At 69.5% G+C, this 109,370-nt stretch carries 114 protein-coding genes, 3 tRNA genes and 3 pseudogenes (2 of these 120 cut by a window edge); 59 read left to right on the top strand and 61 right to left on the bottom strand.

Annotated elements, in window-relative coordinates:
- A protein-coding gene (locus tag IEX84_RS11615) for a lamin tail domain-containing protein (protein ID WP_188872745.1) crosses the window boundary here: on the top strand, positions 1-120 show its 3' portion. Its footprint begins 1,302 nt before the window's first position; only the last 120 of its 1,422 coding nucleotides appear in the window; the start codon falls outside the window, past its left edge; it ends in the stop codon at positions 118-120.
- A 3-nt stretch (positions 121-123) separates the two neighbouring features.
- Here the strand turns inward: IEX84_RS11615 and IEX84_RS11610 are convergent, their stop codons facing one another.
- Complete coding sequence (locus IEX84_RS11610) at positions 124-1,962, bottom strand: DUF7289 family protein (RefSeq protein ID WP_188872744.1); 1,839 nt, start codon at positions 1,960-1,962, stop codon at positions 124-126.
- Between the two features lie 109 nt (positions 1,963-2,071).
- Here IEX84_RS11610 and IEX84_RS11605 point away from each other — a divergent pair, with 109 nt between their 5' ends.
- A complete protein-coding gene (locus tag IEX84_RS11605; protein WP_188872743.1) occupies positions 2,072-4,474 on the top strand; it encodes a hybrid sensor histidine kinase/response regulator in 2,403 nt (800 codons plus the stop codon).
- Here IEX84_RS11605 and IEX84_RS11600 read toward each other — a convergent pair whose 3' ends face one another.
- Positions 4,475-5,644 (bottom strand): NAD(P)/FAD-dependent oxidoreductase, encoded by a 1,170-nt coding sequence (locus tag IEX84_RS11600; RefSeq protein ID WP_188872742.1) that lies wholly within the window; start codon positions 5,642-5,644, stop codon positions 4,475-4,477.
- 84 nt (positions 5,645-5,728) lie between these two features.
- Here IEX84_RS11600 and IEX84_RS11595 point away from each other — a divergent pair, with 84 nt between their 5' ends.
- Both IEX84_RS11595 and IEX84_RS14770 read left to right on the top strand, forming a co-directional pair.
- Positions 5,729-6,376, top strand: coding sequence for a hypothetical protein (locus IEX84_RS11595; RefSeq protein WP_188872741.1), 648 nt, complete (start codon positions 5,729-5,731; stop codon positions 6,374-6,376).
- A gap of 101 nt (positions 6,377-6,477) precedes the next feature.
- Entirely contained in the window at positions 6,478-6,603 is a 126-nt protein-coding gene (locus tag IEX84_RS14770; protein ID WP_268237662.1) for a hypothetical protein, read from the top strand.
- A 97-nt stretch (positions 6,604-6,700) separates the two neighbouring features.
- Here IEX84_RS14770 and mvaD read toward each other — a convergent pair whose 3' ends face one another.
- Together mvaD and IEX84_RS11585 are read right to left on the bottom strand one after the other, a co-directional pair.
- Entirely contained in the window at positions 6,701-7,678 is a 978-nt protein-coding gene (gene mvaD, locus IEX84_RS11590; protein WP_188872740.1) for a phosphomevalonate decarboxylase MvaD, read from the bottom strand.
- A gap of 103 nt (positions 7,679-7,781) precedes the next feature.
- On the bottom strand, positions 7,782-8,681 hold the full coding sequence (locus IEX84_RS11585) for a hypothetical protein (RefSeq protein ID WP_188872739.1): 900 nt from the start codon (positions 8,679-8,681) through the stop codon (positions 7,782-7,784).
- Between the two features lie 86 nt (positions 8,682-8,767).
- Between IEX84_RS11585 and nth the strand changes: the two genes are divergently transcribed.
- A complete protein-coding gene (gene nth, locus IEX84_RS11580) occupies positions 8,768-9,454 on the top strand; it encodes an endonuclease III (RefSeq protein WP_188872738.1) in 687 nt (228 codons plus the stop codon).
- A gap of 55 nt (positions 9,455-9,509) precedes the next feature.
- Complete coding sequence (gene bioB, locus IEX84_RS11575) at positions 9,510-10,571, top strand: biotin synthase BioB (RefSeq protein WP_188872737.1); 1,062 nt, start codon at positions 9,510-9,512, stop codon at positions 10,569-10,571.
- A gap of 5 nt (positions 10,572-10,576) precedes the next feature.
- Here bioB and IEX84_RS11570 read toward each other — a convergent pair whose 3' ends face one another.
- The 3 genes from IEX84_RS11570 to IEX84_RS11560 are packed head-to-tail and all read right to left on the bottom strand — an operon-like array spanning position 10,577 to position 12,999.
- Positions 10,577-11,311 carry an NAD(+)/NADH kinase gene (locus IEX84_RS11570; protein ID WP_188872736.1) on the bottom strand — a complete coding sequence of 245 codons (735 nt, stop codon included), beginning with the start codon at positions 11,309-11,311 and terminating at the stop codon, positions 10,577-10,579.
- Positions 11,312-11,371: 60 nt separating this feature from the next.
- Positions 11,372-12,673: a M28 family peptidase gene (locus tag IEX84_RS11565; protein WP_188872735.1), complete on the bottom strand. Its 1,302-nt coding sequence runs from the start codon at positions 12,671-12,673 to the stop codon at positions 11,372-11,374.
- 56 nt (positions 12,674-12,729) lie between these two features.
- Positions 12,730-12,999: an MTH865 family protein gene (locus tag IEX84_RS11560; RefSeq protein ID WP_188872734.1), complete on the bottom strand. Its 270-nt coding sequence runs from the start codon at positions 12,997-12,999 to the stop codon at positions 12,730-12,732.
- 91 nt (positions 13,000-13,090) lie between these two features.
- Between IEX84_RS11560 and IEX84_RS11555 the strand changes: the two genes are divergently transcribed.
- From IEX84_RS11555 to IEX84_RS11545, 3 genes are all read left to right on the top strand, one after another.
- Complete coding sequence (locus tag IEX84_RS11555) at positions 13,091-14,155, top strand: polyprenyl synthetase family protein (RefSeq protein ID WP_188872733.1); 1,065 nt, start codon at positions 13,091-13,093, stop codon at positions 14,153-14,155.
- An 87-nt stretch (positions 14,156-14,242) separates the two neighbouring features.
- The gene (locus tag IEX84_RS11550; RefSeq protein ID WP_188872732.1) at positions 14,243-15,163 is read left to right on the top strand and encodes a sensor histidine kinase; all 921 of its coding nucleotides are present in this window, start codon (positions 14,243-14,245) and stop codon (positions 15,161-15,163) included.
- 26 nt (positions 15,164-15,189) lie between these two features.
- Positions 15,190-16,242 carry a M42 family metallopeptidase gene (locus tag IEX84_RS11545; protein WP_188872731.1) on the top strand — a complete coding sequence of 351 codons (1,053 nt, stop codon included), beginning with the start codon at positions 15,190-15,192 and terminating at the stop codon, positions 16,240-16,242.
- Between the two features lie 24 nt (positions 16,243-16,266).
- Here IEX84_RS11545 and IEX84_RS11540 read toward each other — a convergent pair whose 3' ends face one another.
- Positions 16,267-16,857 carry an SRPBCC family protein gene (locus tag IEX84_RS11540; RefSeq protein WP_188872730.1) on the bottom strand — a complete coding sequence of 197 codons (591 nt, stop codon included), beginning with the start codon at positions 16,855-16,857 and terminating at the stop codon, positions 16,267-16,269.
- An 84-nt stretch (positions 16,858-16,941) separates the two neighbouring features.
- Here IEX84_RS11540 and IEX84_RS11535 point away from each other — a divergent pair, with 84 nt between their 5' ends.
- The 4 genes from IEX84_RS11535 (at position 16,942) to coaBC (ending at position 20,164) form a co-directional block, all read left to right on the top strand.
- Complete coding sequence (locus tag IEX84_RS11535; RefSeq protein ID WP_188872729.1) at positions 16,942-17,691, top strand: FAD-dependent oxidoreductase; 750 nt, start codon at positions 16,942-16,944, stop codon at positions 17,689-17,691.
- Between the two features lie 115 nt (positions 17,692-17,806).
- Complete coding sequence (locus tag IEX84_RS11530; RefSeq protein WP_188872728.1) at positions 17,807-18,343, top strand: type IV pilin; 537 nt, start codon at positions 17,807-17,809, stop codon at positions 18,341-18,343.
- A 70-nt stretch (positions 18,344-18,413) separates the two neighbouring features.
- Positions 18,414-18,953, top strand: coding sequence for a type IV pilin (locus IEX84_RS11525; RefSeq protein ID WP_188872727.1), 540 nt, complete (start codon positions 18,414-18,416; stop codon positions 18,951-18,953).
- Between the two features lie 59 nt (positions 18,954-19,012).
- Positions 19,013-20,164, top strand: a complete 1,152-nt coding sequence (coaBC, locus tag IEX84_RS11520) for a bifunctional phosphopantothenoylcysteine decarboxylase/phosphopantothenate--cysteine ligase CoaBC (protein ID WP_188872726.1) — start codon at positions 19,013-19,015, stop codon at positions 20,162-20,164.
- Between the two features lie 165 nt (positions 20,165-20,329).
- Here coaBC and guaB read toward each other — a convergent pair whose 3' ends face one another.
- A complete protein-coding gene (gene guaB, locus IEX84_RS11515; protein ID WP_188872725.1) occupies positions 20,330-21,826 on the bottom strand; it encodes an IMP dehydrogenase in 1,497 nt (498 codons plus the stop codon).
- A gap of 372 nt (positions 21,827-22,198) precedes the next feature.
- Here guaB and IEX84_RS11510 point away from each other — a divergent pair, with 372 nt between their 5' ends.
- The 6 genes from IEX84_RS11510 (at position 22,199) to IEX84_RS11485 (ending at position 24,801) form a co-directional block, all read left to right on the top strand.
- On the top strand, positions 22,199-23,047 hold the full coding sequence (locus tag IEX84_RS11510; RefSeq protein ID WP_188872724.1) for a DUF5794 domain-containing protein: 849 nt from the start codon (positions 22,199-22,201) through the stop codon (positions 23,045-23,047).
- A 54-nt stretch (positions 23,048-23,101) separates the two neighbouring features.
- Positions 23,102-23,329 (top strand): DUF5795 family protein, encoded by a 228-nt coding sequence (locus tag IEX84_RS11505; protein WP_188872723.1) that lies wholly within the window; start codon positions 23,102-23,104, stop codon positions 23,327-23,329.
- Between the two features lie 46 nt (positions 23,330-23,375).
- Positions 23,376-23,552 (top strand) — tRNA-Trp (locus IEX84_RS11500).
- Positions 23,553-23,774: 222 nt separating this feature from the next.
- Positions 23,775-24,002, top strand: coding sequence for a hypothetical protein (locus IEX84_RS11495; protein ID WP_188872722.1), 228 nt, complete (start codon positions 23,775-23,777; stop codon positions 24,000-24,002).
- On the top strand, positions 23,999-24,355 hold the full coding sequence (locus IEX84_RS11490; RefSeq protein ID WP_188872721.1) for a hypothetical protein: 357 nt from the start codon (positions 23,999-24,001) through the stop codon (positions 24,353-24,355). The genes IEX84_RS11495 and IEX84_RS11490 overlap by 4 nt, the downstream gene beginning before the upstream one ends.
- 308 nt (positions 24,356-24,663) lie before the next feature.
- Entirely contained in the window at positions 24,664-24,801 is a 138-nt protein-coding gene (locus tag IEX84_RS11485; RefSeq protein WP_188872720.1) for a hypothetical protein, read from the top strand.
- A 1,061-nt stretch (positions 24,802-25,862) separates the two neighbouring features.
- Here IEX84_RS11485 and IEX84_RS11480 read toward each other — a convergent pair.
- From IEX84_RS11480 to IEX84_RS11465, 4 genes are all read right to left on the bottom strand, one after another.
- A complete protein-coding gene (locus IEX84_RS11480; protein WP_188872719.1) occupies positions 25,863-26,348 on the bottom strand; it encodes a type IV pilin in 486 nt (161 codons plus the stop codon).
- 2 nt (positions 26,349-26,350) lie between these two features.
- Positions 26,351-26,773: a type IV pilin gene (locus IEX84_RS11475; RefSeq protein WP_188872718.1), complete on the bottom strand. Its 423-nt coding sequence runs from the start codon at positions 26,771-26,773 to the stop codon at positions 26,351-26,353.
- 232 nt (positions 26,774-27,005) lie between these two features.
- A complete protein-coding gene (locus IEX84_RS11470) occupies positions 27,006-27,365 on the bottom strand; it encodes a TRAM domain-containing protein (RefSeq protein ID WP_188872717.1) in 360 nt (119 codons plus the stop codon).
- A 39-nt stretch (positions 27,366-27,404) separates the two neighbouring features.
- Positions 27,405-27,917 (bottom strand): DUF7549 family protein, encoded by a 513-nt coding sequence (locus IEX84_RS11465; RefSeq protein WP_188872716.1) that lies wholly within the window; start codon positions 27,915-27,917, stop codon positions 27,405-27,407.
- Between the two features lie 196 nt (positions 27,918-28,113).
- On the opposite strand from IEX84_RS11465, the gene hpt reads away from it, so the two are divergent.
- Together hpt and IEX84_RS11455 are read left to right on the top strand one after the other, a co-directional pair.
- Positions 28,114-28,680, top strand: a complete 567-nt coding sequence (hpt, locus tag IEX84_RS11460; protein WP_188872715.1) for a hypoxanthine/guanine phosphoribosyltransferase — start codon at positions 28,114-28,116, stop codon at positions 28,678-28,680.
- A 143-nt stretch (positions 28,681-28,823) separates the two neighbouring features.
- Positions 28,824-29,120 (top strand): hypothetical protein, encoded by a 297-nt coding sequence (locus tag IEX84_RS11455; protein WP_188872714.1) that lies wholly within the window; start codon positions 28,824-28,826, stop codon positions 29,118-29,120.
- A 53-nt stretch (positions 29,121-29,173) separates the two neighbouring features.
- On the opposite strand, the gene IEX84_RS11450 is transcribed toward IEX84_RS11455, so the two are convergent.
- The 5 genes from IEX84_RS11450 to IEX84_RS11430 form a co-directional block, all read right to left on the bottom strand.
- Complete coding sequence (locus IEX84_RS11450) at positions 29,174-30,469, bottom strand: oligopeptide/dipeptide ABC transporter ATP-binding protein (protein WP_229732368.1); 1,296 nt, start codon at positions 30,467-30,469, stop codon at positions 29,174-29,176.
- Positions 30,460-31,320, bottom strand: a complete 861-nt coding sequence (locus IEX84_RS11445) for an ATP-binding cassette domain-containing protein (RefSeq protein WP_188872713.1) — start codon at positions 31,318-31,320, stop codon at positions 30,460-30,462. The genes IEX84_RS11450 and IEX84_RS11445 overlap by 10 nt, the downstream gene beginning before the upstream one ends.
- Positions 31,320-32,285 carry an ABC transporter permease gene (locus IEX84_RS11440; protein ID WP_188872712.1) on the bottom strand — a complete coding sequence of 322 codons (966 nt, stop codon included), beginning with the start codon at positions 32,283-32,285 and terminating at the stop codon, positions 31,320-31,322. Before IEX84_RS11440 ends, IEX84_RS11445 begins: the two co-directional genes overlap by 1 nt.
- Positions 32,282-33,274 carry an ABC transporter permease gene (locus tag IEX84_RS11435; RefSeq protein WP_229732367.1) on the bottom strand — a complete coding sequence of 331 codons (993 nt, stop codon included), beginning with the start codon at positions 33,272-33,274 and terminating at the stop codon, positions 32,282-32,284. The genes IEX84_RS11440 and IEX84_RS11435 overlap by 4 nt, the downstream gene beginning before the upstream one ends.
- A gap of 217 nt (positions 33,275-33,491) precedes the next feature.
- A complete protein-coding gene (locus IEX84_RS11430; protein ID WP_188872710.1) occupies positions 33,492-35,429 on the bottom strand; it encodes an ABC transporter substrate-binding protein in 1,938 nt (645 codons plus the stop codon).
- Positions 35,430-35,614: 185 nt separating this feature from the next.
- Between IEX84_RS11430 and IEX84_RS11425 the strand changes: the two genes are divergently transcribed.
- Positions 35,615-36,295, top strand: a complete 681-nt coding sequence (locus IEX84_RS11425; protein ID WP_188872709.1) for a type 1 glutamine amidotransferase domain-containing protein — start codon at positions 35,615-35,617, stop codon at positions 36,293-36,295.
- Positions 36,296-36,365: 70 nt separating this feature from the next.
- Positions 36,366-36,440: transfer RNA gene (locus IEX84_RS11420), tRNA-Met, on the top strand.
- 153 nt (positions 36,441-36,593) lie between these two features.
- Here IEX84_RS11420 and IEX84_RS11415 read toward each other — a convergent pair.
- Together IEX84_RS11415 and IEX84_RS11410 are read right to left on the bottom strand one after the other, a co-directional pair.
- Positions 36,594-36,866: an HAH_0734 family protein gene (locus tag IEX84_RS11415; RefSeq protein WP_188872708.1), complete on the bottom strand. Its 273-nt coding sequence runs from the start codon at positions 36,864-36,866 to the stop codon at positions 36,594-36,596.
- 79 nt (positions 36,867-36,945) lie between these two features.
- Positions 36,946-37,902, bottom strand: a complete 957-nt coding sequence (locus tag IEX84_RS11410; RefSeq protein ID WP_188872707.1) for a hypothetical protein — start codon at positions 37,900-37,902, stop codon at positions 36,946-36,948.
- Positions 37,903-38,012: 110 nt separating this feature from the next.
- Between IEX84_RS11410 and IEX84_RS11405 the strand changes: the two genes are divergently transcribed.
- From IEX84_RS11405 to IEX84_RS11385, 5 genes are read left to right on the top strand one after another with little or no spacing between them, the layout of a single operon-like run.
- Positions 38,013-38,297, top strand: coding sequence for a 50S ribosomal protein L44e (locus tag IEX84_RS11405; RefSeq protein ID WP_188872706.1), 285 nt, complete (start codon positions 38,013-38,015; stop codon positions 38,295-38,297).
- 2 nt (positions 38,298-38,299) lie between these two features.
- Positions 38,300-38,473, top strand: a complete 174-nt coding sequence (locus IEX84_RS11400) for a 30S ribosomal protein S27e (protein ID WP_188872705.1) — start codon at positions 38,300-38,302, stop codon at positions 38,471-38,473.
- On the top strand, positions 38,470-39,276 hold the full coding sequence (locus IEX84_RS11395) for a translation initiation factor IF-2 subunit alpha (RefSeq protein ID WP_188872704.1): 807 nt from the start codon (positions 38,470-38,472) through the stop codon (positions 39,274-39,276). Before IEX84_RS11400 ends, IEX84_RS11395 begins: the two co-directional genes overlap by 4 nt.
- A gap of 4 nt (positions 39,277-39,280) precedes the next feature.
- Complete coding sequence (locus tag IEX84_RS11390) at positions 39,281-39,451, top strand: RNA-protein complex protein Nop10 (protein WP_188872703.1); 171 nt, start codon at positions 39,281-39,283, stop codon at positions 39,449-39,451.
- A gap of 5 nt (positions 39,452-39,456) precedes the next feature.
- Positions 39,457-40,212: a proteasome assembly chaperone family protein gene (locus IEX84_RS11385; protein WP_188872702.1), complete on the top strand. Its 756-nt coding sequence runs from the start codon at positions 39,457-39,459 to the stop codon at positions 40,210-40,212.
- Positions 40,213-40,215: 3 nt separating this feature from the next.
- Here IEX84_RS11385 and IEX84_RS11380 read toward each other — a convergent pair.
- The 3 genes and pseudogenes from IEX84_RS11380 to IEX84_RS11370 all read right to left on the bottom strand — a co-directional run.
- Positions 40,216-40,764: pseudogene (locus tag IEX84_RS11380) on the bottom strand (alpha/beta hydrolase); the annotation flags it as partial.
- A gap of 127 nt (positions 40,765-40,891) precedes the next feature.
- Complete coding sequence (locus IEX84_RS11375) at positions 40,892-41,863, bottom strand: VOC family protein (protein ID WP_188872701.1); 972 nt, start codon at positions 41,861-41,863, stop codon at positions 40,892-40,894.
- A gap of 42 nt (positions 41,864-41,905) precedes the next feature.
- Positions 41,906-42,688 (bottom strand): DUF7839 domain-containing protein, encoded by a 783-nt coding sequence (locus IEX84_RS11370; protein WP_188872700.1) that lies wholly within the window; start codon positions 42,686-42,688, stop codon positions 41,906-41,908.
- Positions 42,689-42,772: 84 nt separating this feature from the next.
- Between IEX84_RS11370 and IEX84_RS11365 the strand changes: the two genes are divergently transcribed.
- From IEX84_RS11365 to IEX84_RS11355, 3 genes are all read left to right on the top strand, one after another.
- Positions 42,773-43,966 carry a threonine synthase gene (locus IEX84_RS11365; protein WP_188872699.1) on the top strand — a complete coding sequence of 398 codons (1,194 nt, stop codon included), beginning with the start codon at positions 42,773-42,775 and terminating at the stop codon, positions 43,964-43,966.
- Positions 43,967-44,017: 51 nt separating this feature from the next.
- A complete protein-coding gene (locus IEX84_RS11360) occupies positions 44,018-44,689 on the top strand; it encodes a metal-dependent transcriptional regulator (protein WP_188872908.1) in 672 nt (223 codons plus the stop codon).
- 72 nt (positions 44,690-44,761) lie between these two features.
- Positions 44,762-45,382, top strand: coding sequence for a LysE family translocator (locus IEX84_RS11355; RefSeq protein ID WP_188872698.1), 621 nt, complete (start codon positions 44,762-44,764; stop codon positions 45,380-45,382).
- Here the strand turns inward: IEX84_RS11355 and IEX84_RS11350 are convergent.
- The 10 genes from IEX84_RS11350 to IEX84_RS11310 form a co-directional block, all read right to left on the bottom strand.
- Positions 45,379-46,125: an HD domain-containing protein gene (locus IEX84_RS11350; RefSeq protein ID WP_229732366.1), complete on the bottom strand. Its 747-nt coding sequence runs from the start codon at positions 46,123-46,125 to the stop codon at positions 45,379-45,381. The genes IEX84_RS11355 and IEX84_RS11350 overlap by 4 nt on opposite strands.
- Positions 46,126-46,233: 108 nt before the next feature.
- The gene (locus IEX84_RS11345; RefSeq protein ID WP_188872697.1) at positions 46,234-46,569 is read right to left on the bottom strand and encodes a hypothetical protein; all 336 of its coding nucleotides are present in this window, start codon (positions 46,567-46,569) and stop codon (positions 46,234-46,236) included.
- A 48-nt stretch (positions 46,570-46,617) separates the two neighbouring features.
- A complete protein-coding gene (locus tag IEX84_RS14765) occupies positions 46,618-46,746 on the bottom strand; it encodes a hypothetical protein (protein ID WP_268237660.1) in 129 nt (42 codons plus the stop codon).
- Between the two features lie 192 nt (positions 46,747-46,938).
- Positions 46,939-47,011 (bottom strand) — tRNA-Gln (locus IEX84_RS11340).
- An 82-nt stretch (positions 47,012-47,093) separates the two neighbouring features.
- The gene (locus tag IEX84_RS11335) at positions 47,094-47,534 is read right to left on the bottom strand and encodes a metal-dependent transcriptional regulator (protein ID WP_188872696.1); all 441 of its coding nucleotides are present in this window, start codon (positions 47,532-47,534) and stop codon (positions 47,094-47,096) included.
- 28 nt (positions 47,535-47,562) lie between these two features.
- Entirely contained in the window at positions 47,563-48,054 is a 492-nt protein-coding gene (locus IEX84_RS11330) for a ferritin-like domain-containing protein (RefSeq protein WP_188872695.1), read from the bottom strand.
- A 119-nt stretch (positions 48,055-48,173) separates the two neighbouring features.
- Positions 48,174-49,400: a Fe-S cluster assembly protein SufD gene (sufD, locus tag IEX84_RS11325; RefSeq protein ID WP_188872694.1), complete on the bottom strand. Its 1,227-nt coding sequence runs from the start codon at positions 49,398-49,400 to the stop codon at positions 48,174-48,176.
- A 1-nt stretch (position 49,401) separates the two neighbouring features.
- Entirely contained in the window at positions 49,402-50,829 is a 1,428-nt protein-coding gene (gene sufB, locus IEX84_RS11320; RefSeq protein ID WP_188872693.1) for a Fe-S cluster assembly protein SufB, read from the bottom strand.
- Between the two features lie 12 nt (positions 50,830-50,841).
- Positions 50,842-51,753 carry an ABC transporter ATP-binding protein gene (locus IEX84_RS11315; protein WP_188872692.1) on the bottom strand — a complete coding sequence of 304 codons (912 nt, stop codon included), beginning with the start codon at positions 51,751-51,753 and terminating at the stop codon, positions 50,842-50,844.
- 127 nt (positions 51,754-51,880) lie between these two features.
- Positions 51,881-55,840 carry a DNA polymerase domain-containing protein gene (locus tag IEX84_RS11310; protein ID WP_188872691.1) on the bottom strand — a complete coding sequence of 1,320 codons (3,960 nt, stop codon included), beginning with the start codon at positions 55,838-55,840 and terminating at the stop codon, positions 51,881-51,883.
- A 152-nt stretch (positions 55,841-55,992) separates the two neighbouring features.
- On the opposite strand from IEX84_RS11310, the gene IEX84_RS11305 reads away from it, so the two are divergent.
- From IEX84_RS11305 to IEX84_RS11295, 3 genes are all read left to right on the top strand, one after another.
- The gene (locus tag IEX84_RS11305; protein WP_188872690.1) at positions 55,993-56,187 is read left to right on the top strand and encodes a DUF7331 family protein; all 195 of its coding nucleotides are present in this window, start codon (positions 55,993-55,995) and stop codon (positions 56,185-56,187) included.
- 39 nt (positions 56,188-56,226) lie between these two features.
- Positions 56,227-56,556, top strand: a complete 330-nt coding sequence (locus tag IEX84_RS11300; protein ID WP_188872689.1) for a DUF7322 domain-containing protein — start codon at positions 56,227-56,229, stop codon at positions 56,554-56,556.
- A gap of 102 nt (positions 56,557-56,658) precedes the next feature.
- Complete coding sequence (locus IEX84_RS11295; protein ID WP_188872688.1) at positions 56,659-57,099, top strand: DUF7346 family protein; 441 nt, start codon at positions 56,659-56,661, stop codon at positions 57,097-57,099.
- On the opposite strand, the gene IEX84_RS11290 is transcribed toward IEX84_RS11295, so the two are convergent.
- The 4 genes from IEX84_RS11290 to IEX84_RS11275 are packed head-to-tail and all read right to left on the bottom strand — an operon-like array spanning position 57,078 to position 61,885.
- Positions 57,078-57,416: a hypothetical protein gene (locus IEX84_RS11290; protein WP_188872687.1), complete on the bottom strand. Its 339-nt coding sequence runs from the start codon at positions 57,414-57,416 to the stop codon at positions 57,078-57,080. The two genes, IEX84_RS11295 and IEX84_RS11290, sit on opposite strands and share 22 nt — an antisense overlap.
- A 45-nt stretch (positions 57,417-57,461) precedes the next feature.
- Positions 57,462-60,146: a DNA double-strand break repair ATPase Rad50 gene (rad50, locus tag IEX84_RS11285; protein WP_188872686.1), complete on the bottom strand. Its 2,685-nt coding sequence runs from the start codon at positions 60,144-60,146 to the stop codon at positions 57,462-57,464.
- A complete protein-coding gene (mre11, locus tag IEX84_RS11280) occupies positions 60,143-61,588 on the bottom strand; it encodes a DNA double-strand break repair protein Mre11 (RefSeq protein WP_188872685.1) in 1,446 nt (481 codons plus the stop codon). Before mre11 ends, rad50 begins: the two co-directional genes overlap by 4 nt.
- Before the next feature lie 42 nt (positions 61,589-61,630).
- Positions 61,631-61,885 (bottom strand): MarR family transcriptional regulator, encoded by a 255-nt coding sequence (locus IEX84_RS11275; RefSeq protein WP_188872684.1) that lies wholly within the window; start codon positions 61,883-61,885, stop codon positions 61,631-61,633.
- Between the two features lie 136 nt (positions 61,886-62,021).
- Between IEX84_RS11275 and pan1 the strand changes: the two genes are divergently transcribed.
- Positions 62,022-63,230, top strand: coding sequence for a proteasome-activating nucleotidase Pan1 (gene pan1 / locus IEX84_RS11270; RefSeq protein WP_188872683.1), 1,209 nt, complete (start codon positions 62,022-62,024; stop codon positions 63,228-63,230).
- Between the two features lie 10 nt (positions 63,231-63,240).
- Here pan1 and IEX84_RS11265 read toward each other — a convergent pair whose 3' ends face one another.
- Together IEX84_RS11265 and IEX84_RS11260 are read right to left on the bottom strand one after the other, a co-directional pair.
- Positions 63,241-63,606 carry an SHOCT domain-containing protein gene (locus tag IEX84_RS11265; RefSeq protein WP_188872682.1) on the bottom strand — a complete coding sequence of 122 codons (366 nt, stop codon included), beginning with the start codon at positions 63,604-63,606 and terminating at the stop codon, positions 63,241-63,243.
- A 71-nt stretch (positions 63,607-63,677) separates the two neighbouring features.
- A complete protein-coding gene (locus IEX84_RS11260; protein ID WP_188872681.1) occupies positions 63,678-63,881 on the bottom strand; it encodes a DUF5800 family protein in 204 nt (67 codons plus the stop codon).
- A gap of 90 nt (positions 63,882-63,971) precedes the next feature.
- Between IEX84_RS11260 and IEX84_RS11255 the strand changes: the two genes are divergently transcribed.
- From IEX84_RS11255 to IEX84_RS11245, 3 genes are read left to right on the top strand one after another with little or no spacing between them, the layout of a single operon-like run.
- Positions 63,972-64,817, top strand: a complete 846-nt coding sequence (locus IEX84_RS11255) for an acyltransferase (protein WP_188872680.1) — start codon at positions 63,972-63,974, stop codon at positions 64,815-64,817.
- A gap of 35 nt (positions 64,818-64,852) precedes the next feature.
- Entirely contained in the window at positions 64,853-65,290 is a 438-nt protein-coding gene (locus IEX84_RS11250) for a VOC family protein (protein WP_188872679.1), read from the top strand.
- A gap of 49 nt (positions 65,291-65,339) precedes the next feature.
- Entirely contained in the window at positions 65,340-66,521 is a 1,182-nt protein-coding gene (locus IEX84_RS11245; protein WP_188872678.1) for a redox-regulated ATPase YchF, read from the top strand.
- 74 nt (positions 66,522-66,595) lie between these two features.
- On the opposite strand, the gene IEX84_RS14760 is transcribed toward IEX84_RS11245, so the two are convergent.
- Together IEX84_RS14760 and IEX84_RS11240 are read right to left on the bottom strand one after the other, a co-directional pair.
- A complete protein-coding gene (locus IEX84_RS14760) occupies positions 66,596-66,730 on the bottom strand; it encodes a hypothetical protein (protein ID WP_268237659.1) in 135 nt (44 codons plus the stop codon).
- A gap of 87 nt (positions 66,731-66,817) precedes the next feature.
- Positions 66,818-67,573, bottom strand: a complete 756-nt coding sequence (locus IEX84_RS11240) for a competence/damage-inducible protein A (RefSeq protein WP_188872677.1) — start codon at positions 67,571-67,573, stop codon at positions 66,818-66,820.
- 92 nt (positions 67,574-67,665) lie between these two features.
- On the opposite strand from IEX84_RS11240, the gene IEX84_RS11235 reads away from it, so the two are divergent.
- Positions 67,666-68,619, top strand: coding sequence for a TIGR03557 family F420-dependent LLM class oxidoreductase (locus IEX84_RS11235; RefSeq protein WP_188872676.1), 954 nt, complete (start codon positions 67,666-67,668; stop codon positions 68,617-68,619).
- On the opposite strand, the gene IEX84_RS11230 is transcribed toward IEX84_RS11235, so the two are convergent.
- From IEX84_RS11230 to grpE, 5 genes and pseudogenes are all read right to left on the bottom strand, one after another.
- The gene (locus IEX84_RS11230) at positions 68,589-69,065 is read right to left on the bottom strand and encodes an NUDIX hydrolase (RefSeq protein WP_188872675.1); all 477 of its coding nucleotides are present in this window, start codon (positions 69,063-69,065) and stop codon (positions 68,589-68,591) included. The two genes, IEX84_RS11235 and IEX84_RS11230, sit on opposite strands and share 31 nt — an antisense overlap.
- A 49-nt stretch (positions 69,066-69,114) precedes the next feature.
- Entirely contained in the window at positions 69,115-70,236 is a 1,122-nt protein-coding gene (locus tag IEX84_RS11225) for a pyridoxal phosphate-dependent aminotransferase (RefSeq protein ID WP_188872674.1), read from the bottom strand.
- A 267-nt stretch (positions 70,237-70,503) separates the two neighbouring features.
- A complete protein-coding gene (dnaJ, locus tag IEX84_RS11220; protein WP_188872673.1) occupies positions 70,504-71,679 on the bottom strand; it encodes a molecular chaperone DnaJ in 1,176 nt (391 codons plus the stop codon).
- Positions 71,680-71,808: 129 nt separating this feature from the next.
- A pseudogene (gene dnaK, locus IEX84_RS11215) lies at positions 71,809-73,677 on the bottom strand (molecular chaperone DnaK); the annotation flags it as partial.
- Between the two features lie 293 nt (positions 73,678-73,970).
- Entirely contained in the window at positions 73,971-74,633 is a 663-nt protein-coding gene (grpE, locus tag IEX84_RS11210; protein ID WP_188872671.1) for a nucleotide exchange factor GrpE, read from the bottom strand.
- A gap of 85 nt (positions 74,634-74,718) precedes the next feature.
- Here grpE and IEX84_RS11205 point away from each other — a divergent pair, with 85 nt between their 5' ends.
- Positions 74,719-76,062: a DEAD/DEAH box helicase family protein gene (locus tag IEX84_RS11205; protein ID WP_188872670.1), complete on the top strand. Its 1,344-nt coding sequence runs from the start codon at positions 74,719-74,721 to the stop codon at positions 76,060-76,062.
- Positions 76,063-76,076: 14 nt separating this feature from the next.
- On the opposite strand, the gene IEX84_RS11200 is transcribed toward IEX84_RS11205, so the two are convergent.
- Complete coding sequence (locus IEX84_RS11200) at positions 76,077-76,445, bottom strand: hypothetical protein (protein WP_188872669.1); 369 nt, start codon at positions 76,443-76,445, stop codon at positions 76,077-76,079.
- Between the two features lie 54 nt (positions 76,446-76,499).
- On the opposite strand from IEX84_RS11200, the gene IEX84_RS11195 reads away from it, so the two are divergent.
- Entirely contained in the window at positions 76,500-78,011 is a 1,512-nt protein-coding gene (locus IEX84_RS11195; RefSeq protein ID WP_188872668.1) for a DUF790 family protein, read from the top strand.
- Between the two features lie 3 nt (positions 78,012-78,014).
- Here the strand turns inward: IEX84_RS11195 and IEX84_RS11190 are convergent, their stop codons facing one another.
- Positions 78,015-78,575, bottom strand: a complete 561-nt coding sequence (locus IEX84_RS11190; RefSeq protein ID WP_188872667.1) for a DUF7122 family protein — start codon at positions 78,573-78,575, stop codon at positions 78,015-78,017.
- The gene (locus IEX84_RS11185) at positions 78,575-79,483 is read right to left on the bottom strand and encodes an RsmB/NOP family class I SAM-dependent RNA methyltransferase (RefSeq protein WP_188872666.1); all 909 of its coding nucleotides are present in this window, start codon (positions 79,481-79,483) and stop codon (positions 78,575-78,577) included. The genes IEX84_RS11190 and IEX84_RS11185 overlap by 1 nt, the downstream gene beginning before the upstream one ends.
- A gap of 123 nt (positions 79,484-79,606) precedes the next feature.
- Between IEX84_RS11185 and IEX84_RS11180 the strand changes: the two genes are divergently transcribed.
- Positions 79,607-80,353, top strand: a complete 747-nt coding sequence (locus tag IEX84_RS11180; protein ID WP_188872665.1) for a proteasome assembly chaperone family protein — start codon at positions 79,607-79,609, stop codon at positions 80,351-80,353.
- 79 nt (positions 80,354-80,432) lie between these two features.
- A complete protein-coding gene (locus tag IEX84_RS14755; protein WP_268237658.1) occupies positions 80,433-80,564 on the top strand; it encodes a hypothetical protein in 132 nt (43 codons plus the stop codon).
- 203 nt (positions 80,565-80,767) lie between these two features.
- On the opposite strand, the gene IEX84_RS11175 is transcribed toward IEX84_RS14755, so the two are convergent.
- The gene (locus tag IEX84_RS11175; RefSeq protein WP_188872664.1) at positions 80,768-82,051 is read right to left on the bottom strand and encodes an RNA-guided endonuclease TnpB family protein; all 1,284 of its coding nucleotides are present in this window, start codon (positions 82,049-82,051) and stop codon (positions 80,768-80,770) included.
- Positions 82,052-82,109: 58 nt separating this feature from the next.
- Between IEX84_RS11175 and IEX84_RS14750 the strand changes: the two genes are divergently transcribed.
- A complete protein-coding gene (locus tag IEX84_RS14750) occupies positions 82,110-82,244 on the top strand; it encodes a hypothetical protein (RefSeq protein WP_268237657.1) in 135 nt (44 codons plus the stop codon).
- 185 nt (positions 82,245-82,429) lie between these two features.
- Here IEX84_RS14750 and IEX84_RS11170 read toward each other — a convergent pair whose 3' ends face one another.
- Complete coding sequence (locus IEX84_RS11170; protein ID WP_188872663.1) at positions 82,430-83,692, bottom strand: digeranylgeranylglycerophospholipid reductase; 1,263 nt, start codon at positions 83,690-83,692, stop codon at positions 82,430-82,432.
- A 287-nt stretch (positions 83,693-83,979) separates the two neighbouring features.
- Here IEX84_RS11170 and IEX84_RS11165 point away from each other — a divergent pair, with 287 nt between their 5' ends.
- Complete coding sequence (locus tag IEX84_RS11165) at positions 83,980-84,120, top strand: VOC family protein (protein ID WP_188872662.1); 141 nt, start codon at positions 83,980-83,982, stop codon at positions 84,118-84,120.
- Positions 84,121-84,354: 234 nt separating this feature from the next.
- Here the strand turns inward: IEX84_RS11165 and IEX84_RS11160 are convergent, their stop codons facing one another.
- Both IEX84_RS11160 and IEX84_RS11155 read right to left on the bottom strand, forming a co-directional pair.
- Positions 84,355-85,221: a 2-oxoacid:ferredoxin oxidoreductase subunit beta gene (locus IEX84_RS11160; protein WP_188872661.1), complete on the bottom strand. Its 867-nt coding sequence runs from the start codon at positions 85,219-85,221 to the stop codon at positions 84,355-84,357.
- Positions 85,218-86,969, bottom strand: coding sequence for a 2-oxoacid:acceptor oxidoreductase subunit alpha (locus IEX84_RS11155; RefSeq protein ID WP_188872660.1), 1,752 nt, complete (start codon positions 86,967-86,969; stop codon positions 85,218-85,220). The genes IEX84_RS11160 and IEX84_RS11155 overlap by 4 nt, the downstream gene beginning before the upstream one ends.
- A 212-nt stretch (positions 86,970-87,181) precedes the next feature.
- Between IEX84_RS11155 and IEX84_RS11150 the strand changes: the two genes are divergently transcribed.
- Together IEX84_RS11150 and IEX84_RS11145 are read left to right on the top strand one after the other, a co-directional pair.
- Entirely contained in the window at positions 87,182-87,706 is a 525-nt protein-coding gene (locus IEX84_RS11150; protein ID WP_188872659.1) for an NUDIX hydrolase, read from the top strand.
- A gap of 44 nt (positions 87,707-87,750) precedes the next feature.
- Positions 87,751-88,869 carry an aminotransferase class V-fold PLP-dependent enzyme gene (locus IEX84_RS11145; protein WP_188872658.1) on the top strand — a complete coding sequence of 373 codons (1,119 nt, stop codon included), beginning with the start codon at positions 87,751-87,753 and terminating at the stop codon, positions 88,867-88,869.
- Here IEX84_RS11145 and IEX84_RS11140 read toward each other — a convergent pair.
- The gene (locus tag IEX84_RS11140) at positions 88,866-89,597 is read right to left on the bottom strand and encodes a hypothetical protein (RefSeq protein WP_188872657.1); all 732 of its coding nucleotides are present in this window, start codon (positions 89,595-89,597) and stop codon (positions 88,866-88,868) included. The genes IEX84_RS11145 and IEX84_RS11140 overlap by 4 nt on opposite strands.
- A 137-nt stretch (positions 89,598-89,734) precedes the next feature.
- On the opposite strand from IEX84_RS11140, the gene IEX84_RS11135 reads away from it, so the two are divergent.
- A complete protein-coding gene (locus tag IEX84_RS11135; protein WP_188872656.1) occupies positions 89,735-90,580 on the top strand; it encodes an aldo/keto reductase in 846 nt (281 codons plus the stop codon).
- Between the two features lie 131 nt (positions 90,581-90,711).
- On the opposite strand, the gene IEX84_RS11130 is transcribed toward IEX84_RS11135, so the two are convergent.
- Positions 90,712-92,013 carry an RNA-guided endonuclease InsQ/TnpB family protein gene (locus tag IEX84_RS11130; RefSeq protein WP_188872655.1) on the bottom strand — a complete coding sequence of 434 codons (1,302 nt, stop codon included), beginning with the start codon at positions 92,011-92,013 and terminating at the stop codon, positions 90,712-90,714.
- A 44-nt stretch (positions 92,014-92,057) separates the two neighbouring features.
- On the opposite strand from IEX84_RS11130, the pseudogene tnpA reads away from it, so the two are divergent.
- Positions 92,058-92,507, top strand: a pseudogene (gene tnpA / locus IEX84_RS11125) (IS200/IS605 family transposase).
- A 118-nt stretch (positions 92,508-92,625) separates the two neighbouring features.
- Here tnpA and IEX84_RS11120 read toward each other — a convergent pair.
- On the bottom strand, positions 92,626-93,069 hold the full coding sequence (locus tag IEX84_RS11120; protein ID WP_188872654.1) for a glutaredoxin family protein: 444 nt from the start codon (positions 93,067-93,069) through the stop codon (positions 92,626-92,628).
- A gap of 75 nt (positions 93,070-93,144) precedes the next feature.
- On the bottom strand, positions 93,145-93,810 hold the full coding sequence (gene gfcR / locus IEX84_RS11115) for a transcriptional regulator GfcR (RefSeq protein ID WP_188872653.1): 666 nt from the start codon (positions 93,808-93,810) through the stop codon (positions 93,145-93,147).
- 191 nt (positions 93,811-94,001) lie between these two features.
- Between gfcR and IEX84_RS11110 the strand changes: the two genes are divergently transcribed.
- From IEX84_RS11110 to IEX84_RS11100, 3 genes are all read left to right on the top strand, one after another.
- Complete coding sequence (locus tag IEX84_RS11110; RefSeq protein ID WP_188872652.1) at positions 94,002-95,213, top strand: HAD family hydrolase; 1,212 nt, start codon at positions 94,002-94,004, stop codon at positions 95,211-95,213.
- A 48-nt stretch (positions 95,214-95,261) separates the two neighbouring features.
- A complete protein-coding gene (locus IEX84_RS11105; protein WP_188872651.1) occupies positions 95,262-96,500 on the top strand; it encodes a mandelate racemase/muconate lactonizing enzyme family protein in 1,239 nt (412 codons plus the stop codon).
- A 211-nt stretch (positions 96,501-96,711) separates the two neighbouring features.
- Positions 96,712-97,083 carry a hypothetical protein gene (locus IEX84_RS11100; RefSeq protein WP_188872650.1) on the top strand — a complete coding sequence of 124 codons (372 nt, stop codon included), beginning with the start codon at positions 96,712-96,714 and terminating at the stop codon, positions 97,081-97,083.
- Between the two features lies 1 nt (position 97,084).
- Here the strand turns inward: IEX84_RS11100 and gatB are convergent, their stop codons facing one another.
- The gene (gene gatB, locus IEX84_RS11095) at positions 97,085-98,563 is read right to left on the bottom strand and encodes an Asp-tRNA(Asn)/Glu-tRNA(Gln) amidotransferase subunit GatB (protein ID WP_188872649.1); all 1,479 of its coding nucleotides are present in this window, start codon (positions 98,561-98,563) and stop codon (positions 97,085-97,087) included.
- Positions 98,564-98,710: 147 nt separating this feature from the next.
- Here gatB and IEX84_RS11090 point away from each other — a divergent pair, with 147 nt between their 5' ends.
- The 3 genes from IEX84_RS11090 to IEX84_RS11080 are packed head-to-tail and all read left to right on the top strand — an operon-like array spanning position 98,711 to position 103,694.
- A complete protein-coding gene (locus IEX84_RS11090) occupies positions 98,711-99,052 on the top strand; it encodes a DUF7518 family protein (protein WP_188872914.1) in 342 nt (113 codons plus the stop codon).
- Positions 99,053-99,070: 18 nt separating this feature from the next.
- Positions 99,071-102,646, top strand: coding sequence for a chromosome segregation protein SMC (gene smc / locus IEX84_RS11085; RefSeq protein ID WP_188872648.1), 3,576 nt, complete (start codon positions 99,071-99,073; stop codon positions 102,644-102,646).
- Positions 102,639-103,694: a segregation and condensation protein A gene (locus tag IEX84_RS11080; protein WP_188872647.1), complete on the top strand. Its 1,056-nt coding sequence runs from the start codon at positions 102,639-102,641 to the stop codon at positions 103,692-103,694. The genes smc and IEX84_RS11080 overlap by 8 nt, the downstream gene beginning before the upstream one ends.
- On the opposite strand, the gene IEX84_RS11075 is transcribed toward IEX84_RS11080, so the two are convergent.
- Entirely contained in the window at positions 103,691-104,416 is a 726-nt protein-coding gene (locus IEX84_RS11075; protein ID WP_188872646.1) for a DUF7504 family protein, read from the bottom strand. The genes IEX84_RS11080 and IEX84_RS11075 overlap by 4 nt on opposite strands.
- A gap of 71 nt (positions 104,417-104,487) precedes the next feature.
- Positions 104,488-105,189, bottom strand: a complete 702-nt coding sequence (locus IEX84_RS11070) for a phosphoribosyltransferase (protein ID WP_188872645.1) — start codon at positions 105,187-105,189, stop codon at positions 104,488-104,490.
- A 134-nt stretch (positions 105,190-105,323) separates the two neighbouring features.
- On the opposite strand from IEX84_RS11070, the gene IEX84_RS11065 reads away from it, so the two are divergent.
- The 3 genes from IEX84_RS11065 to ppsA all read left to right on the top strand — a co-directional run bounded on the left by IEX84_RS11065 (position 105,324) and on the right by ppsA (position 108,881).
- On the top strand, positions 105,324-105,554 hold the full coding sequence (locus IEX84_RS11065; protein ID WP_188872644.1) for a hypothetical protein: 231 nt from the start codon (positions 105,324-105,326) through the stop codon (positions 105,552-105,554).
- Between the two features lie 70 nt (positions 105,555-105,624).
- Positions 105,625-106,527, top strand: coding sequence for a PhzF family phenazine biosynthesis protein (locus IEX84_RS11060; protein WP_188872643.1), 903 nt, complete (start codon positions 105,625-105,627; stop codon positions 106,525-106,527).
- Between the two features lie 110 nt (positions 106,528-106,637).
- Positions 106,638-108,881, top strand: a complete 2,244-nt coding sequence (ppsA, locus tag IEX84_RS11055; RefSeq protein WP_188872642.1) for a pyruvate, water dikinase — start codon at positions 106,638-106,640, stop codon at positions 108,879-108,881.
- Here the strand turns inward: ppsA and IEX84_RS11050 are convergent.
- Positions 108,870-109,262 carry a hypothetical protein gene (locus IEX84_RS11050; protein WP_188872641.1) on the bottom strand — a complete coding sequence of 131 codons (393 nt, stop codon included), beginning with the start codon at positions 109,260-109,262 and terminating at the stop codon, positions 108,870-108,872. The genes ppsA and IEX84_RS11050 overlap by 12 nt on opposite strands.
- A 98-nt stretch (positions 109,263-109,360) precedes the next feature.
- On the opposite strand from IEX84_RS11050, the gene mfnA reads away from it, so the two are divergent.
- Positions 109,361-109,370, top strand: the 5' end (the start) of a protein-coding gene (gene mfnA, locus IEX84_RS11045) for a tyrosine decarboxylase MfnA (RefSeq protein WP_188872640.1). The gene runs 1,061 nt beyond the window's last position; 10 of the gene's 1,071 nt are visible here — the first part of the coding sequence; it begins with the start codon at positions 109,361-109,363; the stop codon falls past the right edge of the window.

The raw sequence follows: 109,370 nt of genomic DNA, 5'->3' as shown, positions 1-109,370 counted from the left end.
GGCCAGTGGGACGAGGACGATCTCTACTGGGACGTCAACGAACCGGTGTGGGACAACGACGGCGACACGATCACCGTCACGGACGCGGACGGCACCGTCGTCCTGCGACACGGGTACTGACGGTTAGCTACTCGCGTTCACGGCGTCGAGTCGGATGTGAGCGTACTTTGACTTTCTTGCAGATGGGGGAAGAATGATGGAATCTTGCAGGGCGGTGTCGTAGTGGATGTCAACACCACCCTCAACGAGACGGACGTCCCCGACGAGTGCGCCGTGAATGTGGGCAGTTCCGCCGCTCGCCCCCGGAACGATCCGTGCCCCAGATCCGTCACTCGGTCCCGGCCCGTAGATGACGCCAGTGTACTTCGATCCGCCGCCGAGACGCGCCGACGCATTCGGATAAAGGTACGTCCAGAATTGTGTAGCAGGGGGGGAATCGCTTGAGCCATCTCCTACGAGAACATCCCCGCTCCCGCCCATCGAATAATCGCCACTAGTGAAAAGGTTAACACGTCCATTACCGAGAACACGGGCAGTTGATGCTCCAGCTAGGGACACATTTCCATCAACGACAAGCGTAATATCGCCATCCGTCGTATTCAGCCGAAGTTCCTCATCGTCCCCCATAGACAGCTCGTCGAGATAATACGTTCCGTGAGAGAGATTGCACTCGGCGTCATTCCAGTCATCGTCAACGTTCCGCGTACAGTTTAGCCGGTTATTGCTGATGGAAAGCGTCTCATCATTACTGTTACTCGCTCGTGCATCGGTAATAATCCGGCTCATATGCTCTGTGATCGGGCGTGGTGTCACGACAGAGGCGCTCACCTGTTGTTTGTGGATGTTCTCATCCGCGATCACGCTGTCGTCGATCTCGGTCAAATTTCCACCGTAGTAGAGGTCACCATCGAAGGACGCCCCGTAGTTAATCGTCACGTTACGGGCGACGTAAGCGTCTCCTTGAACACGGCTATCGTTATCGTTTCCGTCACCTGCGACAGTTCCGCTCTCCAAGGTGAAATTCCCAGCAGTACGGAGGGTTCCTTGAAGTTCGCTTCCCTTCTTGATAGTGACGTCGCCCCCGGAAACCAAGTCACTATTGACACTAATGCCACCAGTGAGTGTGACACCACCAGAGGAGACGACGCGGCTGTATCTGCCGTTCATCGAATTCGGATCCGACGAATTATAGCTATCGACAGACATCCCTCCAGAGAGGGTGAGTCCGCTTGTCGGTGTCCCCGCTGTGATCGCGCCGCCAAGCGGTTCCAGACGAGTCGGGAACGTTACCGATGTCGTATTTCGGCCCGCATCAGTGACGGCGTCCGCACCCGCGTCCTCGAAGATCCGCTCCCACGCCCGGTAGTAGCGGCTGTGTATCGTGATCTCGATTTCCGTGTTCTCCATGGGGTTCGTGAGACCAGCCTGCGGATAGACGGGCGACGTATTGCCCTGCTGGAGGACGATTCCCCCGTTCGTCGTCACGTTCCCGCCGATCGTTCGGATCGCGAAGCCCAGCGATCCGTTGCGGTAGGAGAACTCGGGGCGTTCACGAACGAGCGCGTAGCCGTCCTCAACACGGAACACTGCCCCGCCCTGATAGACGAGATGGGGTTCTGACTGAGCGAACCGGACGGTCCCAAGCGAGACGTTCCGCCACCCGACGATGTCGCCACTGGATGTGTTCCGAACGGTGACGTTGACCCAGCCCTGCTGGGGGTCGACGTCGGTGTGGAGACCCGCGGCGTCGAAGCGCGCCGTCGCGCTTGTCCCATCGGTCGCCGAGGACACCGCGCGGTGGAACGCCCCGGCTTGGAGTTCAGCCTGCTCGACTGTCAGACGGTCCTGGTCCTGTTGGAGGGCCGCGTTCCCGATGGAGACGGTCGCAGTCACCGTCGCGACTGTCAGTCCCAGGAGCAGGACGACCCCCATAACCTCGGAGACGCCACGCGAGCGTGCCACTACTACACGTAGGCGAGCGTGACGCATAAGGATGCTGTCCGGGTCGACGCTCGTCCCGGCCAGCCGATTCGGCGAGGAAGCTTATACGCTCGACCGGCCTATGTGGCGTATGACGGGCGGAGACACGATCTCGGTGCTCTGCGTCGACGACGAGCCCGGGCTCGCCGAACTCGTCGGGCGACACCTCGAACGCGCCGACGAGCGGCTGACGACGGTCGCCGTGACGAGCGCCGCGGCGGCGTTCGACGCGCTGGAGACGACGGACGTCGACTGCGTCGTCAGCGACTACGAGATGCCGGAGACGGACGGAATCGAGCTCCTGGAGGCGGTCCGCGCGGACGACCCCGAGTTACCGTTCGTCCTCTTCACGGGGCGCGGCTCTGAGGGGTTGGCGAGTCGGGCCATCTCGGCGGGCGTCACGGACTACCTCCGCAAGGAGCGCGGCACCGAGCAGTACGCCCTGCTCGCGCGACAGGTGGTGCACGCCGTCCAGCGGGTCCGCGCGCGCCGCGCCGCGGACACCGCCGAGGAGCGCAGGCGGACGATACTGGAGGGGTCGCCGGACCCGATAGTCGTGCTCGTCGACGGCGCAGTCGCGTACGCGAACCCGGGCGCGGTGACGAGCGCGGGCGCGGCGGACGAGGCCGACCTCGTCGGCCGGTCCATCGACGCGTTCGTGCCGGCCGGCGAAGACGACTCGGTGCTCCACGCCATCGCGCGCGCGGCCGCCGGCGAGGAGCGACGCGCGCGGGTCACGCGGCCGTTCGGGACCCTCGACGGCCGACGCGTGACGATGGAGGCGACGGGCCGGCGCGTGACGTGGAACGGCGACGAGGGGGTCGTCGCGGTCCTGCGCGAGCGCACGGGCGACGAGTCGAGCGACGACCCACGGGAGCGCTACCGCGCGGCGTTCGAGGGGGCGGCAACGGCGATGGTGATAGCGGACGACGACGGCCGGTACGTCGAGGCGAACGCGGCGGCCTGCGAGCTGTTCGGCGTCACGCGTGCGACGCTCGTCGGGAGCCACATCGGCGACTTCGCGGCCCCGGAGTACGACGTCGAGGGCGAGTGGTCGTCCTTTCGGGAGTCGGCTGTCGCTCGCGGGACGTTCCCGCTCGTCCGCCCGGACGGCGAGGAACGGATCGTCGAGTACGGGGCGACGCTGAACGTCGTCCCGGGCGAACACCTCTCCGTTCTCCACGACGTGACGGCGCGCGTCGACCTCGGCGAGCGCCTCGAACGCGAGCAGACCGCCCTCGAGGAGATGTACCGTATCACGGCCGACGGCGCGGCGTCCTTCGACGAGAAGGTTGAGCGCCTGCTCGCGCTCGGCTGCGACTACCTCGACATCCCACAGGGGTACTTCACCGAGATCGCCGACGGCCGCCAGCGCATCGTCACGGCCGTCGGCGATGACGAGGCTACGCCCGGCGACACGTGCCCGCTCGATGAGGCGTACTGCAAGCGGACAGTACGACGCGACGAGCTCGTCACCGTGCAGAACGCACCCGACGAGGGATGGGTCGGCGACCCGGCGTACGAGCGCTTCGGCTTTGGCTGCTACGTCGGCGCGAAGGTCACCGTCGGCGACGACCTCTACGGGACGTTCTGCTTCGCCGGCGAGGAGCCACGTGCGGCGGCGTTCACGGACGCCGAACGCACCTTCGTCGAACTGATGGCGCGCTGGGTGAGCTACGAACTCGAACGCCGACGGACGACCGAGCGCCTGGCGGAGCAAAACGAGCGCCTCGAACGCTTCGCGTCCGTCGTCAGCCACGACCTCCGCTCGCCGCTGTCGGTCGCGCGCGGCTACCTCGACCTCGCCCGCGAGGATGACGACCCCGACCCCGAGGCGCTCGACCGGGTCGAGGCCGCCCACGAGCGGATGACGACCATCATCGAGGACCTGCTCGTCCTCACGCGTGAGGGCGAGGCGCTCGGTAACGTGGAACCCGTCGACCTCGACGACCTCGTCGCGTCCTCGTGGGACCTCGCCGGCGGCGCGCAGGCCGACGCGACGCTCGACGTCGCGGGACCGCTCGGGACGGTGCTGGCCGACCCCGAACGGCTTCGTCACCTCTTCGAGAACCTCTTTCGCAACAGCGTCGAGCATAGCTCGACTGGCCCGCAGCAGGACGCCGCGGACAGCGTCGAGCATAGCTCGACTGGCCCGCAGGACGACTCTGCGGCGGACGGCTCGGTGACCGTCACGGTCGGGACGACCGCGGACGGCTTCTACGTCGCCGACGACGGCCCCGGCATCCCTGCGGACGAACGCGAGGACGTCTTCGAGGACGGCTACACGACCCGGCAGAACGGCACGGGGCTCGGGCTCTCCATCGTCTCGGGGATCGCCGACGCTCACGGCTGGGCGGTCGCGCTCACGGAGAGCGAGCAGGGGGGCGCACGCTTCGTCGTCTCGGGCGTGCAGCGGCCGGACGAGGACGACGTGAACGGTGAGAACGACGGCGCCGACGACCGAGACGGCGACGGTCGGCGGGCGCGGGAGTAATCAGAACTCGCGGTCGCGGAGCTCCGGGAGGACCCGGTCGTCGCCGAGTTCCTCGCGGACGACCCGGATGGCGTCCCGGAGCGAGCCGTGTTCGGCGAGGTAGGTGAGGCCGACGCTCGTCTTGATGACGTTCGCGGCCGTCCCGCGGAAGACCTCGGGACCGAGTTGGGCGACGGCGTCGTCGCCGACGCTGATGAGCCAGCCCGGCGTCTCGAACGCCCACTTTTCGAGGTGACCGACGGAGTCGTCGGCGCGCGCGGCGTCGAGGACGCGCTCGACGTTCCGCGCGACCGCGGGCGAGGCGCGGACCGCGGCCTGCGCGCTCGCGGGGACGCGCTCCCCATCGGCGTCCACGACGTCCGCGGCGTCGCCCGCGACGAACGTCCGCTCGGAGAGTCGGAGGTCCGCCCGAACGTCCTGACGCTCGCCGTCGAGCGCGTCCGGCCCGCGGACGCCGCCCGTCCACGCGAGCACGTCGTGGGGAATCTCGCCGTCGTCCGCGACGACCGCGTCCGCCGTGACCTCGGTCACCTCGGTGCCGGTTTCGAGGCGGACGCCGAGGTCGCGGAGGGCGTTCCGCGTCGTCGCCCGGAAGTTCTCGGGGAACGAGGGCGCGACCGTCTCGGCGCGCTCGACGAGGACGACCTCGACGTCGTCGGCGAGCCCCTCGTGATCTGCGAGTTCGGCGAACTCGCCGGCGGTCTGGACGCCGGAGAGGCCCGCGCCGACGACGACGACGGTGCCGCCGTCCGGGTCGACCGCGTCGAAGAAGTCGCGGCGGAGTTCGGCGGCGTGGTCGAGACGTTTGAGCGGCGTCGCGTGCTCGGCGACGCCCGGGATACCGTAGTCCGCAGTCTGGGAGCCGAGGGCGACGACGCCCGCGTCGTAGTCGAGCGTCCCGTCGTCGGCGAGCGCGACCGTCCCCGCGTCCGGGTCGAGGTCCGTGACGGTCGCCTCGCGGACCGTCGCGCGCGTGACCAGCTCGTCGAGGGGGACGGTGATGTCGTCCGCGAAACCGGGGTAGCGTATCGTCCGGTGGAGTTCGTGCTGGACGAGGTGGTCGCCCGTCTCGTCGACGAGGACGATGTCGTCGCCGGGGGGGAGTCGCTCTTCGAGTTTGCGTGTGACCATCAGGCCGGCGTAGCCACCGCCGAGCACAGCGACGCGCATACTCGAACCGTGGCGGAGGGCCCCCTTTGTAGTTCGGGCCGTCAGGCGAAGGTACATGTGTGGCTGGGGGCCAGTAAGCGGTAGATGAGCGAGCGCGAGAGTGGGGACAGTACCGACCGACCGGCCGTGGATACCGTCGAAATCGCCCGTGAAGAAGCACAGCGGACGATAGACAGCCAGAGTCAGACACTCAACGACATCGACAACAAGGCAGCGCGTCTCCTCCGCGTGAACCTCATTCTCCTCGGAGTCATCCTGACCGGTATCTCTATCGCCCTGAACGCCCGGCCGAGTGAGGCGAGCGCGGCGTCGGTACTCGTCGATTTCGTCAACGGCTATACCGTCATGGGTATCGTCCTCCTCCTCGGTTCGACGGCCGTCGCCGCGGTCACGTATACCGCGTCAGACCTCCGAACCGGCATGAGTGGAAAGGACCTCCGTGCGATGCTCGACAACGATTACACGGACCGACAGAACTTGGAAGGGCTCGTGGAGAGCTACTCGCGCTGGATCGAACACAACTTCCGGACGAACGCACGGAACGCACCACTCGGAACACTCACACTTCTCCTGCTCGTCTACGCGATGACGGCACTCGCGCTAGGTACCGTTCAAGCGGCAACGGGACACGTCGGTGGCATACTGTTGATCGTTCCAGTCGCGCTAAACCTCGTCCTCACGTGGTACACGCGGTTCCATCGGCAGGTACAACGCGCACTCGAACTCCGCTAACGCGTCCGGAGCTGGTAAGGGCGAGACCAATCACCAATCTCGGGGTGGTCTATGCGGCTCCCGGGCCAACACTCAACTACGAGGACGGCATACACCCGCGTATGAGTGGAACAACGAGCGGGACGTCGGAGAACGAGGGCGAATCCGGGAGTCGGTCACGCGAGCGGCCGTCGTTCGAGGGGCAGCCCGTGTTCAAGGGTGACTTCGAGGAGGACGAGGATGAGTGAGGACGAGCCGAACGACGTAGAGGCCCGGCCATCGTTCGAAGGGCAGCTCACCTCCAACAGTGCCGACCGCGAGAGCGACGAGAAGGACGAGTAGCCGCTAGAACAGCGCCGCGTCGTCGTCGAGGAGACGGGCGGGCCCGCCGACCTCCCAGACGCGCGTGTCGACGCCCGTCGCGGCGACCGCCTCCTCGACGGCGTCGACGTGCTCCGCGTCCGTGTTCACGTAGACGGTCGCGCCCGTGTCCGTGGAGAACCACGCGGGCACGCCGTCGTCGCGCAGGTCGCGCACCGTCTCGAAGACGGCGAGCGTCTCGGGCTGCCAGTAGACCCATCCCTCGGGGCCCGTCATCGTCGTCGCGGCGAGCGAGAGCGAGTCGTGTTCTGCGGTCTCGAAGACGCGCTCGGTGTCGCCGGCGCGGACGGCGTCGCGCATTTCCGCGAGCTGGTCCTCGACGTGGACGCGCCGCGCGTCGAACATGTGGCTCTCCTCGGCCTCGTCGTGGGCGGCCTGCGTCTCCTTGTACGCCGGGACTTCCGCGATGACGATGCGGGTGTCCGCCTCCAGGGTTTCGGCGGCGTCGAGGCGGTGACTCCGACATTCGGCGTCGCTCAGCCCACCACCGAGGTCGGAGTAGCCGCCCGTGACGGCGCGGGCGGCGGACGCGGAGCCCCGGCGGGCGATGGTGGACATCTCGGGGTGCGAGAGGTCGAGACCCGCGGCCTCGCACGCGGCGACGGCGGCCGCGGCGAACCCGGACGCGGAGGAACCGAGGCCGATGTTCGTCGGGAAGTCGTTCTCGCTGACGAGTTTCGCGCGGGTCTCGATGCCGGCGCGCTCGCGGACCTCGTCGAGCACGCTCTCGATGCGTTCCGCGCCGCGGCCCGTCACGCGCTCGTCGCCGATGACGTACTCGTCGGCGTCCAGGTCGTCGTCGAACGCGACGGTCGTCGTGGTGCTCGCGGGCGCGGTGCAGACGCTGATGCTGTCGTGGTAGGGGTAGCGAGCGTCGTGGTCGCGCATCCCGTGGTACTTCACGAGCCCCTGAATCGGATGGGCCCGCGCGGTGGCCTTCATGCCTGCACGCGGGACGCTCGCGCGCATAAACGTCCCGAAAGCGCGCGTCGTCGCGGTGGCGACGGCCGCCGCTCCGTTTGGGCCCGACAGCCGAACTCTCCGTTCAGGCCGCGCTCGCCGGCTCGTCCGGCTGTTCGAGTTCGAAGACCCGGGTGCCGCAGTCGTCGCAGGTGACGGCGACGACGTCGACGGCGCGACAGCAGGACTCGACGACGTCCTCGCCGAAGGAGACGGGGCCGTCGCAGGCCGGGCAGTGCTCGGCGAAGAGGCGCAGCGCGGAGAGGGCGACGACGCGTTCGTCGGGCCCGAGGGCGTCCCACGTCTCGGGGTCGCGCTCGTCGAGGACCCGCCCGGCGGCGACGTCCGCGCGGTACGCGGCCTCGGAGGGCCAGGTGACGCCGCCGCGCCCGCCGCCGGTGACGTTCGCCACGAACGACCCGCCGGCGTCCCGGACGGTGACGCGCGAGGCGTCGATACCGACGACGTCCGCGAACGCGACGCGGACGGTGCGCTCGTCGCGGAGCGCGGCGATTCGCTCGCGCCACGCCGCGCGGAAGTCGGGGGCGAGTGTGAGGTCGCTCCCGGTCTCGCGCTCGACGAGGACGCCCGCGTCGCGGAGCGTGGCCTCGGGGTCGAATTCGGGGTCGAGAGCGCCGTCAGCGCCGGCGTCGGCGTCACCGTCGCTCGTGTCGTCTCCCGCGACGCGCGTGGTCCCGTCCGCGCCGACGGCGTGCCCGGTCTCGAAGCGCCGGAGGACGCGGTCGGGGAGGGCGCGCTTCGTGAGCGTCGGCGTGCCGGGGACGAGGTAGCCCCGGAGGGTGATCGCGGCGAGCGAGGCGGCGAGCACGAGGACGCCCGCGGCGGGCGCGACGGCGCCAGCGAGGAGCGCGAGACAGAGGGCGAGCGCGGTGTTGAGCACCGTACAGGGCGTACAGCGGTTCTCGCCGGTGTACTCGGGCCGGCGGAGAGTGTCGAGGGCGTCGTCGAGCGCGTTCCGCACCATCGTTCGTGACTGACCCTCCGGGGGCTAAACGCTGTCGCCGCCGGGGTGTCCGGAACCCTCAAGGCCGCCGTCCGAGTTGCGCCGGCATGGGCGAACCACTCGACACGCGCGCGGCGCAGGCCGAGGAGGTCATCGAGCGCCTCCGGCGCGAGTACCCCGACCCGGAGATATCCCTCGACTTCTCGGACCGCTTCGAGCTCCTCGTCGCCGTGGTCCTCTCCGCGCAGTGCACGGACGAGCGCGTGAACGCGGTGACCGCCGACCTCTTCGAGACGTACGACGGGCCCGCGGATTTCGCGGCCGCGGACGTCGACGACATCGCCGACGACATCGACTCGATCACGTACTACAACTCGAAGGCGGGCTATCTCCACGACGCCGCCGAGAAGATACTCGCGGAGCACGACGGCGAGGTGCCGGACACGATGAGCGCGCTCACGGACCTCCCGGGCGTCGGGCGCAAGACGGCGAACGTCGTCCTCCAGCACGGCCACGACCTCACGGAGGGCATCGTCGTCGACACGCACGTCCAGCGCCTCTCGCGACGACTCGGCATCACGGAGGAGGAGCGCCCCGAGAAGATCGAGGCGGACCTGATGGACGGCGTCGTCCCCGAGGAACACTGGAAGAACTACACCCACTGGCTGATCGCGCACGGCCGGGACACCTGCACGGCGCGCAACCCGGACTGTGAGGACTGCGTGCTGGAGGACGTCTGTCCGTCCTCGAAGCTCGACCACGACGTCGACCTCGCGGACGGCGGCGAGTGGTAGGCGGGGACGGGGCGCGGACCCAACCCTTACGTTCTCGTAAACTAGGTTCTAGCCGATGGTTTACGAGACCGGTAACCGAACGGTCGACGACGCGCTCGAACGCGTGCTGGCCGGCGAGACGCTGACGCGCCGCGACGCGCTCGCGCTCGTCGCGCAGCCGGTGGAGTCGCTCGCGCCCGCGGCGGACGCGGTTCGCGCACACCACGGCGACGGGACGGTGGACGCGTGCAGCATCGTGAACGCGAAGGCGGGCAACTGCGCGGAGGACTGCGGCTTTTGCGCGCAGTCGGGGCGCTTCGACACCGGCATCGACACCCACGACCTGCTCGACCCCGACGCGATCCTCGACGCGGCGAAGCGCGCCGAACGCGACGGCGCGCAGCGGTTCGGAATCGTCGTCGCCGAACGCGGCGTCTCGAAGGAGCGCCGGCCGGAGGAGTGGGAGCGGGTGTTGGAGGCGATTCGCCTCGTCCGCGACGAGACGGCGGTCGCGGTGGACGCCAGCCTCGGCGTCCTCACCGAGGCGGAGGCCGAGACCCTCGCGGACGTCGGGCTGAACCACTACAACCACAACGTCGAGACGTCACCCGACTACTTCCCGGAGGTCGTCGGGAGCCACGACTTCGCGGACCGCGTCGAGACGCTGGAGACCGCGAAGGCCGCGGGGCTCGACCTCTGCGCGGGCGTGATACTTGGGATGGGCGAGAGCCCGACGGACCGAATCGACGCCGCGCTCGCGCTCCGCGAGGTCGGCGTCTCCTCGCTCCCCGTGAACGTCCTCGACCCCGTGCCCGGGACGCCGCTCGGCGAGCGCTTCCCGGACGGGCCGGCCATCGACACCGCGGACGTCGTGAAGACCGTCGCCGTCTATCGGTTCCTCCACCCTGAGGCGCGCGTCAGACTCACCGGCGGGCGCGAGGTCGCGTTCGACGACGCGGACGCACACCGGCCGTTCGAGGCGGGCGCGGACGGCCTCCTCACGGGCGACTACCTCACGACGGACGGGCAGAGCGCGGCCGCTGACCTCGATGTCGTCGAGCGGGCGGGGCTCCGGCCGAACCGGGCGATAAACGGGTTCGACCCCGACGCGGTGCGGGCGCGCGACGGCGAGGAGTGACGGCCTCAGTTCTCGGTCATCGCGGCGAGCGTCACGCGCTCGCCGTAGGAGAGGTCGACGGGCGCGCCGGGTTGGACGAGGCCGACGTCGGCGTCGTCGACGAGGAGGGCGACGTCCGTCTCGTCGCGCTCGACGGTGAGCATGCCGGGGAGGGAGACGACCCAGTTCGGGCACTCGACGCGGAAGGGCGCGATGGGGACGACGGTGACGGCGTCGACGGTCGGGGAGAGGGTGGGGCCGTCCGCCGTGGCGGTGTACCCGCGGCTCCCGAGCGGCGTGGCGACGGCGACGCCGTCGGCGCGGACCGCGTCGACGGGCGCGACGCCGGCCTCGCCGCGCGCCTCGATGGCGTACTCGGAGATGCGCGCGGCCTCGGCGGTGGCGAGCATCACGTCGGAGAGCGCCCGGTAGGTCTCGCGGCGCGCCTCGACGGCGATGGTCGGGCGTTCGCGCGGTTCGTACTCGCCGCGGACGAGGCGACGGAGCGCGCGGTCGCGGTCCGTCGGAGTAACGGCGTCGGCGACGGGGTCGGCGTTGAGGGGGAGCACGGGCGTTTCGGCGGGGACGCCGGCGCGGACGAGCGCGTAGAGCGCGCCCTCGGTGAACGCGGCGACGGCGTCGACGTCGTCGTCGAGGACCGACCGGGCGTCCCCGACGGTCGCGGTTCCGCCGGCGTTCTCGACGACGGCGGCGGCGCTCTCGGCCTCCGGGCCGACGAGCCCGACGTGTGCCTCGGTCATCGTCGGAGGGTCGCCCCCCGCGGGCAAAAAGCTGCTGTCAGCGCTCGACCCGCGGGGCGTTCAGTATGGCCAGTCGCCCGTGACCCGCATCCCCGCGGCGAGGTCTTGGTCCTCGCAGGCGGCGGCGATGTCGGCGGGCGCGGCGTGCGCGACCGTGAAGCCCTCGTCGGCGAGCGCGACGGCGAGCGCCGTGAGGAGGACCGCCTGCTCCCGGAAGGTACGCACTTCGAGTTTGTCGAGCGTGTCCGCGGCGGTGTGGCCCCAGCCGCGCCCGCCGTCGCCGGTGTCGCTCGCCACCATGTAGCCGGGGACGCCGCGCTGGACGTAGTTCCAGTGGTCGGAGTGCGGGCCGAGTTCGGGGTCGACCGTTATCGGATGCGAGAAGCGCTCCGCGACCTCGCGGGCGACGCGACCGAGCGCGTCGAAGCCGTGCGTCGTGCATTCGAGGGTGCGCGCCGCGGCGACGCCGTCGAGGTTCAACACGGCGCGCACGCGGTCGAGGTCGCGGTTCGCGGCGTCGTGCGCGGAGCCGACGAGGCCGACCTCCTCCGCGCCGAAGACGACGAAGTGCACGCGGGTGTCGAGTTCGTCCGCGCGCCCCGCGAGCGCCCGCGCGAGCTCGACGACCATCGCGGTGCCCGCGCCGTTGTCCATCGCGCCCTCGCTGATATCGTGGGCGTCGACGTGCGCCGTGACGAGCAGTTCCTCGTCCGTGTCGGGGCCGACCTCGGCGTGGACGTTCCGCGAGGTCGCCTCGCCGAGCGTCGCCTCGACGTCGACGGTGACCGTCTCGCCGGCGAAGCGCCGCGCGAGGCGCGCGCCGACCTCCTTCGAGACGCCGAGCGCGGGGATGTCGCCGACCGGCGCGTCCGCGGTGCCGACGCTCCCCGTCGGGGCGAGCCCGCCCGGGTAGTGGTTGGCGAAGACGAACGCGGCCGCGCCCGCCTCCACGGCGCGGTAGTATTTCTCGCGGCGGTGGACGACGCGCTCCGCGTGGTCGGGGACGGTCGAGTCGACGAGCACGACGGCCCCCGAGAGGTCGCGGCCCGCGAAGTCCGCGGGGAGGCCGTGGCCGAGGTCGACGAGGTCGCCGGACGCCGAGGTCGACGGACTCCGCGGGAGCGCGATGCACGCCCGTTCGTCGCCGCCCGCGACGAGGTGCGAGGTGCCCCGCTCCCACCCCTGGATGGCGAACTCCTCCATGCGGGCGTCGCGGGCGTGCTCGGCGAGGGCGTCGCGCGTCGCCTCGGCGGCCGCGCGCTCGCCCGCGCTCCCCGCCATCCGGTTCCCGACGTCGACGAGCGTTTCGAGGTGGTGCCAGCCGGTGTCGCTCGTGACGGTGCGGCCGATCCAGTCGGTCATGGGGTGAGTGGCGTCGCCGACCGGTAAAAGCGTGGGTGGAAGCGCTCCGGTGTCCGCTACAGTTCGCCTTCGGCTTTCAGGCCCGCGATGACGTCGTCGACGAGGCTCTCGACGTCGTCGTAGGGGAACTCCTCGTGGCCGGAGAGGAGCTTCGCGAGCTCCATCGCGGAGTAGGTCGTCTCGCCGGCGTGGAACTTCGTCATCGGGCCGCGGGGGAGTTCGGGGACGAGGCTGGTCATGCTCGTGACGGGGTAGTCGGCGTCTTCGAGCGCGGCGGTGAGCTCCTCGCGGAGTTCACCCTCGGCGTCCGTGTCTGCGTCGCTCATGGGCGTTCGTCGCCGAGATAGCGGAAAAGGATTGCGTCTGCGGGGGGCGAAGGTGGCAGCTTTTTGCCCCGTGGCCGCGAACTCGCTCGACATGTCCGAATCGCTCTCGGAGTGGCGGCCCGCGGTGGACCGGGAGATCGAACGCGTCCTCCCGCGCGAACTGAGCGCCGACTACCTCCGGTCGTTCTTCGGGGAGGGGCGCTACGAGTACGACCCGGACGCCATCGAGGACGCCCTCTCGACGCCCGTCTGGGACCTGCTCGATCGCGGCGGGAAGCGCTGGCGCGCCGTCGTCTTCTTGATGCTCGTCGAGGGGTTCGGGGCGGACCCCGAGGAGTTGCTCCCCTACGCGGTCGTCCCCGAAATCCTCCACAACGGCACGATAATCGTCGACGACGTCGAGGACGGCGCGGAGAGACGCCGCGGCGAGGAGGCCGTCCACCACCGCTACGGCCAGGACATCGCGCTGAACGCCGGTAACGCCCTCTACTTCATCCCGCTGAAGATAGTCGAGCGCAACCCCGCCGACCTCGACCCCGAGACCCGCCTCGCCGTCTACGAGATGCTCACCTACGAGCTGAACCGGACGCACCTCGGCCAGGGGATGGACATCCGCTGGCACAACAGCGACGAGGTGGCGATAACGGAGGGCGAGTACATGGAGATGTGCGCGTGCAAGACCGGCTGTCTCGGCCGCATCGTCGGTCGCCTCGCCGCCATCGTCACCGACCAGCCCGACGACGTCGAGGCCGAACTCGCGGCGTTCATGGAGACGGTCTGCATCGCCTTCCAGATCGCGGACGACATCCTCGACGTCGAGCACAGCCTCGACCGCGCGGGCGACTTCGGGAAGGCCGTCGGCAACGACGTCAAGGAGGGCAAGAAGACCCTCATCGCCGTCCACGCCGTGCGCAACGCCGCGCCCGAGGACGCCGCGCGCCTCCAGGAGATACTCGCGGCGGACGACACGACGGACGCCGAGGCGCTCGCCGCCATCGAGGTCATGGAGGAGACGGGGAGCGTCGAGTACGCCCGCGAGCGCGCCATCGCGCTCGTCGAGGAGGCCCGCGACCACCTCGACGACGTCCCGCTCACCGAGGACGTCGCCGCCGAACTCGCGGCGTTCGCGGAGTACGTCGTCGAGCGCGACGTCTGAGGAGTTCGCCGTCGAGACGGCCGAACGCGCCGCGACAGCAATCGACAGGCAACACACATATATCGCGCGACGCGTCCTTCCTCGCGTATGGTCCGCGTCCGTTCGCTCACAGACCCCTCTCCGCGATTCGCCACCGTCGTCTACCTGTTCGTCGGCGGGACGTGGCTGCTCGCGTCGGACGCCGTCGTCCACGCCGTCGCGCCGACCCAGACGGCAGCGACGGTGTTACAGACGGCCAAGGGGTGGCTCTTCGTCGGCGTCTCGGCGGCGGTCATCTACGCCCTCGGCCGGCGGCGCGAGCGGCGACTGGAGCGCTCGAACGAGCGATTGCGCGACACGGCCCAGCAGCTCCAGGTGCTCGGTCGGGTCTTCCGGCACAACGTCCGCAACGACATGACGGTCATCAAGGGGTACGCGGAGCTGGTCAGAGAGCACGTGAAAGACGAGGCGGACGCCGACCGGCTGCGGACCGTCGCGGCCACGGCCGACGACCTGATAGCGACGAGCGAGCGGCTCTGCGTCGTGAACGAGCTCGACGTCGGCACGGACGAGACGGTCGACGTCGCTGCGCTCGTGCGTCGGGAGTGCGAGCGGCTCCGCGAGACGACCCCCGGAATCACGGTCGAGACGTTCCTCCCCGACCGGGCCGAGGTCCGCGGCGACGACGCGCTCCGACGGGCGATTCGGACGGCCGTCGAGTGTCTGCTCGAACAGGGGTCGCCGACCGGAGGCCGGCGCGTTTCGATCACGGTCGAGGTGGCGGGCGACGAGGTCGTGGTCGCGGTCACGGACGACGGACCGGGTATCCCCGAGAACGAGCTCGAACCGGTCCGGTGCGGCGAGGAGACGGCGCTCGTCCACGCGGCCGGCGTCCGCATCTGGCTGCTCAAGTGGCTCTGTAACGTCTACGGCGGGCGCGTCACGTTCGCGGACGGACCGACCAGCGGGACGGTCGTGTCGCTTCGTCTCCCCGCCGTCGGCGGGTCGCACCGCCGCGCCGGTGTTTAAGTTCGTCCCGGCCGTCGCCTCCGGGCATGGACGCCGACTACGACCTGCTCACCGAGTTGACGGAGGCCCACGGCGCGCCGGGCCACGAGGACCGCATCCGCGAGGTCGTGCGCCGCGAACTCGCCGACGTCGCGGACGAGATTCGGACTGACGCGATGGGGAACGTCGTCGCCACCATCGAGGGCGCGACGAACCCCGACTACGAGGTCGCGGTCGCGGCGCACATGGACGAGATCGGCTTCATGGTGAAACACGTGACCGACGAGGGGTTCCTCCGCCTCGACGCGCTCGGCGGTTGGGACCCCCGCGTGCTGCGCGCCCAGCGCGTCACCGTCCACGCCGCCGAGGGCGATTTAGACGGGGTCATCGGCTCGCCGCCGCCGCACACGATGAGCGAGGAGGAGCGCGAGTCGAAAGACGAGGTCGAGGACTGCTACGTCGACCTCGGGCGCGACGGCGACGAAGTGAGAGAACGCGTCTCCGTCGGCGACGTCGTGACGATGGAGCAGGACACCCGACGGCTCGGCGACACCGTGACGGGGAAGTCGATGGACGACCGCGTCTGTCTCTTCGCGGTGCTCGAAGCCGCGAAGCGAATCGACCCCGACGTGACGGTGCACGTCGCCGCGACGGTCCAAGAGGAGGTCGGATTGCGGGGAGCGACGGCGCTCGGCGTCGACCTCGACCCGGACCTCGCCGTCGCGCTCGACGTGACGGTGGCCAACGACATCCCGCAGTTCTCGGACGCCTCGAAGCACGTCACCGAACTCGGGGAGGGCGCGGCGATAAAGCTCAAGGACGGGAGCGTCATCACGAACCCCAAGGTGCGAAAGCGCCTGGAGTCGCTCGCGGAGACGGCGGGAATCGCCCACCAGCCCGAGGTGTTGCCGGCGGGCGGGACCGATACGGCGGGGTTCCAGAACACGCACGGCGCGAAGCCGGTCGCGGCGATCAGCGTCCCGCTGCGCTACATGCACACGGTGACGGAGGCCGCGCACGTCAACGACGTCGACGCGACGGTCGAGTTACTCGCCGCGTTCCTCGACAGCGAGACCGGCGAACACGATTATCGCCTCTAGCGACCCTCGCCGGGAAAGGACGGACTAGCGAACCGTCACGTCCAACTCGACGTCGCGGCGTCGGCCTTCGAGGTCGGCGACGACGCGCTCGACGACGCGGCGGCCCTCCTCGACGACGAGTTCGGAGGCCTTCTCGATCACCCAATCGAGGGAGGCGAACAGCGGGAGGTCGAGGACGCCCTCGGCGGAGCCGGGGTCGTAGGTGACGACGAAGCGGACGCGACAGGCCTCGGCGGTGTCGTCGGTATCGGTGGTGCCGGCGGTGTCGGCGTCACCCGTCCCGCCCTCGTTCCCGTTTTCGTCGTCACCGTCGCTCCCGTCCTCCGCCGCGCCGAGCGGGTCGACGAGCCACTGGCCCGAGGCGTCGAGGTCGCGCGTCACCGACCAGTCGATGCGCGTCGGGCGTTCGACGTCGGTGACGCGCGTGTGGGCGGTGTAGTCGAGTTTCCACCACGCGAACGTGAGTCGGTACTCGGTCCCCGGCCCGCCGTCGCCGTGGGCGCGGACGGACTCCAGGTGCTTCGAGTACGCCGCGTAGCCCGGGAAGTCGAGGAGGAAGTCGTAGACGTCCTCCGGCGGCGCGCGGACGGTCGTCGCGACCTCGACGGTCTTCACACGACGACGTGGACGCGCGGACGGCATAAGTGGTGGCGTCGGCGTTCCGGAACGATTGTGGTGCGCGCGCCCCGAAGCGGGGGTATGAGTCACCCAGAGGACGCGCCGAGCGTGATCGTCGTCGGCGGCGGCGTCGCCGGCCTGAACGCCGCGCTCTACACCGCGCGGGCGGGCTTCGAGACGACCGTCGTGAACGCCGGGGAGTCGATACTCCGGCGTAACGGCCACCTGGAGAACGTCCCCGGCTTCCCGGGCGGCGTGAACCCCCGGACGTTCCTCGACCTCCTCGACGAGCAGGTCGCCGACGCCGGCGCGACGCGCGTCACGGGCGAGGTGGAGACCCTCGACGAACTCGACGGGCAGTTCGTCGCGGAGACGGCGGCGGAGGTCTACGAGGGCGACTACGCCATCGCGGCGACGAAGTCGAACCCGGGCTACCTCGACGCCTTCGACCTCGCGCTCGACCAGCAGGGGTCGAAGACGTACGTCGACGTCGACGAGCGCGGGCGGACGGGCGTGGACGGCCTCTACGTCGCGGGCCGCCTCGCGGCCGAACCCCACCAGACGACGGTCGTCGCGGGCCACGGCGCGAAGGTCGGCCTGACGGTCGTCGAGGACTCCGAGGTGCCGTACTACCACGACTGGGTCGCCCCCGAGGGCTACTTCACGGGCCGCGGGCGCGAGGTGCCGCCGGGCGTCGAGGAGATCGACGAGGACGAGCGCGAGGCACGCGAGCGCGACTCGATGGAGCGGATGCGCGCGGCGTTCGCCGAGCGCCACCCGGACGAGCCGACGATGCACCCGAGCGTCGCGGACGACGACGAAGACGAGTAGCGGGACGGGACACGGAACGGCGAGGCGAACCGTCGAGGCGCCGCCCGAGCGCCGACACGTATCGGCGTCCGAGGCCGACGCGGGCCTTATCGGCGCGGCGCGCGAGTCGACACCCATGACCGGGAACGAGCGGGGCGTGTCGGCGGTCATCGGGGTCGTGTTGTTGCTGGCCGTCACGACGCTGCTGGCGGTCACGGTCGGGACGCTGGCGCTCGGGCTCGGCGGGCAGACGCAACCGACCGCGCCGACGCTCTCGGTGTCGCACGAACTCGTTGACCGGGGTGACGGGAGCGGCGAGCAACTGGTCGCCATCACCAAGCAGTCGGGCGGGCCGGTGAAGACGGACTACCTCTACGTCGGCGGGTCGAAGCCGCTCGACATCGGGGCGGGCCCGGATTCGGACCGCCCGACGGCGGACTCGGACAGCCAGGCGAGCGGCCTGGAGGCGTTCACGGAGTCCTACATGGACAACCCGCCGCAGGTCGGTATCGGCGACACCTGGGAGGCCGGCGAGACCGTCTACGTGGACCCCGTCGGCGTGGCGAGCGGGACGGACGTGACGATATACTGGAACACCCGCGACGTCGAGGGGAACAACCCCGGCGAGGTCGGCGGGTCGGACTCCTACGAGCTAGCGTCGTTCACCGCGTGACGGTCGCGTGACCGCCGCGATACTGTCTCCGTGAAAAGTATTTTGGCCCTACACGACGACGCTCGGTGTGATGGGGGATACCAGAGGACACGCACGCGGCGCATCGTCGGTCATCGGAGTCATCCTACTCGTCGGAATCGTCGTCGTGCTCGTCGGCGCGGTCACGCCGTTCGTGATGAACCTCGCCGGGGAGACGCAGGCGAAAGCGCCGACGGTGTCGGTCGACAATCGAATCACGAACGCGAGCGGCGGGACGGACTACAGCGACAGCGAGGACAACCTGATCGCGGTCACGCTCGAATCCGGCGGCCCGCTCCAGACCGACCAACTGTACCTGACGTCGTCGAAGCCGGTCGACATCGGGTCGGCGACGGGCAACACGCGGGCAGGTGAAGGGGACGCCTCCGAGCGCGAGCTGTTCTCGGAGGGCGACGGCCAGACCGGAATCGGCGACACCTGGGAGGCCGGTGAGACCGTCTACCTCGACCCCGAGGGGAGCGCGCCCGACACGTCGATCTCGGTCTACTGGACGTCGAAGCCGGTAGAGGCCCAAGATGATGGGGAGATCAGCCCCGGCGACTCCTACGAGATCGCGTCGTTCACGACGTAACCGACGTCGACCGCCGCGAAGGCGGACGCTTTTACTGGCGGGGACGCCGAGGGTGAGCCATGTTGGAGGGTGTGAACGTCGCGCTCGGCGTCTCCGGGAGCATCGCGGCGGTGAAGGTCGTCGAACTCGCCCACGAACTCCGGCGACGCGGGGCGTCCGTGCGCGCCGTGATGACGGACGGCGCGCGGGGAATCGTCCACCCGTGGGCGGTGGAGTTCGCCACCGAACACGACGTGACGACGGAACTCACGGGCGCGGTCGAGCACGTCGAACTCTGCGGCCGCGAGGGGTGGGCGGACGTCTACCTCGTCGCGCCCGCGACCGCGAACACCGTCGGGAAGGTCGCGGCGGCCATCGACGACACGCCGGTCACGACGACGGCGACGACGGCGCTCGGCGCGGACGTCCCCGTCGTCCTCGCGCCCGCGATGCACGAACCGATGTACGACCATCCCGGCGTCCTGGAGAGCCTGGAGCGCGTCGAATCGTGGGGCGTCGACGTCGTCGACCCGCGCATCGAGGAGGGGAAGGCGAAACTGGCGAGCCTCGACGCCATCTGCCTCGACGTCGCGCGCGCCGCGGGCGAGCGGCCCCTCGCGGGCGAGCGCGTCGTCGTCACCTCGGGGGCGACGAGCGAGCGCATCGACCCGGTGCGCGTGCTGACGAACCGCGCCTCGGGTCGGACGGGCCGTGCGGTCGCCCGCGCGTGCTACGTCCGGGGTGCGGACGTCACGCTCGTCCACGACGGCGACGACGTCCCCTACGCCGACGTTCGTCGCGTCGAGTCCGCAGCGGAGATGCTCGCCGCCGTCCTCGACGCCTGCGAGGACGCCGCCGCCCTCCTCTCGGTGGCCGCCATCTCCGACTACACCGTCGAACCCGCCGACGAGAAGATACGCAGCGGCGGCGACCTCACGCTCGACCTGGAGGCGACGCCGAAGCTCCTCGACACCGTCCGCGAGGAACACCCGGCGCTCACGCTCGTCGGCTTCAAGGCGGAGACGAGCGGCGACGACGACGCGATGGTTCGGGAGGCCCGACGCATCATGGAGCGTGCCGGCCTCGCGTTCGTCGTCGCCAACGACGCGAGCGTCATGGGCGGCGACGAGACGCGCGCGCTCGTCGTGCGAAGCGACGACTACGCGGAGTACGCGGGCTCGAAGGACGGGCTCGGACTCAGAGTCGCCGACGAACTCGTCGGCGAACTGTAGCGCGCGTGTAGCGAGGCGCGAAAAGACGGCGCACGTATCGCGCCACCCGCGCTCCGGCGCGCCGCCGCTCGGTACACCGCGGTTCTCCGCGCCACCCGCGTTATTCTCGCGTGTCGCGCCCTACGGCCGCTCCCGCTCGATGTTCGGTCGGCCCGCAGGGCCGACCTACTCCCCCGGACTGTAGTTCGGGGCTTCGTCCGTTATCATCACGTCGTGGGCGTGACCCTCGGTTTGGCCGGCCGAGGAGACGCGAACGAACTCCGAGTCGTTCTTGAACTCGGGGATGGTCGCCGCGCCGACGTACCCCATGCCGGACTGGATGCCGCCGACGAGCTGGTGGAGCTCGCTGGCGAGCGGGCCCTTGTACGGCGTCGCGGCCTCGACGCCCTCGGGGACGTACTCCTCGTCCGCGTCGTCCTCCTTCAGGTAGCGCTCGCCGCCGCCGGACTGCATCGCGCCGACGGAGCCCATCCCCCGATACTGCTTGTACTTCTTGCCGTTCATCGTGATGACGCGCCCGGGCGCCTCGTCGGTGCCGGCGAAGTAGGAGCCGAGCATCACTGCGTCCGCCCCCGCGGCGAAGGCCTTCGCGGCGTCGCCCGAGTAGCGAATGCCCCCGTCGGCGATGACGGGCACGTCGTAGTCGGCGGCGACGTCCGCGACCTGCGAGACGGCGGTTATCTGGGGCATCCCCGCGCCGGAGACGACGCGCGTCGTGCAGATGGAGCCCGGACCGATGCCGACCTTGACGCCGTCCGCGAAGTCCACGACGTCCGCGGCGGCTTCCGCGGTGCCGACGTTGCCGACGACGACGTCCGCGTCGATTGTCTCCGTTATCTCGCGGGCGGAGTCGATGACGTTCAGGTTGTGCGCGTGCGCGCAGTCGATGAAGACGACGTCCGCGCCGGCCTCGTCGGCGGCCGTCGCGCGCTCGACGTCGAAGGGACCGACGGCGACGCCGACGAGCAGGTGCCCGTCGTCGTCGCGGGCGGCGTCCTCGTGCTCGCGGCGGGCGAGCACGCCCTGCATCGTCACGAGGCCGACGAGCCGGTCGTCGTCGGCCACGATGGGGACGCGCTCGATCTTGTGCTCGTACATGAGTTCGAGGGCGTCGCGCGCGTCGACGTCCGCACTCGCCGTGATGACCTCGTCCGTCATCGCCTCCTTCACCCGGTCCTCCTCGCCCACTTCGAGGTAGGGCCGGATGTCCGTCCCGGAGATGATGCCGAGCACGCGGTCGTCGTCGTCGACGACCGGCGCGCCGGAGACGCCCTCGCGCTCCATCATCGCGTCGACGGACTCGATGGTCTGGTCGGGCGACGCGGTGACGACGTCCTCCCGGCGGATGACGAGTTCGTCCGCGCGCTTCACGCGCTCGACCTCGGCGACGAGCTCGTCGTCGTCGAGGTTCTGGTGGAGCACGCCCAGCCCGCCCTCGCGCGCCATCGCGATGGCGAGCTCGCTCTCCGTGACGGTGTCCATCGCCGCGGAGAGGATGGGGACGTTGAGGGAGACGTTCTTGGAGACGCGCGTGGAGACGTCGGCCTCGTCGGGTTCGACGCGGCTCTCTGCCGGACGGAGCAGCACGTCGTCGAACGTGAGCGCTTCGGGGACGTCGAGCTTCTCGGAGAAGGTACCACTAGGTCGCTCGTCGTTCGCCATGTAAATCGTGTTCGCGCGATACGCAAAAACGTTCCGTAACCGGCCACGCCGTGCGGGGAACATCGCCACGGTCGTGCATACCGAGCCCCGGCGCCGTCGGGAGACGGCGAGCGCCGCGAGCGCCGCGTGCGGCCACACCCCACACAACGCTTATGTCTCTCAATCGGAAACGTTCGGGTATGGACTCCCTCAGTCCCTTCGCAGTCCGTATCGCCGGTGACCAGCCACAGCGCTCCGGCGACTTTACAAAATCCTGCGCGGGGACAGTCATGGGGGCCTCCACCTTCTGGCGGCGACAGATGGCCCCGCGGCCGTCGTCGTACCATCCCGCCTATCGCCGTTCGGCCGGTGGTCACGGCCATCGTCCCTGAGATGAGTATCTCCGGCCACCCGGTCGCCCTCCGCTTAGAGCGGCGTGTCGGCGGCGCGACGCGACTCCTCGCCACCGTCATGCTGCTCCCGCTCGTGGACGGCATCTTCGCCGCGCTCGTCCTCAGCGGCGCGCTCACGCAGACGACCGCCGTCGGACCGCTCGTTGTCCCGACGGGCGCGCTGCAGGTCGGCCTGCTCGTCTTCGGCGGGAGCGCCACCGTCGCGGTCGTCCTCGTCGAGATGCAGGGCGACCGCCGCGAGAAGGCCCACGCCGTCCTCACGGTCGGCGTCCCGCTCGTCGTCGGTGCCGTCGCCGTCGCCGCGCTCGCCCCCACCATCGAGAGCGTCCTCGATACCGCGATCTTCGAGCGCTTCGCCGCGTTCGTCGTCCTCGCCATCGCCGCGAAGACTGCGAGCTCGCGCATCGGCGACTACCTCCCCAGCCCCGGCATCGTCGTCGGGCTCGGGCTGCTGGCGAGCGTCCGGCCGACGTCCGCGACGCTCGCCGTCCACGTCGAACCCGGTGTCGTCGTCGCCGCCGCGGGTGCCGCCGCCGTCGCCGTCGGCTTCGCGCTCGTCGTCGCGCTCCTCGAACCCCACCTCCGGCACCTGCTCGACATCGACCGCTTCCGCTTCGGGAGCGCCGTCGCACTCGGGACGCTCGCCCTCTCGCTCTTCGGTATCGTCCCCGAGGGCGCCGCGCTCCCCGTCTTCGCGCTCGCCGGCCTCCTCGCAATCGACCCCGGGCAGGCCGACGCGACGACGGCCGGGAGCGACGACCGCGCCGACGCCGACGCGCCCTACGGCTACCCCGGCGAGAACGGCGAGGAACGCGCCCCCTGGCTGTGACGGCGCGGCGCGGGTAACGGTGCGTTTACGGCCGTCCCGTCCCTCGACGAACGTATGCCAGCGAACCGCGTCGTCCAAGGACGGATGGTGACGCCGCACAGCCTCGCCGAACTCGTCGAGGACGACGACGTCATGGAAGCCGAATCCATCGAAGACACGGACCGCGAGTGCCCAGACTGTGGTGGCGACGTCGTCTCCGTCGGCTACATGCCGAGCGTCACCGAGTACGTCACGGGCTACAAGTGCCAGGAGTGCGACTGGCGCGAGACCGACCGGGAGTAACGGATCGAAACCCATTTAGGCGGAATCGCCCTACGACGGAGTGCGTGGGGCTGTGGCCAAGCCAGGGATGGCGACTGACTCCAGAGGCCACGCGCCCGGGACGAAATTCCAGACTGGTATACCGAGTGGCGGGCTGATCACCTCGCCGCGACGACGACCCTCTGGAGTTCCGAGGCGCACCGGAGATATCAGTCGATCGGGGGTTCAAATCCCTCCGGCCCCATACTACATTTAACAAATTCGGAAGGTTCTGCCTCCTTCCGTTTACCTCACGTAAGCACCCAGAGCCGTCGCCATCTCTCGGGGTGGTCCGCGTGATCGAAGCCGTCGCGAGCGGCACGTGCGCCCTCTGTAGCGCGTCGCACGGCATCGCCCGTACCGAGACCCCACAGCACGGTGTGGTGCCGCTCTGTCGCTCCTGCCGGAACCTCTGGGGTGAGGGCAAATGAGCACCGACGCCCCGAGCGTCGGCGCCGACGCGGACGGCGACCTTCGCTCGCTCGTCGAGGACCTCGCCGACGAGGTGCGCGAGCTACGCGCGGAGAACGACGCTCTCCGCGAGCGCGTCGCCGACCTGGAAGAGCAGCGCGAGCGGGAAGCCACCGTCCGATGGGCGGGACCGAACCCCGCCGACATCGAGATCGTCGCCAGCAAGTCGGTGACGACGGCATGAGCGCCAACGAGGAGCGCGCCGCCGTCGTCTTCCCCACCTTCGGCGGAAAAGCGCGCACTGTGGGCGGCACGAAACTCGTCATGTCCTCCGACGACGTCCGCCAGGCGCTCGACGAGAAGACCGACATCGACGCCGAGGACTGGCCCGACGAGACCGTCCGGTGCGTCATGCGGTGGACGGCGAAGCTCACCTCCCGGGACGACGACGGCGACCGAGACCCACGGGACGAAGCGAACCTCCTCACGCTCACGAAGCGGAACGGCCGCCTCGCGCTTCAGGCGGAGCGAGACGAGTGGCTCGAGTGGAGCGAGGACGCTGCAGCTCGCCTCGACGGCGAGGGAGGGCCGAACTAACACCGTTGTGAGCACGGCCCGACGAAGGGCCGTGAGCGCCACCACGGGGCCGTAGCCGCCCCACTACGGGTTTCACGCCCAACCCGTACGCAAGCAACACTCCGCTACTGCTGGGTGCCTCTCTCCTTGCTGTCTCTCCTTGCTGTTTACGGCACTCTCGACGCCGTAACAATCCCGTTTCTCTTCACACCCACTCTCGCGCCGGACTCACAACAGTGTGATTCTGGCCGGGGAGCCGATTCCCTACCGCTCCACGCTTTCCTACCTTCTCCCACAGGTTTATCTGCGTGCTTCGTCTACTCATAGACATGAGCACCCCGAAGACCGACCACAGTGACCACGAGGAGGATGCAGACGTCCCCTCGGGTGTCCTTGACGGTCTCGACGACCTCGAGGAAGGCCGGACGCTCAGCGACGAGGAGTTCGAAGACGTCCTCAAGTTCTAATCGCGGTTCTCTCGTAGTGTTTTAGTGTCCGTTCGTTAGTCGTCAGTACGTGAGCGTCGTCCCACTCTCCGACGAGGAGAACTACGCGATCTTCACCGAGTCCTACGGGAAGTCGATGCGAGGGCTCGGACGGGACCAGCAACTCCAAGTTCTCAAACGCCTCTACAAGACGCTCGATAGCGACGCCCCGCAGCACTACATCTACGAGACCGTCGAGGGATGCGACGAGCTCGAGGTTATCCGCGCCGGCAACTCACTTCGGGTCTACTGCCGTCTCGTCATGGGCGTCCCGCACGGAAACAAGACGTACAACGTCCTCTTCGTCTTCTACGTCGACGACCACGACTATCGGGCGCGACCTCGAACGGCTCGACGAACGCGCCGAGGAGCGACTCGTGAACCTCACAGACCTCGCGAGCGTCGACGACGTCGACGCCTACCTCGAAGAGCACGACGCGAAACAGGCCGAGTTCCTGAAGAAGCAGATCGACCGGGCGTAGCGCTCTCTTTCATCGGCCCGCGAAGGTTTCGCTCCACCTCGTCCACCAGCTCGTCGCTCTCCAGGTGAGTGTTCGTCGACGGCGTCTCTGAGACGGCCGCTTAGAACACGTCTCTTAGCCGTATCTTCGTCTCCCTGCTGTCTCGAGGCCCGCCGGCCCCATTCTGTACGTACCACCTTCGGCGGGTTCTACTTTCTTCCACTTACGTCGGGTGAAGAGCGACCGCGCTATCGCCCACCGACGGACTGGCAGCTACCCGGCACTCGCTTTCGGCGGAGCACCTGTCGGTCTTTGCCGTCGCGTGACCGCCGGAGCGACGCCACCGACCAGCGTCGGAAGGTTGGCCGCGCGTGCGGAGGCGTGAGTCACTCCCGGGACGTGTCGGTCGCCCGAGCCAGCGTGAAGAGCGCGCCGCCGCGGACACCCGCGTCACGACGAGTGGTCGGAGGAATCGTCGCGGCGACGGCTGGGCGGGAGGTCGAGAGGCGGAGTTCGGCGTCCACCGGTCGGTCACGGACGACGCGAAAAACGCAGAGAGAAGCCGGCCGCGGAGCGACGGTGTCAGTTCGGGGTCGTCGAGGAACTGATGATGGACGAGCTACCGCCGGAGGACTGCCAGACGACCTGAACGGTTTCGTCACTAGGTTCCGTGTTATTCCCTTGAATCGTGATGCTATCGCCAGCCTGGATGTTGTCACCGTTCCAATCCGTGCTGGTGATCGTGTAGTCCGGAGAGGTGCCGAACGAGGTGGTACCATCTGTCGCGTTGGCGGTCGCAGACCCAATCGTCACGGAGATCGTACTACTGTCGAGGCTGTCGCCACCCTGGTCCGTAATCGTGATCGTGTTGTTCGCGTTGTCGTCGCTGAAGTTCTCGTAGTCGTAGTTGAAGGTCGCGCTGGGGGCGTTGTTGCCGACGTTGCCGCCGAGGCCGAGGACGAAGGTGCCGATGACGGCGGCGAGGATGACCGTGATGGCGACCATTAGGATGACGCCGATGACCGGCGAGACACCGCGGTCGTCGCTAAGGAGTTGGTTCAGGTCCATCGTTAGCCCTGGTACTCCCACTCACCGATGATCGAGGACGAACCACCCGAAGACTGCCAGACGACCTGTGCCGACTCAGCACCGTCTGTATTGGTGAAGTTCAGCGTCGCGCTATCGCCGGCCGTCCAGCGGTCGTCGCCGAGGCCGCTGTACGTGATCTCGTCGGGGTCTGGAGTCCCCGTGACGTTGATGGTCGAATTATCGAGTCCGTCGCCGCCCTGGTGCGTCACGGTCAGATTCTCCGTACCCGAGTCGTAGTCCCAGTTGAACGTCGCGCTGGGTGCGTTGTTGCCGACGTTACTGCCGAGACCGAGGACGAAGGTGCCGATGACGGCGGCGAGGATGACCGTGATGGCGACCATCAGGATGACGCCGATGACCGGCGAGACGCCGCGGTCGTCGTCGAGGAGTGCTTTGATGTTCATGGTTCGGGTTCGCGTCGGGGTCGCAGGTCGCGGGACGCCGCGGTGGCGTCCGTCGGGGTCGGCGGGTGGTTCCGTCGACGTATCGGTCCTACGAGGGACTCCGACGTTGCTAGAACGGTCGCGCTTCTGGATACTTAAACGGGGCGGCCGGAACGGCTGCGGAGTCGTGGCCTGCTCGGTCGGCCGCCGATACCGTGGGTGCCCGTACGGGTCGGCGACGGCGCGGTGAGTCTCAGGCTCGGCCTTCGTAGGTCGCGTCGGCGGAGGTGTTGTCGCGGTTGAACGACATGATTTTGGCGCGGATGACGTCGCCCTCGTCCACGGCGTTCGGGACGTCCTCGGTGAAGACGACGAAGCCCTGGACTTTGCCGACGGCGACGCGCTCGCCGGAGTGGTGGTCGCTGAACTCGGTGACGCCGAACTCGTACGTCTCGCCGATGTCGACCGGCGGGTCACGCTCTTGGGCGGCGTCGTGGGCGCGCTTGGATTCGCGGGCGTCGGTGCTGGTGCGCGAGCGCCACCAGAGGGCGGTGAGGACGAGGAGCACGACGACGGCGGCGGCGGCGAGCAGCACGGGTGGGACCGGGGCCATATCGGCCACCTCGCGCGGCCGGTACTTATGGCCCGCGGCTCAGGCGGGGTCGTTGGTGAGGAGGAGCGCGCCGAAGAGGAGTTGGAAGAGCGCGCCGACGGGGACGTGGAGGCCGCCGAAGCCGGTGGTGTAGATGGCGTAGCCGGCCCCGAGGTAGCTGAGGCCGGTGACGCAGAGGGCGACGCCGACGAGCCGCGCGGGCCGGTCGAGGCGCGCGAGGACGGCGTCCTCGCGGTAGTAGAAGTAGACGCTGAAGGCGAGGAGGCAGAGGGAGGCGAGCGAGACGACGGTCCAGACGAGGTAGCCGGTGCGGATGGTCGTCCCGGCCTGGTACTGGTAGGCGCCGAGGGAGAGCGCGACGGAGAGTTCGCTCGCGGGGCCCGTCAGGTCGGCGACCCGGCGGAGGTGGAAGAACGGCCAGCGGACGAAGAGGACGGAGACGCCGGGGCCGGGGAGCGCGGCGTACGCGACCTCCCAGGGGAGGAGGGTGCTGACCCAGACGAAGACGACGGCGAGCGGGTTCTCGTACTCGGGGGCGGTCCAGCGTGGCATCGTACCCGGCTATCCGGGACGGGGGCTTAAGCGTGTCCGCCGAGGGGCGCGGTGGGACGGGGAACGAGGCGGGACGACGGGCGTGAAACGGAACGAGGCGGGACGACGGGCGGGAAACGGAACGGGTCGGGAAGCGAGGTGAGTGACGGGGCCGGACGGTCCGTCAGGCTTTATTGCGCGCGCTCGAAGTGGCGACATGGATCGACTGAAGCGTTCGCTGCTCGACGCGCCCATCATCGAGAAGGACGGCTATCACTACTTCGTCCACCCGATCAGCGACGGCGTGCCGATGCTGGAGCCCGAGCTCCTCCGCGAGATAACGATCCGCCTCATCCGGAAGGCGGACCTCGACGACGTGGACAAGATCGTGACGCCGGCGGCGATGGGTATCCACATCTCGACGGCGCTCTCGCTGATGACGGACATCCCGCTCGTCGTCATCCGCAAGCGCGAGTACGGCCTCGACGACGAGGTGTCGCTCACCCAGCAGACGGGCTACTCGGAGTCCGAGATGTACATCAACGACGTCCAGGAGGGCGACCGCGTCGTCGTCCTCGACGACGTGCTCTCGACGGGCGGGACGCTGCGCGCGATCACGGACGCCCTCGAACACGTCGGCGCGGACGTCGCGGACGTCCTCGCGGTCATCAAGAAGGCTGGCCCGAACGACCTCGACGAGACGGACGTCGACGTGAAGACGCTGATCAACGTCGACGTCGTGGACGGCGAAGTCGTCATCACGGACGAGCACGGCGACGGGTAACGGGAGACCGGTCAGTTCGGCGCGCCGACGCTCTCGCGGCCGTCGAGGGTCGCAAGCGAGGACCCCGACGACGGAGGCAGCGACATCGCACGCGCGGTTCGAGGGGACGCCTTGACGTGCGGGCGGTGCGTACGGCCGGCCGGATGGCTCCCGACCGCCCGGACTCGCGTTCGCGCTCGTTCTCGTTTCCGCTCTCGCTCTCGGTTTCCCGCGTCCCGGAGTCGGCCCGCGGCCCGCTGTGCGCGCTCTGTGCGCTCGTCGGCATCGCGGCGCTCGTCTGTGGCTACGCGCTCGCGGGCTTCGGCGCGGCGTTCGCCGCCGGCCTCACGGCGTACGGGTCGGTCCCGCTTCGCGTGAGCCTCCCGATACTCGGCCTCGGTTGCGGTCTCCTCGCCCTCACGTACGGCTGTTGGCGGCTGTTCCGACGGCTCCTCGAATAGGGAGTGCGACGGAGAGCGGGAAAGGAGCGACGAGCGGCGGCCACGGGGCGGCGTTACGCGTCGCGCTCCGGTGGCATCGGGTCGTGGCAGGCGACCCTGCGACCGTCGACGGGTCGCTCGGGTGGCGCGTCGCGCGCGCAGACGGTTTCGACGACACCGTGGAGCGCCGCGTCCGCCGCCTCGTGGTCGTCGCGGACGACCGCGGCCGCGGCGTCGACGAGCGCGGCGCGTTCGTCCCGGCCGACGTCGAGGGCGTCGGGGTCGACGCGCGCGCCGTCGGTGTCGCGCTCCGTCGCCGTGCGATGCGCGCGCGGCAGGTCGAGGACGAGGCCGTGCGCGAGGACGGCGTCGGGGCTCCCGTGGCCGTCGAGGACCGGGTCGCGCTCGGCGATACGGCGGCGAAAGCGGAGGGCGCGCCGGAAGGCGTCGCGGCTCCCCGTCCAGTCGTCGGGCGGGACGACGCGCGGGCAGCGCGGGTGGAAGCGACAGCCGGCGGGCGAGTCGGCGGCGTCGGTGACGGCGGGGGTGACGTCCGCGTGGCGGCGCTCGGTCGTCGGGTCGAGCGTCGGCGTGGCGTCGCGGAGCGCGGCCGTGTACGGGTGGCGCGGCCGGTCGAGGACGGCCTCAGTGGGCCCGCGCTCGACGACGCGGCCGCGGTAGAGGACGGCGACGCGGTCCGCGACGCCGCGGACGAGCCGGTAGTCGTGGCTCACGAGGACGTACGTGAGGCCGTAGTCGTCCTGCAGGGTCGCGAGACGGTCGAGGACGGCCGCGCGGGTGCGCGCGTCGAGCATCGAGACGGGTTCGTCGAGGACGACGACGTCCGGGTCGGGGGCGAGCGCGCGGGCGAGCGCGACGCGCTGGCGTTCGCCGCCCGAGAGGTCCCGCGGGCGCGCGTCGAGGTAGGCGTCGGGAGTGAGGCCGACGTCGGCGAGGACGTCGCGGACGCGCTCGCGGCGCGCGGCGGCGTCGCGTCGACCGACGAGGGGCTCGGCGACGGTGCGCCCGACGGACACCCGGGGGTTCAGGCTCTCGTAGGGGTCCTGAAAGACCGGCTGGACGCGGGCGCGAAAGGCGCGCTCGTCGGTCTCGATCTGTGCGTCGACGTCCCGGCCGTCGAAGCGGACCGCGCCCGAACTCGGCGCGTCGAGGGCGACGAGGAGGCGACAGAGCGTGGTCTTCCCGGAGCCGGATTCGCCGAGGACGCCGTACGTCTCGCCGCGCTCGACGGCCAACGAGACGTCGTCGAGCGCGTCGACGGTGTCGGGCTCGCGGCGCCGGAGGACGTCGAGGAGGCCGCGCTCGCCGCCGTACGTCTTCGTCACGCCGTCGAGCTCTATCAGTCCCACGCGCCACCCCCGGCGCGCCACGCGTCGCGGAGCGCGGCCGTGTGGTCGCTCGCGGGGTCGCCGAGCACCGCCTCGGTGGGGCCGGTCTCGACCACGCGGCCGTCGTGGAGGACGGCGAGGCGGTCGGCGGTCTCGGCGAGCGCCGCGAGGTCGTGGCTGACGAGGAGGACGGCGGCGTCGAGCGACGCGAGGTCGTCGAGCAGGCGGTCGCGCGCCACGGCGTCGAGGCCCGTCGTGGGTTCGTCGACGACGAGCAGGGCGGGGTCGCACGCGAGCGCCATGGCGAGGACAACACGCTGGCGTTCGCCACCGGAGAGCACGTGCGGGTGGTCCTCAGCGCGCGCCGCGCGCAGGCCGAGGCGGGTGAGCGCGTCGCGGGCGCGCCGGCCCGCGTCCGCGTCGGGGTGGTGGCGGCGGACGGCCTCGCGTATCTGCGCGCCGACGGTGTACGCGGGGTCGAGCGCCCCCATCGCGCGCTGCGGGACGAGCGCGATTTCGGCCCAGCGGAGGTCCCTGAGGTGCGCGTCAGGGAGCGCGAGGAGGTCCGTCGTTCCGTCGGCGCGAACGGGCGTGTCGTCGGAGACGACATCCGCGCGCGGCGTGCCGTCCGCGTCCGTCCACGCGGGCGGGACGGCGTCGAACCACGCGTGGCCGCCCCGGACCTCGCCGGCGTCGTCGAGGAGGCCGACGAGCGCGCGGGCGAGCGTGGTCTTCCCGGAGCCGGATTCGCCGAGCAGGCCGTACGTCTCGCCGTGCTCGACGCTCACGGACGCGTCCGTCAGCGCGCGGACGTCGCCGTTTCGGTCGGGCGTCCGGTAGCGGACCGTGAGGGAGTCGACGCGGAGGAGCATCAGTCCACCTCGGTGACGTCGGAGAGGGCGTGCCCGAGGTAGTAGAAGGCGGCGACGAGCGAGGCGATGGCGAGGCCGGGCGGGAGGAGCCACCACGGCGCGTCGAAGACGTGACCGGTCGCCTGCACGCGCTGGAGCATCGCGCCCCACGAGGCGGTCGTGACGTCCGCGAGGCCGAGGTACGCGAGGGTGGCGTGGGCGAGGATGGCGGTCGCGGCGTCCTGCACGAGCAGGACCGCGGCCACGGGGAGGACGTCCGGGAGGACGTGTCTGGCGACGAGACGGTGCGTGGGGAGGCCGGCGGCACGTGCGGCGTCGACGTAGGTGCGTTCGACGAGCGACAGCGTCGTCCCGCGGACGACGACGCAGTTGTTCAGCCACGCCGTCGCGGCGATGGCGAGGACGACGTTCGTCGTGGAGGCCCCGCGCATGGCGACGAGGACGACGACGAACGGGAGGAAGGGGACGCCGTAGAGGACGTCGACGACGCGCTGGATTCCCTCGTCGACCCACCCGCCGTAGTAGCCGCTGGCGAGGCCGAGCGGGACGCCGACGAGCGAGGAGAGGAGCGCGGCGGCGAGGCCGACGAGGAGGGCGGTGCGCGCGCCGTAGACGAGCTCGGTGAGGACGCCGTGACCCGCCGCCGTGGTACCGAGCGGCGCGAAGAAGGGGTCGCCGAACGCCGGCGGGTGCGGGAGGGAGCGCGACTGGGCGAGCGTGAGGCGGCCGTCGCCCGTCCCGACGTACGCCACCCACCCGGGGTCGTGGGGGGCGACGAGGTCGGGGGCGAGTGCGCAGCAGGTGACGACGGCGAGGACGGCCGTCCCGAGGAGGGCGAGGGGGGTGCGCAGGAGTCGGGTGAGCGCGCGACGCGTCCGCGAGGACGCGCGCGTCGCGGGGGCCGGCGCGGCGCCCGCGGCGTCGTTCGAGGCACGCGAGCCGTCGTTCGGCGCACGGTCCGTCATCGCTCGCGCCCCCCGAAGGAGAGCCGCGGGTCGAGATAGGTGTAGGCGACGTCGAGGCCGAGGCGTGCGACGACGACGACGACGGCGACGAGGAAGAACGCGGCCTGCGCGAGCGGGTAGTCGCGGTCGAGGACGGCGGTGACGATAAGCCGCCCCATCCCCGGCCACGAGAAGACGGTCTCGGTGACGACCGCGCCGTCGACGAGGAAGGCGAGGGCGAGCGCGGCGCTCGTCGTCACGGGGAGGAGGGCGTTGCGCCCGGCGTGTTTGAAGAGGACGGTGCGTTCGCGCAGGCCCTTCGCCCGCGCGAGGTCGACGTAGTCGGAACGCGCGGCGTCGCGCATCGCGGGGCGGACGAGCAGCGTCGCGCCGACCCAACCGACCGCGGCGACGGAGAGCAGGGGGAGCGCGAGGTGCCGGAGGAAGTCGAGGGCGACGGGGAGGGGCGCGACGTCGAACGCGGGGAACTGCGTCACCATGTGGGCGCTCGGGAGCCAGCCGAGGCGGTGGTCGAGGAGCCAGACGAGCAGCCACGCGACCCAGAAGACGGGCGTGGCGTAGACGAACAGCGAGAGGGCGAGGGCGAGCGTCCCGCCGCGGGCGTCGCGGTACCAACCGAGCACCATCCCGACGAGCGGGCCGACGGCGTAGCAGGCGAGGAAGGCCGCGCCGAAGAGGACGAGCGTGCGCGGGAGGCGGCGGGCGAGGACGGCGGCGACGGGCGCGTGCATCGTCGGCGACCAGCCGAAGTTCCCCGTCTGGTAGTTGAGGAGGAACCGGAGGTACTGCATCCAGAGGGGGTCGTGGACGCCCCACGCGGCCTCCAGGCGCGCGGTCTGCGCGGTGGTCATCCCCGGCGTCGTCATCGCGCTCACGAACGACCCCGGCATCGCGCGCAGGAGGACGAAGAGGAGCGTCATGACGACGAGCAGGGTGGCGTACGCGACGACGAGACGACGGAGGAGATATCGGAGAGCGAAGCGCGTCACGCGCACCACCCCGGACGGCGCGGCCGGGACGGGCGATGCGAGCGGCGCGGGCGGTGCGGGCGGCGACGGCCGCTCGCGGGGGCGTGTCGGCGCGCGGCGAGCGACACGGGAGGGCGCACAGCGCGGGGTGCGGGGGGGCGAGCGACAAAGGCGGAGCGCGTGGTGAGGCCACGGCGAGCGTCGCGACGGACCGGAAGCATGGAGTCGCTCACGTCGCTCACCCCCGCGGTCTGAGCTGTCGGAGTTCGGTGGCGAGGTTCGTCGAGCCGGGCGCGGGGATGTCGGCGACGTAGTTCGTCCACGCGTCGGTGTCGAGGGGCCACCTGATGTGCGGGTACTCGGTCACCATCACCGGGGCATCGAGGTAGATACGCTCGACGGCGCGGCGCGCGAGGGCGTTGCGGCGGTCGGCGTCCGTCTCGCGGAGCGCGCGGCCGATGAGGTCGTCCGCGCTCGCGTGCGCGTCGAGGCCGTACCCCGTCGGGTTGTTCGCGCGGACGGTGTCGTCGCCGGCGGCGTCGGCGTTGTCGCCGTGGAAGAGCGAATAGAGCGACGTGACGGCGAACGGCGAGAGCCCGCCGACGCTCAGCGGGTAGACGTCGAACTCCTCGCGGGCGTAGACGGCCTCGACCATCGCGGTGAGGCTCACGACGGTGCGGGTCGCCGGGATACCGAGGCGGCCGAGCGTCTCGATCCAATCCGTCGTCATCGCCGAGCGTTCGGGGGAGCGCGAGGCGGGCGTGATGAGGAACTCCAGGGGGCCGCCGAGGATGTCGGGAATCGTCCGGCCGTCGACGCGGAGTTCGATGTCGGTGTCCGCGTCGGCGAGCGCCGCGGAGCGCACCGGACCGAAGGTGTAGTCGTGGCGCGCGCCGCGCTGGCTCGCGCGGACGCCCGTGAGGCTCCCGGGGTAGGACCGGCCGGCGTACGTCCCGGGCGTGCCCGTGATGGGGTCGCCGCTCGTGAGGAAGTCGCGGACGGCCGCGACGTCGAGGGCGGCCCCGTCGTCGCGCCCGCGGTAGGCGTAGGCCTCCGTCGCGGGGTCGGTGAGGAGCTCGGCGTCCGTGGCGGTCTCCGGGCGGACGGCGGTGTATCCGGGCGGGACGACGAAGTCCCCGCGGGTGACGTAGCCGTCGTGGAGTTCGGTGACGTAGTGGTAGTCGTCGAAGGCGAAGGCGAGCGCCTGGCGGAAGACGAGGTCGTCGAGCGGTTCGCGCCGGAGGTTGAAGCCGTAGTAGCCAAAGCCGGTCGCGCCGCCCTCGACGAGCGTCTTGCCGGGGGCGGCCTCGATCTCCGAGATGGCGGACGTGGCGGCCGTCCGGAAGACGGCGTCGACCTCGTCGTCGAGGAAGGCGCGCTGGAGGGCGGCGTCGGAGCCGTACACCTGCACGCGGAGGGCGTCGAGGAACGGCCCGCCGGCGTCGAGGACGTCGTGCGCGCGTCGCCAGTCGAGCGTCGAGAGGGCGTAGTCGTCGGGGTCGCGGAAGGCGAGCGACGCGGACGTGTCGGGGTCGTAGGAGGTGACGCGACCGGGGCCGAGGCCGACCGGGCCGCCGCGTTCGGTGGGGCGATAGCGCCGGTAGTCCTCGACGTCGCGCCAGACGTGCGCGGGGAGAATCGGGAGCGCGAGCGTGCTGCTCGCGTACGTCCCGACGGGTTCGGAGAGTCGGAGGCGGACGTCCCAGTCGCCGGGCGCGCGCTCGACGGCCGCGATGGGGGAGACGACCGGGAGGTAGCGCGCGGGGCGCTGCTCGCGGAGGTAACGGTACGTGAACAGGACGTCGTCGACGGTGAGCGGCGTCCCGTCGGTGAACGTCAGGCCGTCGCGGACCGCGACGTCGACCGCGGGGCCGGCGTCGGTGTTGAGGTCGCCCGCGTCCGTGACCCGCCAGTCCGTGAAGACGTTCGGCCGGACGTCGAAGGTCACGGGGTCGACGACGGTGCCGCTCTCGTGGACGAGGTCGAGGAGTATCCAGGAGTGTGAGGAGGCCGTGGCGAGCGGGTTGAGACCGGCGAACGACGCGCTCGTGCCGAGCGTGAACGTCGCCGTCGACGCGGAGCCGTCGCCGTCGAGACAGCCGGCGAGCGAGAACGTCGCCGCGCCCGCCCCCGCCGCGAGGAACCGCCGTCGCGTCGGTGCCACCCCATCCACCATGTTGGTACAACACGTTCCTGCCGAGATATAAACGTCGCGTCGGCGCGGCGTCGAGTGGATACCGCGGTGACGTGTCTGGTTACATATATTTCCTCGCTCTCGCCGGGTCGCGTCCGGCGGGCGAAGCGGCGAGCGTCGCGCACTGGGTCACGGTTAACCACGCGGCGCTCGAAGCCGACGACGCCATGACGTCCGTACTGTTCGTCGTCAGCGAGGAGGGGTATTGGGGCGAGGAGTGTATCGAGCCGCTCACGACGCTCGACGCCCGCGGGGCCGAGGTGACGGTGGCGACGCCGACCGGGAGCCCGCCGGTCGTCGACGAGCGCTCCGTCGACCCGGAGAACGTCGGCGAGGAGACCGCGGAGTGGGTGACGGAGGTCGACGAGACCGACGAGCGGCTGAACGACCCCGAGCCGCTCGCGGCGGTCGAGGCCGACGACTACGACGCGGTCGTCTTCCCGGGCGGCCACGGCACGGAGTGGGACGTGAATCAGGACCGCGACGCGCGACGCCTCCTCCGCGAGCAGGTCGCGGGTGAGGACGGGAAAGCGCTCGTCGTCTGTCACGCCGTCGGCATCCTCGCGTTCACGCGCGACGCCGACGGGGGCTTCCTCGTCGCGGACCGCGACGTGACCGGCTTCCCGAACGAGTGGGAGGAGGGCATCGTCGACGAGCACGACCGGATGCCGGACGGTCGCAAGCTCCCCTACTGGGTCGAGGACGAGGTCGTCGCGGCCGACGCGAACTGGGACGCCGAGCTCGACGCCGACACCTCGGTCACGGTCGACGGCGACCTCGTGACCGCGCGCGGCCCGGAGTCCTCCGCGGACGCCGCCGAGACCTTCGCCGACGAACTCGACCTCTGAGGGAGAGACAAACCCGCACACGGCACCGGGCTTCGCAAGCCTTATCCGCAGGAGGGCGTTACGAAGAATCAGCGGGTTGGGATAGCCAGGAGATTCCGCCGGGCTCATAACCCGGAGATCGGTAGTTCAAATCTACCACCCGCTATCTCCTCACTGCCGTTCGTTTTCACCGGCCGTCTCTCGCCGGTTTCCGTCACTCACACCGACGAGCCGAGGGCTCGTCACGCGGGGCGCACGTCGGCACGTAGTACACACTCACGGCGTCGCTATCGACTCGTGAGAACGCGAAACGAGCGGCTTACTCGACCGTCAGCGACGTTTGGGTCTCGGTGACGACCGTGACGTCCTCGGCGTCGACGGTCTCGACGTCGAGCCAATGGGGGACGTAGTTGCGCTTCTCGTAGTCCTCGAGTTCCTCTCGGTCACCCATGACGCACCAGAGCTGGACGCGCTCGGGGCCGTGCCAGTCGCCGTTCCGGGTGACGCCGAAGAGGACCTTCTCCGCGCCGTCGCGCTCGATGACCGCGCCGTTGCGCACGCCGGGGTCCCCGTGGATGATGAGCCGCTTCATGCGCGACGGTTCAGCGGACAGGCGATTAAACCCATCGCACTTCGTGTCGGCGACGTGACGCGCGATGGGTTCCCCGTCGTCACGCCCGCCAGCGCGCGACGGCGTGGAGGCCGACGCCGAGCGCGGTCGCGGCGAGCGCGAGCGGGAGTGCGAGGAGCGTGAGGAAGAACGGGTGGAGCGCGCCGGCGACGACGCTCCCCGTCGCGGGGTAGGACGCGACGGCCGCACCGAGGCCGACGAGCGCGGCGCAGGCGAACCCGACGCTGACGACGCGGACTCGCCTCGCGCCCGCGAGCGCGACGGTGCCGCTCCCGACGACTCCGAGCGGGAGGCCGAACAGGAGCGCGTACGCGACCCCGACGCCGAAGCTCGGGAGCCCGTAGGTGGCGAGCACGGCGAGGTCGGCGCGCGCCCCCGAGAGGACCGCGTTCGCGGGCGCGAGGGTCACGAGGCCGGGCGAGACGCCGGCGTCGCCCGCACCCGTGGACGCGTTCCAGCGGAGCGTCGCGCCGTCGTCCGCGACGGCCATCGCATCCGGGTGGTCGACGACGCGGTAGCCGTCGGGCGCGCGAATCGTCACGTCGGCGTCGCCGGGGCGGTAGTCGTTGCGGTAGTCGGCGAACGGCGCGAAGACGAGGCCGCCGCCCGGGGCGCGAGCGACGCCGCCGTCGAGTCGGTAGGTGACGGTGAGGGCGTCGCCGCGCACGCGGGCGTGGAGCGCGTCGGTGTCGCGCCCGAAGCGGTGTGCGAAGCGGCCCGTGGCGACGGCGCGCCGGAGCGTGTCGTTCGCACGGAGGGCGTCGGCGGTGTCGGGGTTCGTGAGCGTCGCCCGCTCCGTCCACGTGCTCGTGGCGTTCGCGTGGACGGCGACGTCGACGGTGACGTTCGTGACGGTCGAGGCGGGGTAGTCGAGCGAGTCGCCGCCGAGGCCGCCGGCGAAGCCCGAGACGTCGCGGGGCGGCGGTCTGGCCGCTGCGGGCGCGACGAGCGCACCGCAGAGGAGGAGGGCACAGAGGAGGGGGACGATGCGTCGCACGACCCTACGCGTGTGTCGCGGTCACAAGACGTTTTGGCTCGTCGGCGACGGCGAACCGTGTGCATTTTAAGCGTCGGAGTCGAACCGAGAGACAACAGAGCTGATTCGCTATGGAGATGCCACGACGCTTCAACACCTACTGTCCGCACTGTCACGAACACCACGAGCACGAGGTCGAGAAGGTCCGTTCGGGCCGCACCTCGGGGATGACGAAGGTCCAGGGCCGCCAGCGCGAGCGCCAGACCTCCCGCATCGGGAACTCCGGGAAGTTCTCCAAGGTCCCCGGTGGCGACAAGCCGACGAAGAAGACGGACCTCAAGTACCGCTGCAGCGAGTGTGGCAACGCCCACCTCCGCGAGGGATGGCGCGCCGGCAAACTGGAGTTCCAGGAGTAACCATGTCCGGGAACTTCTTCCGCGTCCAGTGTCCGGACTGTGAGAACGAACAGGTCGTCTTCGAGAAGGCCTCCTCGACGGTCGCGTGCGCCGTCTGCGGCACGACGCTCGCGCGCCCGACCGGCGGGAAGGCCGTCCTCGAAGCCGAGGTCACGGAGACCGTCGAGGCCCGATGAAGTACGAGGGCTGGCCCGAGCCCGGCGAACTCGTCGTCGGGAAGGTCGACGAGATCGAGGACTTCGGCGTCTTCGTCGACTTGGAGGAGTACCGCGACAAGCGCGGGCTGGTCCACATCAGCGAGGTCGCGTCCGGCTGGATCAAGAACGTCCGAGACCACGTCCGCGAGGACCAGACGGTCGTCGCGAAGGTCCTCGACGTCGATAAATCCTCCCAGCAGATCGACCTCTCGATCAAGGACGTCAACGACCACCAGCGCTCCGACGCGATTCAGGAGTGGAAGAACGAGCAGAAGGCCGACAAGTGGATGGAGCTGGCCTTCGGCGAAGAGATGGCCGACGAGCGCTTCCGCGCGGTCGCGAACGAGCTCGTCGCGGAGTTCGGCTCGCTCTACGAGGGGTTCGAGCAGGCCGCCATCCACGGCCAGGAGGCCCTCGAACCGTGTGACCTCGACGGCGACGACGTCGAGGCAATCGTCAGCACGGCGCGCGAGAACGTCTCCGTGCCCTACGTCACGGTGACGGGGTACGTCCACCTCGAATCGCCGTCGCCGGCCGGCGTCGACGACATCAAGTCCGCGCTCCGCGCCGCGGAGGGCGACGAGGACGCCGTTCCCGAGGAGGCGGAGCTCGAAGTGACGTACGTCGGCGCGCCCGAGTACCGCGTGCGCGTCGAGGCACCGAACTACAAGACCGCGGAGACGGAGCTCGAAGCCGCCGCCGCGCGCGCGACCGACGACGTCGTGGCGCACGGCGGGACGGGCGAGTTCCACCGCGAGCGCCAGCTCGAAGAAGAGGCGTAGGGCCGTGCACGCGGACATCCGCTGTTGTCGCGCGCACGACCGACCCGTCTACACGTTTTCCGACACCTGTCCGGAGTGCGGCGAGTCCACGGGGAACTCCGCGCCCGCGCCGTTCGACCCGAACGACCCGTACGGCGAGTACCGACGCAAACTTAAGCGCCGCGCACGCGAGTAAGTCGCATGGACGAAGTCGACATCGAGGTCGCCGCGGACGTCGAGTTGGACGACCCGGTCCTCATCGAGGGGCTCCCCGGAGTCGGCCACGTCGGGAAGCTCGTCGCCGAACACCTCATCGAGGAGGGCGAGGGGACGCTCGTCCGCCGGGTGTTCTCGGAGGCCTTCCCGCCGCAGGTGACGGTCGACGAGGACGGCGTCGCCTCGCTGGCCGACGCGACGTTCCACGCAATCGAGACGGAGGGCCGCGACCTGCTCGTGCTCACCGGCGACCACCAGGCCGCCGACAACCGCGGGCACTACCGACTCACGGACGCGTTCCTCGACGTCGCCGACGAGTTCGGCGTGAGCGAGGTGTACGCGCTTGGGGGCGTCCCGACGGGCGAACTCGTCGAGGACCACGCGGTCGTGGGCGCGGTGTCGAACGACGAACGCAAGGACGGCCTCGAGGACGTCGGGGTCGAGTTCCGCGCGGAGGAGCCCGCGGGCGGTATCGTCGGCACCTCCGGGCTGCTCGTCGGCCTCGGCGGCCGCCGGGGCTTCGACGCCGCCTGCCTGATGGGCGAGACGTCGGGCTACCTCGTCGACCCGAAGAGCGCGCGCGTCGTCCTCGAAACCCTCGAGGACCTCCTCGACTTCGCGGTGGACTACGAGGCGCTCGACGAGCGCGCCGACGAGATGGAGGACGTCGTCGAACAGATGCAGCAGATGGAGAGCGGGCCGAGCGCGGGCGGCGACGAGGACCTGCGCTACATCGGCTGATTCTCACCCGTCCAGTAGCGCCGCGAGCCGCGACTCGACGGCGGCTACCTCGCCGTCGGTGAGCGCGTGGCGCGCGCCCGGGAACGTCTCGACGGTGACGTCACCGCCGAGCGCCGCGAGCGCGTCGCCGGTCCGTTCCACGGCCGGAGCGTCGATTTCCGGGTCGTCGGTACCGACGCCGCAGTAGACCGGCGTCCCGTCGAGGTCGCCGCTCGCCGCCGGGGGACCGGCGGCGTCGCTCCCGTCGTCGCCCGGGAGCGCACCCGCGAGGACGAACGCGCCGCCGTAGCGTCGCGGCCGGCGGCGGAGCGCGTCGGCGACGAGACAGGCCCCCTGGCTGAAGCCGAAGAGGACGACTTTCTCGCGGTCGAGGCCGGCGTCGACGGCGGTGTCGACGGCGCGTTCGACCGCCGCGACGGCCGAGGTGAGCCACGGCTCGTTCGCCTCGCGGGGCGCGTCGAAGCGGTGCGGGTACCACGTGTAGCGTGCGGCTTGCGGGGCGAGGAAGGCGACGCCGTGGCGGTAGAACGCCTCGGCGACGCGCGTGATACTCTTCGCGGACTCGCCGCGGCCGTGGAGGAGGACGACGGCGACGTCGCGGCGCGGAGGGGCGCGCCGCCCGTGACGAGCGGCTGGTCGCGGTGTGGGTCGTCGTCGCTCGTCGGGAGGAAGCGCTCGCTCACGGGTCGTCGTCGAGCGCGGGGAGTTGGGACTCGACGAGGTCGCGGTCCTCCGCGTAGCGCCCCGGGAGAACGAGGGCCTCGCCGAGCGCGTCGGGGTCCTGGCCGACGCCGACGCCGGGACCGTCGGTGGCGAGTTCGAAGAGGATTCCGCCGGAGTCGCGGACGTAGAGCGAGTGGAAGACGTGGCGGTCCTTCACCCGGGAGACGCGGAGGTCGCGCTCGGCGAAGAGGTCGCGCCACTCGTGGAGGTCGGCCTCGTCGGCGACGCGGACGGCGACGTGGTGGAGGACGCCCGCGCCCTCGCGGCCGAACGGGACGTCGCGTTCGAGGATGTCGACCACGGCCCCGACGTCGCCGGACGCGCGGTAGCGAACCCGCTCGCCGTCCTGGGTGAGCAGGTCGTAGCCGAGCGTGTCGAGGACGCTCGCGGTCGCGTACGGGTCGACGGAGAGGACGGAGACCCCGAAGACGCCCCGAATCGCCATCGCGTCGGGGACGCGACTCGTCCACGGCTCGACGGGCTGGTCGGCCGCGACGAGTTCGAGGCGGGTGCCGTCCGGGTCGGTGAAGCAAAGTGCGGTCTCGGCCCGCGGCGCGTCGCCGCCCGCGCCGTCCGCGTACTCGGCGTCCGCCCCGAACCGGGAGTCCGTCTCGTGGGCGACGCCGTGGGCGTCGAGGCGTGCGCGCCAGTCGTCGAGCGAGCCGGTGGGGATGGCGAACGCGACGCTCGCGGGCTGTGGCGGGCCGACGCGCCCGTCTTCGGCGTCGCGGGCGGGGAAGCTCGTGTAGACGGTACCGGGGGACCCATCGGTGTTCCCGTAGATGAGGTGGTACTGGAGGACGTCCTCGAGGTTGACGGTGCGCCGGACGAGTCGCAATCCGAGGACCTCGGTGTAGAAGTCGAGGTTCGCCTGGGCGTCGCCCGCGAGTCCGGTGACGTGGTGGATGCCGGGCGTGTCGGTGAGCACGGCGGAACTACGGGGTCGGCGGGGTTCCGTATTGCGCCCGCGTTAGGTGATGTCAGCGACCTCGTAGCGGACGTCGGCGTCGCGCAGCGGGTCGGTGACGCGCCCGACGGTGTCACCGGTGGCGACGACGACGACGTCGAGGCCGCGGCCGGTGGCCTCGGCGGCGACTTCGCCGACGGCGAACGTGACCGCGGGGGGTCGGTCGAGCTTCCGGAGGGCGACGACGGCCTCGACACCGGCCGCGAGGACGAGGTCGGCGTCGGCGACGGCGTCGCGGAGCGCGTCGAGGTCGACGGCGTCGCTCCCGCCGGTGCGGACGGGCGGGAGCTGATAGACGGTGACGCGCCCGGGTTCGAGGTCGATGATGCCCTCGAAGCCAGTGACGCCGACGTCCTCGCCGGCCGCGGCGTCGGTCGTGGCGACGCCCGAGGCCGAACCGTCGCCCTCGGGGTCGGCGTGGAGCAGGCCGTCGCGCATCGTGAGCGTGACGGCGTCGCCGGCCTCGACGGCGTCGAGCGCGATGGCGGCGTCCTCGTGGACGCTCCCGAGGACGTCCTCGGTGACGCGGTCCGCGTAGCGCCGGACGTCGTCGGCGGTCCGGAGGAGCCAGTCGACGCCCTCCTTCGTGACGCGGTAGCGCGAGCGCCCCTCCTTCTCGACGAGGCCGTCGTCGACGAGGTCGCGGATGTACTCGCTGACGGCCTGCGTGGTGACGCCGACGGCGTCCGCGATCTCCCCCTGACTGACGGCCGGTTGGCGGTCCGCGATTTCGACGAGCACGCGGAAGCGCGTCGCGGTCCGTTTGTCCGCGAGGACGTCGGTCATACGCGGCACGTCGGCGCTGAACGTCAAAGAGCCACCGATGCGAGAAGGGCAGGGCTTACCTCGCGCGTCGTCCACGTCTCGGGCATGGAGACGAACCCGGCGTTCACGGGCGTGCGGTGTACGGCCTGCGACGCGACGTTCGACGCCGCCGAGGTGTCGGGACGCTGTCCGTCCTGCGGGGGCGTACTCGACGCGACGTACGACCTCGACGGACTCGACCTCACCCCGGAGACGGTCGCGGCCCGGACGACCCGCTCGCAGTGGCGCTATCACGAACTCCTCCCGTTCGCGCCCGAGGCGGCGGTGACGACCCGCGAGGGCGGAACGCCGCTCGTGCCGGTGCCGTCGCTGGCCGAGGAGTTCGGCGTCGAAGCCGTCTACGTGAAGGACGAGGGGCGGAACCCGACGGGAGCGATAGACGACCGCGGGCAGTCGGTGGCGGTGACGGCGGCGAAACGCGCCGGCGCGAGCGACGTGGCGCTGGCCTCCACGGGCGACGACGGGCAGTCCGCGGCGGCGTACGCCGCCCGCGCCGGCCTCGACAGCCACACGTTCGTCCCCTCGCGGGCGGCCTTCACGAACAAGGCGATGGTGAACGTCCACGGGGGCGACATGTCGGTCGTCGAGGGGCGGATCGACGCCGCGGCGTCGGCGTTCGCGGACGCGGTCGCCGACCGCGACGACTGGCACCCCGTGCAGGCGCTCTCGACGCCGTACGCCCACGAGGGGCTGAAGACGGCGTACGTCGAGACCGTCGAGGCGCTCGACTGGGAGACGCCGGACCGCGTGATACATCCGACGGGCCGCGGCGCCGGCCTCCACGCGTTCCACAAGGCCGCGCGCGAACTCGACGCGCTTGGGCTCGCGGACGGAGTCCCGAAGCTCTACGCGGCGCAGGCCGAGGGGTGTGCGCCGATCGTCCGCGCGTTCGAGGAAGGCCGGGAGACGCACGAACCGTGGGAGTCGCCGGACACGATATGCGGCCGCATCGAGATACCCGACCCGGCGGGCGGGACTCTCGCGCTCGACGCCATCCGGGAGACCGACGGCGGTGCCGTCGCGGCACCCGACCCCGAGACGCTGGAGGGGGCGACGTCGCTCGCGGAAACCGCCGGCCTCGAACTCTCGGCGTCGAGCGGGACGGCGGTCGCGGCCGCCTACGCGCTCGCCGAGCGCGGCGACCTCGACGCCGACGACACGCTCGTCCTCGTCAACGCGGGCGCGGGCAGCAAGGACGACGACGTCCTGCGCTCGCACCTGATGAGCAAGGGCATCTAGCGCTCGCGGACGGCAGCCCTAAGTCTGAGACGCGTCTACCTCGGCCCAGTGATGCTGAGCGACGTGATGGAAGACTATCTGAAGGCGATATACGTCCTCCAGCGCGAAGAGGAGCCCCCGGTCCGCACGTCCGACCTCGCGGAGTACCTCGGCGTGACGCCGCCCACGGTGACGAGCATGGTGGAGAAACTCGACGAGCGCGACCTCATCGTCCGCGAGAAGTACAAGGGCGTCGAGCTCAGCGCGGAGGGGGAGACGGTCGCCCTCGAAGTGCTGCGCCACCACCGGCTCCTCGAATCCTACCTCGCGGAGCACCTCGACTACGACTGGAGTGAGGTCCACGAGGAGGCCGACGCGCTCGAACACCACATCAGCGAGGCGTTCGAGCGTCGCGTCGCCGACGCGCTCGGCGAACCCGCGGTCGACCCGCACGGCGACCCGATTCCCACCGCCGAACTCGCGCCGCTCGCCGACGACGACACCGCGGCGCTCGCCGACGTCGCGGAGGGCGACACTGTCACCGTCGCGCGCGTCAGCGACCGCGACGACGACCACCTCACCTACCTCGCCGAGCGCGGCATCGAACCCGGCGCGGAGCTCGACGTCGTCGAGGTCACCCCCATCGACATGGTGCGAGTCCGCGTCGACGGCGACGACGTCCACCTCCCGACGTCCATCGCCGCGAGCATCCGCGTCGAACCCGGAGCCGAAGCGGCGGCGTAACAGCAGGAAGCACGACGGTACATCCCGGCGCCCTCCGACGGTTTTTTCGCGCGGCGCGTCCCCGTACACCGTATGTCCGGCCTCGTGTCACTCGTCGCCGGGGTGGCGCTCGGCCTCTCGCTGGCCGCGCCACCCGGTCCGATGAACGCCCTCATCGCGCAGGAGTCGGTCGCCCGCGGGTGGCGCTCGGGGTTCCGCGCCGGCCTCGGCGCGATGACCGCAGACGCCTGCTTCTTCGTCCTCGCGTACGCCGGCGTCGTCGCCTTCATCAGACACGCGCCGACGCTCCAGGCGGCGATGAAGGCCGTCGGCGGCCTCCTTCTCTGCTACTTCGCGTACGGGGCGGCGAAGAGTGCGCGCGAGGGTGCCGCGGAGACCGAGGCGAGCGCGGGCTTTCGCAAGACGTTCCTCGCGGCGCTCACGAACCCGATGCAGATAATCTGGTGGCTGACCGCCGGCGTCGCGCTCCTCGACCCCGGGACCGTCACCGCCTTCGGCCACACCTTCGGCGCGACGAACGGCGCGCTCACCGTGGGCGGGTTCTTCTGCGGCATCCTCGTCTGGATCGCGGGCTTTCCGGCACTACTGCGCGTCGCGGGTGACGCCGTCGACACGCTCGAACGCGTCGTCGGCTACGGGAGCGCCGTCGTGCTCTGCGTCTTCGGCGTGTGGTTCCTGCTCGACGCCGTCTAACGCTCCGGCTTCGAGTCGGATTCCGAATCCGACTCCCGGTCCCGCTCGTGCTCGCGTTCGCGCTCCTGTTCGGGGTCCATCCGCGGGACCTCGGCGTCCAACCACTCCCGGAACCATCGGACGCGCTTCAGCCGCTGGTGGGCAATCGACTCCGCGGCGTCGCTGTGGACGCGTCTCCGGGCTTCCTCGCCGCGTTCGAGGACGCGCGTCACCATCTCCGCCGCGTCCATGTGCGTGCGCGCCTCGTAGCCCATCCGGAGGAGCATCAACGCGATGCCGTTCGCGCCGACCTTATCGAGCATGTCCGCCTCAACGAGACAGCGACTCTCCAGGTCGAGCGAGTCGAGGTCGCCCGTCTCCGAGTGCGAGGCGACGGCGCGACAGACGCGGTCGACGAACGACGGCGGATAGTCGCCGTGCGTTTCGAGGTACTGGCGGGCGACGCGCGCGCCCTCCTCGGCGTGGACCTCTTGCTCGGCGTCGAGTTTGGCGATGTCGTGGAAGAGCGCGGCGACGCGCACGACGTCGACGTCCGCGCCCTCGCGCTCCGCGATGGTGCTCGCCAGCTCGCGGACGTTGCAGATGTGGTTGAAGCGGTACTCAGCGGAGTGCCACGGGTACCAGCGCATCCGGCCGCCGTCCTCCTCGTTCTCGACGCTCGCGCTGAGGTAGTCGTAGACGAAGGCCTCCATCGACGCGAGTTCGTCGGCGGTGAGCGCGGACTCCTTTATCTCGACACCCATCGCCTCACCTCCGGCGGGGGGTCGTGTCGCGTTGTCATTGTTACGTCGATAGACGCCTGTTTCGCTCTTTAGCCTTTTGCAGGGGTCGACGCCCCCGCGCGGCCGGTCTCAGGCGTCCGTCGCGTCGGTCTCGACTCGCACGCCGGGCTTGAGCGCGTCCTCGACGGCGGCCTCGCAGGTCAGCATCGCCTCCGTGCGGTCGTCGCCCTCGACCGCGACGCTCTCGACGACGCGCCAGCCGTCGTCCTCGTGGACGACGCCCTTCACCCAGTCGGCGGCGGCGAGCACGAGCGACTCCGTGACGACAACGGGCTCGTTGTCGTCGGCGCGCACGGCCTCCTCGCGCTCGACGGGGACGACGAGGTCGAAGGCGTCGGCGTCGTTCAACGCGGCGACTTCGGTGGTCGTGAGGGGGCGGTCCGGAATCGAGGAGAGGACGGACATGGAGACGAGAAGGCGAGGCGCGCGCTAAACCGTTACGCTCGGGCGCGTCTACTCCAGGGAGAGCTCGGGCGGTTCGCCGTTCCAGCCGTAGGAGAGGACGACGAACGCGACTGCGAGGACGCCGACGAGAGCGAACCCGGTGCGGAGCAGTTTCCACGCGGCGCGAAGCGGATGCATACCCGGAGGGAGAGACGGGAACGCCATAACCGCCCCGGTTCGCGTCGCGCGCGCGGGTCGTCGACGCCATCTGATTTATGTAAAATATATGATTTCCCGGGCAGATTCGAACCGCGAGGACTCGAATCTCCTCGTCCTCTGGGCGTCGAATCTGCCGGAGATATCTCTCGCTCACCTGCGTTCGCGAGAAGATAGTCCCGGGCGGATTCGAACCGCCGTCCTGGGCTCCAAAGGCCCAGATGATTGGCCGCTACACCACGGGACTGCACTTGGATACTGTACTCGTGCGCTACTAAGGGGTTACTCTTCGGTGGCGGAACGGCCCTCGCCCCATCCCGCCCGGCCGCTCAGTCGCCGGCGCCGACCTCGCCGAGCTGTTCGACGAGGTGCGAGCAGGCGTCGGCCTCGGCGTCGAAGCAGTCCGGGCAGTCGGGTTCGCGGTCGATGATCATGTCGAGGCGGTCCGCGACGGTCTCGTCGATGACGGCCTCGAGTTGGCCGGCCTCGCCCCGGTAGTCCTCGACGTCGAGGACGTTTGCGAGGAAGCGTTCGAGGACGCAGTACGTGGCGAGCGCGTCGCGCGCGCGTTCCTCGCCGGCGTCCGTGAGCGTCGCGCCCTTGTACTTCTCGTGGACGAGCAGGTCCTTCTCGGCGAGTTTCCCGACCATCTCGTTGGCGGAGGCGGGGCTGACGCCGAGGCGGTCGGCGAGCGCACCCGTCGAGGCCGGCCCGTCCTCGATCTGCTGCACGAGGAAGACGGCCTTCAGGTACTGGTCGGCGGTGTTCACGATGCGTCCTCCGTCGTCGTGTGGCGTATCATGTGCGTGACTCCATGAGTTCGGCGACTGCCTCGACGCCCTCGGCCTCCGTCTCGCGGATGTCCCGCAGGGTCGAGAGCAGCGATTCCCGGTCGATACTGAACGACGTCTCGCTCCGCTCGATGGCCTCGATGAGGTCGTCGTAGAACTTGTACGCGGTTTCCTCGCCGTTCAGTTGGTCGTAGAGGATGCCGTCGAAGTCCTCGGGGCCGGTCCGGGCGTACTGCTCGCGGACGAGCGGCGCGATGTCGACCGCCGCGTCCTCGTCCTCGTCGAGTCGATCAACGATGGCTTCGAGGCGTTCACGGTGGTCGGCGGACTCCTCGCGGGCCTCCTGCAGGAGTTCCTCGATGCGCACGTCGCGCTCGTCGTCCGGGAGGCGCTGGTAGTGCTCGTACGCACGCGCCTCCACGACCTCCTCCAGCACGATCCCGATCTGGAGGAGACGGGCGAGCTGACCGTCGGAGTCGACCCGTGACGCGACGCTCACGGTCCTCCCTCGTGTCGTGCGTTCGGTCGCATACGCCACCCTATGTGGAGCGAGTACCTAAGCGCTTTCACCGACGGCGACGCGAAACGGGGTGAGAAGACGGAGCGTGGCGGACCGCGTCAGTGGAGACGCTCGTGAATCCGCTCTTCGAGGTCCTCGCGGAGCTCGTCGACCTCGACCTCCTCGAGGACGGGGACGAAGAAGCCCTCGACGAGCATGTTCTTCGCGGTCCCCTCGGGAATCGCGCGCCCCTCCATGTAGAAGAGGTCCTCCTGGTCTATCTGACCGACCGTCGCGGAGTGACTCGCTTCGGTGTCGTGGTTGTTGATGATGAGCTTCGGCGACGCGTCCGCCTCGGACTCGTCACTGAGCATCAGCGTGTTCTCGCGCTGGTAGGAGTTCGTGTCCCACGCGCCCTCGCCGACGTCCTGGACGCCCTCGTAGACGGAGCGCGCCACGTCGTCGATGACGCCGCGCGTCACGAGGTCCGCGGTCGTGTGCTCGGCGCGGTGCCAGACCTTCGAGTCGAGGTCGAAGTGCTGGTCGTCGTGGCCGAAGAACGCGCCGACGATCTTCGTCTCCGAGGAGTCGCCCTCCAGGAGCGTCGACACCTCGGTCTTCGTCAGGCGCGACCCGAGGTTGCCCTCGATCCAGTTGACCGTGGAGTAGGTGTCGGTGACGCCGCGCTTGAGCGTGTAGTTGTAGGTGGACTGATCGAAGTCCTGCAGGGAGCCGTACTGGACGTACGAGTTCTCGCCCGCGTCGACCTCGACGATGCCCGAGTAGTAGCGCTCCTCGCTCTCGTCGGCGTCGGCACCGGTGTCCTGCCGTTCGAGAATCGTGACCGAGGAGTTCTGCTCGGTGACGACGAGCGTGTAGTTGAACAGGGACTGCCCGTTCATCGTCGTCCGAATCTTCACGTCCTCGGCGTCGACGTTCGACGGGACGTAGATGACCGTCCCCGTCGTGAAGAGCGCGGTGGAGAGCGCCGTCAGCCGGTTCTCCTCGGGGTCGACGACCGACCCGAAGTGCTCGCGGACGAGCTCCTCGAGGTCCGCGTCGTTCAGCGCCTCGTGGAACGGCACCACGGTCGCCTGGTCGTCCGCGACCCAGTCCTTCTCCTCCGTCTGGTCGAACGGCTCAACGAGCGCCTCGAAGTCGAGGTCGTCGAGGTTCGTCCACGTCCGGCCGGGCGTCTGGATGACGTCCGGGTAGTCGAGGTCGGGGAGCGCCTCGAGGGCTTCGAGGCGCTTCGCGCGGAGCCACTTCGGCTCGTTGCGCTCCTCGGCGATGCGCTCGACCGTCTCCACGTCGATGCCGGCGTGGAACCGTGTTGCGCCGCTCATGTTACCCGAGCGAGCCCTCCATTTCGAGCTCGATGAGGCGGTTGAGTTCGACCGCGTACTCGATGGGCAGTTCCTCCGTGATCGGCTCGATGAAGCCGGCGACGATCATCTGCTTCGCGTCGTCGTCGTCGAGGCCGCGGCTCTGGAGGTAGAAGACGTCCTCGTCGCCGATCTTCCCCACAGTGGCCTCGTGGGCGACGTCGACTTTGGACTCGTTGATCTCCATGTACGGCATCGTGTCGCTGGTGGACTCGTTGTCGAACATCAGCGCGTCGCACTCGACGGACGTGCTGGAGTCCTCCGCGCCGTCCGCGATGTGGACGAGGCCGCGGTAGTTCGTGCGGCCGCCGTCCTTGCTGATGGACTTCGACTCGATGGTGGACTTCGTGTCGGGCGCGTTGTGGTAGACCTTCGCGCCGGTGTCGATGTCCTGGCCCTCGCCCGCGAAGGCGATGGTGATGTGGTTGTCCGTCGCGCCGCGGCCCTTCAGGATGGAGCAGGGGTAGAGCATCGTGGCCTTCGAGCCCATGCTGCCGGAGACCCACTCCATCGTGCCGTTCTCCTCGACGATGGCGCGCTTCGTGTTGAGGTTGAACGTGTTCTTCGACCAGTTCTGGACGGTCGAGTACTGCACGTGGGCGTCCTCCTTCACGAAGACCTCGACGCCACCGCTGTGGAGGTTGTGGGTGCCGTACTTCGGGGCCGAACAGCCCTCGATGTAGTGGACCTCGCTGCCGGGCTCGGCGATGATGAGCGTGTGCTCGAACTGGCCCATCCCCTCCGAGTTCATCCGGAAGTAGGCCTGCACCGGCATCTCGACCGTGACGTCCTCGGGGATGTAGACGAAGGAGCCACCGCTCCAGACCGCGCCGTGGAGCGCCGCGAACTTGTTGTCGGAGGCGGGCACGCAGTTCGTCATGAAGTGCTCCTTGACGAGGTCCTCGTGCTCCTGGACGGCCTCGTCCATGTTGCAGAAGATGACGCCCTTCTCCTCCCAGCGCTCCTGCATGTTCTGGTAGACGACCTCGGACTCGTACTGCGCGCCGACGCCGCTGAGCGCCTCGCGCTCCGCCTCCGGGATACCGAGCTTCTCGAAGGTGTCCTGAATCTCGTCCGGGAGGTCCTCCCAGTTCTCCGCGCCGCCGCGCGTCTCGACGTCGGGGCGGATGTAGGGAACGATCTCCTCGACGTCGAGCTCGGAGAGGTCGGGCTGGCCCGGCCAATCCGTCGGCATCGGCATCTTCTGGTACTGCTCCAGCGCGCGCAGACGGCGCTCGAGCATCCAGTCGGGCTCGTCCTTGTCCTCGGAGATCAGTCGGATCGTCTCCTCGGTGAGGCCCTTCCCGGACTCGAACGCCGAGTGCTCCTCTTTCTTGAACTCGAAGCGCGCCTCGGTGTCCGTCTCCTGTAGGTTCTCTTCTGAACTCATTACGTGTGTAGTTTAAGCCGCGTTGTAGACCTGTTCGCGCACCCAGTCGTACCCCTTGTCCTCGAGCTCGGCTGCGAGCTCGGGACCGCCCTCCTTCACGATCTCGCCGTCGAGCATGATGTGGACGGTGTCGGGTTCGACGTAGTCGAGGATGCGCTGGTAGTGCGTGATCTGCAGGACGCCGGTGCCCTGCTCGTCGCGGAGGGCGTTGATGCCGTCCGCGACGTCCTGGAGGCGGTCGATGTCGAGACCGGAGTCGATCTCGTCGAGCACCGCGATGGTGGGTTCGAGGATGGCCGCCTGCAGGACCTCGTTCTGTTTCTTCTCACCGCCGGAGAAGCCGGCGTTGAGGTAGCGCTGCGCGAACTTCTCGTCCATGTCGAGGAGCTCCATCTTCTCCTTGAGGAGCTGCTGGAACTCGGCGACGCCGACCTCGCCGTCGTCGACGTTCCCCTCCATCGGGGAGGTGTCGTAGCCCGCTTCGTCCTCCCCCGCTTCGTCCTCCTCGTCCTCACCGAAGAGGAGCTCGTCGCGCTCCTCGATCTTCGCGTTGAGGGCCGTGCGGAGGAAGTTCGTCATCGTGACGCCCTCGATCTCCGCCGGGTACTGGAAGGCGAGGAAGACGCCGAGCGCCGCGCGCTCGTTCGGTTCCAGGTCGAGGAGGTCCCACGTACGGGCGTCCTCGGGGATTTCCTCGATGCCGTCGAAATCGTCGGCTTCGAGGTGGAGGAGAATCTCGCCCTCGGTCACCTGGTAGGCCGGGTGGCCCGCGATGACCTTCGACGTGGTGGACTTCCCACTCCCGTTGGGGCCCATCAGGGCGTGAATCTCGCCGGATTCGACCTCCAGATCGACGCCGTGGAGGATCTGTTCGTCCCCCTCGGCGACTTCCGCGTGAACGTTCTTGAGCTCGATCGTGGCCATTGGTTGGGTCGTCTCGAATAAACGCACGCGCGCGGGATTAACGTTTCGGAACCAACCCCCTCGATTTCCCGGACCGGAAAAACTCTTTTCGGTTACGTGAACCGTCGGCACGCGAAACGCCCGCAGGTCACATGTAGCTCCCGAGGCCGGTCTGGGTCTGCCCGCTCTCGACCTCGTCCCACGAGACGCCGAGGGCCTCCGTGATGCGTTCGATGGGCCCTTTCAGCGTCTTCTCCAGCATCGTCTCCCAGTCCACCTCGAAGGCCTCGGGAATCTGGTCCGCGTACTCGTAGCAGATGACGTCCGGGTCGCGCTTGAACTCGATGTAGAGGGGGTCCTCGACGAGCTTCGGGTTCTCCTCCTCCAGCTCCCGGAAGAACTCGGGGTGGACCTTCTCCAAGTAGAGTCGCTTGGGTTTCGACCCCCGCTGGAAGTTCGTCCCCAACAGGAGGTTCGCGTACTTCGCGCCGCGGACCTGCGCGGTGTCCGTGTCGTAGTTGTCGAGGCGCTTCCCGATGCCCCCCGGGATACCGACGTCGTCGAGGTCGACGTCGCCGCTCCGGAAGTCCTCCACGACGCCGTGGACGTACTCCTTCACCGCGTCGGTGTCCTCGCCGTGGACGATCATGTCGATGACGTCCTTTTGCACGTCCTTCGTGATCGGCGCGATGTCGCTTCGCTTGTACTCGAAGCCCGTGATGTCGATGTCGTCGACGTCCTTCCCCTCCTTCCAGACGATGTGGCCCGCGTAGCGCTTCTTCTTGCCCGCCTGGAAGAATCTCCTGTATAGCTTCTCGAACTCGATCTGGAAGTGATGGACGGCCGCGTCGAGCTCTTCGAGTGCGAAGACGTCGTAGCGGTCGTTGATGTACTCGGCGAGGTCGAAGGACTGCTCGACGGCCTCGTCCTTCGACACATCACCTCCGAGTTCTAACATAACGCTGTCAGTGTCTCCATATATCACATATTTGTCTTTTTCGTTGGCGGCCTCCTCGGTGAACTCGATGACTTCGCGGCCCGTCGCGGTGACGGCGGCGCCCATCTCCTTGTCGTAGAGCCGGAAGCGCTCCCAGCCGAGGACGCCGTAGAGGGATTGACCGACGAACTGGAACGTCCCGTTCCGGCCGGCGAGGAGCGTGTGGTTGTCCTCGACGGTGACGCAGTAGACGCCGTCGTCGGCGGTGCTCGTCCCGCCGCTCCGGTGCATCCGGAACGAGTTCTTCGCCCCCTCGGTGCAGAAGACCCGCCACGAGCCGCTGTCGCGGTTGTAGCTCGCCGTCTCGCCGAGATGCGCACACAGACGGAGGACGTCGTCGCGGAGTCCGTCGCTCGACGTCGTGTAGCGCCACGAGTTCACCTGCCGGTCGCCGTCGCCGGCGACGAGCGCGTCGAGGAAGCGCCGCTTCTGCGCCTCGCTCGCGTCGAAGACGAACTCGGGAATCCGTTTCTCGAAGCTGTCCTCGCCGCACAACGCTTCGAGGAAGTCCCCGAGGAGTTTCGAAGTGAACTGATAGCCCTTCTCGTCGACGTAGTAGTCGAACCCCATCCGGTCGAGGAGCGCACCGATGGTCGCGTGGTCGTCCGTATCGCCACCGTCCGCGACGGCGTTCTGCGCGATCTGGATCGTCGTCGCGGACCCGCGGAAGTTCTCTCCGAACTGCTTGTCCTCGGACGTGTACACAGACCCCTCGGTGACGTACCACGCGAGCAGGTCGAGGAAGTCGTCGCCGTCGTACGTTCGGGGGACCCACTTCCGACCGGACTCGCGGTGGACGAAGCTCGTCTCGCAGACCGACTCGACGTACTCGCGGTGCTCCTCGAACTCCTCGGCCGTGAAGACGTAGCCGACCTGCCCGACGTCGGCTTTCGGGACGCGCCGCGGCGTCCAGCCGAGTTCGGACGTGAACGTCCTCCCGTGGACGTCGGGCCGGACCCACACCTCGTAGTCGCCGTCGACGTACTCGGTGAGGTCGATCTCGTCGATGGGGTCGCCGTGGTCCATCGACCAGTCGTGGGGCATCTCGTAGTGCGACGCGTCGTTCAAGTCCCCCGCCTCGACGAAGCGGAAGTCGTCCCACGACGCACCGTTCGTGTCGTCCTTCCGGACGAGCATCCGGTGGTTCGGCGTGACGCGGAAGTCGGTCTTGCTCGTCTCGATGTCGACGAGGTCGCCTCGGTAGTCGGGGTACGCGTGCGTCTCGACGACCGGCTTCTCCTCCATCCGCATCGTCTCCGGGTCGAGCGAGTAGACGACGTCGCCGACGTCGAGGTCGCGGATGTTCCGCACGCCCTCCGGCGTCAGGACGTCCGTGTCCGGCGTGAAACAGTTCATGATGACCTTCACGGCGGCCTGCTGGCGGTCGTAGCGCTCGTACTCGTTCGAGCCGGGGTCGTGGTCGTTGCGCAGGCCCTTCTTCTCCTCGCGCTCTGTGAGCGTTTCGTCGATGATCTCGCGGATGATGCCGTCGGGCTCCTCCCGGAAGTGCGTCCCGTTGGGCGCGCGGAAGGTGTCGCCCGCGTACTCGTCGGGGTCGACCTTCGTCTCCGGGGAGGCGTTGATGGTCATCATCGACATCGGGTAGAGGCTCTTGAGGTCGAGCACCGTCACGTTCTCCTTCACGCCCGTGATGGGGTCGAAGACGGCGCCGCCCTCGTACTCCTCCGACTCCTGTCGCCCCTTCGAGGGGAGCGCGAAGCGTCCGTGGGCCTTGTGGAGGACGTAGACGTCGACGGCGTCGCCGGGCGTCGTCGCGTCCTCCAGCTTACAGCCGACGAAGGTCGAGACCTCCTCCCAGAAGGAGATGACGTCCTGTTTGTTGTCGATCTCGACGCAGAGTTCGACGTCGCGGAGGTTGTACTCCAGGAGGCGTTCGGGGTCGTCCTCCCAGAGGTCGCCGATGTCGCCCGCGTAGCGCTCCTTGCCGACGCCGAGCTCCTGCTCGCCGACCGCGTCGAGTCGGTAGGAGTCGAGCTCGGAGAACTGCGTGCGCTGGTAGGCGTAGAGGAGGTCGAAGACCACTCTCCCTTTGACGTTCGGGCCCTGCCAGTCGGAGCGCCAGACCTCGTTCACGCGCGAGAGGCGGTGGTAGGAGAGGTTCCGCTCGGTCCCGCCGTCGAGGGCGTCGAGGCGGTCGATGAAGTAGGGGGCGTCGAAGTCGTCGAAGTTCCACCCGGAGAGGACGTCCGGGTCGGTCTCCTCGACGTACGCGAGGAAGGCGTCGAGCATCGCCTCCTCGGTCTCGAAGACGCGGACGTCGAGGGTCGCGTCCGCGGCGTCGTCGAGCAGGTCGTAGTCGGCGAGGGCGTCGGGGGCGGGCGCGTCGCCCTCGGGGGCGTCGTAGAGCCACGCGATATACTCGTCGCGGTAGCTGTCGTGGCTGGAGAGACAGACGATGGGCTCCTCGCCCTCCTCGGGGAAGCCGTTGCGGTCGTCGACCTCGATGTCGAAGGTGTTGACGCGGAGGTCGGCCTCGGCTTCGACGGCCTCGACCTCGTCGTGGCGGACGACGAGCGCGCCGTCGCTCTCGGCGCGGCGGGCGGGCACGCGGACGCCGCTGTTGACGTCCTTGTCGATGAGGAAGCGGTTCGGGAAGAGGATGTCCGCCTCGTAGTGGTCGTACTCGTCGCGGATGGTCCCGACGTCGCGCGGGGTGCGCCCGAATATCTTCGTGAGGGCGTCCCCGCGAATCGACTCGTAGCCTTCCTCGTGGCCGGTGATGACGTCCTTTGCGAGGTCGTCCTCGGTGAGCGAGTCGGTGGGCGCGTAGAAGTACGGCCGGAAGCCGTGGACGCGGACGTGCTCGGTCTCGTCGTCGCTCGTCCGGCCGAAGACGTGGATGACGGGCCGCTCGCGCTCGCCGGAGCCCTCGACGGTGTAGTCGACCTGCGTCACCATCAGGTCGAGGGTGGTGTCGACGTCGGGGAGCGCGCCGGATTCGGCGTCGAACACCTCGCTGACGACCGGGTCGTCGTCGCCGGCGACGTAGCGCGCCTCCTCGTCGGGCCGCGGGGCCGACGCGTCACCGTCGCCGTCGCCGCCCCCGTCGTTCGTCCCCGAGGAGAAGTCGGAGAGACTCGCGTTACTCATTGTGCGTTGCTTGCGCCCGCGTTCCTAAAAGCCCGCGCCTTCGCGCGTCGCGCCGTCCGCGCGGCCGGCAGAACCGGGAGACACGACGGCGGCGACCGACCGCCGGACGGGGGAAAGGTATATACCGTGGTACTCCATACCATAGGTCAGAGGTGAACGACGTGTCCGACAACGCCACGCAGGACGACGAGCGCGGGAACAACGTCCCCCAGCTCCCCGAAGGCGACGACCCCCGAGACGGTATCGAGACCTACGACACGACCGACGGGGTCGTACTCTACGACTCGGAGAACCCGCTCGCGTGGCTGAAGGCGACGCACGCGGTCCCGCTGGGCGACCAGCGATAACTAGCAACGCTCTTTACGCTCGCTGTCGCTTCTCCGTTCGTGTTCGACTCGCTGAAGCCCGAGAGCGCCGACGACGGCGACGTCGAGGACGCGGAGGCCGACGAGGAGTCCCCCGACGTCGACCTGAGCGACCCGCTTCAGCGCCAGTTCGTCTACCTCGTCGTCGTCTTCAACCTCGCCATCCTCGCGGCGGCGCTCGGTCTCATGTTCCTCTACTTCCGCGGGCGGCTCCTCCTCGGCGGCGGCCTCGCCGCCGTCGGCTTCGCCGGCCTCGCCTACGGCTTCGTCACCTACCGGCGCGTCCAGCGCGCCATCGACGCCGGCGAGCACGACGAGCCGGCCGACGATGCGAACGGCGATGCCGAGTGAGAGGGGCGACGACGCGGAGTGAGAGACGGCGGCCGGCGACGCGGACGACCGCACGACGCGGGAGGCGACACGCCTACCACCGCGCGGGCCCACGGGACACGTATGCGAACCGTGCGCGACGCCGACGGTGACACCTACTTACTCGTGAAGGAGTCGGCGGAGAGCAGCCGCGTCCGCGACCCGGAGACGGGCGCGGAGCGTCACCTACCCACCGACGAACTGGAGTCGGTGGGCGGGGTCGACCCCCTGGAGGCCGCCGCGGCGGCCGTCCCCGAGCCGACGAGGCGCGTCTTCACCGTCGCGCGAAGCGAGCGCGCGCTCGGCCTCCTCTGCGAGCTCCACGAGCGCGGCGCGCTCCCCGTCCGGACGGTCCTCTCGGAGTACGACCTCTGCGAGAGCGACGTCCACGGGCTCTTCACGGAGTTCCGCGCCGCCGGGCTCGTCGCCGAGACGGAGGTGTACGGCGAGCGCGGCTACGAACTCACCGACGAGGGCGAGGCGGGCGTCGGGTCGCTCCTCGATCAGTCGCCCGACTCGGCGTAGTAGGTGCGAGCACCGACGCCGACACAGCCGAGCCCGAGGAGCGTGAGCGCGGCGGCGACGAACGGTTCGGCCTGCCCATCGAGGAGGTCGGACGCGTACGATCCGAGCAGGCAGAGCGCGGACCCTGTCACAACGAGCGCGTAGCCGCGGTCGGCGTTCGCCCTGTTCCACCACGCGAGAGCGAACGTGCCCGCGGGGATCAGGAGGCCGCCGGCGACGCCGAGCGGAACTCCGACGTCGAGGGCGGCGTCCGCGACGATGCAGGCGAACCCGAGGAGGGAGACGGCGATGAACGCGCGGGAGGGCGTATCGGTCACACGTCGACGTGACGAACCGACCGGAAAAAGCGTTCCCCGTCCTCGTCAATCCAGCGTCGCGGCGGCCTCGGCCTCGACGCCGCTGGAGACGTGCGAGCGGTTCGACGTCGCGTCCTTCTCGACGTGCAGGAGGTCGTCCGCGGCCCCGACGAGTTCGTCGTCGTGGCTGACGACGAGGATCTGCTCGACGCCGAGGTCGCGCATCGACTCCACGAGGTCGACGAGCCGCGAGACGTGCCCCGAGTCGAGGAAGACCGTCGGTTCGTCGAGGATGAGCGGCGGCAGGGGCGCGGAGCCCTCGATGCCCTCCGCGAGCAGCCGGTAGACCGCACAGCGCAGCGAGAGGTTGAACAGCGCGCGCTCGCCGCCCGAGAGCTGGTCGGGTCGGAGCTCCTCGCCGTCCTTCTGGTAGACGGTGAGTTCGTAGTTCCCGTCGAGTTCGAGGCGGGCGTAGGAGTCGTTGCCGTAGACGAGGTCGAACGTCTCGTTCAGGAGGCGTTCGAGCTTCTCGACGTTCCGCTGTCGGAGCTCCGCGCGGAGGTCGCCGTACATCGCCTCCAGCTCCTCGGTCTCCGCGACGAGGTCGTCGAGGGCGTCGACGCGTTCCCGCACGTCGGCGCGTTGCTCGCGGAGGTCTTCGAGAGTCGAGACGTCCTTCTTCAGGCCGGCGATCCGGTCGCGCACGTCGTCGCGGCGCTCGGCCAGTTCGTCGAGTTTCGCCTCGACCTGGTCGAGGTACTCCGACGCCCGGTCGCGCTCCGTGCGCGCCTCCGCGAGCCGGTCCTCGTCGAACTCGGCTTCGAGGTCGCGTTTGCGCTCGCGGGCCTCCGCGAGGCGCTCGCGGCGCTCGTCGTTCAGCGCTTCGAGGTCCGCGCGGCGCTCGCGCGCGCCGTCGAGGTCGCTCGCGGCGCTCTCACGGTCGGCGAGCGCGTCCGCGAGGTCGTCGAGCGTTTCGAGCCGCGCCTTCAGCTCGGCGATCCGGCCGTTCAGTTCGCCGAGGCGTTCGCGGGCGTCGTCGGCCGCCGCGTCGGCCTCCGCGGCCGCCTCGCGGGCGTCCTCAGCGCGCCCCTCCAGCGCCGCGGCCTCCTCGCGCTTCGACTCGGCCTCCGCGCGCTTCGACTCGACGGCGTCCGCGTGGCCGTCGCGGAGTTCGACGACGTCCGCGCGGCGCTCGGAGAGCGTCTCGATCTCGCTCTCGGCGTTCACGAGGTCGTTCGCGCGTTCGAGGTCGGCTTCGAGGTCTGCCTTCTCCTCGCGGACGGCGTCGAGGTCGGCTTCGAGCGACGCGACCGCGTCGCGGCGCTCCGAGAGCGCGTCGACGTGCGGCGACCCCTCGACCGGCTGGCCGCACTCCGGGCATTTCCCGGCCTCGCGAAGCGCCTCGGCCTCCTCGACCGCCGCGCGCGCGGCCTGCAGATCGCCCTTCACGTCGGACTCGCGTTCGCGGACGTCGTCGAGGTCCGCGCGGACCGACTCGCGGTACGACTCGGCCCCGCCGACGTCGACGGGCGCGTCGGCGAACGCCTCGCGCGTCGCCTCGATGTCGGCGTCGATGGCGTCGATCCGGGCGTCGGCTTCGGCGACCTTCTCCGCGGCCTCGCGGGCCTCGCCGTCGAGTTCGGCGGCGCGCTCGCGGTCGTTCTCGGCGCGCTCGGCGAGTTCGGCGGCGCGCTCGCGCTTCGACTCGGCCTCGCTCGCGTGCGTCTGGATCGTCGTCCGGCAGTCGCCGTGCTCGTCCTGGACGTCGTCGCGTTCCTCGGCGACGGCCGCGCGGCGCTCGCGCACCGCCTCGACGTCCACCGTCTCGGGCGTCGCGTCGAGGTCGGTCTCGGCGAGCAGGTCGGCGATCCGGTCGTCGAGCGTCTCGACGCGCTCGCGGGCCTCGGTGACGGCGTCGGCGAGGTCCTCGCGTTCGCGCTCCGTCTCCGCGATCTGCGCTTTGAGCTCCGAGACGGTCTCCGTCACGTCGTCGAGTTCGGCGCGTTTGTCCGCGTACTCCTCGATGACGCGCTCGGCCTCGGCCTCCGTCTCCGCCGCCTGCTCGCGGTTCGCCTCGAAGTCCTCGATCTCGTCCTCGATCTCGGAGAGCTCCGTCTCGCGCTCGTTCAGTTCGGCGTGGAGGTCGCGGGCCTCGTACTCCGCGACCTGCTCGTCGAGGGCGTCGAGACGCTCCGCGCGGGCGTCCCGGACGGCCTGCACGCCGCGGCGGGCCTGCTCGGCGCGCTGGCGGTAGTCCTCCAACTTCCCGAGTTGCAGCAGGTCGTCGATCATGTCCTGTCGCTCGCCCGGCGAGGCGTTGATGAGCTTGTTCACCTCGCCCTGCCGGACGTACGCGCAGTTGACGAACGCGTCCGCGTCCATCCGCAGGAGGTCCACGACGTAGTCGCGGACGTCGCGCGCGCCCTCGATCGTGTCGTCCGGCGTCTCAAGCGTGCAGTCCGCCGTGCTCGCCCGCTCGCCTGTGTGACGGACGCGCCGATAGAGGTGGAAGGACGCCCCCGCGTGCGTGAACCAGAGGTCGACTTCGGCCTCCTCAGCGCCGATGGTGACGACCTCGTCGAGCGTGCGTTCGAGCGGCGTCGCGCCGTAGAGCGCGAAGAAACAGGCCTCCAGGAGCGAGGACTTCCCGCTCCCGTTGAGCCCGTGGATGACCGTGACGCCGGAGCCGAGCGAGACGTCGGCGTCCTCGTAGCACTTGAAGTTGCGGAGGCGGATGCGATCAACCCTCACAGGTAGTCCTCCATCGTCGTCGTCTCGGTGTCGGTCGGCGCGTCGGCAGCAGCCGGGCCGTCGGCCGCGACTTCTTCGGTCGACGCCTCCGGCGGCGCGTCGCCGTCGTCATCGTCCGCCGTGTCGTTGGCGTCGCCGTCGTCGCCCGTGTCGTTGGCGTCGCCGTCGTCGCCCGCGTCGTTCGCGTCGCCGTCGTCGCCCGCGTCGTTCGCGTCGCCGTCGTCGCCTGTGTCGTCCGCGTCGTCGTCGTCGTCATCGTCCGCAGCCGCCTCGAACACCGCGAGGTCGCCCTCCTCGACGACGTCCTCGATTCGGTCCTTCACCTCGTCGCGGACGTTCGAGTCCGCGATGGACCCTTCGCGGACGGCCGCGTCGATGCCCCGGGCGGCCTCGCTCAGCCCGAGGGCGCGGACGCGCTCGCGGACGGCCTCGTCCGGGTCGGCGAAGGAGACGTCGTACTCCGTCTCGACGTCGACCTCCCGGCGGTCGTTGACGCGCGTGATCAACGCGCCGCGCTCGTCGCCGAAGCGCTCGACGTCCGCGGGCGTCACCTCCCCGCCCGCGCCCTCGATGGTGACGACGACGACGGCGTCCTCGATAGCCTCCTCGCGGAGGCGTCGGCGGACGCGCTCCTCGCCCTCGGACTCCCCGAGTTCGAGGTCGACGAAGACGAAGTCGCGCGTGTCGAGCCCCCGGCGGCTGATAGTCACGCCCTCGCCGGTGGCGTTCGGCGACGCCTCGGCTCCCGTTCGTTCGTCAGGCGCCCCCTCGGCGTCGCCTGCGGCGAACGTGACGAGGTTGTACCCGCGGGGGTCGCGTTCGCTCGCGCTCGCGCGCTCCGTCGACCCGCAGTAGGTCGCCCACGTCCCGTCGAGCCGGACGGTGTCGGGCGTGTGGTCGTCGCCGAGGAGGACGGCGTCGAAGGCCACGTTCGACTCGGCGAGGACTGTCTCCAGGTCCCAGTCGCCGTGGGGGAAGGGCTGGAAGAGCCCGTGGGAGACGAGCGCGGCGTGGGCGGCGTCGTGCTCCGCGAAGTCGTAGTCGAGGGCGTCGCGCTTGGACTCGGGGACGTAGTCGAGGCCGTAGAAGACGGTGTCGCCGACGCGTCGCCCCTCGAAGTCGAGGCGTTCGGCGAGCCCGAGCGTCTCGAAGAGGTCGAGCCACTGGGCGTGGCGGGTGCCCTCGTGGTTGCCGACGACGGCGAGGAAGGGGATGTCGGCGTCGGCGAGCGGCCGCAGGACCTCGATGGTGCCCATGAGGTCTTCGAGGCCGGGCGTGCGGTCGTGGTAGAGGTCGCCCGCGTGGACGACGGCGTCGACGTCGTCCGCGACGGCGTCCTCGACGACCTGCCGGAAGGCGTCGAGGAAGTCCGCTCGGCGCTCGGGGGAGTGATACTGGCGATACCCCAAATGGGTGTCCCCCGTGTGGATCACCTTCGTCATACCCCACAGTTGCCCGTTCGGGCGTAAGTATGCAGCGTCGGGTTACTCGGCGACGGCGAGCGTGTAGAGGCGCTTGCGGGCGTCCGTGAAGGAGAAGCGCGAGTCGACGACGCCGGCCTCGTCGAGGCGCGTGAGGGCGTAGCGGACGGTGCGGGGCGGCAGGAGGGTCTCCTCGGCGAGTTCGCTCTGCGTGAGGGTGTCCTCGTACTCGAGGACCTTCGCCACGAGCTTCGCGCTCGGCGGCAGGTCGCGCAGCTGCTCGACGGTGGCCTCGTCGGCCGTCCGGGTCGCGCTCATACCACCGACCACGGGATACACAGAGATAATACTTTCTCTTCTATATAATTACTACTACGCATCACTTTCGAGTCGGCGCGGGGGTGTGGGTACGCCACCCGAAGCCTCTTATGAACTAACGCCCTAGCGATGAGCGATGAGTGACACCGTCGACGACGTCGAACTCCCGTACGAGGAGGGGGCGCCTCAGCAGGAGAAGATCGAGGCCCTACGGGAGCGCCTCGACGTCCTCGAGGAGCAAAACGAGGAGATGCGCGACGAGCTCCTCGACGCGAACGCCGAGAACAACAAGTACCAGCAGAAGCTCGAACGCCTCACCCACGAGAACAAGAAGCTCAAGCAGTCCCCGCTGTTCGTCGCCACGGTCCAGGAGATGAACGACCGGGGTGCGATCATCAAACAGCACGGGAACAACCAGGAGGCGCTCACGGAGGTCACGGAGGAGCTCCGCGAGGACCTCGAACCGGGCGCGCGCGTCGCCGTCAACAACAGCCTCTCCATCGTGAAGCGACTGGACGACGAGGCCGACGTCCGCGCGCAGGTCATGCAGGTCGAGGAGTCGCCCACCGTCGGCTACGAGGACATCGGCGGCCTCGACGACCAGCTCCGCGAGGTCCGCGAGACCGTCGAGCTGCCCATGGAGAACCCCGGGCTCTTCGACAACGTCGGCATCCAGCCGCCGAGCGGCGTCCTCCTCTACGGCCCGCCCGGCACGGGGAAGACGATGATGGCGAAGGCCGTCGCCGCCCAGACGGACGCGACGTTCATCAAGATGGCCGGCAGCGAGCTCGTCCACAAGTTCATCGGCGAGGGCGCGAAGCTCGTCCGTGACCTCTTCCAGGTCGCCCGCGAGCACGAGCCCGCCGTCGTCTTCATCGACGAGATAGACGCCATCGCCTCCAAGCGCACGGACTCGAAGACCTCGGGCGACGCCGAGGTCCAGCGGACGATGATGCAGCTCCTCTCCGAGATGGACGGCTTCGACGAGCGCGGCGACATCCGCATCATCGCCGCCACCAACCGCTTCGACATGCTCGACCGCGCCATCCTCCGCCCCGGTCGCTTCGACCGCCTCATCGAGGTCCCCAAGCCCGACGAGGTGGGTCGCGCGAAGATATTCCGCATCCACACCCGCGACATGAACGTCGCGGACGACGTCGACTTCGAGGTCCTCGCGCGCGAGAGCGAGGAGCTCTCCGGCGCGGACGTGAAGGCCGTCACCACCGAGGCCGGGATGTACGCCATCCGCGACGACCGCACCGAGGTCCGGATGGGCGACTTCCGCAACGCCCTCGAAAAACTCGACCACGACGACGAACCGGACGTCTCGCGGACGTTCGCCTAGTCCTTCCCTTCTACTCCCGCGACTCCCCGAGGCGGTCGCGGCGCTCCTCGTACTCCTCGGTCGTGAGGTCGCCGCGCGCGTAGGCCGCGCGGAGTTCGGTCAGTGCTGCATCCTCACTCCCGTCTTCGCCCTCGTCCGCGACGCCGAGCACCCGGTACGCGACGTAGCCGAGACCGAGCAGGAGCGCGAGCGGGACGAGGAGGCCGAGGAGCCAGCCGCCCGTTCCGCCGCCGTACATGCCCCCGTACATCCCGCCGCCGTGCATCCCGCCGTACGCCCCGCCCATCGCGAACGGCGTGACGAACAGCGCCCCGAGCAGGGGGAGGGCGAGGAGCACGACGCCGATACCGACGACCGCCTTCAGCCAGTCCTCCATGCGTGGGGAGTGGAGCGCCGCGAAGAAAAACGTCCGCGTCGCCGCGGGCCCATCGCGGGCCGATTACGGGACTACTGCGCGTCGACGATGTCGCCGATCTGTCTCGCCTCGCCGGAGAGGTGGGGGTCCTTCTCGACGATGCGCAGCACCTCGTGGTCGGTGACGTCGAAGTAGTCCTTCTGCGTGGCGTCCTCGACGAGGTCGCGTTCGAGGCGGAACTCGGTGCCCTCGTAGACGACGTCGACGCCGTCCTCGGTGAAGGAGAGCGTGGTCATATCCGACCGGAGGGGGTGGACGCGTAAAAACGGCGCGTCGGCGGGTCGTCCGACGAGTCCTTTATTGCGGTGGGGTGGCTCCGTAGGGGCGTGTTCGGTTCGGAGCCACTCGACCGGTTGCGGCTGCCCGACGGGACGACCGTCGAGGAGCACGACCTCGTGAACGAGGGGGACGTCCTCGTCGGCGGGCAGAGCACCGTCGAGTTCGGCGTCCGGGGGCGAAACGTCGTCGCGGGGGAGCGCGCGCGCTTCGGTGGCGACATCGAGGCCGAGGCGGACGTCCGACTCGATATGTGGAGCGACGTCGAGGGCAACGTCCTCGCGGGCGGCGACGCCTACCTCGGCGAGCGCGCGCACATCGCGGGCCGCCTCGTCGTCGGCGGCGACCTCGACATCGGCGACGACGTCGACATCGAGGAGGGCTTCGAGGCCAACGGCTGGATCGTCATCCGCAATCCGATGCCGACCGTCGTCTTCTTCATGGCCTATCTCGCCCAGCTCCTGCGGCTCGGCGAGGAGGCAGAGGCCCAGGAGCTCATCGACGAACTCAGCAGCGACGCGGACGCGCCGCCGATCACCATCCCGCGCGGGGCGCACGTGAGCGACGACGCGTGGCGCGCCTCGACGCCCGCGGAGATCGGCGCGGCGTGCCGTCTCCACGGGAACGTCCGCGCGACGGAGATCGAGGTCGGCGCGGAGTCGAACCTCTTCGGGAGCCTGCGCGCGCAGGACGACATCGTCGTCGGCGTCGACACGAAGGTCCACGGGGACGTGACGACGCGCGGCGGCGACGTCTACGTCCGCGAGGGCGCGCTCATCCTCGGCGACGTCTCCGGGGAGAACGTCGTCGTCCACCCGGACGCGGACATCGACGGGGGCATCCGGGCGCGCGGCGAGATGACGCTGGACCGGGAGCCGACGCGCGATCCCGAGTGAGGTAGCTATTTGCGCCCGGCGACGAAGGGCCGACCATGAGCGACGACGACGACACGACGCCGAGCGCGCACCACTACGGCATCACGGTCTCGGACCTCGACGAATCGCTCGCCTTCTACCGCGACGTGTTGGGCCTCGACGTCATCTCCGAGTTCTCCGTGGGCGGCGAGGCGTTCGCGGAGGGGGTCGGCGTCGACGGGGCGAGCGCGGAGTTCGCACACCTCGACGCGGGCGGCACGCGGGTCGAACTCGTCAGCTACGACCCGGAGGGCGCGGACCGGCGCGGCGGCATGGTGAACGACACGGGCGCGATTCACCTCGGGCTCTCCGTCCCGGACGTCGAGGCGTTCCACGAGTCGCTGTCCGACGACGTGGAGACGGTCGCGGACGGCCCGCGAACCACGGCGAGCGGGACGACGATCCTCTTCGTGCGCGACCCCGACGGGACCCCGGTCGAAATCCTCGAGGCCTGAACCGGGACGGAAGCGAAACGGCCTTTCGCGTCGTCGCATAGGGTAGCGTATGCTCTCCCTCGCGCTCGCCGGCAAGCCGAACGCCGGCAAGTCGACCTTCTACACGGCGGCGACGATGGCGGAGGTCCAGATGGCGAACTACCCGTTCACGACCATCGACGCGAACCGCGGCGTCACGCACGTCCGGACGACCTGCCCCTGCACGAGCCTCGACGAACGCTGCGGGGGCGAACACTGCCGCGACGGGACGCGCTACGTCCCCGTCGAGTTGCTCGACGTCGCGGGCCTCGTCCCGGGCGCGCACGAGGGGCGCGGCCTCGGGAACCAGTTCCTCGACGAGCTGACGAACGCGGACGCCATTCTGAACGTCGTCGACGCCTCCGGCGGGACGAACGCGGAGGGCGAACCGGTCGAGGTCGGGACGCACGACCCACTCGACGACATCGACTTCGTGGAGGAGGAGATGGACCTCTGGCTGGCGAGCATCGTCGAGCGCAACTGGGAGTCCGTCGAGCGCCAGTCGCGGAGTCCCGGCTTCGACATCGAGGAGGCCGTCACGGACCTCCTCACGGGCTTCGGCGCGACGGAGTACGACGTGATGGCGACGCTGCGCGAGCTCGACTACCCCGAGGACCCGATCCAGTGGACGGACGCCGACCGCGAGGCGCTCGCGCGCGACGTTCGTCAGCGGACGAAACCCATCGTCGTCGTGGCGAACAAGATCGACGTCGCGCCCGACGAGTACGTCGAGCGCCTGCTCGCCCTCGACAAGCCCGTGATTCCGGCGACCGCGCAGGGCGAGCTCGCGCTCCGCCGCGGGGCGGACGCGGGCGCCATCGACTACGACCCGGGCGACGAGACCTTCGACGTGACCGGCGACCTCCCCGAGGAGCAGGCGACGCTCCTCGCCGAACTCCGCGACACGATGGCCGAGTACGGCGGCACCGGGGTGCAGGCGGCCCTGAACGGCGCGGTCTACGACCTCCTCGAACACCTCACGGCGTACCCGGTGCAGGACGCCGCGAAGTGGACGGACGGGACGGGCAACGTCCTCCCCGACGCCTTCTTGCTCCCGCACGGCTCGACGCCGAAGGACCTCGCGTACGCCGTCCACTCGGACATCGGCGACGGCTACCTCCACGCGATGAACGCCCGGACCTCGCGGGAGGTCGCGGAGGATTACGAACTCGAAGAAGGCGACGTCATCAAGATCGTCAGCACCGCGAAGTAGGGTAGCAAAGCGCGGCGTGCGACGTGCGGAAAAAGCGACGGCTCACGAAGCGTGACGACGCGCGGACCGTCCCGCTACGGTCCGGCCGTCGGGCGGGGCGGCCGCGCGCCCTCGTCGTTCCCGCGGATGATGCGCCCGACGAGGTCGTCCAGGTCGGGGGCACCACCGCGACGGTCCGGTTCGTCGCTCGGGTACGTCGGCACGGGCATGGTGCGATCCCCGCTGATATACTTTCTGGTAGAGGATATTGAAGCTTTTCCCGCGTCGCGGCCCGTCCCGGGGCGCGTAGCGGCCGGTCAGTCCGAGGGGTGCTCGACGCGGTCCTCCAGCGCGGCGAGCGCGTCGGCGACCTCGTCGGGGTCCTCACCCGTGACCTTCAGGCGATTCGGACCCTCGCCCGACGGATAGCTACCGACGACGACGTCGTAGGCGTCGCGGACCGCTGCGAGGTCCGGGCCGATGGCACCCTCGGGTGCGCTCGTGTAGGTTATCTCGGAGACGACGTCCCCGCCGAAGTCCTCGGCGACGAGGTCGAACATCGCGTGGACCTCGTCGGGGACCCCGGGGAAGACGTATATCGCGCCCTCGCCCCCGTCGTCGACGTCGCCGACCTTCGCGCCGGGGGAGAGGCCGGGTTCGTTCGGGATGACGCGTGCGCCCTCCGGAACGGTCGCCCACGCCTCGACGTCGAGGTCGAGTTCGAAGCGCTCTGCCTCCTCGGGGTTCGCGTCCCGATAGGCGCGCGCGGCGCGTTCGACGGCCTCGCGGGCCTCGTCGGGAACGTGGAGGTCGACGCCGGCGGCGTCCGCGACCGCGTCCATCGTCACGTCGTCGTGCGTTCCGCCGAGTCCGCCCGTGACGATGACGGCGTCGTACGCGTCGCGCCACTCCCGGACGTAGTCGGCGATGGTCTCGCGCTCGTCGGGGACGACGAGGACGCGCCTGACCGAGGCTCCGCGGGCGGAGAGCTGTCGGCCGAGCCACGTCGCGTTCGTGTTCTCCGTGTCGCCGGCGAGCAGTTCGTCGCCGACGGTGAGTATCGCAACGTCCATGCGTGAGTGCAGGACCGGGGGCGGATTAAGCCGTGTGGCAGCGGCGGAACGCGGCCCCAAAACACGACCGACCGGCGTGTCACACACGGACCATGACGGCATTCGGCTACGCGCTGTCGAGCGAGGAACACGGCGGGAGCGAGCTGGCGGCGCTCGCCGCCGACGCCGAGGCTCGGGGCTTCGACTTCGCGCCGATATCGGACCACTATCACCCGTGGATACGCCAGCAGGGCGAGGCCCCGTACGTGTGGAGCACGCTCGGCGCGGTCTCGGAGACGACCGACGACATCGAGGTCGGAACGGGCGTCACCGCGCCCATCATCCGCGAGCACCCGGCGAACCTCGCGCAGGCGGCGGCGACGACCGCCTCGATGCTCGACGGCCGGTTCTTCTTCGGCGTCGGGACCGGCGAGCGCCTGAACGAGCACGTCACCGGCGAGAAGTGGCCGCCACACCACGTCCGCCTGGAGATGTTGGAGGAGGCCGTCGGCGTGATCCGCGACCTCTGGAGCGGCGAGATGGTGAGCCACCGCGGCGAGCACTACACGGTGGAGAACGCCCAGCTGTTCACCCTCCCGGACGAGACGCCGCCCGTCCACGTCTCCGCGTACGGCGAGCGCACCGCGCGGACGGCCGCCGCGGTCGGCGACGGCCTCGTCTGCGTCGGTCCGCAGGCGTCGGTCGTCGACGCCTACCGGGACGCGGGCGGCGAGGGACCGACGTACGGCCAGCTCGCCGTCTGTTACGCCGAGACCGAGGCGGACGCCGTCGAGACGGTCTACGACTGGTGGCCGACGGGGGAACTCCCGGGCGGCGTGAGCTCGGAGCTGCCGACGCCCGCCCACTTCGAGCACGCCTGCGAGGACGTGACGCGCGACGACGTCCGCGACGGCCACACGCTCACCGACCCCGACCCGGACGCGCACATAGCGGCCCTTCAGGAGTTCGTCGACGCGGGCTACGACCACGTCTACGTCCACAACGTCGGACCGGACCAGGCGGCCTTCTTCGACTTCTACGAGGAGGAGGTCCTGTCGGCGTTCTGAACGCGGTCGGCGGCGGTCTCGACGACGCCGTCGAGGTGTGCGCCCTGGTCGCGCACGAGTCGCGCGGCGGCCGTCTCGGCGTCCACCCACCGACACTCGTAGACGAGGCCGTCGTCCTCGCCGCCGCCCGTGACCTCGTGCGTCCACCGGTCCGGTGCCGAGTCGGCGCGGACGTGGTAGAAATACCGGCGATAGGCCTTCGGCTTCGTCGGGTGTGGCCACTCGTCGGTCGCCACCCGTCGCCGGAGCGTCGCGTCGGCGAGCCCGGTCTCCTCGCGGAGCTCGCGCAGGACGGCGTCCGCGGGGTCCTCGCCCGGTTCGACCCCGCCCTTCGGGACCTGCGGGCCCTCGCCGGTCGGCGGGTCGAAGACGAGGAGTTCCGTCCCCCCGGCTCGCGTCACGTACGCGTACGCCTTCTCCTCGACCCGGCGCGATGCGTCAGACATACCCTCGACTTCGGGCGAGCGGGGCTAAAACCCCGTGGTGCCAGCGCGCCTACCGGACCGCCGCGGTCGCCTCGCGCATCGCCTCTATCGCGGCCTCGATGTTCTCCATGCTCGTCGCGTAGGAGATTCGGGCGTACCCCTCGCCGCGCTCGCCGAACGCGCCGCCGGGGACGACGACGACGCCGCGGTCGAGCACCGCGTCGACCCAGCCGTCGGGCACCTCGGGCATCGCGTAGAACGCGCCCTTCGGCGTCGGGACGTCGAGACCCATGTCTTCGAGGCCGTCGAGGAGGACGTCGCGGCGCTCCTCGAACGCCGCGACCATCTCGTCGACGGGGTCCTGCGGGCCGGTGAGCGCCGCCTCCGCGGCGTACTGCGCCGGCGCGGACGCGCAGGCTTGGGCGTACTGGTGGACGCGGAGCATCCGCTCGACGCGCTCCGAGTCGCCCGTGACCCACCCGAGACGCCACCCCGTCATCGAGTACGTCTTCGAGCAGGCGTTCACGACGACGACGTTCCCCGCGTCGTCGTACGCGCGTGGCGAGCGGTGTTCGCCCTCGAAGACGATGTGCTCGTACACCTCGTCGCTGATGCAGAGCACGTCGTGCTCGGCGGCGATGCGCGCGAACTCGCGCATGTCCTCCGGGGGCGACACCGCGCCCGTCGGGTTCGCGGGGGAGTTCACGATGAACGCCGCCGTGTCCTCCGTGATGTACTCCTCGACCGTCGCGGGGTCGAGCGTCAGGTCGTCGCGCAGCGGGAGACCGACGGGCGTGCCGCCCGCGAGCTTCGTCAGCGCGTCGTAGGAGACGAAGCCGGGGTCGGGGAAGAGTACCTCCTCGCCCTCGTCGACGTGCGCCTCGATGGCGAGGTGGAGCGCCTCGCTTCCCCCCGAGGTGGCGATGACGTCCTCGGGCGACGCCGTGAACGCGTTGTCGCGGCCGTGTTTCTCGGCGATCGCCGCGCGGAGGCTCGCCGTCCCCTTGTTCGACGTGTAGCCGTCGGCCTGGCCGGCCTCGATGGCGTCTATCGCGCCCTGGCGGGCGTGCTCCGGCGTCGGGAAGTCCGGTTGGCCGAGCCCGAGGTTGATCGCGTCCTCGCTCGCCGCCTCGAACACCTTGCGGATGCCGCTGATGTCGATAGCCTCGACGCGTCGGGAGAAGTCGCTCATGCGTGAGGGGGCGGCGCGCACCCGATTAAAGGGACCGGCTTCCGACGGCGGCGGGAATCGGACGCCGGCGTCGGCGGACGTGCGATGGCGGACGGACGACGCGCTCTCCGGCGCTCGGGTGCGTCGTCTCGTCGCGTGGCCCGAGCGCCGCCGTGGCTACGTGATACGCGCTACTTGTCCCGCGCTCGTAGATGAAGGGCCGGTCGGGGGAGGAAGCGCGGGGAAGGCGGTGCGAAGGTGAGACGACCACCGGGGGCCGAGCGGCGGTTACAGCGAGTTCTTGATCTTCTCGAAGAAGCCCTGCTCGACCTCGATTTCCTCGCCGCCGGCCTCCGCGAAGGCCTCCAGGGCCTCGCGTTGCTCCTCGTTGAGCGACTCGGGGGTGACGACTTGGACGGTGACGTAGAGGTCGCCGTCGCCGCGCCCGCGGAGACGGGGCATCCCCTTCCCGCGCAGGCGGAAGCGCTCGCCGCTCTGGGTGCCCTCGGGCACCTCGAACTCGACCTCGCCGTCGAGCGTCGGCACCTGAATCGTCGCGCCGAAGACGGCCTGCGGGAACGAGATGGGGTGGCGGTGTTCGAGGTCCGCGCCGTCGCGCTCGAAGTCCGGGTGCGACTGGACGGAGACCTCGATGAGGAGGTCGCCGTTCGGGCCGCCGTTCTCGCCGGGCGCGCCCTCGCGCTCCATGCGGAGGGTCTGCCCGTCGGCGATGCCGGCGGGGACCTCGACGGTGAGCGTCGCCTCGCGGCGGACCGTCCCGTCGCCGTTACACTCGTCGCAGCGCTCGCTGTATATCTGGCCCTCGCCGCCACAGCGCCGACACGTCTGGCGCTGCTGGACGCGGCCCAAGGGCGTCTGCTGGACGGTCGTCGTCTGCCCCTGCCCGTCGCACTCGGGACAGGTGCGGACGTCGGCGTCGGCGGGGTGGCCGCTCCCGCCACACTCCGTGCAGGACTCGGGGCGCGTGACGGTGAGCTGCTTCGTCGCGCCGTCGTGGGCCTCTTCGAGGTCGATGTCCATGCGCGTCCGGAGGTCTTGGCCCTGCTGGGGGCGGTTCGGGTCCCGCGAGCGCCCGCCGCCGCCGAAGAACTGCTCGAAGATGTCGTTCATCCCGCTGGCGCCGCCCATGCCGCCCATGCCGCCGGCGCCGCCCATGCCGCCCATGCCACCGGCACCACCCATGCCGCCGTCGCCGCCGGGGTCGGCGCCGTGCTTCTCGGCCTCCTCGTAGCGCTCGTGGCCGAGGCGGTCGTAGGCCTCGCGTTTGTCCTCGTCGGTGAGCACGTCCTTGGCCTTCTGGATCGTCTTGAACTTCTCCTCGGCGTCGGGCTCGTCGCTCACGTCCGGGTGGTACTGCTTGACCTTCTCGCGGTACGCCTTCTTGATCTCGCTCTCGTCGGCGTCACGACTGACCCCGAGCGCGTCGTAGAAGTCCTGGCTCATCGGGTAGTAACGGAGGTAGTGTCCGGAGGGGGTTAGGCGTTAGTTCTCGTCGGCGTCCGACTCATCGTCCGATTCGTCAACGTCACCAGAACGCTTCGCGTTCTGGTTGGCTGACGAATCGCTACGTGATTCGTCAACGTCCTCGAAGTCGGCGTCGACGAAGTCCTCGGCGTCGACGTCCTCGGGGTCCATGTCGCCCATGTCGCCCATACCGCCCATGCCACCGGCACCGGCGCCCGCACCGCCCGCGCCGGCCTGCTGCTGGTAGGCCTGCTTGCCGATCTCCTGGAGGTCCTCGCTGAGGGCCTCGGTGGCGTCCTGGATGGCCTCGGTCTCGGCGTCCTCGTCCTCGAGGAGTGCCTCGATGTCGTCGATGTCGGCCTCGATGGTCTCCCGGGTCTCCGCGTCGACCATCTCCTCGTTCTCCTCTAAGAGCGTCTCGGCGCGCTGAACGGCGGTCTCGGCCTCGTTGCGGGCCTCGATGCGCTCGCGGCGCTCCTCGTCCTCGGCGGCATGTTCCTCCGCTTCCTCCTGCATCCGCTCGATCTCCTCGTCGCTGAGGCCCGCACCGCCCTCGATGGTGATGTCCTCGGAGTTACCCGAGCCCTGGTCCTCGGCGGAGACGTGGACGATGCCGTCCGCGTCGATCTCGAAGGAGACCTCGATCTGCGGGGTACCCGCGGGCGCGGGCGGGATGCCGGTGAGCTGGAACGCGCCGAGGAGCTCGTTCTCCTCCGCGATTTCGCGTTCGCCCTGGAAGACGCGAATCTGGACGCTCTGCTGGTTGTCCGCGGCGGTCGTGAACACCTTCGAGGCCTCCGTGGGGATGGTGGTGTTCTTCTCCACGAGGCGCTCGAAGAGCCCGCCTTTCACCTCGATACCGAGGCTGAGGGGCGTGACGTCGAGGAGGACGACGTCGTCGACGTCACCGGAGAGCACGCCGCCCTGGACGGCCGCGCCGAGCGCGACGGCCTCGTCGGGATTGACGGACTTCCGGGGTTCCTGGCCGACGACCTCCTCGACCTTCTCCTGGACCTGGGGCATCCGCGTGGAGCCACCGACGAGCACGACGTCGTCGATGTCGCTCGCGTCGAAGCCCGCGTCGGAGAGGGCCTGCTGCGTCGGGCCGACGGTGCGCTCGATGAGGTCGCTCGTGATCTTCTCGAACGTCGCGCGCGTCACGTCCTGTTCGAGGTGGACGGGGCCGTCGTCCGTCGCCGTGATGAACGGGAGGTTGACGGTCGTCTCCTTGCGACTGGAGAGTTCGATCTTCGCCTCCTCGGCGGCGTCCTTCAGGCGCTGGAGGGCCTGTCGGTCCTCGCGGAGGTCGATGCCGTGTTCGTTTTCGAACTCGTCGGCGAGGTGATCGATGAGGGCCTCGTCCCAGTCGTCCCCACCGAGGTCGTTGTCGCCGTTCGTGGCGATGACGTCGTACGCGCCCTCGGCGATTTCGAGGACGGAGACGTCGAACGTCCCGCCGCCGAGGTCGTAGACGAGCACCGTGTTCTCGCCCTCCTCGTCGAGGCCGTACGCCATCGAGGCCGCCGTGGGCTCGTTGACGATGCGCTCGACGTCGAAGCCCGCGATCTGGCCGGCGTTCTTCGTCGCCTGGCGCTGCTTGTCGTTGAAGTACGCCGGGACCGTGATGACGGCCTTCTCAACGTCGTCGCCGAGGTAGTCCTCGGCGTCGCGCTTTATCTTCTGGAGGATGCGCGCGCTGACCTCCTCGGGCGTGTACTCATCGTCGCCGAGTTCGACCGTGTAGTCCTCCTCGCCCATGTGGCGCTTGATGGAGGCGACGGTCTGGTCCGGGTTCTGCACGGCCTGGTTCTTCGCGGGTTTCCCGACGAGGAGTTCGCCGTCGTCCCACGCGACGACGGAGGGCGTCGTCCGCTCGCCCTCGCTGTTGGCGATGATCTCGGGCTCGCCGCCCTCCATCACCGCGAACGCGCTGTTCGTGGTACCGAGGTCGATACCGAGAATCTTCTGACTGGCCATCTTGGGCGGTGATAAGTCGCCGTTTCGGTTTAAAGCTTGCTAGTGTGGACGCCTCACACGACCGCCAACGAACGCGAATACGAGCGTTTCGGGCCCTGCGAACGCCGCGTAGCGCTGGATTTATGGTGAACCGGTAAGCGAGCGGTCGCGTCGGTCGGCGTCGCGCTCCGCGGCCCGGGACCTCGGTCGCCGCATTCGCCGCTCGCCCCGTCGTCGCTCGCCGCCCCGTCGGCCCGCCGGCGCGCCGGCGCGCCGACCCTCGGCGTTCTTCGCCACCGCTCCTCGCTGTTTCGTTACTCGTCGTCGCCCGCGTCGCCCGCACCCGAGCCGTCGCTCACCGTCACCTGCGCCGCGCGCAGGACCTTCTCGCCCATCTCGTACCCCGGGCGGTACACCTCGGCGACCGTCCCCTCGGGTTCGTCGCTCGACACCTGCAACATCACCTCGTGGCGGTGCGGGTCCGTCTCCGTCCCGGGTTCGGGCGCGATCTCCGCGACGCCCTCGTCCTCGAAGACCCGGTCGAGTTCGCGCTTCGTCATCTCGACGCCCTCGCGCAGCGAGTCGGCGTCGCCCGACTCCTCCGAGAGCGCCCGCGTGAGGTTGTCCCGGACGTCGAGCAGGCGCGTCACGAGGTCCTCCGTCGCACGCTCCTCCGTCTCCGCCTGCTTGCGCTTCGCGCGCTTCTTGTAGTTCTGGAAGTCCGCCTGGACGCGCTGGAGCCGTTCTTCGAGGTCCTCAACTTCGGCTTCGAGGTCCTCCACGTCCTCCGCGAGGCGGTTGCGGTCGCCGACGACGTCCGCGACCTCCTCGGCGAGGTCCGCGTCGTACTCGGCGACGCGCTCGGCGAGCGGATCGTCGAGCGTCTCCGGGTCGGCCCCCTCGTCCGCGTCCGCCTCGGCGTCGCCCACTTCGGGGTCCTCCGCGTCGACCTCCACACCGTCGGCGTCGTCTGTCATGGCCGGAGGAAGCGCCCGACGCGGGATAAGGGTTTCAGAACGGCGTTCGAGGGACCTAAACGCGCGCCCGTCGAAGGGGCGGCCGATGACGGTCACGCTCGACTACGCGGACGGCACGGTGCGGGTCGGCGGCGACGCCGACGTCTACGGACGCCTCCCGTACGTCGAGCGCGACGAGCGCACCGACAGCGGCCGCGTCCCCGGCTACCGCTACGGCCCCCTCCGCGACCACCTCCGGACGCTCGGGACGACCGTCGAGGACGCGGTACCCGAGTGGGAGTCCCTCGACGTCGCCACGACGTACGAGCTCCGCGACTACCAGCGCGAGGCCCTCGACGCCTGGACGGCGAACGACCGGCGCGGCGTCGTCGAGCTCCCGACGGGCGCGGGCAAGACCATCCTCGCGCTGAAGGCCATCGAGTCCGTGGGCGAGACGGCGCTCGTCGTCGTCCCCACCATCGACCTCCTGAACCAGTGGCGCGAGGAGCTGGAGAGCGAGTTCGACTGCGAGGTCGGCCAGCTCGGCGGGGGCGAGCAGACCCTCGGGGCGATCACGGTCTCGACGTACGACTCCGCCTACCTCCGTGCGGACGAGCTCGGCGACCGCTTCGGGCTCGTCGTCTTCGACGAGGTCCACCACCTCGGCGGCGAGGGGTATCGGGACGTCGCGCGCCTGCTCGCCGCGCCCGCGCGCCTCGGCCTCACCGCGACGTTCGAGCGCCTCGACGGCGCACACGAGGTACTGGAGGAGCTCGTCGGCGACGTCGTCTACCGGCTCGACGTCGACGACCTCGCGGGCGACCACCTCGCCGCCTACGACGTCCGTCGCCTCGAAGTCCCGCTCACCCCCGAGGAACGCGAGCGCTACGAGGACGCGCAGGGCACCTTCACGGACTACCTCCAGCAGTCGAACATCACGTTCACCTCGGGGAGCGACTACCAGGAGCTCGTGAAGCGCTCGGGGACCGACCCGCGGGCGCGCGAGGCCCTGCTGGCGAAACAGCGGGCGCGCACCATCGTCCAGGAGTCCGACGCGAAGGTCGCCGAGCTCGCCTCGATCCTCGACCGCCACCGCGGGGACCGCGTGATCGTCTTCACGGCCTCGACGGACCTCGTCTACCGGCTCTCCGAGCGCTTCCTGATCCCGCCGATCACGCACGAGACGGGCGCGAAAGAGCGCCGCGAGATACTGCGAAAGTTCCGCGCGGGGACGTACTCGCGGGTCGTGACCGCGAACGTCCTCGACGAGGGCGTCGACGTCCCGGACGCGAACGTCGCGGTCGTCTTCGCGGGCTCGGGGAGCGAGCGCGAGTTCACGCAGCGCCTCGGGCGCGTCCTCCGCCCGAAGGAGGACGGGTCGCGCGCGACGCTCTACGAACTCGTGAGCGAGGACACCGCCGAGGAGCGCGTCGCCGACCGGCGTCGGTAGGTCGACGTCCGCTGTTATTGCCCGCGCACCCGCCGGACGTCGCGTAGCGAGACGTGCGGCGTCACGCTCGGCGCGTCCGCGCGCCGGACGTCGTCGTAGGTCGCCCGCACGACCCGCGTGCTGTTCGGGTCGAGCGTCACGTCGGCGGTCCGTTCGCGCGTCCCCCCGTCGATTTCGGGGCCGAAGACGACCGTGGCGGCGTACGGGTCGGGTTCGACGTTCGAGACGACGGCCTCGACGACGAGCGCGCCCGCGTCGTCGAAGTCGACGTCGCTGCTCGCCACGAGCACCGGCGCGGCGTCGGCCGACGCGCCGAGACAGCCCGCGAGCCCGCAGAGGCCGGCGAGGCCGGCGCCGCGCGCGAGGAACGTCCGGCGGTCCATACGGGTCCGGTCGGTCCCCGGTGTCTTTTATCCGCCGGTCGCCAACGGGCGGTCGTGCTCACGAAGGACCTCCTGCGGGTGTCGCGCGCCGGCGGCGGCTACCGGCCGCGCTTCGCCGACGCGGACGACACCGCCGTCGCCGACCGGGTCCTCGACGCCTACCGGGACGCCGTCGGCGCGGAGCGGGCGACGCTGACCGACGCCCTCACCGCCCTCGAACGCGACGCGCCCGACTTCAAGCTCGTCCGGGGCTTCGCCAAGCTCGTCGAGCGCGACGCGACCTTCGAGGTGCGCGCCGCGGTCGAACCCCGAACGGCCCGGAACGTCGCGTTCGCCGCGGCGGAGGACGTCGGTGTCGTCACGGAGGCGGAGCGCGACGCCGCCCTCGCGGACGCGGCCGAGCGCCTCGACGAGACCCCCGACGGCGTCCTGCGGAGCCTCCACGCCGACCGGGAGTCCCGCGAGGTGCTCGCCGCGCTCGACCCGCGCTGGGACGCCGAAGCCCTCGTCGCGCAGTACAACCTCTCGCTCGCGCAGACCGCGCTCTTCGACGCGACCGAGGTCCGCGTCCGTACCGACGACCCCCGCTCGCTCGTCCTCGCCATCAAGCGCCTCGGCCTCCTCTACGAGGTCCGGGAGCTCGAGGGCGGCGTCGGCCGCGAGGTCGTCCTCACCGGCCCGGACGCGCTCTTCCGCCGCACGAGACGGTACGGCACCCGCTTCGCGCGCGTCCTCCGCGCCGTCGTCGGGCGCGAGACGTGGCGAATCGAGGCGACCGTCGACGACCGGGGCACCGAGCGGACGATGGTCCTCTCCGACGCCGACCCGCTGCGCGTCCCCGACGCAGACCCCGTCACCGACGTCTCCTACGACAGCGGCGTCGAGCGCGAGTTCGCGGCGCGCTTCGATGCCCTCGACCTCGACTGGGACCTCGTGCGCGAGCCCGACCTCCTCGACGCCGGCGAGCGCCTGATGGTCCCGGACTTCGCCTTCGACTACCGCTACGCCGACTTCAGGGTGTACTTCGAGATAATGGGGTTCTGGACGCCCGAGTACGTCGCGAAGAAACTCGAACAACTCGACGCGACGGACGTCGAGCTGCTCGTCGCCGTCGACGAGTCGCTCGGCGTGGGCGACGAGGTCGAGACGCGCGACCACCGCGCGATTCCCTACACGGGGTCGGTGCGCGTGAAGGACGTCGTGGACGCCCTCCGCGAGTTCGAGGCGGAGCTGGAGACGGCGGCGAGCGACGACCTCCCCGACGAACTCGTCCCCGACGCGGACGTCGTCGCCCTCGACGCCCTCGCGGAGTCCTACGGCGTGCCCGTCGAGGCCGTCGAGTCCCGGACGTTCCCCGAGCACGACCTCGTCGGGCGGACGCTCGTCCGACCCGACGTGCTCGACGCCCTCCGCGAGGAGGTGGCGGCGGGGATGGCGCTCGACGAGGCCGAAGCGCGTATCGAGGCGCACGGGCTGACGGAGACGAGCGCCGTGCTCGCCGCGCTCGGCTATCGCGTGGAGTGGGAGGGGCTCGGCGGCGGCGTGGTGCGCGAGAAGGAGGCGTAGGACCTAAAACTCCCGGCGGCGGCCCTTCGGTATCATCGAGCGGAGTTCGCCGTGGAGGTAGAGACCGACGCCGAGCGGTTCGCGTCGCGCGCTCCCCTCGTCGCTCGCCTCGCCGGTCGTACCTCGCGTCTCCGCCGCGCCGGCCGCGACGTCGTGGGCGGCGATGAGGTACCCCCAGTCGCCGTCCCACGCGAGGTCCTGGTCCTCGCCCGCGACGAACGCCTCGGCGGCCTCGCGCGTGAGGTCGATCACGTTCCGCGTCGCGTGGCGGCCGAAGCGCTGGGCGGCGTTCGTCGTCGGCTTCCAGTGCTCCTGGCGGGTGCGGAGGAACGTCATCCCGAGCGACTCGACCGCGAGGCCGTCGGGCACGTCGCTCGCCGCGATCCATATCTTCCCCGCGCCCTTCTCCCAGAAGGTGTAGGGCGCGAGGACGTCGCGGGGGACGCCGAAGCGCTCCTCCCAGTAGTCGAGGACGGCCGCCCGGGTCGCGCGTCCCTCGACCGCGCGTTCGTCCGCGTTCGCGGGCAGGCGCTCGAAGCGGTGGCTCGTGTTGCCGTCCGCCATCAGGCACCGACCTCCAGTTTTGCGCAGAAGAACCCGCCCGTGTCGTTCCGGTGGGGGTAGAAGCGCTTGGCCTTCGTCAGCGAGTCGTCGTACGTCTCGTCCGCCCACGCGGTGAGGCCGGGGTCGGCGTCGAGGCCGACGTCGAAGTCCACGAGTTCGACGGGTTCGTCGTCGAGGACGCGGTCGAGGACGCCCTCGTTCTCCTCGGGCGCGAACGTACACGTCGAGTAGACGACGGTCCCGCCCTCGCGGGTGAGGCGTATCGCGCGCCGGAGGATGTCGGTCTGGAGCGCGGCGATGTTCAGACTCGCCTCGCGGCCGACGGTGTCGAGGGCGTCCGCGTTCTTCCGAATCGTCCCCTCGCAGGTGCAGGGGACGTCCGCGAGCACGGCGTCGAAGGCGTCGATACCGAACCCCTCGGTCGTGAAGCGCCGCGCGTCCTCGTTCGTCACGGCGACGCAGGTCGCGCCGAGGCGCTCGGCGTTCGAGCGCAGCGCCGAGAGCCGCCCGAGGTTGTCGTCGTTCGCCACGAGCAGGCCCGTGTCGTCGAGCAGGTCGGCGAGCTGCGTCGTCTTCGACCCCGGCGCGGCGCAGGTGTCCCACACCGCGTCGCCCGGGCTCGGGTCGAGGACGCGGGCGGGGATCGCCGAGACCTCCTCCTGTCCGTGAATCCAGCCGTGGAAGTACGGCCACGTGTTCCCGGGTTTGTCCGTGTCGACTTCGAGGACGGCGGGGTTCCACGCGCGGCGCGTCACGCCCACGCCCTCGGCCGCCAGCGCCGCGACCGCCCGGTCCGGGTCGGCCTTGATGCCGTTCGCGCGGACGACCGTGGGGAGCGGGCGCTCGCACGCCTCGCGGAACGCCGCGTAGTCGTCGATGATGGGCTCGTAGCGTTCGAGCGCGTCCATTCGTGTCCGTCCACTCGCGCCCCCGGCGCTTGGGGGTTGCGTTTCGCCCGGTGGGCCGGGTCGCCCCCCGTCCGCCCCCGCCGTGCCCCCGGACTTATCCCCCTCGCGCGAGTCGTCGCCCCCATGGCACGCGTCAGAGAACGAGTCGAGTTCGACCTCGACGACCCCGTGCTCGTCGAGGGACTGCCGGGCGTCGGCCTCGTCGGGAAGATCGCCACCGACCACCTCGTCGATCAGTTCGACATGGCGTACGTCGGGAGCGTCGACTGCGAGGGGCTCCCGGAGGTCGCCGTCTACGGCGAGGGCGACTACACCGCGCGCCCGCCCGTCCGCCTCTACGCCGACGAGGAGCGCGACCTGCTCGCCCTCCAGGCCGACATCCCCGTCAACCGCGTCGCGGCCGCCGAGTTCGCCGAGTGCGTCACCGACTGGGTGACGGACGTGGGCGCGACACCGCTCTACCTCAGCGGTTTCCCCGACCAGGAGGACGACCCCGCACACGTCCCCGAGGTGTTCGGCGTCGCGACCGGCGAGGGGGCCGCGGTCCTCGACGAACACGGCATCGACGCCCCGCCCGAGCAGGGCGTCGTCGGCGGCCCCACGGGCGCGCTCATCAACCGCGCGGACGTCAACGACCTCACCGGCGTCGGCATCGTCGTCGAGTCCGACCCGCAGTTCCCCGACCCCGCCGCGTCCAAACAGCTCATCGACAAGGGCATCGAACCCATCGCCGACATCGACATCGAGACCGACACGCTCGTCGAGCAGGCCGAGCAGATTCGCGACCAGAAGGAGCAACTCGCCCAGCGGATGCAACAGGCCAGCGAGGAGGAGTCGAGTCAGGCGCAGTCGATGCGGATGTTCGAGTGACGGCGGCGTAACCCGAACCAACGCCCACGGTTCACCGCCGGGCCGTATCTTTTTGCGACGTGACGCACTATCGTCGTCCATGGGAGACGACGAGGAGAGGGCGGAGCTCAGCAAGAACTCGAAGAGCGGCGGGAACGACTCGAAGGGCTCGACGTCGGGAACGTCTCACGGTGGCAGAAGACCGTCCAGACGTACGTCAAGGACGGGCTGAACGACTTCACGAAGGAGTACTACGTCGAAATCGAGCTTTCGGGCGCGGACGGCGGCGTGCGAACCAAGCGCGGGTTTCTGAACGGATACAGCGACGACGACGTGGAGCTACTCCGGTACGACGACCTCTCGGAGAAGGAGTTCTCCGGCGTCGGGACCCCGGACATCGACGAGGAGCGGCTCACGGTGACATCCTCGCCCGCCCTAAAGGGCGGGGCTTCCTACAAGGGAAGCCTCGTCGTCGGAGGTTTCAGAACTAAAGTCCGCGAGCGTCGTCTGTCGGGATGTCCGACTCTGCGCGCGGTGTCCTGTGGTGCTGTCACAAGCACTCCCGTCCCGTGGCGAGTCATCGACTGCCGGTTTCAGCGGCAGGCTCTCTCCCCACGGGTTGAAGCGACCGGCGATGTTGGTCGCTGCGTTGATGTCCGCCTGATACTCCGTCACCCAACACTCGTCGTTCGTGCATCGGAACTCGGCCTGCGCCTTCCGCGACCCGATGTGCCCGCAGGCATGGCACGTCTGAGAGGTGTACGCCGGGTTCACGAACCGCACCGGGATACCCGCGTCGAGGGCTTTGTCCTCGATACGTCCGGTGAGACGCGCGAACGCCCAATTGTGGAGTCGACGATTCATCCACTTCCCGTAGTCGAGATGCTCGCGGATGTGCGACAGGTCTTCGAGAACGATAACCGGATTCTCGAACTGTTGGGCGTACTCGACGGCCTGCCGAGACGCCTTCTCCACGATGTCCGTGAGGGCGTTTTGGTAGTAGTCGAACCGTTCGTCCACACGCCAGTCGGCGTTCCGCTCCTGAAGCCGGCGGAGGGTCGTGAACATCTCTTTGCGGAGGTGGCGGGCGCGACCGCCGTCGAACAGCATCGGTTGGGTCGGAGTACCGTCCCGACAGGCACAGCCCGTCAGGAGTTTGGATTCACCTACGTCGAAGCCGACCGGCGTCGGGTCGTCCGGTTCCTCTGGTTCCGCGACCGCGTACTCGACGGTGACGTGAAGCACCCAGTTGGTGCGGTGCTCTTGGAGTCGAAACTCGCCGACCGACACGTCTCCGTCGAGCAGGCCCGTCCACAACTCCCGCTGAGCGGGGTTGATGCGGAGCGGAATCCAGAAAGCGTTACCTCGCCCGGCCTGCGGAACGCGCCAGCAGAACTCGTGGGTTCGCTCTTCGGCGTGGTCGAGACGCCACCCCCGGTTCGTGAACCGAACGGGGTGGTCGTCGGCCACCTCGAAGGCGTCGTACGTCCGACGGAGTTGCGGGACGTAGTTCTTGAGCGCGTCTTTCGCGTAGGACGTGAGATTGTAGCCGGTGACGACATCGTTGACCGCCGTTTGCGTGTCCGCGCCACTCTCGAACGCATCGTCAAGAGCGCGGCGGTAGGTCGCCACGGTACGCTGAAGCCGACGCTCTTTGTGCGCCGTCGGTGGCGCAAGCGTGGCTTCGAGCGTTTTCGTGGCGGTTGTTTCGGCGGCCATCCGACAGGACAGCATACGACCAGAACCCACTTAACACCCACTGTTGATACACGAATGCATGGGCATAGAAATCCGATTCGAGGTAGACGACGAACAGTACGAGCGACTGAAAGCAATCAAGGACGCGAGAGGGTACACCTGGAAGGGGCTGATGCTGGAGGGCGTCAGGGCGTTGGACACCGACGAGACGTAGGCAGTGGACAGACAGCCGGGCGACCCGGACGGAAGCACCCAGCTACTCGAACGCGATTCCTCCCCGCGGTAAACGGCAGGGTTTCCTCGCTACCGCACAGATGACGGTCGAACTCGTCCCCCGTGACAGGATCGACGCGATCCGGATTTACCGCGTGAAGATGGAAGATTTCGAGCTGGCGTAGCTCAGACGAACGGGACGACGTCCTTCAGGCCGACCTTGACGACATCCGGGTTCTCGCGGGCGAAGTCCCGAAGCATCGGGAGGTCCTCGCGGTGGAGGAGTTTCGCGATGGCGCGGACGCTCCCGCCGTTCGCGGCGGCGAGCGTCTCGATGTCGATGTCGTTGATGTCGCGCATGAGGCGGTCGTAGCGCTCGTTCGGCGCGTAGTAGAGCAGATGCGTCATCAGGAGGCGGACGCCCGCGTCCGGCGCGACGTCGCGGTGCCAGAGGTCGTCGTAGATGCCGAGTTCCTCGGCGGAGGTGTCGACGGTGCCCGTGAGGCAGTGGTCGATGGCGACCGCGGCGGCGCGCGCGGACTTCATCCCCTTGTGGATGCCCTCGCCCCAGAGCGGGTCGATGCTCGGGACGGTGTCGCCGATGGCGAGAAAGCCGTCCGTCGAGAGCTGGCTCGGCGGCTGGATGTGCGCGGACCCGCGGTGCTGTTTGCCTTCGAGTTTCTCCGCGTCCGCGAAGCGCGGGTCGGACTCCAGCCAGTGTTCGAGGTAGCCGTCGATGCTCATCCCGTCCGTGTTCGAGTGGTACTTCTCGTTCTGGATGTAGCAGAGGCCGACTTTCGCGGTGTCGCCGCCCGTGTGGAATATCCACGAATACCCACCGGGCGCGAGGTCGTGGTCGAGGCGGAGCATCATCGCGTCCGTCAGGTCCGCGTAGTCGGGGTGGTTCACGTCGACGCCCTCCATCTCCCACTCGATACCGATGGCCTGGTTCTCGCGTTCGAGGTCGGAGACGCCGAGCTGTTTCGCCAGCGGTGCGGCGGGCCCGGTGGCGTCCACGACGACGTCGGCGCGGACCTCCTCGTCGCCGTCGTAGCGGACGCCGACGACGCTCCCGTTCTCCGTGATGGGCGCGGTCGCGCGCGAGTCGAAGCGGTACTCGGCGCCGCGTTCGCGGCCCTCGCGCACGAGGAAGCGCTTGAACTCGGCGAACTCCAACACCGCGCCCGGCTGGGACTGCGTGAAGTGACTCGACGGGGATTCGAGGACGACGTCGTCCGTGAACTGCATCACGACGTCGTCGGGGATACCGAACGACCCCATCATCCCGGGGAACGTCCCGGCGGTCGACTTGTTGCTCTGTCGGGGGAACTCGTCCTCGTTCTCCGTTTCGAGGACGAGCACGTCGTAGTCGCGTGCCGCGAGGTCCCTGGCGCACTGCGCGCCCGCGGGCCCGGCGCCGGCGATAACCACGTCGAAGTGGTCAGTCATATCCCTTGGAACCCGGGTCGCGCTAATCAGTCTTGCTGAATAGCCGTCTCCGGCGCTATTCCGACGCTTTCCGGGGAACAGAAGGGTCGTCCCAGATCGAGTCGGGGTACCGACTCGCCGCCGGGGCGCGTCCGCTCGCCCGGTGGACCGCGCCGGGGTCGATCACGTCGCGTTCGGATCGACCGCCACGCGATCGGCGACGATTTCGCGCCGAAGCGCGCGTCGCCGGACGGCCGATTGCTGTCGACGACCCGTCGCGGGCGTCGACGGGAGGAGAGTGAGAGGCGGTGCTCGCCGACCTCCGCGAGTCGGGCGTCGACGTCGCCGAGGGCCCCGTCGAACGAGAGGGAGCACGCGGGTGGACGACCTCGGTCTACGTCCGCGACCCGGACGGAAACCTCGTCGAAATCGCGCGCTACGAGGAGTGAGAGACGAGAGAAGAACGAACCGCGCGAGCTAGCGTTCGCGGCGCGAGCGGCTTGAAAAGCCCGAGCGCCGCGATTCACTCGCGCCGTCGGCGCGAGGCCCCGAACCCACCGGAGTTCACGTGAGGCGGAGGCGAACGTGAGCAAGGAGGAGCGAAGCTCCGACTGAGGTGGGTGACGGGGCTTTTGGCCGAGCGTTTGCCAGCCCCGGCGAAGCGGGGCGCGGCAAACGGTCGTCTAGTAGAACTCCCGAACGAGGTCGGTCGCGCCGTCGGGCGCACCATTCTCGTCGATGTCGGCCATGTTGCCCTCGACGCCGTGGGCGGTGTTGTAGTCGACCGCGTCCTCGTCCTCCCAGAGCACGCCGATGTACTCCTTTTCGCTGTCGAGAATCTTCTCCTTGGCGGCCTCCCGGTCGGTGGGGTCGTAGTCCTCCTCGTCGAGGTCGACGATGGAGTCCCGGAAGTAGTCGTACGTGTCGACGTCGTTGAAGGTCACGCACGGACTGAAGGTGTTGACGATGGAGAAGCCGTCGTGCTCGATGGCCTTCTGGACGATCTCCTGATGGCGCAGGGCGTTCGAGGAGAACGACTGCGCGATGAAGGACCCGCCGGCGGAGAGCGCGAGCGCGAGCGGGTTGACCGGGGGCTGTTTGGGGCCCTCGGGCGTCGTCGCCGTCTCGAAGTCGGGACGGGACGTCGGCGAGGCCTGGCCCTTCGTGAGCCCGTAGATGCGGTTGTCCATCACGACGTACGTGATGTCGATGTTCCGGCGGACGGCGTGGATGAAGTGGCCGGCGCCGATGGAGTAGCCGTCACCGTCGCCGCCCGCGACGACGACCTCGATGTCGGGGTTGGCGATCTTCACGCCGGTGCCGACGGGGAGCGCGCGTCCGTGGACGCCGTGGAGGGCGTACGAGCGGAGGTACGTCCCGATCTTGCCGCTACAGCCGATACCGGCGACGACGAACGTGTCGTCGGGGCTGTTGCCGGTCTCGGCGAGTCCCTTCATGATGCCGTTCATGGTCCCGAAGTCGCCGCATCCCGGGCACCACGTCGGCTGCTTGTCGGACTTGAAGTCGGTGAATCGAACGTCTGAGCTCATGCGATGACCTCCTTGATGTCGGCCGCGAGTTCGTCCGCCTTGAAGCGGACGCCGTTGTACTTGTTGATCCGGTCGACGCGTTCGAGGACGTCGCTCTCGACGACGTCCGCGAACTGCCCGGTGGCGTTGCACTCGACGACGACGGTCGTCTCCGCGTCCGCGACGGCCTCCGAGAGGTCGGGGCGCGGGAAGATGTAGGGGACGGAGAGGACGCGCACGTCGACGCCGTCCTCCTCCAGGAAGTCGAGGGCCTCGACGAGCGCGCCCTCGTTGGAGCCCCAGGAGACGACGAGCGTGTCGGCGTCCGCGTCGCCGTACTCGACGGGGCTGAAGTCCTCCTGCTCGCGGGCGGTCTCGACCTTCCGCTGGCGCTTATCGACCTGCTCGATGCGCTCGTCGGTGTCCTCGGTCCGGCGGCCGAGTTCGTCGTGTTCGAGCCCCGTGCTCATGTGAACGCCGCCCTCCGTGCCGGGGAAGGCGCGCGGGCTGACGCCGTCGGCGGTGACGGCGTGGGGTTTGAACTGGTCCTTCTCGTTTTGCCACTGCGAGATGTCCGCCTCGTCGACGACCTTCCCGCGGTCGATCTCGACCGCGTCCATGTCGAACTCCTCGGGGGCGAACGTCTCCTCGGTGACGGCCATGGCGAGGTCGGAGGCGATGTAGACCGGGGTCTGGTACTTCTCGGCGAGGTTGAACGCCTCGACGGTCTTGTGGAAGCAGTCCGCGACCGTCGTGGGCGCGACGACGAAGCGCGGAATCTCGCCGTGGCCGCCGTAGAGGAGCATGTTGAGGTCGCCCTGCTCCTGCTTCGTCGGCATCCCCGTGGAGGGGCCAGAGCGCATCACGTCGGCGATGACGAGCGGCGTCTCGGAGGTGGCGACGAGCCCGAACGTCTCGCTCATCAGGTCGATGCCGGGGCCGCTCGTCGCGGTCATGGAGCGCGCGCCGGCGCGGGCGGCACCGAGCGCGAGGTTGATGGCGGAGAGCTCGTCCTCGGCCTGGACGACGTGCCCGCCGAACTCCTCGATGCGTCCCGTGAGATAGGTCATCACGTCCGTCGCGGGCGTGATCGGATAGCCGGCGTAGAACTTACAGCCGGCGGCGATGGCGCCCATCCCGATGGCCTCGTCGCCGTTGAGGAGGACGTAGTCGTTGTCCGTCGTTTCGAGTTCGTAGTCGAGCGTGCCGACGTCGTCGGCGTAGTGCTCGTCGACGTACTCGGCGCCGAGGCGTGCGGCCTCCTTGTTGTTCTCGACTATCTTCTCGCCCTTCGAGCCGAAGCGCTTCTGGAGCGACTCGTCGAGGTTCTCGATGGGGAACTCGGCGACCTCACAGACGGCACCGAGCGCGACGACGTTGCGCATGAGCGCGCCGCCGGCGTCCTCGGCGAGCGACTTCAGCGGGATGTCGAGGCCCACCATCCCCTCGGGGACCTCGAAGTCGCTGAACTCCGTGCGCTCGCCGTCGTAGATGATGACGGAGTCGTCGTGGAGCTCGTCCATGTTCTCCTCGACGGTGCGCTCGGTGAGCGCGATGAGGACGTCGAGGCGGTCGACGACGCTCTGTACCTTCTCAACCGAGGTACGGACCTTGTAGGCGGTGTAACCACCCCGGATTCGGGACGCGAAGTCCTTCGAGGTGAAGACGTGGCGACCGGCGCGGGAGAGTGCCTGCGCGAACACCTTCCCGGTCGAGTCGATTCCATCGCCGGCTTCGCCGCCGATGGCCCAGTTCAGGTCGTCGTGCATGTATCCGACGGTTCAAAGCGGGCAAGCAAAAGGCTTCTGAAGCGACAATCGGGCCGTGAGATGACCGAATACGGCCGTGCGAGAGATTCTCTGGACGTACGTCCATCGGGAATGATATGCCATGTCACGGACACTCAACGTGAACGATAGAACGGGACGAATCGGGGGCGCGACCCCAACAGTTTTTCCCGGCGAAGCCCCTACGAGGAGGTATGTCGCGACAGGGGAGCGCGGCTGTCGGTGAAACCATCGAACAGCTGCGAGGGGCGTACGGGGGATTCCCCGTCGTCGAGGAGCGGACCACCGTGCCGCACGAGGCGCTCGTGCAGTGCATGACGAGCGCGAGCGAGGGCCGCCTCGGCGGCGCGCGGGCGTTGCTCGAACGCGGCGGGCGGACCCTGCTGGTTCGCTACCGCGAGAACCCCGACGTCTGGGACCTCCCCGGCGGGAGTCTCGACCGGCACGAGAACCACGAGCAGACCGCGAAGCGCCACGTCGCCGAGCAGGTCGGCGTCGAGTGCGTGCTCACGGGCGCGTTCCGCGCGCGCCGGCAGACGTTCACGCTCGTCGACGGCGGCGAGGGCGCGAGCGGTCTCTGGATTCACTTCGAGGCCGAACCGCTCGGCACCGAGGCCGACCTCGACCCGAGCGACGAGATCGTCGAGGCGCGCTGGTTCGACGACCCACCGGAGGCACTCGCCGCGCCGATCCGCGAGCGCCTCGCCGACGACGAGTAGCGCTTCTCCCCAAGGTTTCTGTCCCGCGGCGACGGAGTGCGTGTATGGACCCGGAGACGCTCCGCGCGGACATCCCCGCGCTCGACGACGCCACCTATCTGAACACGGGCGCGAGCGGGCCGTCCCCCGAACGGGTCGTCGAGGCGGCCGAGGCCGCGCTCGAACGCCACGAGTACGAGGCGCACGCCACCGAGAACCCCTACGTCTCGGCGGCCGAACTGTTCGACGACGCGCGCGAGCGCCTCGCGGCCCACCTCGACACCGACCCGTCGAGCGTCGCGCTGACGCAGTCGACGACGGACGGCGTGAACCGCATCGCCACCGCCATCGACTGGGAGCCCGGCGACGTCGTCGTCCGCACGGACGTCGAGCACGCCGCGGGCGTCCTCCCGTGGCGTCGCCTCCGCGACAGTCACGGCGTGCGGACCCGAGTCGTCCCCACCACCGGGGGTCGAATCGACCGCGCGGCGTACCGCGAGGCCGTCGCGGACGCCCGGCTCGTCTGTCTCTCCGCGCTCACGTGGACCCACGGCACCCGCCTGCCCGTGGCGGACCTCGTCGACGAAGCGCACGACGCGGGCGCGGAGGTCCTCGTCGACGCCGTCCAGGTGCCCGGGCAGGCCCCGATGCCCGTCGAGTCGTGGGGCGCCGACTACGTCGCCGCCGCCGGCCACAAGTGGCTGTGCGGGCCGTGGGGCGCGGGCTTCCTCTACGTCGACCCCGACGCCGCGGAGCGCCTCGAACCGCTCCAGGTCGGCTACCGGAGCGTCCGGGACCCCGAGGGCGCGGGCTACGAGTTCCACCCCGGCGCGCGGCGCCTCGAAGTCGGGACGGTCTCGCCGGGCCCCCACGCGGGCCTGATGGAGGCGCTCGACGTCGTCGAGGAGGTGGGTCTCGACGCGATCCGCGACCGGATCGACGCCCTCACGGAGCGCTTCGTCGACGGTCTCGCGGACGACCGACTCCTCGGCCCCGACACGCCCGAGTCCGGTCTCGTCGCCTTCGAGAGCGACGACCCCGAGGCGCTCGTCGCGGGTCTCCGGGAGCGGGGCGTCGTCGTCCGCGCGCTCCCCACGGGCGCCGTGCGCGCGTCGTTCCACGTCTTCAACACAGCGGAGGACGTCGAGCGACTCCTGACGGCGATGGCCGACGTCGAGAACTAGGGCGCGAGCACGCGGTCCTCGGGCACCGTCACGTCGCCCGTGACGATGGCGACGTCGCCGACCGGCCCGTCGGTCGTATCGCCCGTCGCTCCCTCTGCACCTTCCCCGTCGTCCACGCCCGGCAGGAGCACCGTCGCACCTGCGCGGAAGGCACCGAGCACGGCGACGACGGTCGCATCGTCCGCGAAGGGCGCGCGAACGGCGACGACGTCGTCCGCGTCGAGGTCGGCGGCGACCGTCCCGGCGGCGTCGAGGAGGAGGCGCTGACTCGGGCCGTCGCCGCCCTCGGCGTCGCGGAGCGCCGGGACGTCGCCGTCGAACGAGACGGGCGGGAACGCGGGATTCTCGCTCCAGACGCCGCCCTCGAAGTGGCCGTCGGCGGGGTCGTCGGGTTTCGCGCCGTAGCCGACGCGCTGGCCGCCCGCGCCGAGGTCGTAGTCGGCGAGCGCGTCGGTGGGGGCGACGACGGCGCGGCCGTCGAACGACCCGGGCGGGTCGAACGTCACGGGCGCGGCGAGGAGCGCCGACCCGAGGAAGGCGAAGACCGTCTTCGGGTCCGGGACGTCGGCGACGCCGACCCCGGAGCCGCGGTGGACGCCGCGCGAGCGGAGGTAGTTGCCGACCTTGTAGGACGTCGCGCGGACCTCGCGGGCGGGGAGCGACGCCGGGGGCGCGCGGAGCGTCGCGCTCGCCGGGAGGTCGGCGAGCAGTTCGTAGACCGTCTCCATACGCCCCACACGGGACCCGACACACAAAAGCGGGCGCGTTCGCCCGTATAGTGCGCTACCGTGTCACACGAATCGGGTCGGTGGGGGGCTTCGCCGGCGCCCGAACGCCTTTGGCGCTTCCGGAAGACGTGACAGGTATGTCGGAGTTCACCAGCGACGACGTTCCGCGCGCGAACGGGATGCCGCGGCTCGGACTCGGGACGTGGGAGAACACGGACCCCGAGGCGTGCGCGAACGCCGTCGAGACGGCCCTGGAGATGGGGTATCGACACATCGACACCGCCCAAGCGTACGGCAACGAGGAGTCCGTCGGGCGCGGCATCGAGAACGCCGACGTCGAGCGTGAGGACGTCTTCCTCGCCACGAAGGTCTGGATCGACCACGCAGACCGCGAGGGCGTCATCGAGAGCACCGAGGAGAGCCTCGACAAACTCGGCGTCGACTACGTCGACCTGCTCTACATCCACTGGCCGGGCCGGACGTACGACCCCGAGGAGACCCTGCCCGCCCTCGAGGAGCTGAAGGCCGAGGGGAAGATCGAGCACATCGGCGTCTCGAACTTCGAGCGCCGCCACATCGAGGAGGCCCAGGAGATAATGGACGAGCCCATCTTCGCGAACCAGGTCGAGATGCATCCGTTCCTCCAGCAGCGCCAGCTGCGCTCGTTCATGGACGAGACGGACGTCGAACTCGTCGCGTACTCGCCGCTCGCGCGCGGCGACGTCTTCGGGGACGACGTGCTCGCGGACGTCGCGGAGGACCACGACGCCAGCGAGGCGCAGGTCGCGCTCGCCTGGCTCCGCGAGAAGGGCGTCACCGCGATTCCGAAGGCCACCTCCGAGGACCACATCGCGGACAACTGGGAGAGCCTCGGCGTCGAACTGAGCGACGACGACATCCGCCGGATCGACGCCATCGACGCCGCGGAGCGCCGCGTCGACCCCGGCTTCGCGCCGTGGAACGACCTGCCGGACGACAGATAACGCGAACGCCGTCGCTTCGGTCGACGTGAGTGACTCTCGGGCACAGCGCGTCGAGAGAAGAACCGCGTCGGTCGCGATTGAGCGGGGGTAAACAGCCTGGGGCGCGGTGGCCCGAGGCTTTTGTAATTCCCTCAGCCGTGCGCTAGCACTCCCTGTTCCGCAAGGGAACGGGATGAGGTTGGGCGGCTTACACGCCCCGACCCGGACAGACGCACCAACCTGACCTGCGGCTGGGTTTTGTGAGTCCGGTAATTCGTCGTATTACCGTCGAGTTTCGCCCTCTCGCGCCACGCAATATTCACCGACGCATTCCGGTCAGCGTGGTCTTGCGCCACGTCACACTCGTCGTTCGGACACCGGAACCGCCGTCCCTGTCGACTGCCACGCTCACCACAGCACGAACACGTCTTCGAGTTGTAGTACGCATCCACCGTATCCGTCGGAATCTCTCGCCACGTTGCCTTGTACGAGACAAACTTCTTGAACTTGTGGAACGGCAATTTGTGCAACCGGCGGTTCATATACGAGCCGTACTGTATTTCCTCGCGGATGCCACTCATATCCTCGAACACGATAACCGGATTCGAGAACTGCTCTGCGAACTCCACGACAGCACGGGAGAGCCGATGCAACACCCACTCGGTAAATCGTTCCTCCTTGTCACCGAGTTTCCGGTGGATGCTCGTCTTGCCGTGTTCCTGACAGCGAGTAGTGATCGTGTGGTAGCGTTGGCGTTCCTGCTTTACTCGCCCGGAGTCGGGGACGAGTGTGCCCTTCGTCCGCATCGTCTCGCGGTCGAGGGCGGTGAGAGCGACGTTGCGCTCGTTGATGTCCACGCCAACAAGCGTGTCGCTGGTGTCGGGTTCGGGCACGTCGAACTCGCGTGTGACCGTGACGTGTAGGTAGTACACGCCATCGCGGTACAGGAGTTCGGCTTGCCCCACATCCACCTCGTCCGACGCGAGAGCGTCTCGAAGTTCGTCCATCGCGTCCGGTTCACTCCGAAGGTGGCCTCTCACCTTCTTGTAGGGTTTCGGGCTGATGCGGAACTGGACGCGGTTCGTGTCGTCAACGGTAAGGCGATAGCCCTCCGTATGCGCCATCACGAGCGGGTACGCACCAGAGCTGTCCGTACTCGGCGGCGTCGGCTTACCACTATCTGGGTCGTCTTGATTCTCCCACCACTCTTTGAGTGACTGGTAGGAGTCCCACGTCTGGAGGGCTTTGCCGACGACCGCGCACTTGTTGTTCCGCAAGAAGTCGTCGCGGTCAACCTCTCGCTGTATCTCGGTGCGACTGTCCCCGTGTTGTGTGAGGCGGATGGTCTCGTTGAATATCTCGCGCGAAGCGAGGCGGGCGTCGTGAAGCCACGACCGTTCACCAGACGCTATGTGTAGGCGCGTCTGAATGGTTTTCGTGGCTTCTTCACCCATGCTTTGACAATCGTTCCAGACTGTCATAAATATAGGGAAGAGGGATGGAGGAGTACCGCAGTCACGCACATTCGGTCAGTTCCTGCAAGTATCACTTCGTCTGGTGTCCCAAGTCAAGCAAATCTTCGATTTGCGTACCTCGCGGGATCTCCGATCCCGCTTAGTACCGCCACCCGGTTCTCGATGTAGTGGAGGTCGATGTGCGAGAGTTGTTTGCGGAGACTGCCGACCACTTCGAGCACGAAATTCTGGCGTTGGAGATTGCAGACGACCACGTACACCTGTTCGTGCAAACAGATTCGAAACACAGTCCAGCAGATATTGCTCGGCAGTTCAAGTCGTACTCAGGAAACCACCTACTGGAACGGTATCCCGAGATTCGGGAGTCGTATTTCTGGGGCGGTGGATTCTGGAAGGTCGGATACTACGTGGGAACGACGGGAGCCGTGTCGGAGGAAGTGGTTGAACGGTATATCGAGGAGACAGAACACTAAGTCGAGTGTCGGGCTTCATCACCAGAAGTCGGAGACTTCTGGTTAGCAACCAGAACGCGAAGCGTTCTGGTGACACCCCCGACCCCGGTGGGTCGGGGAAATCGCCCTCGCAGGTCGTTTAGAAGGGCGCATCGAGGTCCTCGTCCTCGTCGCTTCCGCCGTCGGGGGCGGCCGTCGCGTCGGCCTCCTCGGTTTCGTCCGCATCCGCGTCGGCGTCGTCGGCGTTCAGCGTCTCCGCGAGGTCGCCCTCCTCGTCGAGCTGCGCGAGGACGTCGCTCCCGCCGACGAACTCGCCGTCGACGTACGTCTGGGGAATCGTCTCCCAGCCGGAGTGCTCGTTCAGGGCCTCGCGGAACGCCCCGAGGTTCTGGAGGGTGTCGACGGCCTCGAAGTCCTCGCGGTACTGCGAGATGAGGCCGACGGCGCGCTTCGAGTAGCCACACTGGGGCATCACGGGCGTCCCCTTCATGAAGAGGACGACGTCGTTGTTCTCGATGGCCGCGTCCACCGTCTCCTGCACCTCGTCGTCGTCCAGCCCCTCGCTCATCGGGTCGAACGTCATGCACACCGATTGGCGGTGAGTGGGGAAAGGCGTTGTGCTGGGGGCGACTACGTCGCCCCCGAACGAGCGAACGGCTTACTCGTCCCCGTCGGCGTCGCTGTCGTTGCCGACGCGGATGACCTGCATGAGCGCGTCGACGGGGACGCCCTCGACGTCGCCGACGCCCTGTTTGTCGACGAGGACGGCGGCGGCGATGGCGTGCCCGCCGGTCTCCTCGATGGCCTCGACGGCCTCGTTGATGGTGGTGCCGGAGGTGATGGTGTCGTCGACGATGAAGCAGTCGCGGCCCTCGACCTGCGCGAAGTTGCGGCTGAAGCTCCCGCCGAGGTCCTCGATGTCCCCTTCCTCCCACTGGTGCTTGCGGGGGGTGTACGTCCCGAGGTCGGTTTCGAGTTCGCGCGCGACGGCGGTGGCGAGGGGGACGCCAGCCTTCTCGACGCCGATGACGAGGTCGACGTCGTGGCTGTGTTCGCGGAGGAGGTCGGCGAGTGCGACGCCGACGGCGGAGAGTCGCGCGCCGGCCTCGCCGATGGCGCTCCAGTCGACGTGGACGTCCTGCGGGCCGCCGGCGCTCGCGGGTTCGGTCTCGACGTCGGTCGCGCCGGTGCTGCGGCCGGCGCGCTCGACGAGCCAGCTCGCCGTCTCGCGCGAGACGTTCAGTTCGTCGGCGATCTCGCCGCGGGAGAGCCCGCGGGCGGCGAGGTCGCCGGCGCTGTCGATGAGGTCGTCGACGTTCTTCATGTCGTGCGGGTTCGGGGGCCGGTTGTATGGTCGTTTCGTTGCCGAGGGACGAGCGGCGGCCGACGGCGCGTGCGACGGCGCGCGGTGGGTACGAAGTGGTACACGACGACGCGGTCACGTGCGTGACGGCGTGCGGCGGGACGCGACGCGGGACCGGGGCCATTTATACGGCGACGGCGACGACACGGACCATGGAGCGGTACGACGAGCTGTACGCGCTGTACGAGACGTTCGACACCGACACGCTCCGCGCGTATCAGGACTTCATCGACCTCTTCCCGCCGGTCGACTCGCGGGTGGCGCTGGAGTACTGGGAGGAGGCGAGCGACGAGCTCGCACAGCGCCGGGATTCGGTGGCGGACGCGCACGGCGAGACGTACGCGTCGCTCGCCGCGCACGCGACGCGCGAGCAGGCGTTCACCGCTCTCGACCTCCACAGCAAACACGGACGGCCCGTGAACGTCCTCGTGCTCGACGTCGACGAGACGCTGCGTTCGGCGGGGAGCACGGACAACGAAATCCCGCGCGAGACCCTTCACCTCCTCACGGTCTTCCACGAGCACGACGTTCCCATCGTCGTCTGCACGGGCCAGACCTTGGAGAACGTGAAGGGCTTTCTCAACCAGGGGTTGGGCAACGAGTTCGTCCACTCGGGGGAGGTCTCCGTCGTCTACGAGGCGGGGAGCGGCGTGTTCACGCCCGGCCACGGCTCCGAGACGAAGCGCCTGCTCTACGAGGACCTCGACGAGCGCGTGCGGGACGTCTTCGGCTACGTCCGCTCGCGCGTCCTCCGCGACGCGCCCGAGCGCGTCCGGCGGGGCTGTCACCTGCAGGGCAACGAGTTCAACGTCACGCTGAAGCCGAACCACGAGACGGGGAGCGACGCCGCGGTGGAGATAATCGACGAGGCCATCGTCTACGTCACGGAGCTCCTCGCGGCGGCCATCGACGACGCGACGCCGGCGGACGTGCGCGCCTACTACGCGACGCGCGACCCCGAAATCGCGGCGGTTCTCGACGAGGCGGACGCGCTCCCCGAGGGGGAGGACGTCCCGGAGGACGTCGGGGCCGTCCTCGATCGCGTGCAGCTCGCCTACTACGAGGGCGACGCGGCGGAGGTGACGGCGCGCGAACTCGACAAGGTCGCGGGCGTCGAGGCGGCGCTGGACGTGCTCGGAATCGACGACCCGTTCACGCTCGTGATGGGCGACTCGAAGAGCGACCTGCGCGTGATGGAGTGGGCGGAGGCGAACGACGCGGGTATCGCCGCCGCGCCCGAGCACGCCTCGACGCGCGTCCTCGACCACGTCCGGGGAACGGACGGGCTCACGTACGCGCGCGGGGCGGCCGGGAACGTCCTGCGCACCGTCTACGCCCTCAATCGCCTCGCGGACGGTGACTAACGGGAAAGACTCACAAGATTTACCCTACGTCGAGTGAATCTCGCCACTATGGCGAAGGACTACCGAGAGCTCCACGACCCGAACGCGGAGTACACGATGCGCGAACTCTCCGCGGACACGATGGGCGTAACGGCGGAGCGCGGGGGCGGGCGCGACGTCGAGATTACGGACGTGCAGACGACGATGGTGGATGGGAACTTCCCGTGGACGCTCGTCCGTATCTACACGGACGCGGGCATCGTCGGCACCGGTGAGGCCTACTGGGGCGCGGGGGTCCCCGAGCTCATCGACCGGATGGCGCCGTTCGTCATCGGCGAGAACCCCCTCGACATCGACCGGCTCTACGAGCACCTCGTCCAGAAGATGAGCGGCGAGGGGAGCGTCGAGGGCGTCACCGTCACCGCCATCGCCGGCATCGAGGTCGCGCTCCACGACCTCGCCGGCAAGATTCTCGACGTGCCCGCCTACCAGCTTCTCGGCGGGAAGTACAGAGACGAGGTGCGCGTCTACTGCGACTGTCACACCGAGGCGGAGGCCGACCCCGAGGCCTGCGCGGACGAGGCCGAGCGCGTCGTCGAGGAACTCGGCTACGACGCCCTCAAGTTCGACCTCGACGTCCCCTCCGGTCACGAGAAGGACCGCGCGAACCGCCACCTCCGCCCGGGCGAGATTCGGCACAAGGCCGAAATCGTGGAGGCCGTGACGGAGCGCGTGAAGGACCGCGCGGACGTCGCCTTCGACTGCCACTGGACGTTCTCCGGCGGGAGCGCGAAGCGCCTCGCGGCCGCCATCGAGGAGTACGACGTCTGGTGGCTCGAAGACCCCGTCCCGCCGGAGAACCTCGAGGTGCAAGAGGAGGTCACGAAGTCCACGCTCACGCCGATTACGGTCGGCGAGAACCGCTATCGCGTGACCGAGGAACGTCGGCTCATCGAGAACCAGGCGGTCGACATCGTCGCGCCCGACCTCCCGAAGGTCGGCGGGATGCGCGAGACGCAGAAGATCGCGGACGTGGCGAACCAGTACTACGTCCCGGTGGCGATGCACAACGTCTCCTCGCCCATCGCCACGATGGCGTCCGCGCAGGTCGGTGCCGCCATCCCGAACGCCCTCGCCGTCGAGTACCACTCCTACGAGCTCGGCTGGTGGGCGGACCTCGTCGAGGAGGACGTCATCGAGGACGGCCGAATCGAGATTCCCGAGAAGCCCGGCCTCGGTCTCACGCTCGACATGGACGCCGTCGAGGCGCACATGGTCGAGGGCGAGACGCTGTTCGACGAGGAGTGAAGCGACTCGTCGAGCACGCGACGCCCCGCGTCGCCCAGTTCGACGAAGCCTGAAAGGGTTCGTCGGGCAAGCGGAGCTCCGCTCCGCCCAGTTCGACGAGGCGTAGCGAAGCGGAGCCTCGTTGAGCACGCAGGACGGAGTCCTGCCCAGTTCGACGAGGCGTAAGCCTCGTCGGGCGAACGTTCTTCCCCGGCGGCGTCGAACGCCGCGTATGGTCCACGTCCGTTACTTCGGCTACCTCGGTGCGCTCCTCCTCGCGCTCACCGCCGCGTTCGTCGTCGGGTTCGGGCTCGACGCCCTCCACGGGGCCGTCGCCGTCCAGATCGGGCTCGTCGCCCTCGCGGGCCTCTGCTGTGTGGCCGGCGGCTTCGCGAACCCGCTCCGCGAGCGCGTCGGCGCGCTCCGCCTCGTCGGGGTCGGTGACGTCGCGCTGGGCGCCTCGATGGCGGTCAGCGCCCTCACGGTCGAGAGCGCCCTCCTCGCCCGGATCGTTCCCGTCCTCGGCGGCGTCTTCATCGCCCTCATCGGCGTCAACTACGTCACGGACGGTCGGTTCTTCGAAATCGGCGGCGTCGAGGTCTGAGTTACTCGTCGAGTTCCTCGCGGAGCAGGCCGTTGACCTGGCCGGGGTCGGCGCTCCCGCCGGTCTTCTGCATCACCTGCCCGACGAGGAAGTTGATGGCGCCCTCGTCGCCGTCCTCGTAGTCCGCGACGGCGTCCGGGTTCTCCGCGATGGCGGCCTCGACGGCTGCCTGCACTTCGTCGCCGCTCGTCTTCCCGAGGTCCTCGGCCTCGACGATGTCGTCGGGGGTCTCGCCCTCGTCGAGCATCCCCCGGAGGACGACCTCGCGGGCGTTCTTCTCCGTTATCTCGTCCTCGGCGACGAGCTCGACGAGGCGCGTGAACTCGTCGAAGCGCCCTTCGAGGTCGGTGACCGCCATGTCGCGGTAGTTGAGTTCGCCGAGGAGGTTGTCGGCGACCCACGTCGCCGCGAGGTCGGGGTCGTACTCGCGGGCGATCTCCTCGAAGAAGTCCGCGACCTCCTTCGTCGAGGTGAGCTTGCTCGCCGCCTCCTCGCTGAGGTCGTACTCCTCGCGGAAGCGCTCGCGGCGCGCGTCGGGGAGCTCCGGAATCTCCAGGCGCTCCTTCCAGTCGGAGACTTCGAGCGGCGGGAGGTCGGCCTCCTCGAAGTAGCGATAGTCCTTCTCGGCCTCCTTCGAGCGCATCGAGACCGTGATTCCGCGGCTCTCGTCCCAGTGGCGGGTCTCCTGTTCGACTTCCCTCCCTCGCTGGATGGCGTTGCGCTGGCGCGTCACCTCGTAGGCGAGCGCCTGCTGTGCGCCCTTGTGACTGGAGATGTTCTTCACCTCGGTGCGGTTCGCCTCGGCGAGGACGGCGTCGTCGACCTCGCCGGCGAGGTCGTCCGCGGACACCATCGAGATGTTCGCGTCGACGCGGAGGCTCCCGTCGCGTTCGGCGTCGTAGATACCCAAATACTCGAGGACCTCTTCGAGCTTGGCGAGGAAGGCACGGGTCTCGTCGGGCGAGCGGAAGTCGGGTTCGGTGACGATCTCGACGAGGGGGGTGCCGGCGCGGTTGTAGTCGACCTTCGTGTAGTCGGCGGTGTCGATGCTGCCGCCGACGTGCTGGAGGCTCCCGGGGTCCTCCTCCAGGTGGGCGCGCGTGATGCCGATGTCGCGGCGGCGGTCCTCGACGCGGACTTCGAGCTCGCCGTCCTGACAGATCGGGGCGTCGTACTGGGTGAGCTGGAAGCCCTTCGGGAGGTCGGGGTAGAAGTAGTTCTTCCGGTGGAAGGTCGTGCGCTCGGGGATGTCGGCGTGGAGGGCCTTCCCGAGGCGGACGGCGGCCTCGACCGCGCCCTCGTTGAGGACGGGGAGTGCGCCCGGGAGGCCGAGACACGTCGGGCAGGTGTGCGTGTTCGGCTCGGCGTCGGCGGCGTCGGTCGAACACCCGCAGAAGATTTTGGTGTCCGTCTCCAGTTGCACGTGGACCTCCAGCCCGATGACGGCGGCGAGGTCCTCCGTGGCGGCCTGCGTGCTCATTACGGGAGGATTCGACGCCCGGCCGCTTAGTCGTGACGAAGGCACGTCCGTCCGCCCGGCCCGCGCCGCTCGACCCGCCAGGCGTCTGCCGTTCGTCTGACGCACGACCGCCACACGCTTATAGTCGGGGAGTCCCTGTGTGCGTCTATGTCGAACGATAGCGAGGACGTCGCCGCGCTCGAAAACCGCGTGAAGGAGCTCGAAGCCACGGTTCGCGGGCTGACCGAGGAGCTCGTCGACGCGAACGAGCGCATCCGTGAACTCGAGAACCACCACGACGCCCACGAGAGCGCGGGTCGCCCCGCGAGCGAGCCGCTCGCCGCCGGCGCGCCCGACGAGGGCGGTGCCACGGAGGAGGCGACGGAGAGCGCCGACGCGGCGGCCGCCGAATCCGGCGACGCCGCGGCCGCCGAACCGGAAGACACACCCGCGGAGGGTGCCGAGGAGACCGACGAGGAGTCCGAACTCGACGACATCATCGTCGCCTGAGGCTCCGCGTCTCCCCAGATGTACATCGACGAAATCGTTCTCGAGAACTTCAAGAGCTTCGGGCGGACCACGCGCATCCCGTTCTACGAGGACTTCACGACGATCAGCGGGCCGAACGGCAGCGGGAAGTCCAACATCATCGACGCCGTCCTCTTCGCGCTCGGTCTCGCGCGCACGCGCGGGATGCGCGCCGAGAAACTCACCGACCTCATATACAACCCGAGCCACGACGGCGACGGCGACTCCGCCGGTCCCCGCGAGGCGAGCGTCGAGGTCGTCCTGAACAACGAGGACGGGACGCTCGCGCGCTCGCAGGTCGTGAACGCCGCCGGGAGCGACGACGTCGGCGACGTCGAGACGATCACCGTGAAGCGCCGCGTGAAACGCACCGAGGACAACTACTACTCCTACTACTACCTCAACGGCCGCTCGGTGAACCTCTCGGACGTCCAGGACCTCCTCGCGCAGGCCGGCGTCACCCCCGAGGGGTACAACGTCGTCATGCAGGGCGACGTGACGGGCATCATCAACATGACGCCCGGCGAGCGCCGCGAGGTCATCGACGAGATCGCGGGCGTCGCGGAGTTCGACGCGAAGAAGGCCGACGCCTACGACGAACTCGACGTCGTCGAGGACCGCATCGAGGAGGCCGACCTCCGCATCTCCGAGAAGCACGACCGGCTCGAACAGCTCGAAGACGAGCGCGAGACGGCCCTCGAGTACCAGGGGCTCAAAGAGGAGAAGGCGGAGTACGAATCCTACCGGAAGGCCGCCGAACTGGAGGAGAAACGCGACGACCTCGAATCGACCGAGGCCGACGTCGCGGAGCGCGAGGCGGAGCTCGCCGACCTCCGCGAGGAACTCGACACCCGACGGGGGCGCGTCGCGCGCCTCGAAGACGAGCTCGACGAGCTCAACGCCGAGATAGAGCGCACCGGCGAGGACGAGCAGCTCGCCGTCAAGCGCGAGATCGAGGAGGTGAAAGGCGACATCGGCCGGCTGGAGGACAAGATCGAGTCGGCCGAGGAGCGCCGCGAGCGCGCGGAGAGCGAGCGCCGCGAGGCGTTCGTCGCCATCGACCGGAAGAACGAGGAGCTCGACGACCTCGAAGGCGAGATTCGCGAGGTGAAAGTCGAGAAGGCCTCCGTGACGGCCGACATCGAGGAGCTGGAGACCGAAATCGACGACGTCGAGGCGGCAATCGAGGACGTCGACACCGAGTTCGACGAGCTGAAGGCCGACCTGGAGTCGAAGAAGGAGGAAATGGAGGCGGCGAAGTCGGCGCGCAACGACCTCCAGCGCGAGAAGGACCGCCTGCTCGACGAGGCGCGACGACGCTCGAACGAGGTGAGCGAGGCGGAGGCCGACCTGGAGGCCGCCCGCGAGGAGCTCCCCGAGTTCGACCAGCGCCTCGACGACCTGCACGACGAACTCGAGAAGGCGGAGGCGAACGAGGCACAGATCGAGGAGGTCGTCGCGGACCTCAAGGCCCAGAAGCAGGAGCGACAGGCCGACCTGAACGACGTCGAGGACGACCTGCAGGAGGCCCGCGAGGAGTACGCGCGCCTGGAGGCGAACGCCGAGCAGTCCGGCGACTCCTCGTACGGGCGGGCGGTCTCGACGGTCCTGAACAGCGGGAAGGAGGGCGTCCACGGCACCGTCGCGCAGCTCGGCGGCGTCGAGGGGCGCTACGCGACGGCCGCGGAGACGGCCGCGGGCGGGCGGCTGGCGCACGTCGTCGTGGACGACGACGGCGTCGGGCAGTCCTGCATCGAGTACCTGAAGTCGCGCAACGCGGGGCGCGCGACGTTCCTGCCGCTGACGGAGATGCACGAGCGCTCGCTCGGACGCACGCCCGACGTCCCGGGGGTCGTGGACTTCGCGTTCAACCTCGTGGACTTCGACCGCCAGTACGCGGGCGTCTTCTCGTACGTCCTGGGCGACACGCTCGTCGTCGAGGACATGGAGACGGCGCGCGACCTGATGGGCGACTATCGGCTCGTGACGCTCGACGGCGAGCTCGTCGAGAAGAGCGGCGCGATGACAGGCGGCAGCCGCTCGGGGTCGCGCTACTCCTTCTCGAAGTCCGGGCAGGGCCAACTCGAACGCGTCGCGGCGAAGATAAACGACCTCGAGGACGAACGCCAGTCGCTACGCGACGACGTCCAAGAGATCGAGGAGCGCCTCGACGGCGCGCGCGACCGGAAGTCGGACGCCCTCGACACCGTCCGCTCGCTCGAAACCGACATCGAGCGCGTGGAGGCCGAAAAAGAGGACACGGAAGCGCGGATCGAGGAGCTCGCCGAGCGCCTCGCCGAGCTCGAATCCGAGCGCGCGGACGTGGACGAACGCATGGGCGAACTCGACGAGGAGATCGCCGAACGGGAGGACGAGATCGACGAGCACGAGGCCGAAATCGAGGAGCTGGAGGCTGAGCTCGCGGATTCGGAGATTCCCGAGCTCACCGCGAAGCGCGAGGAGCTGGAGACCGAGGTCGACGAGCTCGACGACCGGCGCGCGGAGCTCGACGGCGAGCTCAACGACCTCCAGCTCCAACACCAGTACGCCGAGAACGAGATCGAGGACCTCCACGACGACGTCGAGGAGGCCCAGAACACGAAGGCCGAGCAGGCGGAGCGGATCGAGGAGTTCGAGGCGGAAATCGAGGCGAAGCGCGAGACGCTCGCCGAGAAGGAGGCCGAAGTCGAGGAGTTGGAGGCGGAGCTCGCGGACCTGAAGGCGGAGCGCGAGGCCCTCAAGGATGACCTCGATGAGGCCCAGCGCGTCCGCGACGAGCAGGCCCAGCGGGTCGAGTCGGTCGAGAGCCGCGTCGAGAGCCTGCGGAGCGCCGCCGAGCGCCTCCGCGAGGAGATTTCGGAGCTCGAAGACGCCGTCGGCGACTACGAGGCCGACGAGATTCCGGACATCGACGAGGTGGAGGAGACGGTGGCGCGCCTCGAACGCCGGATGGAGGCCTTAGAGCCCGTGAACATGCTCGCTATCGAGGAGTACGACGAGGTCGAGGCGGACCTCGACGACCTGGAGGAGAAACGCGAGACGCTCAAAGCGGAGGCCGAGGGCATCCGGGAGCGCATCGAGAGCTACGAGTCCCAGAAGCGCGAGACGTTCATGGACGCCTACGAGGCCATCGACGGGCACTTCCAGCGCATCTTCTCGCGGCTCTCCGCGGGGTCGGGCGAACTCGTCCTGGAGGACGAGGACGACCCCTTCGAGGGCGGCCTGACGATGAAGGCCCAGCCGGCGGACAAGCCCGTCCAGCGCCTCGACGCGATGAGCGGCGGCGAGAAGTCGCTCACCGCGCTGGCGTTCATCTTCGCCATCCAGCGGCACAACCCCGCGCCGTTCTACGCGCTCGACGAGGTGGACGCGTTCCTCGACGCCGTGAACGCCGAACGCGTCGGCGAGCTCGTGGACGAACTCGCGGCGGACGCGCAGTTCGTCGTCGTCAGCCACCGCTCGGCGATGCTCGAGCGCTCCGAGCGCGCCATCGGCGTGACGATGCAGGGCGACAACGTCAGCGCCGTGACGGGCATCGACCTGACCGGCGGGGAGGAGGCCCCCGCGGATGACTAGCGAGACGCCTCGGAGAGGCGTCTCGGAGAACGCGAGCGGGGAGCGACGCGACCCGCGAGGGGACGCCGAGGATAGCGAGCCGCGGGGGGAGGAGGAACCGCGACGCGAGTCCGCGGGCGACACCCCCGCGGACGACGCGCGCGTCCGCGCCGACGGCGGCAACCCGGAGGACGCGTTCACGCTCTCGGGGCACGAGTCGTCGGGCGGGGGCGACCTCTCGCTCGGCGAGGGGCCGGACGACCCCGAACCCGAGGACGGCGACGCGGCGGACGACGAGGTCGAGCCGGTCGAGTTGCTCGTCCAGCTGGCGAAAGAGGGCGAGATAGAGCCGTGGGACATCGACATCGTGGACGTGACCGACGCCTTCCTCGACAAGCTCGACGAGGCGGACCTGCGGACGTCGGGGCGCGCGCTCTTCTACGCCTCGGTGCTGTTGCGGATGAAGTCCGACGCCCTCCTCGAACCGGACGAACCCGAGGAGGACGCGGCGGAGGGAGAGGAGCCGACGGGGTGGGACGACTGGGAGCCCGGGATGGACGAACTTCCCGAGGACGCGCCGGGCGTCGACCCCATCGCGGCGCTGGAGGACGAGATGGACCGGCGCCTCGAACGCAAACCCCAGCGGGGGACGCCGGAGACGCTGGACGAGCTCGTGCGCTCGCTGCGCGAGGCCGAGCGGGGGTCGTGGTGGAAGGAGTCCCGAACGTACGACACCTCGGAGAGCCCGCAGGGGTTCCAGCGCGGCGTGCAGGAACTCGACTACCGGAGCGGCGACGACTTCCGCGCGGAGGAGGAGCCGACGGCGGCGGACGTCACGGACACCGCGCACGGCGAGGACATCGAGGCGACCATCGAGGACGTCGAGGACGCGCTCGCGTCGCGGTACGGCCGCGGGCGTGCGGAAGTGCTGTTCGCGGAGGTCGCGGACGCGGGGGACTCGCGGGTCGAGTCGTTCCTCGCGGTGCTCTTTCTCGCCCACCGGGGGCGCGTGACGCTGGAGCAGGACGAACTGTTCGGCGACCTCTGGGTCGTCGACGGGTCGGCTTAGTCGAGCGGGAACCAGTCGGTCTCGATGCCCGAGTCCGTGAGCGTCCAGCGCTGGCGGACGCCGTCGGGGCCGGCGTCGACGCGGACGGTGGCGTCGAAGAGCGGTTCGAGGGTGGCGAGGGGGTCGTTTCGCGGGTCGCTCGCGGTGTGGACGTGACCCATCCCGTCGACGTCGCGGACGGTGCTCGTGAGGAGGTGGACGAACCGGAAGAGCGCCTCGTGGTCGACGGCGTCGAGGAAGGGGTCGAGGGCGTCGAGGCAGAAGCGGAGTTCGCCGGGGTCGGTGTCGTCGCCGGCGACGCGGCGGACGTGGTCCTCGACGAGCGCGTACAGGCCGGCGAGGTCGTCGAGGGTCTCGACGGCGTCGTACCACCGGCGGGCGGCCGTCGCTGGCTCGCTCGCCGCGGGCGTCGGTGCCGTCGTGGACGGGCTCGCGGCGGCGGCGGAGCGCGTCGGGACGGCGTCCGTGGCGTCGACGACGCCGAGGGTGGCGGGGTCGCGGTCGTGTGCGCCGGCGGCGCGACGGCCGAGCAGGTCGTCGACGGGCGTGGCGGTCGTGAGGAAGACGTGGCGACGCTCGAGGTCGTCGCCGCCGAGCAGTCGCTCGCAGGCCGCGCTCGACCCGTGGGCGCGGTCGTCGACGACGAGGACGGCGCATCCTCGCCGCTTGAGGGCGGCGAGTTCGCGCGAGAAAGCCGCCGATTCGGTCTCCGGGGCTCCCATTAGTGGTGACTGCTACACCCGGACCGCTATTTAGTGCTTTCCGTGGTGTCGAGGGGCGACCCGCGGCGGCGTCAGGCGTTGTCGCGGAGGAGCCACTCGTCCTCGGCGGTCTTCACGAGGACGTCGCGGCGGATCATCTCTTCGAGCACCTCTTCGAGGCGGTTCGGTTGGGCGATCTCCATCTCGATGCGTTCGACGTCGTGGTTCTCGGCGAGGAGGTGACGGATGCCCGCTTTCGTGTAGGGGCCGTCGTCGTCGGCGTCCATGACGCCGCTGATGAGGTCGACCATGTCCTCGATGAAGTTCCACGGGTAGACGACCCACGCCCACTGTTCGAGGCGTTCGCCGACGTAGTCCGGGTCGAACTCGCTCGTGCCGAGCAGTTGGAGGGTGGCGGTCCGGACCTCGTTGGCGCCGCGCTCGTCGACGTACTCGTGGGCGCGCTCGATGGAGCCGCCGGTGTCGGCGATGTCGTCGATGACGAGGACGTCCTTGCCCTCGACGGTGCCCTCGGGCATCGGGTAGCGGACCTCTGGTTCGTCGCTCTTCTGTGCGGCGCCGACGTAGTGCTCCATCTTCAGGCTCGTGAGGTCGTTCAGGCCGAGGAAGTCGCAGAGACAGCGGCCGGCGAACCAGCCGCCGCGGGCGAGCGCGACGATGACGTCGGGCTCGAAGTCGGCCCGTTTCACCTGCTCAGAGACGTCCCGGCAGAGTCCGTAGATGTATTCCCAGTTCGTGATCGTGCACGTGAAGTCGTCCGGGAGGTCGCCCATGTGAGTATCCCGCCGGATGGGACGGCGCGGAGGACGTTAAGTGACCTGAAACGCCCCCCGCCGACCGAGCAACCAAAACGAACGATAATTATATATGCTCGGGCTGCGTGGCTACCGTGGGCGAGGATGTGCTAATGAGTATCACACAACGGACTGGGCGGTGGACGCTCGACGAGAAGGCACCGGGAGTCTACCTCATCAAACGGCGCGGACACCTCCGCGCGAAGGTGGTGACGACGGAGTCGAATCCGGACGAGGCACTCGACTACCTGCTCGACGACGGCGTGGGAACCGTCTACGAGGTGGAGTGCGAGGAGGCGGCACGCGAGCGCTTCCGGGACTACGTCGAGGCGCGGGCGCGATAGCGGGCGCGTCGCGGGTGTGGTGGGCCCGCGGAGCGTAGCGTTCAACTGCGCGGCGCGTGAGGTGTGGTGCGTGCAGACCACACGCGCCCTCCTCTGTGATGCGTTCACTGATCGGCCGCTCGACGGCAACGCCGCCGGCGTCGTCCCGGACGCGGACGGACTGAGCGACGCGCAGCGGCGGGCCGTCGCGCGGGAGTTGGGCGCGAGCGAGACGGCGTTCGTGACGGCGAGCGACGACGCCGAGTGCCGCCTGCGCTACCACACGCCGACGACCGAGGTCGACCTCTGCGGGCACGCGACGGTCGCGGCCCACGCGCACCTCCACGACGCGGGCGAGATCGACGCCGGCGAGCACACCGTCGAGACGAACGTCGGCGTCCTCGACGTCGAGGTCGAACCGTCGGGCACGGTCTGGATGAACCAGCGCGACCCGTCGATTCGCCGCCGGCCCGACCTCGACACGGAGCGGGTCGCGGACGCCCTCGGCGTCGAGGCGATGTCGTTCGTCGACGACCTCCCGTTCGCCGTCGCGGACACGGGGTTCCCGTTCCTCGTCGTCGGCCTCGACTACCTCTCGACGCTCGGCGACGCCGACCCGGACGACGCGGCGGTCCGCGACCTCTGCGCGGACGTCGGCGCGCAGGGGGTCTACGCGGTCACGCTCGACACGCTCGAACGCGAGTCGACGCTGCACGCGCGGGCGTTCTGCGCGCCCGTCGGAATCCACGAGGACCCCGTCACGGGCACGGGCGCGGGGGCGGCGGGCGCGTATCTCGACGAGATCGCGGCGTTCGGCGGCGACGCGCCCGAGGAGCTCCGCGTCGAGCAGGGACACTACGTCGACCGGCCGGGCACGGTCCGCGTGCGGGTCGACGACGACGGCGTGTGGGTCGGCGGCGGGGCCGTGACGGCGCTCGACGGCGAGCTGTCCGTTCCGGACGACGAGGACGGGGACGACATCATCGAGGCGTAGCGCTCGCCGTCCCGCGTCGCGTCGAACTTTTTACTCGCCTCCGAATCCCGTATGAGTGTTACGGGACTCGAAACACCTATTTTCGGGTGTGCTGTCTATCCGCGTGCCTAATGCCAGTACGTTGGCTCGCAGACATCAGTGCCGAGGACGTGCCGAGCGTCGGCGGGAAGGGCGCGTCGCTGGGTGAACTCACCCAGGCCGGGCTCCCGGTCCCGTCCGCGTTCGTCGTGACCGCCGACACGTATCGGACGTTCCTCGAAGAGTCGGGCGTCGCCGACGAGCTGTTCGCGGCCCTCGACGTCGACCCCGAGGACTCCGCGGCGCTCGCCGACGCCGCCGCGACGGCGAAGGAACTCATCCTCGACGCCGAGATGCCCGAGGGCGTACGCGAGACGGTGCTCGCCGCGTACGACGACCTCGGGGACGACCCGTTCGTCGCCGTCCGCTCCTCGGCGACCGCCGAGGACCTGCCGGACGCGAGCTTCGCCGGCCAGCAGGAGACCTACCTCAACATCACGCGCGAGGACCTCCTCGAACGCGTGAAGCGCTGCTGGGCGAGCCTCTTCACCCAGCGCGCGATCTACTACCGTGAGGAGCAGGGCTTCGAGCACGAGCGCGTCGACATCGCCGTCGTCGTCCAGCGGATGGTGGACGCCGAGAAGTCCGGCGTGATGTTCACGAGCCACCCCTCGACGGGCGCGCCGACGACGATAATCGAGGCCGCGTGGGGGCTCGGTGAGGGCGTCGTCTCCGGTAGCGTCTCCCCCGACAACTACGTCATCGACCGCGAGGACGGCGACGTCGAGGAGGTGACGGTGGCGACGAAGAAGACGCTCGTCGAGCGCGACCCCGAGACGGGCGAGACGACGGAGCGCGAGGTCGAGGCCGAACGCCGCGACGAGCGCGTGCTCGACGAGGCCGAGCTGCAGGAACTGCTCGCGCTCGGCGAGCGCGTCGAGGAACACTACGGCACGCCCCAGGACGTCGAGTGGGCCATCGCCGGCGGCGAGGTGTACATGCTCCAGTCGCGCCCGATAACGACCATCGACGAGTCGTCGTCGAGCGAGGCCGCCGAGTCCAACGGCGAGACGCTCGTCTCCGGGCTCGGCGCGAGCCCCGGAATCGCCTCCGGTGCGGCGCGGATCGTCGGCGGCCTCGACCAGCTCGATAAGGTCGGGCAGGGCGACATCATCGTGACGTCGATGACGACGCCGGACATGGTGCCCGCGATGAAGCGCGCCTCCGGCATCGTCACCGACGAGGGCGGGATGACCTCCCACGCCGCCATCGTCTCGCGCGAGCTCGGCGTCCCCGCGGTGCTCGGCACCGAGACGGGGACGCAGGTGCTCAGCGACGACCAGCCCATCACCATCGACGGCGACCGCGGGACGGTCGAGTCCGGCACCGCCGAGCCCGACGAGGAGCGCGAACCCGTCGAGGACGCCCGACCGACGACGCCCGTCAAGCCGATGACGGCGACGGAGGTGAAGGTGAACGTCTCCATCCCGGAGGCCGCAGAGCGCGCCGCCGCGACGGGCGCGGACGGCGTCGGGCTCCTCCGCACGGAGCACATGATCCTCTCGACGAACGTCACGCCCGAGCGCTACGTCGAGAAGCACGGCGAGCGCGCGTACACGGACGAGCTCGTCGAGAGCATCCGCACCGTCGCCGACGAGTTCTACCCCCGCCCGGTCCGCGTGCGCACCCTCGACGCCCCGACCGACGAGTTCCGCCAGCTGGAGGGCGGCGAGGACGAGCCCCACGAGCACAACCCGATGCTCGGCTATCGGGGGCTGCGACGCTCCCTCGACGAACCCGAGCTGTTCGAACTCGAACTGTCCGCGTTCGCACGCCTCTACGAGATGGGGTACGACAACGTCGAGGTGATGTTCCCGCTCGTGAACGACGGGAAGGACGCCCGCGCGGCCCGCGACGCCCTCGCGCGCGCCGGCGTCGACACCGAGAAGCGCCGCTGGGGCGTGATGGTGGAGACGCCCGCCGCGGCGCTCTGCGTCGAGGACTTCTGTGACGCGGGCGCGGACTTCGTCTCCTTCGGCACGAACGACCTCACGCAGTACACCCTCGCGGTCGACCGGAACAACGAGCACGTCGCCGACCGCTACGACGAGCTCCACCCGGGCGTCCTCGCGCTCATCGAGAACGTCATCGAGACGTGCCGCGAGCGCGACGTCGCCACCTCCATCTGCGGGCAGGCGGGTTCGAAGCCCGAGATGGTGGACTTCCTCGTCGAGCGCGGCGTCTCATCGATCAGCGCGAACGTGGACGCCGTCCGCGACGTCCAGCACGAAGCGAAGCGCGTCGAGCAGCGCCTGATTCTCGACTCAGTCCGGTAAGTAGGCGTAGACGCCGACGGTCCCCTCGTCGGCGTACTCGGCGTCGACGGCACCCGCGTCGACGTCGCGCGCCTCGATGTGGCCGTCGCGCGAGAGCTCGACGACCTCGCGTTTGAGGTAGTCGCGTCGGAGGCGCGAGGCGATGACCTCGCCGAGTTCCGTGGCCGCGCCCCGGCCGTTCGGGAGCGACTCGGGTTCGCTCGCCTGTCGCTCGCGGCGCGCGCGCTGCTCCGAGAACGTCGTGTCGAGGAGCTCGTCCGCGAGCTCGTCCACCGTGTACGCCTCGCCGGCGTGCTCGACGAGGAACGTGAGGACCTGGGCCTTGAGCGTCTCCGGCTCGGTGCCGCGCTCCCACGCCGTGGAGTCGACCGATAGAGGCACACGGCCGTGTAGCGCGTCCACGGCCAAAAGTCTCACCGCCCTGCGGCCGCCGGGCCCGGAACCGACGGCTTAAACGGCCGGCGCGCCCTCCCGTGCGTATGGACGCGA

This window comes from Halarchaeum rubridurum, assembly GCF_014647115.1.
Lineage (GTDB): Archaea > Halobacteriota > Halobacteria > Halobacteriales > Halobacteriaceae > Halarchaeum > Halarchaeum rubridurum.
The sequence above is the reverse complement of the archived record's forward strand: the minus strand, read 5'-3'. Positions and strand labels throughout refer to the sequence as shown.

Coding starts and splice junctions, on each gene's coding strand:
- IEX84_RS11605 (WP_188872743.1), top strand. CDS start 2,072: ATGACGGGCGGAGACACGATCTCGGTGCTCTGCGTCGACGACGAGCCC.
- IEX84_RS11600 (WP_188872742.1), bottom strand. CDS start 5,644: ATGCGCGTCGCTGTGCTCGGCGGTGGCTACGCCGGCCTGATGGTCACA.
- IEX84_RS11595 (WP_188872741.1), top strand. CDS start 5,729: ATGAGCGAGCGCGAGAGTGGGGACAGTACCGACCGACCGGCCGTGGAT.
- IEX84_RS14770 (WP_268237662.1), top strand. CDS start 6,478: ATGAGTGGAACAACGAGCGGGACGTCGGAGAACGAGGGCGAATCCGGG.
- mvaD (WP_188872740.1), bottom strand. CDS start 7,678: ATGAAGGCCACCGCGCGGGCCCATCCGATTCAGGGGCTCGTGAAGTAC.
- IEX84_RS11585 (WP_188872739.1), bottom strand. CDS start 8,681: ATGGTGCGGAACGCGCTCGACGACGCCCTCGACACTCTCCGCCGGCCC.
- nth (WP_188872738.1), top strand. CDS start 8,768: ATGGGCGAACCACTCGACACGCGCGCGGCGCAGGCCGAGGAGGTCATC.
- bioB (WP_188872737.1), top strand. CDS start 9,510: ATGGTTTACGAGACCGGTAACCGAACGGTCGACGACGCGCTCGAACGC.
- IEX84_RS11570 (WP_188872736.1), bottom strand. CDS start 11,311: ATGACCGAGGCACACGTCGGGCTCGTCGGCCCGGAGGCCGAGAGCGCC.
- IEX84_RS11565 (WP_188872735.1), bottom strand. CDS start 12,673: ATGACCGACTGGATCGGCCGCACCGTCACGAGCGACACCGGCTGGCAC.
- IEX84_RS11560 (WP_188872734.1), bottom strand. CDS start 12,999: ATGAGCGACGCAGACACGGACGCCGAGGGTGAACTCCGCGAGGAGCTC.
- IEX84_RS11555 (WP_188872733.1), top strand. CDS start 13,091: ATGTCCGAATCGCTCTCGGAGTGGCGGCCCGCGGTGGACCGGGAGATC.
- IEX84_RS11550 (WP_188872732.1), top strand. CDS start 14,243: ATGGTCCGCGTCCGTTCGCTCACAGACCCCTCTCCGCGATTCGCCACC.
- IEX84_RS11545 (WP_188872731.1), top strand. CDS start 15,190: ATGGACGCCGACTACGACCTGCTCACCGAGTTGACGGAGGCCCACGGC.
- IEX84_RS11535 (WP_188872729.1), top strand. CDS start 16,942: ATGAGTCACCCAGAGGACGCGCCGAGCGTGATCGTCGTCGGCGGCGGC.
- IEX84_RS11530 (WP_188872728.1), top strand. CDS start 17,807: ATGACCGGGAACGAGCGGGGCGTGTCGGCGGTCATCGGGGTCGTGTTG.
- IEX84_RS11525 (WP_188872727.1), top strand. CDS start 18,414: ATGGGGGATACCAGAGGACACGCACGCGGCGCATCGTCGGTCATCGGA.
- coaBC (WP_188872726.1), top strand. CDS start 19,013: ATGTTGGAGGGTGTGAACGTCGCGCTCGGCGTCTCCGGGAGCATCGCG.
- guaB (WP_188872725.1), bottom strand. CDS start 21,826: ATGGCGAACGACGAGCGACCTAGTGGTACCTTCTCCGAGAAGCTCGAC.
- IEX84_RS11510 (WP_188872724.1), top strand. CDS start 22,199: ATGAGTATCTCCGGCCACCCGGTCGCCCTCCGCTTAGAGCGGCGTGTC.
- IEX84_RS11505 (WP_188872723.1), top strand. CDS start 23,102: ATGCCAGCGAACCGCGTCGTCCAAGGACGGATGGTGACGCCGCACAGC.
- IEX84_RS11495 (WP_188872722.1), top strand. CDS start 23,775: ATGAGCACCGACGCCCCGAGCGTCGGCGCCGACGCGGACGGCGACCTT.
- IEX84_RS11490 (WP_188872721.1), top strand. CDS start 23,999: ATGAGCGCCAACGAGGAGCGCGCCGCCGTCGTCTTCCCCACCTTCGGC.
- IEX84_RS11485 (WP_188872720.1), top strand. CDS start 24,664: ATGAGCACCCCGAAGACCGACCACAGTGACCACGAGGAGGATGCAGAC.
- IEX84_RS11480 (WP_188872719.1), bottom strand. CDS start 26,348: ATGGACCTGAACCAACTCCTTAGCGACGACCGCGGTGTCTCGCCGGTC.
- IEX84_RS11475 (WP_188872718.1), bottom strand. CDS start 26,773: ATGAACATCAAAGCACTCCTCGACGACGACCGCGGCGTCTCGCCGGTC.
- IEX84_RS11470 (WP_188872717.1), bottom strand. CDS start 27,365: ATGGCCCCGGTCCCACCCGTGCTGCTCGCCGCCGCCGCCGTCGTCGTG.
- IEX84_RS11465 (WP_188872716.1), bottom strand. CDS start 27,917: ATGCCACGCTGGACCGCCCCCGAGTACGAGAACCCGCTCGCCGTCGTC.
- hpt (WP_188872715.1), top strand. CDS start 28,114: ATGGATCGACTGAAGCGTTCGCTGCTCGACGCGCCCATCATCGAGAAG.
- IEX84_RS11455 (WP_188872714.1), top strand. CDS start 28,824: ATGGCTCCCGACCGCCCGGACTCGCGTTCGCGCTCGTTCTCGTTTCCG.
- IEX84_RS11445 (WP_188872713.1), bottom strand. CDS start 31,320: ATGCTCCTCCGCGTCGACTCCCTCACGGTCCGCTACCGGACGCCCGAC.
- IEX84_RS11440 (WP_188872712.1), bottom strand. CDS start 32,285: ATGACGGACCGTGCGCCGAACGACGGCTCGCGTGCCTCGAACGACGCC.
- IEX84_RS11430 (WP_188872710.1), bottom strand. CDS start 35,429: ATGGTGGATGGGGTGGCACCGACGCGACGGCGGTTCCTCGCGGCGGGG.
- IEX84_RS11425 (WP_188872709.1), top strand. CDS start 35,615: ATGACGTCCGTACTGTTCGTCGTCAGCGAGGAGGGGTATTGGGGCGAG.
- IEX84_RS11415 (WP_188872708.1), bottom strand. CDS start 36,866: ATGAAGCGGCTCATCATCCACGGGGACCCCGGCGTGCGCAACGGCGCG.
- IEX84_RS11405 (WP_188872706.1), top strand. CDS start 38,013: ATGGAGATGCCACGACGCTTCAACACCTACTGTCCGCACTGTCACGAA.
- IEX84_RS11400 (WP_188872705.1), top strand. CDS start 38,300: ATGTCCGGGAACTTCTTCCGCGTCCAGTGTCCGGACTGTGAGAACGAA.
- IEX84_RS11395 (WP_188872704.1), top strand. CDS start 38,470: ATGAAGTACGAGGGCTGGCCCGAGCCCGGCGAACTCGTCGTCGGGAAG.
- IEX84_RS11385 (WP_188872702.1), top strand. CDS start 39,457: ATGGACGAAGTCGACATCGAGGTCGCCGCGGACGTCGAGTTGGACGAC.
- IEX84_RS11370 (WP_188872700.1), bottom strand. CDS start 42,688: ATGACCGACGTCCTCGCGGACAAACGGACCGCGACGCGCTTCCGCGTG.
- IEX84_RS11365 (WP_188872699.1), top strand. CDS start 42,773: ATGGAGACGAACCCGGCGTTCACGGGCGTGCGGTGTACGGCCTGCGAC.
- IEX84_RS11360 (WP_188872908.1), top strand. CDS start 44,018: ATGCTGAGCGACGTGATGGAAGACTATCTGAAGGCGATATACGTCCTC.
- IEX84_RS11355 (WP_188872698.1), top strand. CDS start 44,762: ATGTCCGGCCTCGTGTCACTCGTCGCCGGGGTGGCGCTCGGCCTCTCG.
- IEX84_RS11350 (WP_229732366.1), bottom strand. CDS start 46,125: ATGGGTGTCGAGATAAAGGAGTCCGCGCTCACCGCCGACGAACTCGCG.
- IEX84_RS11345 (WP_188872697.1), bottom strand. CDS start 46,569: ATGTCCGTCCTCTCCTCGATTCCGGACCGCCCCCTCACGACCACCGAA.
- IEX84_RS14765 (WP_268237660.1), bottom strand. CDS start 46,746: ATGCATCCGCTTCGCGCCGCGTGGAAACTGCTCCGCACCGGGTTCGCT.
- sufD (WP_188872694.1), bottom strand. CDS start 49,400: ATGAGCGGCGCAACACGGTTCCACGCCGGCATCGACGTGGAGACGGTC.
- sufB (WP_188872693.1), bottom strand. CDS start 50,829: ATGAGTTCAGAAGAGAACCTACAGGAGACGGACACCGAGGCGCGCTTC.
- IEX84_RS11315 (WP_188872692.1), bottom strand. CDS start 51,753: ATGGCCACGATCGAGCTCAAGAACGTTCACGCGGAAGTCGCCGAGGGG.
- IEX84_RS11310 (WP_188872691.1), bottom strand. CDS start 55,840: ATGAGTAACGCGAGTCTCTCCGACTTCTCCTCGGGGACGAACGACGGG.
- IEX84_RS11295 (WP_188872688.1), top strand. CDS start 56,659: ATGCGAACCGTGCGCGACGCCGACGGTGACACCTACTTACTCGTGAAG.
- mre11 (WP_188872685.1), bottom strand. CDS start 61,588: ATGACGAAGGTGATCCACACGGGGGACACCCATTTGGGGTATCGCCAG.
- IEX84_RS11275 (WP_188872684.1), bottom strand. CDS start 61,885: ATGAGCGCGACCCGGACGGCCGACGAGGCCACCGTCGAGCAGCTGCGC.
- pan1 (WP_188872683.1), top strand. CDS start 62,022: ATGAGTGACACCGTCGACGACGTCGAACTCCCGTACGAGGAGGGGGCG.
- IEX84_RS11265 (WP_188872682.1), bottom strand. CDS start 63,606: ATGGAGGACTGGCTGAAGGCGGTCGTCGGTATCGGCGTCGTGCTCCTC.
- IEX84_RS11260 (WP_188872681.1), bottom strand. CDS start 63,881: ATGACCACGCTCTCCTTCACCGAGGACGGCGTCGACGTCGTCTACGAG.
- IEX84_RS11250 (WP_188872679.1), top strand. CDS start 64,853: ATGAGCGACGACGACGACACGACGCCGAGCGCGCACCACTACGGCATC.
- IEX84_RS11245 (WP_188872678.1), top strand. CDS start 65,340: ATGCTCTCCCTCGCGCTCGCCGGCAAGCCGAACGCCGGCAAGTCGACC.
- IEX84_RS14760 (WP_268237659.1), bottom strand. CDS start 66,730: ATGCCCGTGCCGACGTACCCGAGCGACGAACCGGACCGTCGCGGTGGT.
- IEX84_RS11240 (WP_188872677.1), bottom strand. CDS start 67,573: ATGGACGTTGCGATACTCACCGTCGGCGACGAACTGCTCGCCGGCGAC.
- IEX84_RS11235 (WP_188872676.1), top strand. CDS start 67,666: ATGACGGCATTCGGCTACGCGCTGTCGAGCGAGGAACACGGCGGGAGC.
- IEX84_RS11230 (WP_188872675.1), bottom strand. CDS start 69,065: ATGTCTGACGCATCGCGCCGGGTCGAGGAGAAGGCGTACGCGTACGTG.
- IEX84_RS11225 (WP_188872674.1), bottom strand. CDS start 70,236: ATGAGCGACTTCTCCCGACGCGTCGAGGCTATCGACATCAGCGGCATC.
- dnaJ (WP_188872673.1), bottom strand. CDS start 71,679: ATGAGCCAGGACTTCTACGACGCGCTCGGGGTCAGTCGTGACGCCGAC.
- grpE (WP_188872671.1), bottom strand. CDS start 74,633: ATGACAGACGACGCCGACGGTGTGGAGGTCGACGCGGAGGACCCCGAA.
- IEX84_RS11205 (WP_188872670.1), top strand. CDS start 74,719: ATGACGGTCACGCTCGACTACGCGGACGGCACGGTGCGGGTCGGCGGC.
- IEX84_RS11200 (WP_188872669.1), bottom strand. CDS start 76,445: ATGGACCGCCGGACGTTCCTCGCGCGCGGCGCCGGCCTCGCCGGCCTC.
- IEX84_RS11190 (WP_188872667.1), bottom strand. CDS start 78,575: ATGGCGGACGGCAACACGAGCCACCGCTTCGAGCGCCTGCCCGCGAAC.
- IEX84_RS11185 (WP_188872666.1), bottom strand. CDS start 79,483: ATGGACGCGCTCGAACGCTACGAGCCCATCATCGACGACTACGCGGCG.
- IEX84_RS11180 (WP_188872665.1), top strand. CDS start 79,607: ATGGCACGCGTCAGAGAACGAGTCGAGTTCGACCTCGACGACCCCGTG.
- IEX84_RS14755 (WP_268237658.1), top strand. CDS start 80,433: ATGGGAGACGACGAGGAGAGGGCGGAGCTCAGCAAGAACTCGAAGAGC.
- IEX84_RS11175 (WP_188872664.1), bottom strand. CDS start 82,051: ATGGCCGCCGAAACAACCGCCACGAAAACGCTCGAAGCCACGCTTGCG.
- IEX84_RS14750 (WP_268237657.1), top strand. CDS start 82,110: ATGGGCATAGAAATCCGATTCGAGGTAGACGACGAACAGTACGAGCGA.
- IEX84_RS11170 (WP_188872663.1), bottom strand. CDS start 83,692: ATGACTGACCACTTCGACGTGGTTATCGCCGGCGCCGGGCCCGCGGGC.
- IEX84_RS11160 (WP_188872661.1), bottom strand. CDS start 85,221: ATGAGCTCAGACGTTCGATTCACCGACTTCAAGTCCGACAAGCAGCCG.
- IEX84_RS11155 (WP_188872660.1), bottom strand. CDS start 86,969: ATGCACGACGACCTGAACTGGGCCATCGGCGGCGAAGCCGGCGATGGA.
- IEX84_RS11150 (WP_188872659.1), top strand. CDS start 87,182: ATGTCGCGACAGGGGAGCGCGGCTGTCGGTGAAACCATCGAACAGCTG.
- IEX84_RS11145 (WP_188872658.1), top strand. CDS start 87,751: ATGGACCCGGAGACGCTCCGCGCGGACATCCCCGCGCTCGACGACGCC.
- IEX84_RS11140 (WP_188872657.1), bottom strand. CDS start 89,597: ATGGAGACGGTCTACGAACTGCTCGCCGACCTCCCGGCGAGCGCGACG.
- IEX84_RS11135 (WP_188872656.1), top strand. CDS start 89,735: ATGTCGGAGTTCACCAGCGACGACGTTCCGCGCGCGAACGGGATGCCG.
- IEX84_RS11130 (WP_188872655.1), bottom strand. CDS start 92,013: ATGGGTGAAGAAGCCACGAAAACCATTCAGACGCGCCTACACATAGCG.
- IEX84_RS11120 (WP_188872654.1), bottom strand. CDS start 93,069: ATGACGTTCGACCCGATGAGCGAGGGGCTGGACGACGACGAGGTGCAG.
- gfcR (WP_188872653.1), bottom strand. CDS start 93,810: ATGAAGAACGTCGACGACCTCATCGACAGCGCCGGCGACCTCGCCGCC.
- IEX84_RS11110 (WP_188872652.1), top strand. CDS start 94,002: ATGGAGCGGTACGACGAGCTGTACGCGCTGTACGAGACGTTCGACACC.
- IEX84_RS11105 (WP_188872651.1), top strand. CDS start 95,262: ATGGCGAAGGACTACCGAGAGCTCCACGACCCGAACGCGGAGTACACG.
- IEX84_RS11100 (WP_188872650.1), top strand. CDS start 96,712: ATGGTCCACGTCCGTTACTTCGGCTACCTCGGTGCGCTCCTCCTCGCG.
- gatB (WP_188872649.1), bottom strand. CDS start 98,563: ATGAGCACGCAGGCCGCCACGGAGGACCTCGCCGCCGTCATCGGGCTG.
- IEX84_RS11090 (WP_188872914.1), top strand. CDS start 98,711: ATGTCGAACGATAGCGAGGACGTCGCCGCGCTCGAAAACCGCGTGAAG.
- smc (WP_188872648.1), top strand. CDS start 99,071: ATGTACATCGACGAAATCGTTCTCGAGAACTTCAAGAGCTTCGGGCGG.
- IEX84_RS11080 (WP_188872647.1), top strand. CDS start 102,639: ATGACTAGCGAGACGCCTCGGAGAGGCGTCTCGGAGAACGCGAGCGGG.
- IEX84_RS11075 (WP_188872646.1), bottom strand. CDS start 104,416: ATGGGAGCCCCGGAGACCGAATCGGCGGCTTTCTCGCGCGAACTCGCC.
- IEX84_RS11070 (WP_188872645.1), bottom strand. CDS start 105,189: ATGGGCGACCTCCCGGACGACTTCACGTGCACGATCACGAACTGGGAA.
- IEX84_RS11065 (WP_188872644.1), top strand. CDS start 105,324: ATGAGTATCACACAACGGACTGGGCGGTGGACGCTCGACGAGAAGGCA.
- ppsA (WP_188872642.1), top strand. CDS start 106,638: ATGCCAGTACGTTGGCTCGCAGACATCAGTGCCGAGGACGTGCCGAGC.